Origin of the sequence: Veillonella sp. T34266-5, assembly GCF_002959815.1 — a bacterium.
GTDB lineage: Bacteria > Bacillota > Negativicutes > Veillonellales > Veillonellaceae > Veillonella > Veillonella atypica.
Map to the genome: position 1 here is coordinate 1 of NZ_PPCZ01000003.1, position 115343 is coordinate 115343.

The 115343-nt window shown below is 40.2% G+C and carries 122 protein-coding genes, 8 tRNA genes and 1 riboswitch (1 of these 131 running past the window's edge); of the genes, 15 read left to right on the top strand and 115 right to left on the bottom strand.

Annotation, left to right across the window (positions count from 1 at the left end; genetic code table 11):
• The 51 genes from VIHSUH07_RS00830 to VIHSUH07_RS01080 form a co-directional block, all read right to left on the bottom strand.
• Positions 1-537 (bottom strand): transposase-like zinc-binding domain-containing protein (locus tag VIHSUH07_RS00830; RefSeq protein ID WP_199176818.1); only part of this gene is annotated, 537 nt, incomplete at its 3' end.
• A 261-nt stretch (positions 538-798) separates the two neighbouring features.
• Positions 799-1902, bottom strand: a complete 1104-nt coding sequence (locus tag VIHSUH07_RS00835; protein ID WP_105083554.1) for a nicotinate-nucleotide--dimethylbenzimidazole phosphoribosyltransferase — start codon at positions 1900-1902, stop codon at positions 799-801.
• Positions 1899-2936: a nicotinate-nucleotide--dimethylbenzimidazole phosphoribosyltransferase gene (locus VIHSUH07_RS00840; RefSeq protein ID WP_105083555.1), complete on the bottom strand. Its 1038-nt coding sequence runs from the start codon at positions 2934-2936 to the stop codon at positions 1899-1901. The genes VIHSUH07_RS00835 and VIHSUH07_RS00840 overlap by 4 nt, the downstream gene beginning before the upstream one ends.
• An 11-nt stretch (positions 2937-2947) precedes the next feature.
• Positions 2948-3835, bottom strand: a complete 888-nt coding sequence (locus VIHSUH07_RS00845; protein ID WP_016476509.1) for a prephenate dehydrogenase — start codon at positions 3833-3835, stop codon at positions 2948-2950.
• A gap of 62 nt (positions 3836-3897) precedes the next feature.
• A complete protein-coding gene (locus VIHSUH07_RS00850; RefSeq protein ID WP_105083556.1) occupies positions 3898-5244 on the bottom strand; it encodes an MATE family efflux transporter in 1347 nt (448 codons plus the stop codon).
• Positions 5245-5279: 35 nt separating this feature from the next.
• A complete protein-coding gene (locus VIHSUH07_RS00855) occupies positions 5280-5999 on the bottom strand; it encodes a LemA family protein (protein WP_105083557.1) in 720 nt (239 codons plus the stop codon).
• A 1-nt stretch (position 6000) separates the two neighbouring features.
• Complete coding sequence (locus VIHSUH07_RS00860; protein ID WP_105083558.1) at positions 6001-7833, bottom strand: MAG1210 family protein; 1833 nt, start codon at positions 7831-7833, stop codon at positions 6001-6003.
• 239 nt (positions 7834-8072) lie between these two features.
• Positions 8073-8945 carry a 2-oxoacid:ferredoxin oxidoreductase subunit beta gene (locus VIHSUH07_RS00865; protein ID WP_105083559.1) on the bottom strand — a complete coding sequence of 291 codons (873 nt, stop codon included), beginning with the start codon at positions 8943-8945 and terminating at the stop codon, positions 8073-8075.
• Position 8946: 1 nt separating this feature from the next.
• On the bottom strand, positions 8947-10698 hold the full coding sequence (locus VIHSUH07_RS00870) for a 2-oxoacid:acceptor oxidoreductase subunit alpha (protein WP_105083560.1): 1752 nt from the start codon (positions 10696-10698) through the stop codon (positions 8947-8949).
• A gap of 141 nt (positions 10699-10839) precedes the next feature.
• Positions 10840-11625, bottom strand: coding sequence for a tRNA pseudouridine(38-40) synthase TruA (gene truA / locus VIHSUH07_RS00875; protein WP_105083561.1), 786 nt, complete (start codon positions 11623-11625; stop codon positions 10840-10842).
• Positions 11625-12425, bottom strand: a complete 801-nt coding sequence (locus tag VIHSUH07_RS00880) for an energy-coupling factor transporter transmembrane component T family protein (protein WP_005376984.1) — start codon at positions 12423-12425, stop codon at positions 11625-11627. The genes truA and VIHSUH07_RS00880 overlap by 1 nt, the downstream gene beginning before the upstream one ends.
• Positions 12415-13275 (bottom strand): energy-coupling factor transporter ATPase, encoded by an 861-nt coding sequence (locus VIHSUH07_RS00885; protein ID WP_105083562.1) that lies wholly within the window; start codon positions 13273-13275, stop codon positions 12415-12417. The genes VIHSUH07_RS00880 and VIHSUH07_RS00885 overlap by 11 nt, the downstream gene beginning before the upstream one ends.
• Positions 13275-14138, bottom strand: coding sequence for an energy-coupling factor transporter ATPase (locus VIHSUH07_RS00890; RefSeq protein WP_105083563.1), 864 nt, complete (start codon positions 14136-14138; stop codon positions 13275-13277). The genes VIHSUH07_RS00885 and VIHSUH07_RS00890 overlap by 1 nt, the downstream gene beginning before the upstream one ends.
• Positions 14139-14312: 174 nt before the next feature.
• The gene (gene rplQ, locus VIHSUH07_RS00895; protein ID WP_005377090.1) at positions 14313-14648 is read right to left on the bottom strand and encodes a 50S ribosomal protein L17; all 336 of its coding nucleotides are present in this window, start codon (positions 14646-14648) and stop codon (positions 14313-14315) included.
• 12 nt (positions 14649-14660) lie between these two features.
• Positions 14661-15659, bottom strand: a complete 999-nt coding sequence (locus tag VIHSUH07_RS00900) for a DNA-directed RNA polymerase subunit alpha (protein WP_005381705.1) — start codon at positions 15657-15659, stop codon at positions 14661-14663.
• Positions 15660-15731: 72 nt separating this feature from the next.
• The gene (rpsK, locus tag VIHSUH07_RS00905) at positions 15732-16121 is read right to left on the bottom strand and encodes a 30S ribosomal protein S11 (RefSeq protein ID WP_004695151.1); all 390 of its coding nucleotides are present in this window, start codon (positions 16119-16121) and stop codon (positions 15732-15734) included.
• A gap of 19 nt (positions 16122-16140) precedes the next feature.
• Entirely contained in the window at positions 16141-16509 is a 369-nt protein-coding gene (gene rpsM, locus VIHSUH07_RS00910) for a 30S ribosomal protein S13 (RefSeq protein WP_005377185.1), read from the bottom strand.
• 23 nt (positions 16510-16532) lie between these two features.
• Complete coding sequence (rpmJ, locus tag VIHSUH07_RS00915; RefSeq protein WP_004695148.1) at positions 16533-16646, bottom strand: 50S ribosomal protein L36; 114 nt, start codon at positions 16644-16646, stop codon at positions 16533-16535.
• Between the two features lie 26 nt (positions 16647-16672).
• On the bottom strand, positions 16673-16891 hold the full coding sequence (gene infA, locus VIHSUH07_RS00920) for a translation initiation factor IF-1 (protein ID WP_005377071.1): 219 nt from the start codon (positions 16889-16891) through the stop codon (positions 16673-16675).
• Between the two features lie 22 nt (positions 16892-16913).
• Entirely contained in the window at positions 16914-17684 is a 771-nt protein-coding gene (gene map / locus VIHSUH07_RS00925; protein ID WP_005377194.1) for a type I methionyl aminopeptidase, read from the bottom strand.
• Between the two features lie 3 nt (positions 17685-17687).
• Positions 17688-18251 (bottom strand): adenylate kinase, encoded by a 564-nt coding sequence (locus VIHSUH07_RS00930; RefSeq protein ID WP_004695145.1) that lies wholly within the window; start codon positions 18249-18251, stop codon positions 17688-17690.
• Between the two features lie 12 nt (positions 18252-18263).
• Positions 18264-19526, bottom strand: a complete 1263-nt coding sequence (gene secY, locus VIHSUH07_RS00935) for a preprotein translocase subunit SecY (protein ID WP_005377189.1) — start codon at positions 19524-19526, stop codon at positions 18264-18266.
• Position 19527: 1 nt separating this feature from the next.
• The gene (rplO, locus tag VIHSUH07_RS00940; RefSeq protein ID WP_005381674.1) at positions 19528-19971 is read right to left on the bottom strand and encodes a 50S ribosomal protein L15; all 444 of its coding nucleotides are present in this window, start codon (positions 19969-19971) and stop codon (positions 19528-19530) included.
• Between the two features lie 22 nt (positions 19972-19993).
• Positions 19994-20173 (bottom strand): 50S ribosomal protein L30, encoded by a 180-nt coding sequence (gene rpmD, locus VIHSUH07_RS00945; protein WP_005377126.1) that lies wholly within the window; start codon positions 20171-20173, stop codon positions 19994-19996.
• A gap of 14 nt (positions 20174-20187) precedes the next feature.
• Positions 20188-20691: a 30S ribosomal protein S5 gene (gene rpsE / locus VIHSUH07_RS00950; RefSeq protein ID WP_105083564.1), complete on the bottom strand. Its 504-nt coding sequence runs from the start codon at positions 20689-20691 to the stop codon at positions 20188-20190.
• An 18-nt stretch (positions 20692-20709) separates the two neighbouring features.
• Positions 20710-21090 (bottom strand): 50S ribosomal protein L18, encoded by a 381-nt coding sequence (gene rplR, locus VIHSUH07_RS00955; protein ID WP_005382771.1) that lies wholly within the window; start codon positions 21088-21090, stop codon positions 20710-20712.
• A 17-nt stretch (positions 21091-21107) separates the two neighbouring features.
• Positions 21108-21653, bottom strand: coding sequence for a 50S ribosomal protein L6 (gene rplF, locus VIHSUH07_RS00960; protein WP_005377036.1), 546 nt, complete (start codon positions 21651-21653; stop codon positions 21108-21110).
• Positions 21654-21677: 24 nt separating this feature from the next.
• Positions 21678-22064, bottom strand: coding sequence for a 30S ribosomal protein S8 (gene rpsH / locus VIHSUH07_RS00965; protein ID WP_005377044.1), 387 nt, complete (start codon positions 22062-22064; stop codon positions 21678-21680).
• 27 nt (positions 22065-22091) lie between these two features.
• The gene (rpsN, locus tag VIHSUH07_RS00970) at positions 22092-22361 is read right to left on the bottom strand and encodes a 30S ribosomal protein S14 (protein WP_005377140.1); all 270 of its coding nucleotides are present in this window, start codon (positions 22359-22361) and stop codon (positions 22092-22094) included.
• A 16-nt stretch (positions 22362-22377) separates the two neighbouring features.
• Entirely contained in the window at positions 22378-22917 is a 540-nt protein-coding gene (gene rplE / locus VIHSUH07_RS00975) for a 50S ribosomal protein L5 (RefSeq protein WP_005377127.1), read from the bottom strand.
• Between the two features lie 23 nt (positions 22918-22940).
• Complete coding sequence (gene rplX / locus VIHSUH07_RS00980) at positions 22941-23261, bottom strand: 50S ribosomal protein L24 (RefSeq protein WP_005385506.1); 321 nt, start codon at positions 23259-23261, stop codon at positions 22941-22943.
• A gap of 18 nt (positions 23262-23279) precedes the next feature.
• Entirely contained in the window at positions 23280-23648 is a 369-nt protein-coding gene (gene rplN / locus VIHSUH07_RS00985) for a 50S ribosomal protein L14 (RefSeq protein WP_004695117.1), read from the bottom strand.
• A gap of 24 nt (positions 23649-23672) precedes the next feature.
• The gene (gene rpsQ / locus VIHSUH07_RS00990) at positions 23673-23933 is read right to left on the bottom strand and encodes a 30S ribosomal protein S17 (RefSeq protein ID WP_105083565.1); all 261 of its coding nucleotides are present in this window, start codon (positions 23931-23933) and stop codon (positions 23673-23675) included.
• A gap of 39 nt (positions 23934-23972) precedes the next feature.
• Entirely contained in the window at positions 23973-24176 is a 204-nt protein-coding gene (rpmC, locus tag VIHSUH07_RS00995; protein WP_004695115.1) for a 50S ribosomal protein L29, read from the bottom strand.
• Entirely contained in the window at positions 24166-24603 is a 438-nt protein-coding gene (gene rplP, locus VIHSUH07_RS01000; protein ID WP_105083566.1) for a 50S ribosomal protein L16, read from the bottom strand. The genes rpmC and rplP overlap by 11 nt, the downstream gene beginning before the upstream one ends.
• Positions 24603-25268, bottom strand: coding sequence for a 30S ribosomal protein S3 (gene rpsC / locus VIHSUH07_RS01005; RefSeq protein WP_005377155.1), 666 nt, complete (start codon positions 25266-25268; stop codon positions 24603-24605). Before rpsC ends, rplP begins: the two co-directional genes overlap by 1 nt.
• A gap of 16 nt (positions 25269-25284) precedes the next feature.
• Positions 25285-25620 (bottom strand): 50S ribosomal protein L22, encoded by a 336-nt coding sequence (gene rplV, locus VIHSUH07_RS01010; RefSeq protein ID WP_004695112.1) that lies wholly within the window; start codon positions 25618-25620, stop codon positions 25285-25287.
• A gap of 12 nt (positions 25621-25632) precedes the next feature.
• A complete protein-coding gene (gene rpsS / locus VIHSUH07_RS01015; protein WP_005377144.1) occupies positions 25633-25914 on the bottom strand; it encodes a 30S ribosomal protein S19 in 282 nt (93 codons plus the stop codon).
• A gap of 23 nt (positions 25915-25937) precedes the next feature.
• Positions 25938-26768 carry a 50S ribosomal protein L2 gene (rplB, locus tag VIHSUH07_RS01020; RefSeq protein WP_105083567.1) on the bottom strand — a complete coding sequence of 277 codons (831 nt, stop codon included), beginning with the start codon at positions 26766-26768 and terminating at the stop codon, positions 25938-25940.
• Positions 26769-26794: 26 nt separating this feature from the next.
• Positions 26795-27079: a 50S ribosomal protein L23 gene (gene rplW / locus VIHSUH07_RS01025; protein ID WP_005376990.1), complete on the bottom strand. Its 285-nt coding sequence runs from the start codon at positions 27077-27079 to the stop codon at positions 26795-26797.
• Positions 27079-27702 (bottom strand): 50S ribosomal protein L4, encoded by a 624-nt coding sequence (rplD, locus tag VIHSUH07_RS01030; RefSeq protein WP_005377066.1) that lies wholly within the window; start codon positions 27700-27702, stop codon positions 27079-27081. Before rplD ends, rplW begins: the two co-directional genes overlap by 1 nt.
• A 26-nt stretch (positions 27703-27728) precedes the next feature.
• Complete coding sequence (rplC, locus tag VIHSUH07_RS01035; RefSeq protein WP_059364064.1) at positions 27729-28370, bottom strand: 50S ribosomal protein L3; 642 nt, start codon at positions 28368-28370, stop codon at positions 27729-27731.
• 12 nt (positions 28371-28382) lie between these two features.
• A complete protein-coding gene (gene rpsJ / locus VIHSUH07_RS01040) occupies positions 28383-28694 on the bottom strand; it encodes a 30S ribosomal protein S10 (RefSeq protein ID WP_004695100.1) in 312 nt (103 codons plus the stop codon).
• A 182-nt stretch (positions 28695-28876) separates the two neighbouring features.
• A complete protein-coding gene (tuf, locus tag VIHSUH07_RS01045; protein WP_105083568.1) occupies positions 28877-30064 on the bottom strand; it encodes an elongation factor Tu in 1188 nt (395 codons plus the stop codon).
• A gap of 50 nt (positions 30065-30114) precedes the next feature.
• Positions 30115-32190, bottom strand: coding sequence for an elongation factor G (fusA, locus tag VIHSUH07_RS01050; protein WP_105083569.1), 2076 nt, complete (start codon positions 32188-32190; stop codon positions 30115-30117).
• Positions 32191-32205: 15 nt separating this feature from the next.
• Complete coding sequence (gene rpsG / locus VIHSUH07_RS01055; protein WP_004693556.1) at positions 32206-32676, bottom strand: 30S ribosomal protein S7; 471 nt, start codon at positions 32674-32676, stop codon at positions 32206-32208.
• 52 nt (positions 32677-32728) lie between these two features.
• Positions 32729-33103, bottom strand: a complete 375-nt coding sequence (gene rpsL / locus VIHSUH07_RS01060; protein ID WP_004693554.1) for a 30S ribosomal protein S12 — start codon at positions 33101-33103, stop codon at positions 32729-32731.
• A gap of 76 nt (positions 33104-33179) precedes the next feature.
• Entirely contained in the window at positions 33180-33425 is a 246-nt protein-coding gene (locus tag VIHSUH07_RS01065; RefSeq protein WP_005377124.1) for a ribosomal L7Ae/L30e/S12e/Gadd45 family protein, read from the bottom strand.
• 363 nt (positions 33426-33788) lie between these two features.
• Positions 33789-37994, bottom strand: coding sequence for a DNA-directed RNA polymerase subunit beta' (gene rpoC / locus VIHSUH07_RS01070; protein ID WP_105083570.1), 4206 nt, complete (start codon positions 37992-37994; stop codon positions 33789-33791).
• 29 nt (positions 37995-38023) lie between these two features.
• Positions 38024-42172, bottom strand: coding sequence for a DNA-directed RNA polymerase subunit beta (gene rpoB, locus VIHSUH07_RS01075; protein ID WP_105083571.1), 4149 nt, complete (start codon positions 42170-42172; stop codon positions 38024-38026).
• A gap of 336 nt (positions 42173-42508) precedes the next feature.
• The gene (locus VIHSUH07_RS01080) at positions 42509-43924 is read right to left on the bottom strand and encodes an aspartate ammonia-lyase (protein WP_105083572.1); all 1416 of its coding nucleotides are present in this window, start codon (positions 43922-43924) and stop codon (positions 42509-42511) included.
• 211 nt (positions 43925-44135) lie between these two features.
• Between VIHSUH07_RS01080 and VIHSUH07_RS01085 the strand changes: the two genes are divergently transcribed.
• On the top strand, positions 44136-45782 hold the full coding sequence (locus tag VIHSUH07_RS01085; protein ID WP_105083573.1) for an ArnT family glycosyltransferase: 1647 nt from the start codon (positions 44136-44138) through the stop codon (positions 45780-45782).
• A 114-nt stretch (positions 45783-45896) separates the two neighbouring features.
• On the opposite strand, the gene rplL is transcribed toward VIHSUH07_RS01085, so the two are convergent.
• The 25 genes from rplL to hcp all read right to left on the bottom strand — a co-directional run bounded on the left by rplL (position 45897) and on the right by hcp (position 63632).
• Entirely contained in the window at positions 45897-46265 is a 369-nt protein-coding gene (rplL, locus tag VIHSUH07_RS01090; protein ID WP_005385476.1) for a 50S ribosomal protein L7/L12, read from the bottom strand.
• 70 nt (positions 46266-46335) lie between these two features.
• Entirely contained in the window at positions 46336-46842 is a 507-nt protein-coding gene (rplJ, locus tag VIHSUH07_RS01095; protein WP_005382951.1) for a 50S ribosomal protein L10, read from the bottom strand.
• A gap of 174 nt (positions 46843-47016) precedes the next feature.
• The gene (rplA, locus tag VIHSUH07_RS01100; RefSeq protein WP_005377180.1) at positions 47017-47727 is read right to left on the bottom strand and encodes a 50S ribosomal protein L1; all 711 of its coding nucleotides are present in this window, start codon (positions 47725-47727) and stop codon (positions 47017-47019) included.
• 75 nt (positions 47728-47802) lie between these two features.
• Positions 47803-48228, bottom strand: a complete 426-nt coding sequence (gene rplK / locus VIHSUH07_RS01105) for a 50S ribosomal protein L11 (protein ID WP_004693535.1) — start codon at positions 48226-48228, stop codon at positions 47803-47805.
• Positions 48229-48327: 99 nt separating this feature from the next.
• Entirely contained in the window at positions 48328-48864 is a 537-nt protein-coding gene (gene nusG, locus VIHSUH07_RS01110; protein ID WP_005377143.1) for a transcription termination/antitermination protein NusG, read from the bottom strand.
• Between the two features lie 11 nt (positions 48865-48875).
• On the bottom strand, positions 48876-49097 hold the full coding sequence (gene secE, locus VIHSUH07_RS01115; protein ID WP_005377007.1) for a preprotein translocase subunit SecE: 222 nt from the start codon (positions 49095-49097) through the stop codon (positions 48876-48878).
• Between the two features lie 41 nt (positions 49098-49138).
• Positions 49139-49288, bottom strand: a complete 150-nt coding sequence (gene rpmG, locus VIHSUH07_RS01120) for a 50S ribosomal protein L33 (protein ID WP_004693530.1) — start codon at positions 49286-49288, stop codon at positions 49139-49141.
• A 235-nt stretch (positions 49289-49523) separates the two neighbouring features.
• Positions 49524-50711 carry an elongation factor Tu gene (tuf, locus tag VIHSUH07_RS01125; protein WP_005379842.1) on the bottom strand — a complete coding sequence of 396 codons (1188 nt, stop codon included), beginning with the start codon at positions 50709-50711 and terminating at the stop codon, positions 49524-49526.
• A 220-nt stretch (positions 50712-50931) separates the two neighbouring features.
• Positions 50932-51008 (bottom strand) — tRNA-Met (locus tag VIHSUH07_RS01130).
• 5 nt (positions 51009-51013) lie between these two features.
• Positions 51014-51089: transfer RNA gene (locus VIHSUH07_RS01135), tRNA-Thr, on the bottom strand.
• A gap of 30 nt (positions 51090-51119) precedes the next feature.
• Positions 51120-51195, bottom strand: a tRNA-Met gene (locus tag VIHSUH07_RS01140).
• Positions 51196-51200: 5 nt separating this feature from the next.
• Positions 51201-51285, bottom strand: a tRNA-Tyr gene (locus VIHSUH07_RS01145).
• A gap of 10 nt (positions 51286-51295) precedes the next feature.
• Positions 51296-51371, bottom strand: a tRNA-Thr gene (locus VIHSUH07_RS01150).
• A gap of 197 nt (positions 51372-51568) precedes the next feature.
• Positions 51569-52366, bottom strand: a complete 798-nt coding sequence (locus VIHSUH07_RS01155; RefSeq protein ID WP_105083574.1) for an undecaprenyl-diphosphate phosphatase — start codon at positions 52364-52366, stop codon at positions 51569-51571.
• Between the two features lie 74 nt (positions 52367-52440).
• The gene (gene brxF / locus VIHSUH07_RS01160) at positions 52441-52905 is read right to left on the bottom strand and encodes a BREX-3 system P-loop-containing protein BrxF (RefSeq protein ID WP_005379848.1); all 465 of its coding nucleotides are present in this window, start codon (positions 52903-52905) and stop codon (positions 52441-52443) included.
• A 28-nt stretch (positions 52906-52933) separates the two neighbouring features.
• Positions 52934-54271, bottom strand: coding sequence for a hypothetical protein (locus VIHSUH07_RS01165; protein ID WP_105083575.1), 1338 nt, complete (start codon positions 54269-54271; stop codon positions 52934-52936).
• On the bottom strand, positions 54271-54921 hold the full coding sequence (gene hypB, locus VIHSUH07_RS01170) for a hydrogenase nickel incorporation protein HypB (RefSeq protein ID WP_005377062.1): 651 nt from the start codon (positions 54919-54921) through the stop codon (positions 54271-54273). Before hypB ends, VIHSUH07_RS01165 begins: the two co-directional genes overlap by 1 nt.
• Positions 54922-54928: 7 nt before the next feature.
• Positions 54929-55270, bottom strand: a complete 342-nt coding sequence (locus tag VIHSUH07_RS01175; RefSeq protein WP_105083576.1) for a hydrogenase maturation nickel metallochaperone HypA/HybF — start codon at positions 55268-55270, stop codon at positions 54929-54931.
• Positions 55248-56090 carry a bifunctional 5,10-methylenetetrahydrofolate dehydrogenase/5,10-methenyltetrahydrofolate cyclohydrolase gene (locus VIHSUH07_RS01180; protein ID WP_016476493.1) on the bottom strand — a complete coding sequence of 281 codons (843 nt, stop codon included), beginning with the start codon at positions 56088-56090 and terminating at the stop codon, positions 55248-55250. The genes VIHSUH07_RS01175 and VIHSUH07_RS01180 overlap by 23 nt, the downstream gene beginning before the upstream one ends.
• A 135-nt stretch (positions 56091-56225) precedes the next feature.
• A complete protein-coding gene (locus VIHSUH07_RS01185; RefSeq protein ID WP_105083577.1) occupies positions 56226-58175 on the bottom strand; it encodes a penicillin-binding protein in 1950 nt (649 codons plus the stop codon).
• Between the two features lie 21 nt (positions 58176-58196).
• A complete protein-coding gene (locus VIHSUH07_RS01190; RefSeq protein WP_105083578.1) occupies positions 58197-59609 on the bottom strand; it encodes a CCA tRNA nucleotidyltransferase in 1413 nt (470 codons plus the stop codon).
• Between the two features lie 124 nt (positions 59610-59733).
• Positions 59734-60606 carry an L-serine ammonia-lyase, iron-sulfur-dependent, subunit alpha gene (gene sdaAA, locus VIHSUH07_RS01195; protein ID WP_105083579.1) on the bottom strand — a complete coding sequence of 291 codons (873 nt, stop codon included), beginning with the start codon at positions 60604-60606 and terminating at the stop codon, positions 59734-59736.
• A 9-nt stretch (positions 60607-60615) separates the two neighbouring features.
• Positions 60616-61278, bottom strand: coding sequence for an L-serine ammonia-lyase, iron-sulfur-dependent subunit beta (sdaAB, locus tag VIHSUH07_RS01200; RefSeq protein ID WP_005377063.1), 663 nt, complete (start codon positions 61276-61278; stop codon positions 60616-60618).
• A gap of 157 nt (positions 61279-61435) precedes the next feature.
• Positions 61436-61870 carry a hypothetical protein gene (locus VIHSUH07_RS01205; RefSeq protein WP_105083580.1) on the bottom strand — a complete coding sequence of 145 codons (435 nt, stop codon included), beginning with the start codon at positions 61868-61870 and terminating at the stop codon, positions 61436-61438.
• A 196-nt stretch (positions 61871-62066) separates the two neighbouring features.
• Entirely contained in the window at positions 62067-63632 is a 1566-nt protein-coding gene (gene hcp / locus VIHSUH07_RS01210) for a hydroxylamine reductase (protein WP_105083581.1), read from the bottom strand.
• 313 nt (positions 63633-63945) lie between these two features.
• Here hcp and VIHSUH07_RS01215 point away from each other — a divergent pair, with 313 nt between their 5' ends.
• A complete protein-coding gene (locus tag VIHSUH07_RS01215) occupies positions 63946-64671 on the top strand; it encodes a Crp/Fnr family transcriptional regulator (RefSeq protein ID WP_105083582.1) in 726 nt (241 codons plus the stop codon).
• A 70-nt stretch (positions 64672-64741) separates the two neighbouring features.
• On the opposite strand, the gene VIHSUH07_RS01220 is transcribed toward VIHSUH07_RS01215, so the two are convergent.
• The 4 genes from VIHSUH07_RS01220 to VIHSUH07_RS01235 all read right to left on the bottom strand — a co-directional run bounded on the left by VIHSUH07_RS01220 (position 64742) and on the right by VIHSUH07_RS01235 (position 68525).
• Positions 64742-66349 carry an LPO_1073/Vpar_1526 family protein gene (locus VIHSUH07_RS01220; protein ID WP_105083583.1) on the bottom strand — a complete coding sequence of 536 codons (1608 nt, stop codon included), beginning with the start codon at positions 66347-66349 and terminating at the stop codon, positions 64742-64744.
• A 12-nt stretch (positions 66350-66361) separates the two neighbouring features.
• Positions 66362-66913 carry a TIGR01440 family protein gene (locus VIHSUH07_RS01225; RefSeq protein WP_105083584.1) on the bottom strand — a complete coding sequence of 184 codons (552 nt, stop codon included), beginning with the start codon at positions 66911-66913 and terminating at the stop codon, positions 66362-66364.
• 189 nt (positions 66914-67102) lie between these two features.
• A complete protein-coding gene (locus tag VIHSUH07_RS01230; RefSeq protein ID WP_005385442.1) occupies positions 67103-67663 on the bottom strand; it encodes a Fe-S-containing hydro-lyase in 561 nt (186 codons plus the stop codon).
• Between the two features lie 19 nt (positions 67664-67682).
• On the bottom strand, positions 67683-68525 hold the full coding sequence (locus tag VIHSUH07_RS01235) for a fumarate hydratase (RefSeq protein ID WP_105083585.1): 843 nt from the start codon (positions 68523-68525) through the stop codon (positions 67683-67685).
• 660 nt (positions 68526-69185) lie between these two features.
• On the opposite strand from VIHSUH07_RS01235, the gene VIHSUH07_RS01240 reads away from it, so the two are divergent.
• The 4 genes from VIHSUH07_RS01240 to VIHSUH07_RS01255 all read left to right on the top strand — a co-directional run bounded on the left by VIHSUH07_RS01240 (position 69186) and on the right by VIHSUH07_RS01255 (position 70369).
• A tRNA-Asn gene (locus VIHSUH07_RS01240) sits at positions 69186-69261 on the top strand.
• A gap of 5 nt (positions 69262-69266) precedes the next feature.
• Positions 69267-69341 (top strand) — tRNA-Glu (locus VIHSUH07_RS01245).
• A gap of 3 nt (positions 69342-69344) precedes the next feature.
• Positions 69345-69420: transfer RNA gene (locus VIHSUH07_RS01250), tRNA-Val, on the top strand.
• Between the two features lie 97 nt (positions 69421-69517).
• Positions 69518-70369: a hypothetical protein gene (locus tag VIHSUH07_RS01255; RefSeq protein WP_105083586.1), complete on the top strand. Its 852-nt coding sequence runs from the start codon at positions 69518-69520 to the stop codon at positions 70367-70369.
• A gap of 125 nt (positions 70370-70494) precedes the next feature.
• Here the strand turns inward: VIHSUH07_RS01255 and atpC are convergent, their stop codons facing one another.
• The 16 genes from atpC to VIHSUH07_RS01335 all read right to left on the bottom strand — a co-directional run bounded on the left by atpC (position 70495) and on the right by VIHSUH07_RS01335 (position 84301).
• Positions 70495-70902 carry an ATP synthase F1 subunit epsilon gene (atpC, locus tag VIHSUH07_RS01260; protein ID WP_105083587.1) on the bottom strand — a complete coding sequence of 136 codons (408 nt, stop codon included), beginning with the start codon at positions 70900-70902 and terminating at the stop codon, positions 70495-70497.
• A gap of 3 nt (positions 70903-70905) precedes the next feature.
• Positions 70906-72330: a F0F1 ATP synthase subunit beta gene (atpD, locus tag VIHSUH07_RS01265; protein ID WP_009661688.1), complete on the bottom strand. Its 1425-nt coding sequence runs from the start codon at positions 72328-72330 to the stop codon at positions 70906-70908.
• 18 nt (positions 72331-72348) lie between these two features.
• On the bottom strand, positions 72349-73203 hold the full coding sequence (atpG, locus tag VIHSUH07_RS01270) for an ATP synthase F1 subunit gamma (protein ID WP_016476484.1): 855 nt from the start codon (positions 73201-73203) through the stop codon (positions 72349-72351).
• Positions 73204-73206: 3 nt separating this feature from the next.
• Positions 73207-74745, bottom strand: a complete 1539-nt coding sequence (gene atpA, locus VIHSUH07_RS01275) for a F0F1 ATP synthase subunit alpha (protein ID WP_105083588.1) — start codon at positions 74743-74745, stop codon at positions 73207-73209.
• A 10-nt stretch (positions 74746-74755) separates the two neighbouring features.
• The gene (atpH, locus tag VIHSUH07_RS01280) at positions 74756-75313 is read right to left on the bottom strand and encodes an ATP synthase F1 subunit delta (protein WP_105083589.1); all 558 of its coding nucleotides are present in this window, start codon (positions 75311-75313) and stop codon (positions 74756-74758) included.
• A gap of 4 nt (positions 75314-75317) precedes the next feature.
• A complete protein-coding gene (gene atpF, locus VIHSUH07_RS01285) occupies positions 75318-75815 on the bottom strand; it encodes a F0F1 ATP synthase subunit B (RefSeq protein ID WP_105083590.1) in 498 nt (165 codons plus the stop codon).
• An 18-nt stretch (positions 75816-75833) separates the two neighbouring features.
• A complete protein-coding gene (gene atpE / locus VIHSUH07_RS01290) occupies positions 75834-76061 on the bottom strand; it encodes a F0F1 ATP synthase subunit C (protein ID WP_005377043.1) in 228 nt (75 codons plus the stop codon).
• A 19-nt stretch (positions 76062-76080) separates the two neighbouring features.
• Positions 76081-76755, bottom strand: coding sequence for a F0F1 ATP synthase subunit A (atpB, locus tag VIHSUH07_RS01295; protein ID WP_105083591.1), 675 nt, complete (start codon positions 76753-76755; stop codon positions 76081-76083).
• A gap of 228 nt (positions 76756-76983) precedes the next feature.
• Entirely contained in the window at positions 76984-77346 is a 363-nt protein-coding gene (locus tag VIHSUH07_RS01300; protein WP_105083592.1) for a Tat pathway signal protein, read from the bottom strand.
• Positions 77347-77356: 10 nt separating this feature from the next.
• The gene (locus VIHSUH07_RS01305) at positions 77357-77551 is read right to left on the bottom strand and encodes an AtpZ/AtpI family protein (protein WP_105083664.1); all 195 of its coding nucleotides are present in this window, start codon (positions 77549-77551) and stop codon (positions 77357-77359) included.
• A 1-nt stretch (position 77552) separates the two neighbouring features.
• A complete protein-coding gene (gene wecB / locus VIHSUH07_RS01310) occupies positions 77553-78695 on the bottom strand; it encodes a non-hydrolyzing UDP-N-acetylglucosamine 2-epimerase (RefSeq protein ID WP_105083593.1) in 1143 nt (380 codons plus the stop codon).
• A 56-nt stretch (positions 78696-78751) separates the two neighbouring features.
• Complete coding sequence (locus tag VIHSUH07_RS01315) at positions 78752-79906, bottom strand: glycosyltransferase family 4 protein (protein WP_105083594.1); 1155 nt, start codon at positions 79904-79906, stop codon at positions 78752-78754.
• A gap of 46 nt (positions 79907-79952) precedes the next feature.
• Complete coding sequence (locus VIHSUH07_RS01320) at positions 79953-81311, bottom strand: PFL family protein (protein ID WP_009661679.1); 1359 nt, start codon at positions 81309-81311, stop codon at positions 79953-79955.
• Between the two features lie 10 nt (positions 81312-81321).
• Positions 81322-81597 carry an ACT domain-containing protein gene (locus tag VIHSUH07_RS01325; protein ID WP_016476477.1) on the bottom strand — a complete coding sequence of 92 codons (276 nt, stop codon included), beginning with the start codon at positions 81595-81597 and terminating at the stop codon, positions 81322-81324.
• 121 nt (positions 81598-81718) lie between these two features.
• Positions 81719-83365, bottom strand: coding sequence for a phosphoglucomutase (locus VIHSUH07_RS01330; protein ID WP_105083595.1), 1647 nt, complete (start codon positions 83363-83365; stop codon positions 81719-81721).
• Positions 83366-83380: 15 nt separating this feature from the next.
• Positions 83381-84301 (bottom strand): YitT family protein, encoded by a 921-nt coding sequence (locus tag VIHSUH07_RS01335; RefSeq protein ID WP_105083596.1) that lies wholly within the window; start codon positions 84299-84301, stop codon positions 83381-83383.
• A gap of 195 nt (positions 84302-84496) precedes the next feature.
• Between VIHSUH07_RS01335 and ispE the strand changes: the two genes are divergently transcribed.
• The 4 genes from ispE (at position 84497) to VIHSUH07_RS01355 (ending at position 89158) form a co-directional block, all read left to right on the top strand.
• Positions 84497-85393, top strand: coding sequence for a 4-(cytidine 5'-diphospho)-2-C-methyl-D-erythritol kinase (ispE, locus tag VIHSUH07_RS01340; RefSeq protein ID WP_105083597.1), 897 nt, complete (start codon positions 84497-84499; stop codon positions 85391-85393).
• Complete coding sequence (locus VIHSUH07_RS01345) at positions 85390-86088, top strand: GntR family transcriptional regulator (RefSeq protein ID WP_105083598.1); 699 nt, start codon at positions 85390-85392, stop codon at positions 86086-86088. The genes ispE and VIHSUH07_RS01345 overlap by 4 nt, the downstream gene beginning before the upstream one ends.
• A gap of 153 nt (positions 86089-86241) precedes the next feature.
• Positions 86242-87702, top strand: coding sequence for an alanine/glycine:cation symporter family protein (locus VIHSUH07_RS01350; RefSeq protein WP_105083599.1), 1461 nt, complete (start codon positions 86242-86244; stop codon positions 87700-87702).
• 199 nt (positions 87703-87901) lie between these two features.
• Positions 87902-89158, top strand: coding sequence for a Glu/Leu/Phe/Val family dehydrogenase (locus tag VIHSUH07_RS01355; RefSeq protein ID WP_105083600.1), 1257 nt, complete (start codon positions 87902-87904; stop codon positions 89156-89158).
• 83 nt (positions 89159-89241) lie between these two features.
• On the opposite strand, the gene VIHSUH07_RS01360 is transcribed toward VIHSUH07_RS01355, so the two are convergent.
• The 7 genes from VIHSUH07_RS01360 to VIHSUH07_RS01390 form a co-directional block, all read right to left on the bottom strand.
• Complete coding sequence (locus VIHSUH07_RS01360; protein ID WP_009661691.1) at positions 89242-89733, bottom strand: QueT transporter family protein; 492 nt, start codon at positions 89731-89733, stop codon at positions 89242-89244.
• A gap of 628 nt (positions 89734-90361) precedes the next feature.
• Positions 90362-91051, bottom strand: a complete 690-nt coding sequence (queC, locus tag VIHSUH07_RS01365) for a 7-cyano-7-deazaguanine synthase QueC (protein WP_105083601.1) — start codon at positions 91049-91051, stop codon at positions 90362-90364.
• An 87-nt stretch (positions 91052-91138) separates the two neighbouring features.
• Entirely contained in the window at positions 91139-91894 is a 756-nt protein-coding gene (locus VIHSUH07_RS01370) for an exodeoxyribonuclease III (RefSeq protein ID WP_105083602.1), read from the bottom strand.
• 45 nt (positions 91895-91939) lie between these two features.
• Positions 91940-92176: a hypothetical protein gene (locus tag VIHSUH07_RS01375; RefSeq protein WP_005383988.1), complete on the bottom strand. Its 237-nt coding sequence runs from the start codon at positions 92174-92176 to the stop codon at positions 91940-91942.
• A complete protein-coding gene (locus VIHSUH07_RS01380) occupies positions 92173-92988 on the bottom strand; it encodes a sulfurtransferase (protein WP_005377087.1) in 816 nt (271 codons plus the stop codon). Before VIHSUH07_RS01380 ends, VIHSUH07_RS01375 begins: the two co-directional genes overlap by 4 nt.
• 90 nt (positions 92989-93078) lie before the next feature.
• The gene (locus VIHSUH07_RS01385; RefSeq protein ID WP_105083603.1) at positions 93079-93477 is read right to left on the bottom strand and encodes a (deoxy)nucleoside triphosphate pyrophosphohydrolase; all 399 of its coding nucleotides are present in this window, start codon (positions 93475-93477) and stop codon (positions 93079-93081) included.
• A gap of 14 nt (positions 93478-93491) precedes the next feature.
• Positions 93492-96392 carry a DEAD/DEAH box helicase gene (locus tag VIHSUH07_RS01390; protein WP_105083604.1) on the bottom strand — a complete coding sequence of 967 codons (2901 nt, stop codon included), beginning with the start codon at positions 96390-96392 and terminating at the stop codon, positions 93492-93494.
• Between the two features lie 258 nt (positions 96393-96650).
• Between VIHSUH07_RS01390 and VIHSUH07_RS01395 the strand changes: the two genes are divergently transcribed.
• Positions 96651-97583, top strand: coding sequence for a DUF3829 domain-containing protein (locus VIHSUH07_RS01395; protein ID WP_105083605.1), 933 nt, complete (start codon positions 96651-96653; stop codon positions 97581-97583).
• Between the two features lie 65 nt (positions 97584-97648).
• Here the strand turns inward: VIHSUH07_RS01395 and VIHSUH07_RS01400 are convergent, their stop codons facing one another.
• From VIHSUH07_RS01400 to VIHSUH07_RS01445, 10 genes are all read right to left on the bottom strand, one after another.
• Positions 97649-98401: an ABC transporter substrate-binding protein gene (locus VIHSUH07_RS01400; RefSeq protein WP_233187786.1), complete on the bottom strand. Its 753-nt coding sequence runs from the start codon at positions 98399-98401 to the stop codon at positions 97649-97651.
• A gap of 117 nt (positions 98402-98518) precedes the next feature.
• The gene (locus tag VIHSUH07_RS01405) at positions 98519-99340 is read right to left on the bottom strand and encodes an ABC transporter ATP-binding protein (protein ID WP_105083606.1); all 822 of its coding nucleotides are present in this window, start codon (positions 99338-99340) and stop codon (positions 98519-98521) included.
• On the bottom strand, positions 99333-100130 hold the full coding sequence (locus tag VIHSUH07_RS01410) for an ABC transporter ATP-binding protein (protein ID WP_005384001.1): 798 nt from the start codon (positions 100128-100130) through the stop codon (positions 99333-99335). Before VIHSUH07_RS01410 ends, VIHSUH07_RS01405 begins: the two co-directional genes overlap by 8 nt.
• A gap of 12 nt (positions 100131-100142) precedes the next feature.
• Complete coding sequence (locus VIHSUH07_RS01415; RefSeq protein WP_105083607.1) at positions 100143-101708, bottom strand: ABC transporter substrate-binding protein; 1566 nt, start codon at positions 101706-101708, stop codon at positions 100143-100145.
• A gap of 84 nt (positions 101709-101792) precedes the next feature.
• Positions 101793-102614, bottom strand: coding sequence for a nickel transporter permease (gene nikC / locus VIHSUH07_RS01420; protein WP_105083608.1), 822 nt, complete (start codon positions 102612-102614; stop codon positions 101793-101795).
• Positions 102614-103552, bottom strand: a complete 939-nt coding sequence (gene nikB, locus VIHSUH07_RS01425; RefSeq protein WP_105083609.1) for a nickel ABC transporter permease — start codon at positions 103550-103552, stop codon at positions 102614-102616. Before nikB ends, nikC begins: the two co-directional genes overlap by 1 nt.
• A 168-nt stretch (positions 103553-103720) precedes the next feature.
• Positions 103721-103907: riboswitch (cobalamin riboswitch) on the bottom strand.
• A 301-nt stretch (positions 103908-104208) separates the two neighbouring features.
• The gene (gene potE / locus VIHSUH07_RS01430) at positions 104209-105540 is read right to left on the bottom strand and encodes a putrescine-ornithine antiporter (RefSeq protein ID WP_105083610.1); all 1332 of its coding nucleotides are present in this window, start codon (positions 105538-105540) and stop codon (positions 104209-104211) included.
• Positions 105541-105988: 448 nt separating this feature from the next.
• Entirely contained in the window at positions 105989-107416 is a 1428-nt protein-coding gene (gene argH / locus VIHSUH07_RS01435) for an argininosuccinate lyase (RefSeq protein WP_105083611.1), read from the bottom strand.
• Positions 107416-108627 carry an argininosuccinate synthase gene (locus VIHSUH07_RS01440; RefSeq protein ID WP_105083612.1) on the bottom strand — a complete coding sequence of 404 codons (1212 nt, stop codon included), beginning with the start codon at positions 108625-108627 and terminating at the stop codon, positions 107416-107418. The genes argH and VIHSUH07_RS01440 overlap by 1 nt, the downstream gene beginning before the upstream one ends.
• Before the next feature lie 184 nt (positions 108628-108811).
• The gene (locus VIHSUH07_RS01445; RefSeq protein WP_105083613.1) at positions 108812-109612 is read right to left on the bottom strand and encodes a transglycosylase domain-containing protein; all 801 of its coding nucleotides are present in this window, start codon (positions 109610-109612) and stop codon (positions 108812-108814) included.
• A gap of 202 nt (positions 109613-109814) precedes the next feature.
• Between VIHSUH07_RS01445 and VIHSUH07_RS01450 the strand changes: the two genes are divergently transcribed.
• Positions 109815-110093, top strand: a complete 279-nt coding sequence (locus VIHSUH07_RS01450; protein ID WP_005377006.1) for a metal-sensing transcriptional repressor — start codon at positions 109815-109817, stop codon at positions 110091-110093.
• Between the two features lie 45 nt (positions 110094-110138).
• Here the strand turns inward: VIHSUH07_RS01450 and VIHSUH07_RS01455 are convergent, their stop codons facing one another.
• Both VIHSUH07_RS01455 and ptsP read right to left on the bottom strand, forming a co-directional pair.
• On the bottom strand, positions 110139-110399 hold the full coding sequence (locus VIHSUH07_RS01455; protein ID WP_105083614.1) for an HPr family phosphocarrier protein: 261 nt from the start codon (positions 110397-110399) through the stop codon (positions 110139-110141).
• A gap of 115 nt (positions 110400-110514) precedes the next feature.
• The gene (ptsP, locus tag VIHSUH07_RS01460) at positions 110515-112242 is read right to left on the bottom strand and encodes a phosphoenolpyruvate--protein phosphotransferase (RefSeq protein ID WP_105083615.1); all 1728 of its coding nucleotides are present in this window, start codon (positions 112240-112242) and stop codon (positions 110515-110517) included.
• A 203-nt stretch (positions 112243-112445) separates the two neighbouring features.
• On the opposite strand from ptsP, the gene dapF reads away from it, so the two are divergent.
• The 3 genes in view from dapF to pfkB are tightly spaced (at most 35 nt apart) and all read left to right on the top strand, a layout consistent with a single transcriptional unit that may run on beyond the window.
• The gene (gene dapF, locus VIHSUH07_RS01465) at positions 112446-113279 is read left to right on the top strand and encodes a diaminopimelate epimerase (protein WP_105083616.1); all 834 of its coding nucleotides are present in this window, start codon (positions 112446-112448) and stop codon (positions 113277-113279) included.
• Between the two features lies 1 nt (position 113280).
• Positions 113281-114675: a Na+/H+ antiporter NhaC family protein gene (locus VIHSUH07_RS01470; protein ID WP_199176819.1), complete on the top strand. Its 1395-nt coding sequence runs from the start codon at positions 113281-113283 to the stop codon at positions 114673-114675.
• Positions 114676-114710: 35 nt separating this feature from the next.
• Positions 114711-115343 carry the 5' portion of a 1-phosphofructokinase gene (gene pfkB / locus VIHSUH07_RS01475; RefSeq protein ID WP_105083617.1) on the top strand. It continues 276 nt past the right edge of the window, so only the first 633 of its 909 coding nucleotides appear in the window; the start codon lies at positions 114711-114713; its stop codon lies beyond the right edge, outside the window.

Here is a 115343-nt window from a genome sequence, read left to right on the forward strand (position 1 = left end):
TGTCGTATATCGTCTAACCTGACAAAAAATGTGAAACAGGCATCTTTGGTGACTGCTATGAGGCCAAACTTTACGTAATGCTTTAGGCAAACCATTAGCACCATCAGACACAACGACTTTAGGTTCAGCAATCCGTTCCATTAAACACTGCCAAGCTCTAGCATGCTCATAACGGCAGACATACCATCCTAGAACATGAGTATCATTGCAACAAATCAACACACATAAATTCCTAGCTAAGTAAATTCCATCAAGATATACCACATCATGTACTTCTTCCACTTTTGGAGGCAATGGCCATATAGACCAAAACTTAGCGGTTTTACGCCTGAATGTACGACCTTTACCAGGCATATCAGCTTGAATATCGGTGCTGAATAACCAACTCAAGAATAGGTTTAACTCTTTACTTAAATTATTAATTTTAACGGTAAATGCCACCTTACAATGTTTACAAAACCAACGTTGAGAACCAGATTTTAAAACACCATGTTTAATACATTTTTCATTACAATCAGGACATTTTATTTGTCGCATAAACTCTTCCTCCATATTTGTTTATATATAGGAAGATATAACCTCATTTTAATCAGTAATTACAAGGGTTAATTGATGTTTTCACCCACACTTTTTGTCCACCCTCAAACTTCTCCAGAAAAAGATTAAACCCTTATAACACTAGTAAATATCTAGTGTTATAAGGGTTTTCACACACACTTTTTGTCCTATAAGCCAATATATACCTCCTTTACTATTTCTTAAATAAAGGAACTATATATCATGAAGTCCTCTCTATCATTATTTAATATCTTCTTGTCTACCTTTACCGGCACCATCCTCAGCGGCACGAACCTCTGCTTCTACGAATGTTTTCATGTCATTTAACATATGCATAGATGCATCTACGATAGATAGCCCCATTGTAGAGCCTAAGCCTTCATCGATTTGTAAATCATAATGTAATGGAGGTTTTACATCTAAAAAACGACATTGTTCCTTATGAATAGGATCATCGTAAACAGCGGATGAGAAAACATAGTCTTTCACCAATGGTTCCATCGTCACTGCTGCGAGTACAGCAGCACCAGTTAGTGCATTATCGTATACCACAGCCATCCGATGGCTAGCAGCACCTAAGATAAAGCCTGTTAAGAAAGCAATATCGAGGCCACCTGCTACATGAAGCAAACGCAATACAGCAGTGCGGCGGTCGCTTTCAGATAAAACAGACCAATCATCTACAGTAATATCAAATGGATCTACAAACGAATGGATGTGTACAGCACGCTGTACAATGGTAGGTCCATTATCAAATTCTGTCAATAAAGTCTCGTACGATGCGCCTGTAATGGTAGCGGTCGTAACCAACGCATCAAGGAATGTGCGTTCACCTATATTACCTAAGGCCACCACTTGTAGGCCTGCTTCATGTAATGTATCCGCATAACCAAAGCCCATTTCAAGCGCCTGTTCCAATTCATCATGACTAATAGAAGGTTCTACGCCAAAGAAGTGGGACCCATTACGAATAACTCGAGAATCAATATTTGCCAAATGATTTGTATCTTGTTCTAAGCCAATATTAACAACGTAAACCGGTGCTTGTAATTTAAATGCCGCCCCTTGCGTAGCACTCATGCCTTCATTAAATCGTTTTATTGCATTTAAACTAGTATGTCCATGTTCAACATTTTGAGGACCGTCCACAAGATGGTCTGCGCCTACAATAAGAACACCATATTTTAAATGATTTGGTTTAGGATTCGCCAATACGCCTGCAAATCGTTCAGCTATCGTTTCGAGCATAGCCAGGCTATAAATAGGTTTGGTTAAATTATCAATGCGATACCGGCATGTTTCCATCGCTTTCGTATCTAATGGTTGAATGTTAAAAGCTCTCATGCCTTACCTCCTGTGACAGACTTATACATATGCACTGCAAGGTCAAGCATCCCCATTTGAACGGAACCACCAGAGGCTTCCCCTAAGCAAAGACCTAAGTCCACATAGGCTTCTAATCCAAGATTTTGCAATGAAGATTTAGCCGCTTTTTCTGCAGATAAATGAGAGGCCATAACGTAGTCCATGGAGGCAGGAACCAATGTTTTAGCCACCAGTGCACAAGCAGATGTATTAAAGCCATCGATGATGACCATACCATGATGAGCAGCTGCCCCCAAAATGACACCTACAATACATGTAAATTCAAAGCCCCCTACGGCAGCCAAAATACCAATGGCGTCGTCCTTTGAGATATCCTTATATTTAACTAATACATCATGAACGATGCGTTGTTTTAATTTAAGGCGCTCATCGGAAATATTCGTGCCTCGCCCAGTGGCCTCTTCTGCAGTAAGACCGGCAAACTTAGCCGTCATAAGCGCACTAGCTGTCGTGTTGGAAATCCCCATTTCACCTACAAGAAACACATTGTACCCGTCAGCCATCTTTTCTTGAACCAATTTGATGCCCGTTTCAATACCTTCGATTGCTTGTTCCCGCGTCATAGCCGGTTCTTCTACAAAATTCTTTGTGCCCATCCCCAACTTATGAGAACGCAGTCCAGGGACCCAGCTCATATCCGCATCAATGCCCATGTCGATCACTTCCATATGCGCACCACAATAATTGGCCAATGAATTGGCGCCAGCCCCTTTTGGAATTAAATAGTTTTGCGTCATGCCAACAGTCGTTTCCTTTGGATAGGCACTAACCCCCATATCGGCAACGCCATGATCGGCAGAGGCAATGATCATACAAGGTTTTGGAATTGTTACATCCTTTTGATTTGTAGCTGCCCCATATTGAGCCACCATATTGACGAGACGTCCATATTGCTTACTATCTGACGCATCATTCCAATTCTTAATAATATGTTGTTCAATCTCTTTACTACGACTGTGAATCGCGTCGCAGGTTTCTTGTAGTAACCCCATAACAACTCCTCTTAATTATTCTTAATTTGTCCCGTCAAGTACGGTAATTTATTTCTAACATCTCGGCTTCTATGTAAATAGTCTTCTAAGGCTTGGCCTTCGTCTTCTTGTGAAAGTATTTCTTTTACCCGACGAATTTCGTCTTCCATTTTAGACAAACCTTCTAATACATTATGACGATTCCCATAAATGATTTCACGCCACATGGATGGCAAACCGCCGGCTACACGCGTACAGTCACGGAATCCACCTGCGGATAAGCGCATACGTAATTCGCCGAGCTCATCGCCACCAGATACCTGTGTTAAAATGGCGGCTATCAGATGCGGCATATGGCTAACCATCGCTAAATACGCATCATGAGCATATACATCGACAAATTCGATACGGGAACCAACGGCACGCCCCATATCAGCCAATTCTTTAGCCACCTCTTCATTATACACATCAGAAGCCTTATCCTCTAATACAATCCACCCCATGCCTTTAAATAGGTTTTTATGAGACACTTCATAGCCGCCCTTTTCAGATCCCGCCATAGGATGAACAGATACGAAAAAGGTTCCCTTTGGAATAGATTCATACACGGCGCGTACAAAATTTTCCTTTGCACTGGATACATCTGTTACCACCTGACCTGGTTTAAACAGATGAGCCACCTCTGTAAAAAGTCGAGCATTAGTATCTGGCGGCAAGGAAAACACTACGATATCCGAATGTTCAATGAGTGGTTCTACCTCGGTCCAAGCTTGGGATACTACCCCATCTTGTAATGCTGCATCACATACCTCTTGTCGGCGTGCATACCCTACGACATCATAATCTGTATAGGCTTTCAAAGCCTTTGCCAACGAACCACCCAACAAACCTAATCCAATGATACCTACGGTTTTACTCATATAAACCTACTTTCACAAGCGTCCCTATATCTCCAATATAGAAACGCAAACAAACTATATCACTACACCTCAATAAGGCGTTTTTCTTTCCATTTTCCGCTATACCAGCGATAGATAAACAATACACCTCGTAAAATCTCATCAGCAGCCATAGCAATCCATATGCCTACAAGGCCCCAGCCCCAATAAATACCAAATAGGTACGATAATGGCACAGCACATAACCACATGCCAAAGATGCCAACTAGCATTGGGGTACGAATATCACCTGCAGCCTGTAAACAACCGACCATAACGATATTGACCGCCCGCCCTAGTTCAAGGAAAATCTCAACCAAGAGCACATTATGGGCTAAGGATAAAATTTCAGGATCCGTTGTAAATACAGATAGAACCGTATCACTCGTTATATAAAAGAACGTTGCCAATCCTACATTGATAGCGATGGCTAAAAACATAGAATGCCACACGCGATTCGTTACTTCATCTTGCCGTTTAGCGCCCATCAAGAATCCTACGATAACTTGCGATGCATTCGATAAGGCTATGGTATACACATAACACAACATGGCGATGACATATACATAAACCTTCGTATTAATCACAGTTAACCCTAGAATATTGACCATCTTCATAATCGTCGTTTGCGATAATTGATAGCTCAATGTTTCACCGCCGGATGGCACACTAATATGGAGCAAGGATTTAACCGTATGCCAAGGAAAGGGTCTTAAATAAGACGTGCTAACCTTCAACTGCAACAGTGTCTTGAACAGATATACGATGATAAGAAGGCCAATTACCTTTGAAAGCCACGTAGAAATAGATACACCGAGTACACCAAGACTCGGTATTGGGCCATGACCGAAAATTAGAATATAATTCGTTCCTACATGGATAATATTCATAACGAGTGCCACATACATGGTAATACGCGTCAACGAATGACCTCTAAATACGGCAACCAATGCATAGTACATGGCCTGTATTGGTAGTCCTGCCGCTACAATAGTCGTATACAACGATGTATCCCCCATCGTTTCTGGTGGTATCCCAAGCCATGTAAAAATCCATTCATGACAAGTGATAAAAAACACCGCCGCCACAGAGGAGAATACAAAGTTTATCACTAAACTAACGGTACAAACTTCTGATAACTTCGACTGATTTCGAGCGCCCAAGTATTGGGCAATTAATATCGTTGTAGCCGTGCTCATAACAACGATGAGCATGATAAAAATATTTAAAATTTGATTCGCATTAGCTACAGCGGCTACCGCCTGTGGCGAGTAATGACTCATCATCAGTTGATCGATATTACCGACGAGCATTTGCAGGAATACTTCGATAAATATAGGCCAGCTTAAGGTCCAAATAGACAAGCTAATGCCTTTTTTATATGTTTTCATAGTATCCCCTTTTTATGACTACCAAATGTTATGAACTAAAAGAAAACACCTTTTGCCTTTTCTTTAGTTTCTTGATCTGCTATGAATGGAATTCTTGTGGTTCTACCTTCCTTAGCAGCTACAATTTTTTTGAATGGAAAATCGAATATTTCTCGATTCCAAGTATTTACCGCATCATTATATAACGTTCTAGCAGCTGTAATTTCTTTTTGCAAATATGAATTTTGTTGCATTGCATCGCGAATTGTATCTTGGCTTTGCAATTCTGGATAATTTTCTATAGCTACATTTAATGCTCTCGTCGCTTTATTAAGCTGAGCATTTACATCGCTTCTAGATTCTTCACTAAAATTACCACTTCTATACTTTGCAATATCCACAAGAATATCTTTATCTACTTCAATAGATTTTTCTACGAGTTTAGCCGCATTAGAAAGAATGACAACCCGTTGTTCCATATAGTTATCAATTTCAGATGCTGCATTTTGAATTCGTTGTTCCATCATATTAAATTCGGAACTAATTTGTTTTAATCGCCACCAAGGATAAACAAGTACAACCACACCTATAGCAGATATGAGGTACTTGTCTATAACTATCCCTAAAACGATGCCAATTACACCGATAGCCATTAGAATCGTAGGTATCAATTTTTCAAAGCCACTTGTTTCTACGGGAATCACCTTAGCAATAACATGTACATCTCGACCTTCTGTCATAATCTCTGGGTTCATTTCATCAAGTTGATTAGCCATTTTACTTACCTCCATTTTGTTCAAAAATCGTATTTAATAAGTCTACGAGAGACTGATTATCCTTATAGAGTTTCCCTGCCATAAAATGTCCATAGGCAAAGGAACCATTTTTATTATTTTCGGATCGTTGGTAATGATTCAATTCTTTAACACGCTTGAAGTCATCGTCAACTGTATCTACTTCTGCTACTTCAATAAGTTCATGCTTTGTAACCGGCACATACTCATTCCACTTAACTGGTACATAATAGGTTCTACCATTACCTGCTGTAACAGGAACCTCATCCACATGCTCAATAGTCCTATACGAATAAGCATCTACCTTAATAATTTCCGAATCTGCCTCTTTTTTATAGTGACTCGTTTTTAGCAATGTTTTAACATTACTCCTCTGCGTTGCATCAGGAGGAATAAATAACCCAAGGTTCATCTTATTCGCGAGCATTTCTGTAATGTAATCATTATATTTAAAATCATAAGATTTCTTATAAATATAATCAGTAGAAGCCATTTGTTGATATACAGGAATTGCTAAGACTGGCAAAAATGAAAAATACATATGCTCAAAATAGCTACAGTTAAAATTAATGAATTTCTCTTTAATCTTTTCAAAGGAGAAATCATAGTATTGTGATGGTACGGTATCGAAATTCCAATCCATAGAGTTATCAGTTAAAATTTCATTGATTTTGCATTGTTTATTGAAAACAAAGTCATCACCATAGGGAGAATTCTCAAAAATATCTTTGTAATTACTTTGTGCTAATGGGGTGAATAACACGCGGAACTCGACCTCATTATTTCGGTCTAATGCATTAAATTGTGCATCGAATTCTTCATTCGCCAAGGCTTGAAAGTTTCCACCATCTTCTAAAGCATCTTGGCTTTTCTTTCTAAGACTTGCAATCCGTTTTGCTAGCTGAATCTTTGCGCCGCCCAAATTAAATAGGCCCTTTTCTGGTGGTCTTCTATGGAATATTAAATTCGGTGCTGCATGATTACCATATACCAAGGATATTCTATTCGCATAATATGGACCAGGTCGTTTTAAAGTGGCGCGAAGTGTTTCACTTACATCTCTAGTTTTTGTATTGCCATCAGAATCTATATATTCTTCTGTATAGACAACCTCACGAGTACCTTCATATGTATAATCATCAATCCAATGGATAATACGCTTAATAAACACAAAAGGATTTCCTAAAATATCTCCGGAAGTAATATCCAATGTAGAGCGATTTACATCATCTTTTTCTAAAAAGCCATAATCTTTAACGAGCTGTTCATAACGCTCCATATTAAAATTGGAATCTAAATGAATAAAGGGAATTGCCTTTTTGATGAGCTCCGCCGTCATTTCACTATGAAACAAATCATTCAACGGTTGCATCATTTCATAGCCTTCTTCACGCATTTGACTCAGCGTTGCATCTAAATCATTCAGTTTTGCTTCTAGGCTCTTACGATTAGGTCTAATCCAATACAAATACAAACCTATGCATAGGGCCATAATAGCAATGCAGACAACGATGGATAGGATATCTATCTGTGGTTGTGAAAACTGATACACACAATAAATAAGTGCACCTATGCCTACAATGAAATCAATAGTTCGTATGATACCAAACCGTTTATAAATACTATTTGACTGATCTCTATTTTCTGAAACATTTGTATACTTATCGATTAAGTCTTTATTTTTATTTATATCAACCTTTGATTGATTTACCAAATCTTTAAAGTAATCCTCTGTGATACTTTGAAATGTATCCTTAAGATTTTCTCTGTAATACTTTAGTGGTTCTAGTAATGCTTCATTATATTCATTCGACACGTTACTCTACCCCTCTATCTTATGGCTGTAATAGTACAATAATAAATCGATACGCCTAGCAGGTACTGCACCTATGTTTAATTATAAATATCTTAAATTAAAATTAGTATATCAGTTAAGAAAAACTCCGTAAAGTAATATATCACTAACAAAAATGTAATAAAATGAAAATCCTCTCTTTACATAGTAGTCAGTAAAGAGAGGATTTATATCAGAGCACGATATATGCTAAGTTAAACCTATTTAAATTGATTGCAAAGGCTATCAAATAATGCTTGATCAGGTTTAACAACATCTTCAGTCAATGGACGTGGATGTGTACCACCATTAACAGCGGCCATAGCTTTTTCAAAGGAAGGTTTAGTCGTATCTTGATAGATAAGACCAGTAACCAAACCTTGTGTTTCACCTAATGTTTTAAGTGCAGTCGCACGGTCTGTTGGATCATATCCTTCTGGCAAGCTAGTCAAATGTTCTTTGAACCAGTCATAGCTATTGTGTTTGTTGTATGTAACACATGGGCTAAAAACGTTGATGAAGGAGAAGCCTTCATGGTCCATAGCTTGTTGAATCAAATCAACGAGTTCAGCACGGTTAATCATATAACCTTGTGCAACAAATGTAGCACCTGCAGCGATAGCAGTTTCACAAACGGACAATGGTGTTTCAAAGGCCCCACGAGGTGTTGTTTTTGTAACAAAACCGATATCGGAACGAGGGGATGCTTGACCTTTAGTCAAACCGTAAACATGGTTATCCATAACGATATATGTCATGTTTACATTACGTTTGAAAGCATGAATAGTATGACCCATACCGATAGCGAACGCATCACCATCACCGGAACAAGCGATAACTTCTAAGTCTTGGTTAGCAAGTTTAACGCCTTGAGCGTATGGAAGCGCACGACCATGAGTTGTATGTGCACCATATGCATAGAAATAACCACCGATACGGCTAGAACAACCGATACCAGAGATAACTGCCAATTTTTCAGGTGGAATATTTTTTGCTACTACTGCATCAGTAATGGCAGCTTGTACCCCATAATGACCACAACCAGGGCACCAGTTAGGGCGAATATCATTTCTGTAATCTTTAGCTGTTGTCATATTATAGGACCTCCTTAATTGCATTTTTCACATATGATTTTGTGAATGGATTACCATCATATTTCAAGCAGCTAGAAATTTTGGATTTCTTATGCATGTTGATTTTGAATAGGTTAGTCAATTGACCTGTTGCATTATGTTCTACAATAACAACTTTTTTAGCTGCATCCATGAATGGTTGCAATTGTTTTGCAGGGAATGGTTTAATCAAACGAAGTTGTAAATGGTTAACTTTAACGCCTTCTTGATCGAATTCAGCAACTGCTTCTTCGATAGCACCACGGCTAGAAGCCATACCTACAACGAGTACATCAGCTTCATCGTATTTTGCATTGTTCAAGAATGGTTCATAGTTATCAGCTACAGTTTCCAATTTGCGGAAACGTTTATCAGTTTGCGCTACGTGCATTGTAGGCGCTTCTGCTGGTTTACCTTCTTCATTATGTTCTAGACCTGTAGAAAGGAATAGACCATTTTTCATGCCAGGAATCGTACGAGGAGAAATGCCATCTTCTGTCAATTCAAAGCGTTTGAAGTATTTAGGTTGTTCCAATTCAGGAAGGTCTGCTTCCTTCATCATTTTACCGCGGTTAATAGGTACGCGATTCAAATCGAATGTAGGAACGGATTGTTTATTCAAGCCTTGTTGTAAATCCGGCATAAAGATAACTGGGCATTGATACATTTCTGCCAAGTTGAAAGCTTTTTGAATTTCGTAGAAACATTCTTCGATGGATGTTGGAGAAATAACGATACCTGCATAATCGCCATGAGCGTTGTAGCAAGCCGCATCAATATCGGATTGTTCTACCTTTGTAGCCATACCTGTGGATGGGCCGGAACGTTGTACGTCGATAACAACCATAGGAAGTTCTGCCATGGATGCCATAGACAAGGATTCTGCCATCAAGGATAGACCAGGACCAGAAGTACAAGTGAAACCACGAACACCTGCGTATACACCGCCCATAGCTGTCATACAAGCCGCGATTTCATCTTCTGTTTGAACGATAGTAGCACCTAATTTATCCATGTTTTTAATCATGTATTCCATTACTTCAGATGCTGGAGTAATAGGATAGGATGCCATGAAACGGGAACCTGCTGCAATAGCACCAAGAGCACATGCTTCATTACCTAATAAGAACATTTGATCTTTCTTACCAGGAGCTGGTAATGTATCGATTTCTACATCACCTAATTTTTCCATTACAAGGCTATGACCATCATCAAAAGCTGCCAAGTTTTTATCCACGATTTCTTGGGATTTTTTCGCAAATTTTGCAGCGATTGCATCTTTAAACATCTTAGTATCGAAACCAAGAAGCGCTACGGACATACCAAGTGCCACGATATTACGCATCAACAAGGAACCTTGTTTCATTGCCGTTTCAGAGATTGGCAAGGATAAGCAGTTAACTTTGGAACCTTCAAATATAGAAAAATCTGGTTTTACTTTACTATCGCAGATGATATAACCACCATCACGCACTTCACCGCCGTGCATATCAACAGTTTCTTGGTCAAGAGCCAACAAGAAGTCTACGCCTTCACCAATGGACATAACTTGTTCCAATGCAACGCGCAATGCGAAGGTAGTATGACCACCTTTGATACGGGATGCAAACAAACGTTGACTGTATAGAGAATATCCTTCTTTTGCAAGGATTGTAGCCATGATTTCGCCACAGCTCTCGATACCTTCACCTTGTTGCCCACCCATTTTCCAGATAAAATCTTTACGTTTTTGCAAGAGATTCACCCTCCTTAGGATATAATTACAATGCTGACAAGAGTCTACCCTATGTATATTAATTACAGCTAAGTAATAAACCTGTCTTATAGTGCAATTGTAACATGTATAGTAGACGTTTTACAATGTAACATTTCATAATTATTCTTCTTTAATACGTTCTATTACCGCATGTAGTCTATCAGTAGTAAAGAAAATTTCTTCTAATACTAGGCCTTGAGCCGGTGCTGTTTTTCCAATTCGCTTACGGTCCTTTGCGGCCAATAGTTCAGGAATTTGAGCCACTGACTTTCTACCAAGTCCCACATCCACTAATAAGCCAGCTATATTTCGAACCATATGATATAAAAATCCATCACCCACAACAGAAATATCGATACGACCCGCTTTCTCTTTAATACCGATGGCATAAATAGTTTTTACCGGATCTACGGGTGTTGTATTAGCCCCTTTCAATGTAGAAAAATCATGCGTTCCTTCAAGAGCTTTGCCTGCTTGACGCATGGCTTCAACATCTAGAGGTTTCTTTACATGCCAATGATACCGCTGCCCCATAGGGTCTGCAATTTCACGATTATAAATGGAGTAAATATATTCCTTACCAAAAATGTTATGACGAGGTTTCCAATCTAATGGTATCTCAACAGCCTCTGTTACAACGATATCCTTTGGCAAATGGGCAATTGTCGCCCGTGGAATATTCTCTACCGGTATGGATCCCGATGTTTGAAATGCACAGACTTGAAAGCGCGCATGTACACCCGCATCGGTACGCGACGCACCATAGATTTGGATTCGTTCAGCACAAATAATAGATAATGCCTTTTCCAAAGCCCCTTGAACTGTAATCCCCTTATCAGCAGGTTGTTTCTGATAACCCGCTAAATCAGTACCATCATAGGCCACAATTAACCGTATATTCCGCATTATCCTAACCACCATAGGATTAATAAGATAGCCGTTACAATAAACACGGCTCCCAAGCCTACATAATCAACCCATGTAATGCTGAGTTCTTTCATGCGCGTACGATTAACACCGCCGCGATAGCAACGTGCTTCCATAGCGATAGCCAATTCATCGGCACGGCGGAATGCACTAATAAATAATGGCACTAAGAGAGGTACCATATTTTTAGCTCGCTGAATAATCGAACCTGTTACAAAATCAGCACCACGAGCCGATTGGGCCTTCATAATACGATCCGTTTCATCAAGCAAGGTAGGAATAAAACGCAATGCAATGGTCATCATCATAGCTAGTTCATGAGCCGGCACACCGATGCGGCGGAATGGGTTTAGTAAATGTTCAATGCCATCTGTCAGCCGTATAGGTGATGTCGTATAGGTTAGCAATGACGAGAATAAGATTAAGAATACCAATCGTGCCGCCATTTGCAAGCCCATAGCAAGTCCATTATCCGTAATATTAATGATGCCATAGGAGATGATGCTATTACCAGGAGTTGTAAAAATATGAATCCCCATTGTGAATACAATGATAATCCATAATGGTTTTATCGCATTCCACATCAAACGTAATGGCAGACGAGATAATAACATAGCTCCAATGGTGAAAGCCGCCACGATGCCATATGCCAATGGTGTGTTCGCCAAGAATATGGCAACAACGAAAATAGTAGTGCCTATAATTTTTGCCCGTGGATCCATGCGATGTAATAACGAGTTACCAGGGAAGAATTGGCCAATTGTAATATTATTTAACATGTTGACCTCCTTCTAGAATAGCTTGTACAGCATCATCTACGGTTAATACTTCGTTTGATACATCAAGGCCTCGGTTCCGCAATGATTCGATCAATACGGACACAGGTGGCACATCTACGCCAACCTGTTGTAATACATGGCGATGATGATTAAAGATATCTAACGGTTTACCATCCAGTACAATCTGACCCTTATCTAATACAATGAGACGATTCGCCATGCGTGAAATATCTTCCATATTATGAGATACGAGGATGACTGTTACATCCTTTTCCTTATGTAGTTTAATAATTTCATCAAAGATTTCTTCACGCCCAAATGGATCAAGGCCTGCAGAAGGTTCATCGAGTACAAGAAAATCCGGTTCCATCGCCACTACACCAGCTATGGCAACACGGCGCATTTGACCGCCAGATAAATGAAACGGAGAACGTTCAGCATAGGTATCATAATCCAGACCTACAAAGGCCATAGCTTCACGCACTCGACGATCTACCTCTTCTGCATCAAGGCCTAAGTTTTTTGGCCCAAATGCAATGTCTTCGGCAATCGTTTCCTCGAAAAGTTGATGTTCAGGATATTGGAATACCATGCCTACCTTATGACGCATATGTTTTGCTTCATCAGTTTTTTCACTTACGTCCACACCATTGACCATCACTTTACCAGTCGTAGGATGCAATAAACCGTTGAGATGTTGCACAAATGTAGATTTACCCGATCCAGTATGTCCAATAATGCCAAGAAATTCACCATTTTCAATGGTTACGGAGATGCCCTTCAACGCAGTTTTCTCAAAAGGAGTACCCACACCATAGGTATAGGTAATATTATCTAATACAATAGCCATCAGTGTGCCTCCTTCGCATAGTACGTCGTTAATGCATCACCAAGTTCATCATTAGTAATGATATCATTAGGGATATCTATGCCCTTTTGAATGAGTTTCGATGCAACCTCAGCTGCAACAGGTACGTCTAAGCCCAAATCTTTTAGCGTATCCACTTGAGTAAAGATTTCACGCGGTGTTCCCTCTTGTAATTTAACGCCATTTTTCATAACCACAACACGGTCTGCGGTTACCGCTTCCTCCATAAAATGGGTAATGATTACAATGGTAATACCTTCTTCTTTATTAAGTCTATGAATTGTTTCAAGAACCTCTAAACGCCCTTTTGGATCCAACATAGCAGTAGGTTCATCTAGTACGATACAATCTGGTTTCATAGCAAGTACGCCGGCAATGGCAATCCGTTGCTTTTGACCTCCAGATAGTAAATGTGGACCATGTTCCGCATATTCGGTCATGTTTACTGCAGCCAAAGCATCATCAACACGTTTACGAATTTCAGCACTAGGTACGCCCAAATTCTCTGGACCAAATGCTACATCCTCTTCTACCACAGCTGCTACGATTTGATTGTCTGGATTTTGGAATACCATGCCCACATGTTGGCGAATATTCCAAATATGTTCATCATCTAATGTATCAAAACCACATACGACAACATGTCCCTCTGTAGGTTGCAATAACACATTAAAATGCTTAGCCAATGTACTTTTACCACTACCATTAGTACCTATAATGGCCACAAATTCGCCGCGTCGTATGGTAAGACTCACATCATCCAGGGCACGCACGTCATTACCATTTTCATCAACATATAAATGGCTTAAATGATTGACCTCAATCATTGCTTCGTTTGATTTCATGAATAGCCTCGTATCTTTCTAGTCAATTTCGTTTTATGTGAAAGTTAACAATTAATCTTCCATTACTACGATAACTGCTACTATATAACGATATTTGTACTAGTCGATTGTACCATAAAATTGACAATAAAAAAACGGTGTTGCAACCGAAGTTACAACACCGTATGAGTTTGATTAAACTAACTCGATAATAGCGCAAGGTGCAGCGTCACCTTTGCGAAGACCAGTTTTGATTACACGAGTGTAACCACCTTGACGGTCTGCATATTTTGGAGCAATTGTATCAAACAATTTTTTTACTACGCTTTCATCCATGAGGTATGCAAGAACTTGGCGACGTGCATGAAGATCACCACGTTTAGCCAAAGTTACCATTTGATCAGCCAAAGAGCGAAGTTCTTTCGCTTTAGCTTCAGTAGTTTCAATACGCTCATATTGGAAGAAAGATGTTAACATGCTACGGAACAACGCTTTACGAGCGGAGCTATCGCGGCCTAATTTTCTGTACATTCGTCTTCCTCCTTATTCGCCTTTTTGCTTAAGATTAAATCCACCTGGGTGGTTGCTGAGTTTTTCAGCGATTTCGTCGATAGATTTTTTACCTAAGTTGCGAACTTTTCCTAAGTCATCAATGGTTTTGTCTAGCAAATCTGCAATTGTGTTGATACCAGCACGTTTCAAGCAGTTATACGCACGCACAGAAAGTTCCAATTCATCGATGGAAATCTTAGCTGGGCCGTCATCTTCTTGAACATCTTGAGGAGTAGGATCAACTACATCGCCTTCAAGATTTTGATCGTCTAATTCAACAACACTTGTAGAGTGCGCTAATTTAGTGAAGTTCCCTAAATAACCAATCATAATGGCAGCAGATTTTGCCACTGCATCAGCAGCGGTAATGGAACCATCAGTCCAAACTTCTAATGTAAGTTTGTCGAAGTCCATTTCATTACCTACGCGAACATCACTCACTTCGTATTTAGCACGAAGAATTGGGGAGAAGATGGAATCGATTGGAATGCAACCGATAACATCTGTATCCTTTTTATTCTTAGTGGAAGGAACATAGCCCTTACCACGTTCGATTACTACGTCCATTACTAAATGAGCTGTTTCATCCATTGTCGCAATCACGAGCTCTGGATTCAATACTTCTACTTCTGGTGGAAATTGTTCAGCCAAATCAGCAGCTGTTAATACACCATCCTTTTGGAAATCAAAGTGAACTTCCAATGGCCATTCTGCATCTTCTTCAAGCTTAATGCACAATTGCTTTAAGTTAAGGATGATATCCGTAACATCTTCGCGGATACCAGGAATAGTAGAGAATTCATGAAGAACCCCATCAATTTTGATAGAGGTGATAGCTGCCCCATCCAAGGATGAAAGCAAAATTCTGCGCAAGCTATTACCGAGAGTGATACCATAGCCACGATCCAATGGTTCGCATACGAATTTACCATAGCGACCGCCTTCGGCGATGTCCACTTTCTCGATTTTAAGTTTCTTTTCTTCGCTCATCAGGAACATCCTCCTATATAACACACGTTCTTAGTTTAATTATAGCACGGCCGTCAAAACAGCCGTCTATTATTATACACGACGGCGTTTTGGAGGGCGACAACCATTGTGAGGAATTGGAGTTACGTCTTTAATGGAAGTAACTTCAAGACCTGCAGCTTGTAAAGCACGGATTGCAGCTTCACGGCCGGATCCAGGACCTTTTACAAATACTTCAACAGTGCGAAGACCATGTTCCATTGCAGCTTTAGCAGCTTGTTCAGCAGCCATTTGAGCAGCGAATGGAGTGGATTTACGAGAACCACGGAAGCCCAAGCCACCAGCGGAAGCCCAAGACAACGCATTACCGTTTGTATCTGTCAAAGTTACGATAGTGTTATTGAATGTAGAACGAATATGAGCCGCACCGGATTCAATATGTTTCTTTTCTTTTCTTTTAGTTCTAACAACTTTTTTAGCCACGCTTTATCCCTCCTTTATCTTATTTCTTTTTACCAGCAATTGCTTTTCTAGGACCTTTGCGAGTACGTGCATTCGTTTTAGTACGTTGACCACGAAGTGGTAAACCCATACGATGACGTTTGCCTCGATAGGAGTTGATTTCAATCAAGCGTTTAATGTTAAGTGCTTCTTCACGACGAAGGTCACCTTCTACTTTATAATCAGCATCTAACACTTCACGAATTTTCGCTACTTCATCTTCAGAAAGATCGCGAACACGTGTGTCAGGATTGATACCAGTTTTAGCTAGAATTTCATCTGCTAAAGTAGGACCAATACCATAAATATAAGTTAAACCAATTTCCACTCGTTTATCACGAGGTAAATCTACACCGGCGATACGTGCCATTTAAATCTCCACCTCCTATCAGATTATCCTTGTTTTTGTTTATGTTTTGGATTTTCGCAAATAACCATTACGCGGCCTTTGCGTTTAATGATTTTACATTTTTCGCATATCTTTTTAACTGATGGTTGAACCTTCATTAGTACCTCCTTTGTGGACCCTATGCTTATTTAAAGCGATAGGTGATGCGACCACGATTTAAGTCATATGGTGTCAGTTCCATAGTAACTTTATCACCAGGAAGAATACGGATAAAATTCATACGCATTTTACCTGACACGTGAGCTAATACCACATGACCATTTTCCAATTCTACTTGGAACATAGCATTAGGTAATGCTTCTACTACCGTACCTTCCACCTCAATAACGTCTTCTTTTGACATATTTTTTCCTCCGGTTACCTGTTTATTTAATTAACCGCGGTTCATCACGCATGGTTAATATTTCAGGGCCGTTTTCTGTAACAACCACTGTATGTTCGAAATGAGCAGCTGGTTTACCATCAATGGTAACTGCCGTCCAGTCATCACCCAACACACGAACTTTATAGGAACCTAATGTAATCATTGGTTCAATACACAATACCATACCTGGTTTCATCACAGGACCGTGGTCCGGATTACCATAGTTTGGAATTTGTGGATCTTCATGCATTTCACGGCCTAAACCATGACCAACGAAGTCGCGAACGACACCGTAACCATGTTTCTCACAATACGTTTGAACAGCGTGACCGATAGCACCGATATGGTTGCCAACTTTCACTTGTTCGATTCCCTTGAACAGACTTTCCTCTGTTACTTTTAACAATTTCATCACATCTGGTTTGACATGACCAATTGGAATTGTCACAGCCGAATCGCCGTGATATCCATCAATAGATGCTACAAGATCAATACTGAGGACATCACCATTTTTAAGCTTACGCTTAGCGCTCGGAATACCATGAACAACTTCTTCATTGATAGAAGCACAGATTGTAGCAGGGAACCCATAGTACCCTTTACAACTTGGTATACCACCGTGGCTGCGAATATATTCTTCGGCAATTGTATCTAACTCAAGCGTCGTGATGCCAGGTTTAGCCTTTTCTACTAACAAGGACAACGTGTCTGCTGTAAGCTTGCTTGCCTTGCGGATACATTCAATTTCATGGGCAGATTTCAAAATAATCATGGATTATTTCTCCAAAGCCTTAATGATGTCAGCAAATACTGCGTCTACATCTTGTAAACCATTAATTTCTTGATACAAACCGCTATTACGATAGTAATCAATTAATGGTTTAGTAGATTCTTCGTACACAGCTAGACGTTTCTGTACTGTTTCAGGGTTATCATCAGCACGATTTTCAAGAACTGCTCGTTCACTAATGCGTTTAACAAGTTCTTCAGAAGGAACATTTAAGTTAAGCACAGCGTCCAAAGAAATTCCTAATTCTTTTAAGATTGCATCCAAGGATACAGCTTGCGCTGTAGTTCTTGGGAATCCATCAAGAATAAATCCAGATTTGCAGTCATCTTTAACCAAGCGATCACGTACGATACCAACAGTTACACTGTCTGGTACCAATTGACCAGCATCGATATATTTCTTAGCCTCAACTCCAAGAGGTGTTTCGTTCTTAATCGCAGCGCGGAACATATCACCTGTTGAAATTTGGGGAATACCGTATTTTTCAATAAGTCGAGCTGCCTGTGTGCCTTTACCAGCACCAGGAGGTCCCATTAATAAAATATACATTCTGTTTCCCTCCTATTTTACAAAGCCCTTATAGTGGCGTGTTACCATAAGTGACTCAATTTGTTGCATTGTATCAAGTGCTACACCTACAACGATCAAGAGAGCTGTACCACCAAAGTATACGCCTTGCACGCCTGTAATCGTACCGAGGAAATTCGGTATGATAGCTACGATAGCTAAGAATACAGCACCAGCCAATGTAATCTTGGTCATCACGTTATCCACATAATCAGCAGTAGGTTTACCCGCACGAATACCAGGGATAAAACCACCGTATTTTTTCATATTATCTGCCATATCTGTAATGTTGATAGAGATTGCAGTATAGAAGTATGTAAAGATAAAAATCAATATTGCATACAATGCCGTTTGTAACGGCGTTCCCCAGGTGAATAAATCCGCAATTTTATGAACAAAATCGTTTTCAATAAATTGCGCAATCGTTACAGGGAACATCAACACAGATGACGCAAAGATAATTGGAATTACACCTGCCTGATTGACTTTCAACGGCAAGAATGTAGAGTGACCACCGTACATTTTACGACCAACTACGCGTTTAGCATATTGAATCGGAATACGACGTTGGCCTTGCGTAACTGCTACTACAACAGCAATCATTGCAATTGCAATTACAGCAAATAAGAATGCTTGGAACATGTTAATTGTTCCAGTTTGTATATATTGGTAAATGGTTTGAAGACCATCTGGTAAACGTGCTACGATACCAGCAAAGATAATCAAGGAAATACCATTACCAATGCCATATGCTGTGATTTGTTCGCCAATCCACATCAATAAGCATGTGCCTGCTGTTAGGATGATAGCTACAACAAATACACTAAGGATATCATTATTTACGAGAGCGGAATTTGCACGTAGTGCAAACGCCATGCCAAAGGCTTGGACAAAACCTAAAACAACCGTACCATAACGAGTTACCTTCGCAATTTTTTTACGGCCCTCTTCACCATCTTTACTCCACGCTTCAAACTGTGGAACTACAGCTTGAAGTAGTTGCATGATGATGGAAGCATTAATGTAAGGTGTAATACTCATTGCAAAGATAGAGAACTTACTTAGCGCACCACCAGCAAACAAGTCTAATAGACCGAATAGGTTACCGGATGTAAACAAAGATTCAATTACAGATGCATCTACACCAGGTACAGGGATGTGAATGCCGGCTCTAAACACGGCAAACATCATCAATGTGTACAAAATCTTATTACGCAACTCGGTAATCTTAAAGATGTTCGAGAGGCTATCTAGCAAACTAGATCACCTCTACTTTTCCGCCTGCTGCTGTGATTTTTTCTTCAGCAGATTTAGTGAAGCCGTTAGCAATAACAGTTAGGTTTTTAGTTTCCAAAGAACCATTACCTAAGATGCGGATGCCATCGCGTACGTTTTTCAAAATACCAGCTTCAATAAGAGCTACTGGATCAACTGTTGCACCGTCTTCAAAACGGTTCAATTGTTCTACGTTAACTTCAGCATATTGTTTAGCAAAAACGTTGTTGAAACCACGTTTTGGTAAACGACGATAAAGAGGCATTTGGCCGCCTTCAAAACCGGAACGAACGCCACCGCCAGAACGGGAGTTTTGACCTTTTTGACCACGACCAGATGTTTTACCCAAGCCAGAACCTAAACCACGGCCTACACGAGTACGAGTTTTTTTGGAACCAGCTGCTGGTTGTAATTCATGAAGTTTCATTCAGTGCACCTCCTTATCAGTATTAAACTTCTTCAACTTTTACTAAATGTCTAACTTTGTGAAGCATACCTTGAATTTGAGGTGTTACTTCTTTTACGACTTGAGAATTAGTTTTTTTCAAGCCCAAAGCTTTAACTGTCGCGCGTTGATCTTCAGGACGACCGATTAAGCTTCTTGTTAATGTTACTTTAACTTGTGCCATTTCTTGTCTCCTTATTACGCGTTATAGATTTCTTCAACGGATTTACCGCGAAGTTCAGCAACTTCGCTAGCACGTTTTAAATCTTTCAAACCTTCAATAGTAGCACGAACCATATTGTTAGGGTTAGAAGAGCCCAAAGATTTAGTTAAGATGTTACGAACACCAACTAATTCCAATACGGCACGAACAGGGCCACCAGCGATAACGCCAGTACCTTCAGCAGCTGGTTTCAAGAATACGCGGCCTGCGCCGAATACACCTGTTACAGTGTGAGGGATTGTACCATTTTTAATTGCTACGTTTACGATATTTTTCTTAGCATCATCGATACCTTTGCGGATAGCTTCAGGTACTTCCGCAGCTTTACCTAAGCCAACGCCTACATAACCGTTGCCATCACCAACAACTACAAGTGCGCTGAAGGAAAAACGACGACCGCCTTTAACTACTTTGGCTACGCGGTTGATGAATACTACTCTTTCTTTAAGATCAAGACTGGTGTAGTCAATTCTCGCCATGTCTATAGTTCCTCCTTCTTAGAATTTTAAGCCTGCTTCACGAGCACCTTCTGCAAGTGCTGCTACACGACCATGATAAATGTAACCACCACGGTCAAACACTACAGTGTCAATACCTTTAGCGATAGCTTTTTTAGCAACTGCTTCACCAACAGCTTTAGCAGCAGCAATGTTACCACCATAGGATAAGTTTAAATCTTTATCTAAAGAGCTAGCAGCTACTAATGTTGTACCTGCTACGTCATCGATAACTTGAGCGTAAATGTTGCTCAAGCTGCGATATACGTTCAAACGTGGACAAGTTGCCGTACCAGAAATATGGCGGCGAATACGAAGATGACGTTTTGCTCGAGCGATGTTTCTACTAGATTTACGAGGCAAGATATTCACTCCTTTCATTCATATAGATGATATTACTATTTACCTTTTGCACCAGCTTTACCAGCTTTACGACGAACAACTTCGCCTTCATAGCGGATACCTTTACCTTTGTAAGGTTCAGGTTTTCTCCATTTACGGATATCAGCTGCTACTGCACCTACAACTTCTTTGTCTGCACCAGACACAACGATTTTGTTAGGAGCTGGAACTTCAATTGTAATACCAGCTGGAGCTTCCATCTCTACCGGATGAGAGAAGCCAAGTGTAAGAGCCAATTTATTGCCTTGTTTAGCCGCTCTGTAACCAACACCGTTGATTTCAAGAGTTTTTGTAAATCCTTCTGCTACGCCTGTTACCATATTAGCAACAAGAGCGCGAGTCAAACCGTGAAGGGCACGATGAGCTTTATCTTCGGAAGGACGAGCTACTGTGATTGTGTTACCTTCTACAGTGATGATCATATCTGGATGCAAATCGCGAGATAATTCACCTTTAGGACCTTTTACGTTCATATGATGGTTATCATATGTAACAGTAACGCCTGCAGGAATCTCGATAGGCATTCTACCGATACGTGACATTATTTCTACCTCCTATTGCTACTATTACCAAACGTATGCGATTACTTCGCCACCAAGACCTTCTTTACGAGCTTGCTTGTCGCTCATAACGCCTTTGGATGTAGAAATAACTGCGATACCCAAACCACCAAGTACACGAGGAAGTTCTTCCTTTTTCGCGTAAACACGTAAACCTGGTTTGGAAATACGTTTAATTCCTGTAATAACTTTTTCGTTATTGGAACCATATTTCAAAGTTACTTTTAAAGTGTTTTCTTCTTTTTCAACGTTCTTTACGAAACCTTCTTGTAAAAGGATTTCAAGAACTGCTGCTTTCATTCTAGATGCAGGAATGTTTACCGTTTCGTGAAGTGCAGCATTTGCATTACGGATGCGCGTAAGCATATCCGCGATAGGATCGGTCATTACCATAATCTAAAAACCTCCTCTCGTCTAATATTACCAGCTGGCTTTTTTAACACCAGGAATTTGTCCTTTGTACGCCAATTCACGGAACGCAATACGGCTGATACCGAATTTACGCATATAGCCGTGAGGACGACCAGTTAAGTTGCAACGATTGTGCAAACGTGTTGGGGATGCATTAGCTGGTAATTTGGACAAGCCTTCATAATCACCTGCTGCTTTAAGCGCCGCACGTTTAGCTGCATATTTTTCAACGATTTTAGCGCGTTTCTTTTCGCGTTCAATCATAGATTTTTTAGCCATCTATATGTTCCTCCTATTATTTTTCAAAAGGCATACCGAATTGAGTCAACAATTCACGAGCTTCTTCATCTGTTTTAGCACTTGTTACTACGATGATATCCATACCAGTAACGCGTTCTACCTGATCATATTCGATTTCAGGGAAGATGAGCTGTTCTTTAAGACCCAAAGCGTAGTTACCACGGCCATCAAATGCAGTTGCGCTGATACCGCGGAAGTCACGTACACGAGGTAATGCCGCATTGATCAATTTATCAAGGAATTCATACATGCGTTCGCCACGAAGAGTAACTTTTGTACCCAACGCCATGCCTTCACGAACTTTAAAGTTCGCAATAGATTTTTTAGCTTTTGTGATTACAGGTTTTTGACCAGCAATAATTGTTAAGTCATTAACTGCAGCTTCTAAAGCTTTTGCATTGCCTACAGCATCGCCAACGCCGATGTTGATAACGATTTTTTCCAATTTAGGAATTTCCATTACGTTGCCGTATTGGAATTTTTCTTGCATACTCTTTTTAATTTCAGAGTTGTATTGTTCAAATAAACGAGACATTTATGTAGCTCCTCCTTTCCTGATTATTTAAGTACTGTACCGGATTTAACAGTTGCACGAACGAATTTACCGTCTTTACCTTCAACTTTTTTGATACGAGTAGCTGTTTTAGTTTCTGGGTCAACAATCATTACGTTAGAAACATGGATACCAGCTTCTTTAGTAACGATGCCGCCTTGTGGGTTAGCTTGAGAAGGTTTTGTGTGACGTTTTACAGTGTTTACGCCTTCAACAAATACGCGTTCTTTTTTAGGTTCAGTAGCAATTACTGTACCTTGCTTACCTTTATCTTTACCGGAGATAACAACAACTGTATCGCCTTTTTTGATTTGTAATTTAGCCATATGCTGCGTTCCTCCTTCTTATAATACTTCTGGAGCTAAGGAAACGATTTTCATGAAGTCTTTTTCACGAAGTTCTCTAGCTACAGGTCCGAAAATACGAGTACCACGAGGGGTTTTATCGTCTTTAATTACTACTGCTGCGTTTTCATCGAAACGGATATAGGAACCGTCTTGACGGCGGATACCTTTTTTAGAACGAACAATAACAGCTTTGACTACGTCGCCTTTCTTGACAACGCCACCGGGTGATGCATCTTTTACAGAAGCAACGATTACGTCACCGATATTGCCGAATTTGCGATAAGAACCGCCCATGACTTGGATGCACATAATACGTTTTGCACCAGTGTTGTCGGCAACATTCAAAATTGTTTGTTGCTGGATCATCGTCTATTCCTCCTTACATCACTCTTATTTTTGTCTTTCAAGAATTTCAACAACTCTCCAACATTTATCTTTAGAAAGTGGACGAGTTTCTACAATTTTAACTGTATCGCCAATGCGGCACTCATTATTTTCATCATGAGCTTTGAAGCGTTTATTGCTAACCATTGGCTTATTATATAATGCGTGAGGTACTTTACGTTCTACAGCAACAACAACAGTTTTTTCCATTTTGTCGCTAACAACTTTACCTACGCGGACTTTACGTACGTTTCTTTCTTCTGCCACGATTTTAAGCCTCCTTTTCAAACTTTAACAAATCTGTCATTATGCGTTTTCAGATTTAAGTTCAACTTCACGTTGTACAGTTTTAATACGAGCGATTGTCTTCTTAACTTCACGAATGCGCATAGGATTCTCTAATTGACCTGTTGCAAGCTGAAAACGGAGGTTAAATAACTCTTCCTTAAGACCGGAAACTTTTTGTTCCATTTCGGCAGCGCTCATATTGCGAATGTCATTAACCTTCATTTACGTCACCACCCAATTCTTTACCCTTAACAACAAATTTGCATTTGATTGGAAGTTTATGGCTTGCAAGACGCATAGCTTCACGAGCTACAGATTCTGGCACGCCGTCCATTTCAAACATTACACGACCTGGTTTAACTACTGCTACCCAGTATTCAGGAGAACCTTTACCGGAACCCATACGAGTACCAGCTGGTTTAGCTGTAATTGGTTTGTCAGGGAAAATTTTAATCCATACTTGACCGCCACGTTTGATATAACGAGTCATAGCAATACGAGCAGCTTCGATTTGACGGTTTGTGATCCAAGATGGTTCGCATGCTACCAAGCCGAACTCACCATGAGACACTGTATTACCGCGCATAGCACGACCTTTCATACGGCCGCGGAATTGCTTACGATGTTTTACACGCTTTGGAATAAGCATTACTTGCCACCTTCTTCCTTCTTAGCAGGTTGTTTCGCTTCTGGCAAAACTTCACCTTTGTAAATCCATACTTTAATGCCGATACAACCATAAGTTGTATGAGCTTCAGCAGTACCGTAGTCGATGTTTGCACGAAGTGTGTGCAATGGAATAGAACCTTCACGGTAGGATTCGCTACGAGCGATTTCAGCGCCGCCAAGACGACCACTTACCATGATTTTGATACCTTTTGCACCTAAGCGCATTGTACGACCAACAGCTTGTTTCATTGCACGACGGAAACCGATACGGCGTTCCAATTGACCAGCAATGTTTTCTGCAACAAGAACTGCGTCCATGTCTGCTTGTTTAATTTCTGCAATGTTTACGTCAACTTGTTTATCAGTGAAACGAGTCATTGCTTTTTTGATATCTTCGATACCAGCACCACCACGACCGATAACCATACCTGGTTTTGCAGTGTGGATAGTCAATTTAATACGTTTATTTGTACGCTCGATTTCAATGCGGGAAATACCAGCAATGAAAAGGGTTTCTTTCAAGAAGTTTCGAATTTTTACGTCTTCATGAAGATTAGCAGCGAAATCTTTTTCTGCATACCACTTTGCGTCCCAATCTTTTACGATACCGACACGCAAACCGTGTGGATTAACTTTTTGACCCACTCTGTTTCCCTCCTTCTTAAGCTCTTTCTTTAACTACTACTGTTACGTGGCTAGTGCGTTTCAAAATTTTGAAAGCTTGTCCACGGGAACGAGGATGAATACGTTTCAATGTAGGACCTTGATCTACGAAGATCTCGGATACATATAAGTTATCCACATTCATATCAAAATTGTGTTCTGCATTTGCGATTGCGGAACGCATAACTTTTTCGACTACATCAGCGCCAACTTTCGGAGTGAACTTCAAGATGGCAAATGCCTCGCCGATGTTTTTACCGCGCACTAAATCAGCAACGATACGGATTTTACGAGGCGCGATTCGGATATGTCTAGCGATTGCTTTTGCTTCCATTAATTATTCCTCCTATTTTTTGCCTGTAGATTTTTCGTCCTTACCGTGACCTTTGAAAGTACGTGTAGGAGCGAATTCACCTAATTTATGACCTACCATATCTTCTGTAATAAATACAGGTACATGTTTGCGACCATCATGCACAGCAATTGTGTGGCCTACAAAACTAGGGATAATAGTAGAGGCACGGGACCAGGTTTTTACAACTTTCTTTTCGTTAGTTTCGTTTAAAGCATCAACTTTCTTAAGCAAATGATCTGCTACGAAAGGGCCTTTTTTAATAGATCTGGACACTATTTTATCTCCTTTCCTTTATCCTATTTTGTACGACGTTTAATGATTAAGCTGTTAGAAGCTTTTTTCTTGTCGCGAGTTTTAACACCATGTGCTGGTTTGCCCCAAGGTGTAACAGGATGTTTACGACCAACAGGAGATTTACCTTCACCACCACCATGTGGATGGTCACAAGGGTTCATTACAACACCACGGTTACCAGGACGAACGCCCATCCAACGATGACGACCAGCTTTACCAATTACTAGGTTGCTGTGTTCAGCGTTGCCTACAACACCAATAGTTGCACGGCATTCTTGACGTACGCGGCGCATTTCGCCAGATGGTAAACGAAGAATAGCATAGCCATTATCTTTACCCATCAATTGAGCGGATGTACCAGCGGAACGAACAATTTGACCGCCTTTACCGATTTTTAATTCGATGTTGTGGATTTGAGTACCGTCTGGGATATTAGCCAATGGTAAGCAGTTACCAGGTTTAATATCGGATTCAGGACCGGAGAATACAACGTCACCAACTTTTAAGCCGTTAGGAGCTAAAATATAACGTTTTTCACCATCAGCGTAGTTAAGTAAAGCGATACGAGAAGAACGGTTAGGATCATACTCGATTGTTGCTACTTTAGCTGGGATATTATCTTTAGTACGTTTGAAGTCAATGATACGGTATTGACGTTTATGACCGCCACCTTGGTGACGAACTGTCATTTTACCAGTATTATTACGACCACCTTTTTGGGAAATCTTAGCCAACAAAGATTTTTCTGGTTTGCTTGCTGTGATTTCGTCGAAGGCGGATACTGTCATAAACCGGCGACCAGCGGAGTACGGTTTAAATGATTTAATTGCCATTAGTGGGCCTCCTTACAACTAGACTCTTAGACACCTTCAAATAATGTAATGGATTCGCCAGCTTTTAAAGTTACGATAGCTTTTTTGTAATCGCTACGTTTACCTTGTGTACGACCCATGCGTTTAGTTTTGCCTAATACGCGAATAGTAGCTACTTTTTCTACTTTTACATTGAAGATTTTTTCAACAGCTTGACGGATTTGCACTTTATTTGCAGTCAAAGGCACGCGGAACGTGTATTTGTTTTCTTCCATAAGCTTTGTGGATTTTTCGGTAATAACCGGACGGATTAGTACATCATGTAATTGCATTATCCAAGTACCTCCTCAATTTTTGCGACAGCGCCTTTAGTAATGAAGAGCTTATCGTAATGAAGAAGATCGAAAATGTTCATACCTTCGCAAGCCAATGCTTTAACACCTTGGATGTTGCGAGCGGAACGTTCAACATTTACATCACCTTCAGTGATGAACAATACTTTTGCATCGCCAACATTGAAGCTATTGATAATATTCAATACTTCTTTTGTTTTAGGAGCTGCTAATGTGATTTCTTCCAAAACGTATAATTCGCTATTATTTACCTTATCGCTAAGAGCAGATTTAACTGCCAAACGTCTAGCCTTACGAGGCATAGCTTTGTAATAGCTGCGAGGTTGTGGACCAAATGTAGTACCGCCACCAATCCAGATTGGGGAACGGCTGGAACCGGAACGTGCACGACCAGTACCTTTTTGTTTCCAAGGTTTGCGGCCGCCGCCACGAACCATACCTCTAGTTTTTGTTGCATGTGTGCCGAGACGTTCGTTAGACAATTGACGAACTACGGCTTGATGCATAACGGCTTCGTTTACTTCAACGCCGAATACTGCATCGTTTAACTGTATTTCACCGACTTTAACGCCGGATTGATTATATGTTGCTACTGTAGGCATTACATAATCCTCCTTTCGACAAATGATTATTTAACAGGTTTAACCGTGTTGCGAACCATAACCAAGCTACCTTTAGCGCCTGGGATACCACCTTTAACCAATAAAAGGTTACGTTCAGCATCAACTTTCACAACGGATAAGCGTTGTACGGTAACTCTGTAACCACCCATTTGTCCAGGGAGTTTTTTACCTTTGTATACCTTACCGCCGCCACCGGAGATCATAGGACCGATGGAACCAGGTTCACGGTGAGATTTGGAGCCATGAGTTTCAGGACCACGAGAGAAATTATGGCGTTTAATTGTGCCAGCAAAACCCTTACCTTTACCTGTACCTACTACGTCCACCAATTCACCTTCTGCGAAGATATCAGCTGCCAGAGTTTGGCCTACTGTGTAGTCAGCTGCATTGTCAACGCGAACTTCGCGAAGATATTTAACTGGAGCTACGCCAGCTTTGTCGAACTGACCTTTTACAGGTTTTGTTAAATGTTTTTCTTTAATGGAACCGTAACCAATTTGTACTGCTTCATAACCGTCTGTTTCAACAGTCTTAACGCGCACTACAACGCTTGGGGTAGTTTCCACTACTGTTACAGGAACTAATTGGCCTTCAGCTGTGAAGACTTGTGTCATTCCTAATTTTTTACCCAAAATAGCTTTAGACATTATCGCACCTCCTTATAGTTTTATTTCAATAGATACACCAGCTGGTAAATCTAAACGAGTGATAGCATCTACTGTTTTCGAATTTGGTTCAAGAATATCGATCAAGCGTTTATGTGTACGCATTTCGAATTGTTCACGAGAATCTTTGTTAACGTGTACGGAACGAAGAATCGTGAAGATATTCTTTTCTGTTGGCAATGGAATCGGACCAGATACCATAGCGCCATTTCTTTTTGCAGTGTCTACGATCTTAGCAGCGCTTTGATCGAGAGCTTTGTGGTCGTATGCCTTAAGGCGAATACGGATTTTTTGCTGTTTAGCCATTATTAATAATTCCTCCTGTCGTCCATTTCGTGAATGAACTGCTCCATAGAAATTCTCCTCCGCAGAGGCAACCTTCTACTTCATAGTTTGAAAACACAACACGAGAGCGGCAGAACATGCCGCTCTTACATGTCGTGGATATTGTGCCCAACGTATCACTACGATGAGCATAAAAGGTTAAATTAACCTTCGATTTCAGTTACAACGCCAGCGCCTACTGTATGGCCACCTTCGCGGATCGCGAAGCGAAGACCTTCTTCGATAGCGATTGGAGTAATCAATTCGATGTTCATTGTTACGTTATCGCCAGGCATACACATTTCTACACCTTCAGGAAGGTTTACAACACCTGTTACGTCTGTTGTACGGAAGTAGAATTGTGGACGGTAGTTGGAGAAGAATGGAGTATGACGGCCACCTTCTTCTTTAGTCAATACGTAAACTTCTGCTTTGAATTTTGTGTGTGGTTTGATGGAACCTGGTTTAGCCAATACTTGACCACGTTCGATGTCTTTACGGTCAACACCACGAAGCAATGCACCTACGTTATCGCCTGCTACTGCAGAATCCAAAGTTTTGCGGAACATTTCAAGACCAGTTACAACGTATTGTTCAGCTTTTTCTTTCAAGCCTACAACTTCTACTGTGTCGCCTACGTTTACTTGACCACGTTCAACACGGCCAGTTGCTACTGTACCACGACCAGTGATTGTGAATACGTCTTCCACAGGCATCAAGAAAGGTTTGTCAGTATCACGAACTGGAGTTGGGATGTAGGAGTCTACAGCGTCCATCAATTCGTCGATTTTAGCTACGTATTTAGCATCGCCTTCCAAAGCTTTCAAAGCGGAACCTACAACGATAGGTACTTCGTCGCCAGGGAATTCGTAGGAAGAAAGAAGTTCACGAACTTCCATTTCAACCAATTCGATCAATTCTTCGTCGTCAACCATGTCAGCTTTGTTCAAGAATACTACGATTGCAGGAACACCAACTTGGCGAGCCAACAAGATGTGTTCGCGAGTTTGAGGCATAGGGCCGTCAGCTGCGGAACATACCAAGATAGCGCCGTCCATTTGAGCCGCACCAGTGATCATGTTTTTAACATAGTCAGCATGGCCTGGGCAGTCAACGTGTGCATAGTGACGGTTAGCAGTTTCATACTCAACGTGTGCAGTGTTGATTGTGATACCACGTTCACGTTCTTCTGGAGCTTTATCGATGTTGCTGTAATCTTGGAATTCAGCTTGGCCTTTTTCAGCCAATACTTTTGTAATTGCAGCAGTCAAAGTAGTTTTACCATGGTCAACGTGACCGATTGTACCGATATTAACATGCGGTTTCGTACGTTCAAATTTTTCTTTAGCCATTTTAAATTATCCTCCGAGGAAAATAGTAATTCTATTAATCTAATGTAAGATTAACCGTTTTTCTTTGCTTGAATTTCTTCAGCAATTTTCTTAGGAACTTCTTCGTAATGATCGAATGTCATAGAGTAGTTACCGCGACCTTGAGTTTTAGAACGAAGGTCAGTTGCGTAACCGAACATTTCGCTCAATGGAACATATGCTTTGATATGTTGGTTACCATTACGAGCTTCCATGCCGTCCATGCGACCACGACGGGAGTTCAAGTCACCGATAACGTCGCCCATGTATTCTTCAGGAACGTCTACTTCTACGGACATATATGGTTCAAGCAATGCAGGGTCTGCTTTGCGAGCACCTTCTTTAAAGCCCATGGAACCAGCGATTTTGAAGGCCATTTCGTTGGAGTCAACGTCATGGTAGGAGCCGTCAAATACGATAACTTTGATGTCAACCATTGGATAACCAGCGATAACACCGGATTCCATAGCTTCTTTAACACCATTTTCAACAGGTCCGATGTATTCACGAGGAATTGCACCACCTACGACCTTATTTTCAAATTCGAAGCCAGCACCTGGTTCTTGAGGAATTAATTCCAACCAGCAGTGACCATATTGACCACGACCACCAGATTGACGAACGAATTTACCTTCAGCTTTAACAGCTTTACGGATAGTTTCGCGATAAGCTACTTGAGGTTTACCTACGTTACATTCTACTTTGAATTCACGGTTCATACGGTCAACGATGATATCCAAGTGAAGTTCGCCCATACCGGAGATAATAGTTTGACCTGTTTCTTCATCAGTACGAACTTTGAAAGTAGGATCTTCTTCTGCCAAACGCGCAAGAGCTGTACCCATTTTTTCTTGGTCAGCTTTTGTTTTAGGTTCAACAGCAACGGAGATAACTGGTTCAGGGAACTCCATGGATTCAAGAATTACAGGATTCTTTTCATCACAAAGAGTATCACCAGTAGTAGTATCTTTCAAGCCTACAGCTGCAGCAATGTCGCCAGCGTAAACCATGTCGATTTCTTTACGAGTGTTAGCGTGCATTTGAAGGATACGACCAATACGTTCTTTCTTACCTTTTGTGGAGTTGAAAACGTAGGAACCGGATTCCAATGTACCAGAGTACACACGGAAGAACGCTAATTTACCAACATAAGGGTCAGCCATGATTTTGAATGCCAATGCGGAGAATGGCTCTTCATCGGAAGAAGGACGAGTTGTTTCTTCTTCGGTACCAGGAACTACACCTTTAATAGCTGGAATGTCGATAGGAGCTGGCATGTAATCTACAACAGCATCCAACAACATTTGTACACCTTTGTTTTTGTAGGAAGAACCACAAAGAACTGGGAACAATTGGTTAGCAATAACTGCTTTACGCAATGCTGTTTTCAATTCTTCGATGGAGATTTCTTCACCTTCCAAATATTTCATCATGATATCATCATCAGTTTCAGCGATAGCATCAATCATCATTTCGCGACGAGCTTCAGCTACTTCTTGATATTCTGCTGGGATATCAGTGATTTCATATTCTTTACCGTCATCGGATTTGTAAATTTCCGCTTTCATAGTCATCAAATCGATGATGCCTTCGAAAGTATCTTCAGCGCCGATTGGCACTTGGATAGCCACGGAATTTGCACCCAAACGGGATTTCATCATATCAACTACGTTGAAGAAGTCAGCACCCACTGTATCCATCTTATTTACATAAGCGATACGAGGTACGCCGTAGTTAGATGCTTGACGCCATACTGTTTCGGATTGAGGTTCAACGCCACCTTTAGCACTGAACACCGCTACGGAGCCATCAAGTACACGTAGAGAACGTTCTACTTCTACAGTAAAGTCAACGTGACCAGGAGTATCGATGATATTGATACGATGATCTTTCCAGTGACATGTTGTCGCCGCAGAAGTGATTGTGATACCACGTTCTTGTTCTTGCGCCATCCAGTCCATCGTAGCAGCACCTTCATGTACTTCGCCGATTTTGTGAACAATACCTGTATAGTAGAGGATACGTTCTGTAGTTGTTGTTTTACCAGCATCGATGTGAGCCATGATACCGATATTACGAGTTTTTGCTAGGGAAAACTCTCTTGCCACAGTTGTCACCTCTTATTACCAACGATAATGAGCAAATGCTTTATTAGCTTCTGCCATTTTATGAGTATCTTCTTTTTTCTTGATTGCAGCGCCTGCATTGTTGAAAGCGTCCATCAATTCGCCTGCTAAGCGTTCTTTCATAGTGCGTTCACCACGAAGACGAGCGTAGTTTACAACCCAACGAATACCGAGGGTTTGACGGCGATCAGCACGAACTTCAACTGGCACTTGGTAGTTCGCACCACCGATACGGCGAGCACGTACTTCAAGTACAGGCATAACATTTTTCAATGCTTGATCAAAAACTTCCATTGGGTCTTGACCCATTTTGGAACGAATAATTTCAAATGCATCATATACGATAGTTTCAGCAATGCCTTTTTTGCCATCGTACATAACTTTGTTAATGAAACGTGTTACTAATTTGCTGTTGTACACCGGATCTGGAAGTACATCACGTTTCGGAACAGGGCCTTTTCTTGGCATGTTCAATTCCTCCTTTATAATGATGTGTGTTAAATTCGTTTAATGGCTAAAATTATTTTTTAGCTTTTTTCGCGCCGTATTTGGAACGACTTTGCATACGATTTTGTACGCCAGCTGTATCCAATGCACCACGAACGATGTGATAACGCACACCTGGAAGGTCTTTTACACGACCGCCTCTGATAAGTACAACACTGTGTTCTTGTAAATTGTGACCAATGCCTGGAATGTAAGCAGTTACTTCAATAGCGTTTGTCAAACGTACACGGGCAACTTTACGAAGCGCGGAGTTTGGTTTCTTTGGAGTAGCTGTGTACACACGAGTACATACACCACGTTTTTGTGGAGATTCTTGAAGCGCTGGAGCTGTAGATTTTTTAGTCAAGCTCATGCGACCTTTGCGTACTAGCTGATTAATTGTTGGCATTTGGGCACCTCCTTTCCAAATTTGAGATTTATAATTGATCCGTCATAACAAATTGTTACATCGGATATTACCGAGATTAACGTAGGATGCCTACCGCTGTGGCCCGCACCTTAATGCGGCACGCACGACCAAGGTCATCCATCGTATGCTTATCGTCGAACGGTATATTATGTTCCACGCAAGCCATCCGTACAGGATCTACTACGTAGCTATCGCTATCGCAGCCGAGAAACACAAACTTAACAGAGCCTTTTGCAATTGATTTAATCGTTTGCTTAGCACCTATTGTCTTGTTCGCCGATGCCAAATGGGCAATGTCCATGGTTACATCTTCTCCTTACGAAACTATGCTCAGGGCGCACTTGCCCTCTAAGCACTATGTAAGTATATCAATTACTCAAACGCATGTCAAAGGTTTTCTAACACTCAAAACCGCTATTTCACTGTATTTAATATGTACACCTATCCGTGTGTATCATTTATAAGAATTACATGAAGTATTCTCGTTTTTTTATACAAATACAGATAATTTCACTTATTTTTATGCACTTTATACATATTCAATTCTATTAGCGCAGTCTTGTTATGCAAAATTGATATAATAAAAAAAGAGATATTCCTAAATTATATACCAATCTAGGAATATCTCTTTTATTTTCTAATCATAGCTATAAGCTATAAAACCTTATTCTTCTATGATTTCACCGTCATCAGTTAATTCCAAAATTTCAGGAGCCTTTTTAACTACTTCAATTTTACGGTAACGGCTCATACCAGTACCGGCAGGAATCAATTTACCGATGATAACATTTTCCTTAAGACCCAATAATGGATCGATTTTGCCCTTAATAGCAGCATCTGTAAGAACACGTGTAGTTTCTTGGAATGATGCAGCAGACAAGAAGGAATCTGTAGCCAATGCAGCTTTAGTAATACCCAACAATGTACGTTTACCAGTAGCATTTTCACGGCCATTCAATGTTAAACGACGATTTTCTTCATCAAATGTGTTGATATCAATCATGTCGCCAGGAAGCATATCTGCATCGCCAGCAGTTTCGATTTTAACCTTATGAAGCATTTGACGAACAATAACTTCAATGTGTTTATCGTTGATTTCTACACCTTGAGATTTATATACTTTTTGTACTTCGTATACGAGGTAACGTTGTGTTGCTTGTGTGCCCATTACACGCATGATGTCATGAGGATTAATGGAACCTTCTGTCAAACGTGCGCCCAAAGATACAACATCACCGTCTTTAACGATAATGCGTGAACCATAAGGGATGAGGTAATCGAGTTCAACACCATCTTCACCGGTAATAAAGATAGTATTAGTACCTTTTTTACCTTCGTTAGGTACAACACGTACTACACCTTCATTTTCAGCAATGATTGCATTACGTTTTGGTTTGCGAGCTTCGAACAATTCTTCAACACGAGGCAAACCTTGTGTGATATCGTCACCTGCGACACCGCCTGTATGGAATGTACGCATTGTCAATTGTGTACCAGGTTCACCGATGGATTGAGCCGCAATGATACCAACTGCTTCACCGACTTGAACTTGGTCACCTGTACCAAGGTCACGACCATAGCACTTACGACATACGCCATAAGGACTGCGACAAGTCAATACGGAACGGATTTTAACAACATCGTAATGTTTTACAACTTCATCAGCAAGTTCTTCAGTAATTTCACCATTCAATGGAACGATAACTTCACCAGTTTCCTTATTGATTAATTCTTCAGCTGCAATACGACCTACGATACGGTCTTTCAATGGTTCAATAATACCCGTACCTTCAACGATAGCTTCTACTTCAATACCGTTGATTTCATTATTGCGTACTTGTACCTCTTTTACATCAGAGTTTAGAATTGCTTCGATACCTTCTTCTGTAAGGCGTGTATCAGCAGGGTAGATTTCTACGCCATTGCTGTCCACGATAGCATTCACAGTATCCTTGTTCAACATATTTTGAACCATAGTTTCTTTTAATGTCGCACGGATACTATCGTCGCTTTCACCAAGAAGAATCTTTTGTACCAAATTAGTATGGTTAATATCACTATCAGAGCCTAAATGTGCACCGCGCAAGGAGATAGCTGTTACACCAGCATCTGCGATATCTGCTAAGCTTTGTTCATCAAGAATAGTTTCTGCAGGAACAGCCAATTCACCTGTTTCAGCATTTACTACATCTTTATCGAGAACGCGGCCAATCAATTTGTCTTTCAACATTTCAAGAGCTTGACGTGGAGATGTAGCCAAACGAGCGCGTTCACGAACGAGATCGATACCTACAACGTCACAATCGTCCTCACGAACGATAACGTCTTGAGATACGTCAACAAGACGACGAGTCAAATAACCAGAGTCAGCAGTACGAAGTGCTGTATCGGCCAAACCTTTACGAGCACCATGAGAGGACGTAAAGTAATCCAATACAGTCAAACCTTCTTTAAAGTTTGCCTTGATTGGCAAGTCGATGATACGACCAGATGGGTCAGCCATCAAACCACGCATACCAGCAAGCTGACGAATTTGTTGTTTGTTACCACGGGCACCGGAGATAGCCATCATATATACAGGGTTGAAGCCATCTTTATCGCGCGCCATATTATCCATCATGGCATCAGTAACATCTTCTGTTGCTTTTGTCCACAATTGGATTGTTTTACGATAACGTTCTTCTTCTGTAATAAGACCACGGCGATATAGACGAGATACTTTTTCTACTTCTTGTTCTGCAGTATCAAGTAAATCGAATTTTTCTTCTGGTACTTTAATATCCGCAATAGCTACTGTCATACCTGCACGACGTGCAAAGGAGTAACCAAGGGATTTAATTCTGTCTAAGAGTTCAGCAGTTTTTTCATTGCCGAATAATTGGAAACATTGATCTACAAGTTTACCAACCGTCTTCTTATCCATAACCTTACCCAATGTGTAAGTACCGTCTTCTTTTTGTTCATATTGCCATAATTCTGGGAACAAAGCGTTGTTAAAGATCAAACGACCAGCTGTAGTTTCTACGCGACCGTGTTCAGGCAAGCGAATGTATAAAATATCTTGCAACCCGATAACATGAGAATCGTAAGCAAGCATTACTTCGTCATATGTAGCAAATGTTTTTGCTTTATCACGAGTATCTTCGCGTACAACTGTTAGGTAATAAGTACCCAAAATCATATCTTGAGATGGAACGGCAACTGGCTTACCATCTTTTGTTGATAAGATATTATGAACGGATAGCATCAATGTACGAGCTTCGGATTGAGCTTCTACGGACAATGGTAAGTGACAAGCCATTTGGTCACCATCAAAGTCGGCGTTGAAGGCTGTACATACTAATGGATGCAATTTGATAGCACGGCCTTCCCAAAGGATTGGTTCGAAAGCTTGAATACCAAGTCTATGCAATGTAGGGGCACGGTTCAAGAGAACTGGGTGTTCTTTGATAACCTCTTCCAAGGATTCCCATACACCAGGACCTACGCGTTCTACTTGGCGCTTAGCAGCCTTAATATTGGATGCTTGTCCACGTTCTACCAAGCGTTTCATAACGAATGGCTTGAACAATTCCAATGCCATTTCTTTAGGCAAACCACATTGATGCATTTTAAGTTCTGGACCTACTACGATAACGGAACGACCGGAGTAGTCAACACGTTTACCGAGCAAGTTTTGACGGAAACGACCTTGTTTACCTTTAAGCATATCGGACAAGGATTTTAATGGGCGGTTGCCAGGACCTGTAACAGGACGGCCACGTCGACCATTATCGATCAATGCATCAACCGCTTCTTGCAACATGCGTTTTTCATTGCGCACGATGATATCAGGAGCACCTAAATCTAACAAACGTTTCAAACGGTTGTTACGATTGATAACACGACGATACAAATCATTAAGGTCAGATGTAGCAAAGCGACCACCATCTAATTGAACCATAGGGCGCAATTCAGGTGGGATAACAGGAACGACATCCATAATCATCCATTCTGGACGGTTGCCAGATTGACGGAATGCTTCTACTACTTCAAGACGGCGAACGGCACGGATTTTACGTTGACCACTTGCAGTGTTCAACTCTTCGCGCAATTCAGCATTTAATTGTTCTAAATCAAGTTCAGATAATAATGCTTTTACCGCTTCTGCACCCATATCGATACATACGAATAAGATTTCTTCTGTAGCACCTAATTCGTAACGTTCTTCACGAGTTAATTCTTCATATTCTTTATCAGCTTCTGGAATTGTAGCATCTTCACGAAGTGCTGCATTATAACGTTCTTTACGTTGTGCTTCACGAACGATAGCCAAACGTTCATTACGTTGTGCCACAGTTTCGATAACTACGGATTTACCACCGATAGTATATCCTTCTTCATTGAATTGAGCTTCGTATTCACGGTATTCTTGTTCAGATAACAATTGGCGTTTTGCCAATGGACTACCTGCAGGATCAACTACGATATAGGAAGCAAAATACAATACGCGTTCCAAGGAACGTGGAGATACATCAAGGATAAGGCCCATACGAGATGGGATACCCTTGAAGTACCAAATATGGGATACAGGTGTAGCCAATTGGATATGGCCCATACGTTCACGACGTACTTTAGCACGTGTTACTTCTACGCCACATTTATCGCAGACAACGCCTTTATGGCGGATGCGTTTATATTTACCGCAGTGACATTCCCAGTCCTTTGTTGGTCCAAAAATGCGTTCGCAAAATAGACCATCACGTTCTGGCTTTAACGTACGGTAGTTAATTGTTTCTGGTTTTTTAACTTCCCCATGAGACCATTCTAAAATTTGCTCTGGAGAAGCTAAACCGATTCGCATGGAATCAAATTCATTTACGTCTAGCACTACTATCGCTCCCTTCCTAATATTCAGTATCAGTCTTCATCTGCGGAGGATTCACTAATTGGATATGCTAATTGGCTAAGAATATCATCATCGCCACCATTAGATACTTCTTCCTCTGCTTCTGGGTCTACAACTGTTACTTCATCTGTTTCAACAGCATCGCCGTCCATAACATCTTCAATACCAGTTTCTACCACTTCATCTTCGTCATCAAGTTCTTTCATAACAACTTCTTCTTGATCTTCGTTCAAGATTTTTACATCAAGGCCGATACTTTGAAGTTCTTTGAGCAATACTTTGAAGGACTCAGGCACACCTGGTTCAGGAATATTTTCGCCTTTAACGATTTTTTCGTATGCTTTAACACGACCAACAACGTCGTCAGACTTAACAGTTAATAGTTCTTGAAGAGTATAGGCTGCGCCATATGCTTCAAGGGCCCAAACTTCCATTTCCCCGAAACGTTGGCCACCAAATTGAGCTTTACCACCCAATGGTTGTTGTGTAACAAGGGAGTACGGACCTGTAGAGCGCGCATGGATTTTATCATCAACCAAATGGTGAAGTTTCAACATGTATACGTAACCAACCGTTACACGGTTATCCATAGGTTCACCGGTACGGCCATCGTACAATACAGTTTTACCATCATCTGGGCGACCAGCGATATCCAATGTTTCGAATACATCTTTTTCATGGGCACCATCAAATACAGGTGTAGCGATATGAATACCAGCTACATCCGGTTTTGGCATACCATAGGTATCATAGTCATAGCCTAATTTTTCCAAATCTTTGCGAATTTCAACGCGTTTAGCACGAGCTTCTTCGATATGGTTCAATGTAGCACGTACCTTGTTGATGCGTTCTAATTCTTCAACAAGAGCTGGATCCATTTCAGGCGCTTCTTCTTCAGTGCCGAAATATTCCATGTGAAGTGCATTGTATTTAGATTCTAACGCTTTTAATTCATTGTAACGAGCTTCGCCACCAAGTGCAGTCAATTTCTTTTGAGCTGCTTCTTCTACGTGACCTAAGATTTGAGATTTCAAATCGATGATTTTTTCATCAATATCAAAATGAGCTACTGTTACATCTTCTTTCGCTTTAGCTTCTAACTCTTCAATTTCAGCATATAATTTGCGAATTGCATCGATTTGTTCCCAATAGGATTCATCAGTACGCGCTTCTTTTAATACATTTTGAATATGAAGATCTGTAGCCTTAATTTTCATGCCCAAGCCTTGAACAGCCCAACCTAAGTGAGTTTCAAGAACCTGACCAATGTTCATACGAGAAGGTACGCCCAATGGGTTCAATACAATTTGTACTGGAGTACCATCTGGAAGGAATGGCATATCTTCTTTTCTCATAACGCGAGAAACGACACCTTTGTTACCATGACGGCCGGCCATTTTATCGCCTTCGTGGATTTTACGTTTTTGAGCGATGTAAACGCGAACAAGTTTGTTTACACCTGGTTGTAACTCATCGCCATTTTCACGAGTGAACACTTTTACGTCGACAACCTTACCACATTCGCCATGAGGCACACGGAGAGATGTATCGCGAACTTCGCGTTCTTTATCACCAAAGATAGCACGTAACAAACGTTCTTCTGGTGTTAATTCAGTTTCACCTTTTGGTGTAGCTTTACCAACGAGAATATCGCCAGGGTGTACTTCTGCACCGATGCAGATGATACCATCTTCATCTAGATTTTTAAGTGTATCATCACCAGTATTAGGCAATTCACGAGTGATTTCTTCAGCACCTAGTTTAGTGTCGCGCGCATCACATTCGTATTCTTCAATATGAATGGATGTATAGATATCTTCTTTGCAAAGTTCTTCACTAAGCAAGATAGCATCTTCGTAGTTATAACCTTCCCAAGGCATGAACGCTACAAGAACATTAAAGCCAAGAGCCAATTCACCACCATCAGTAGCAGGACCATCAGCCAATACTTGGCCTTTTACAACATGGTCACCACGATTAACGATTGGTTTTTGGTTAAAGCATGTGGATTGGTTAGAACGAAGGAATTTATTCAAACGGTATGTATCAACACGACCATCGCTATCGCGAAGAACGTGGATTTCATTACCCCAGCAACGTACGACTTTACCAGCTTCGCGTGCCAATACGCAAACGCCAGAGTCAGTAGCCGCTGTATATTCCATACCTGTACCAACTAAAGGTGCTTGAGCACGGAGCAAAGGCACCGCTTGACGTTGCATGTTCGCACCCATCAAGGCACGGTTCGCATCATCGTTTTCAAGGAATGGAATCATAGCTGTACCGATGGATACAACTTCTTTTGGACTAACGTCCATGTAATCAACCTTATCAGGTGTTACTTCTAATACGTCATGACCACGACGACATGCTACATGGTCATTAGCAAAACAACCGTCTGCATCAAGAGGGGAGTTCGCTTGGGCAATTGTCATGCCTTCTTCTTCATCGGCAGTCATATAAGTAACGCTTTCAGATACGCGTACTTTTACAACCTTATCCGCGTCAGCACCTTCGCCGTAAATTTTTTCAACCTTACGGTATGGAGCCTCGATGAAACCGAATTCATTAACCTTCGCATAGTTAGATAAGGAGTTAATCAAACCGATGTTAGGACCTTCTGGTGTTTCAATAGGACACATACGGCCATAGTGAGAGTGGTGCACGTCACGAACTTCGAAACCTGCACGTTCACGAGATAAGCCGCCAGGTCCAAGGGCAGATAAACGACGTTTATGTGTCAATTCTGCTAATGGGTTTGTTTGGTCCATAAATTGAGACAACTGAGAGGAACCAAAGAATTCTTTAATCGCTGCTACAACAGGACGAATATTAATCAACGCTTGAGGCGTAATGGATTCAATTTCTTGAATTGTCATGCGTTCCCGTACAACACGTTCCATACGAGTCAAGCCAATACGGAATTGATTTTGTAACAATTCACCTACGCAACGAAGACGACGGTTACCCAAATGGTCGATATCATCTGTATGACCGGCACCATCCATCAAGTTCAAGAGGTAAGAGATATTAGCAATCATATCTTCTCTTGTAACTGTACGATGGTTAAATTCTAAATTGCAGTTGTTGCAAATGATTTTGGATACTACACCATCTGGATTAGTGATATAGAATTCAGCAAAACCTTCGCCGCTAAATACACCACTCTTAGCAACGATATCAAGTTGTTCTTCCCCAACTTGTACGCCTGCATCAAGGATGACTTCACCTGTTTCAGTATCAACAATTGGTTGTGCCAATGTTTGACCCAACATACGTTGACGCCATCCTAATTTTTTATTTAATTTATAACGACCTACGCGCGCTAAATCATAACGGCGAGCATCGAAGAATAAATTATCGAATAAATTACGAGCAGATTCTACAGTAGGAGGTTCACCTGGACGTAATTTTTTATAGATTTCTACCAATGCTTCATCAGCAGATTGAGTTGTATCTTTTTCTAATGTACGAACAATGCGTTCATCATATACTGGTAAACCATCTTCATCTGTTTGACCGTTCCAGAAAAGATCAAGAATACTTTCATTAGTATCCCAACCTAATGCACGAACAAGCACAGTAGCTGGTAATTTACGGTTACGGTCGATACGAACGGCTACAACTTCGCTAGCATCTGTTTCTAATTCAATCCAAGCACCGCGATTTGGGATAACTGTAGATTCATACAAACGGTTACCCATGGTATCGATTTCTTTACCATAGTAAACGCCAGGGGAACGTACTAGTTGAGATACGATAACACGTTCTGCACCATTGATAATGAAAGTACCTGTATCCGTCATCAATGGGAAATCACCCATAAATACTTCTTGTTCTTTAATGTCCATATTTTCAGGATCATTATTAACTAAACGGATATTTACACGAAGTGGTGCTGCGTATGTAGCATCACGATTTTTGCACTCATTAATATCATACTTAGGCTCACCTAAGCTAAAACCTTCAAAAGAAAGTACTAAATTACCTGAATTGTCTTTAATCGGAGAAATATCGTTGAAAATATTTTGTAAACCGCTCTCCAAGAACCATTCGTACGATTTACGCTGAATGTCCAACAAATGCGGCATCTTAATAACTTCGTTAATTTTTGCATATGTATAACGAGTCCGTTTGCCTACCTGTTCAGGTTTGAACATATGTGCTTTCCCTCCTTCAAATACACTGGTCCACCATATTTCTATAACGGCATAGAAAAGACATCTTACAGGTCTCAGTTTTCCTGCTTTAATAACGCCAAATAAGCAAGGCCTTTTTTTATTTAAAAAATAACCTTGCTCTGTTCATTATCCAAGCACAACCTTGGAAGAAAACCCTTAATACGTAAGTTATAGCTTCTACATGGAAAAGTAGAAAATGCTACTTTTGCAATTTATAATTCTATCATCATATAAAAAAGCTGTCAACCAAAAGGCTGACAGCTTTCACATTTTCACGTATTATTCACATTATATGACAAAGTTCATTAATAAAAATTAATTTCCTTTGTGTTTCAACAAATCAGCACCGGCAATACCAGGGCGTGTCATTTCTTTAGGAGAAAGAATATGATTGATTTCATCTTCGGTCAATAAACCTTTTTCTAGGATAATATCGCGAATAGCACGACCAGATGTGTAGGCTTCTTTTGCAAGTGCAGAAGCGGTTTCATAACCAAGGTGAGGCAACAATGCAGTTACGATACCAACAGAGCGGTTCAACCAGTATTCGCATTGTTCACGGTCTACTTCAAGATCGATAAGCAATTTATCAACGAATGTGTTAACACCATTTTTAAGGTAGCAAAGATTATTGAACAAATTGTAAGCCAATACAGGTTCCATTACGTTCAATTCAAATTGACCATTTTCTACAGCCAAAGAAATGGTAAGATCGTTACCGATAACTTGATAACATACTTGATTCAATACTTCGGCGATAACTGGATTTACCTTACCAGGCATAATGGAAGAACCAGGTTGACGAGCAGGTAATTTCAATTCCCCGATACCACAACGAGGGCCAGATGCCATCAAACGGAAATCGTTGGCCATTTTAATCAATACAAGAGCCGTAACCTTCAAACCACTAGAGATATCAGCAAAGATATCCGTGTTGTTCGTAGCATCAATCAAGTTATCTGCAGTATAGAATGGCTCGCCTACGACTTCGCTAAGTTCGTATGCTACATCATGAATGTAATTTGGTTCTGCATTAAGGCCTGTACCAACGGCAGTAGCCCCCATATTGATAACATGTGCTCCTTCAACAGCAGATTTAATACGTCTAATACCACGGCGAACACCTGATGCATAAGCACCCATTTCTTGACCTAATGTAATAGGCACCGCATCTTGTAAATGAGTGCGCCCCATTTTTAAAATTCCGCTATACTCATCAGCCTTTTTCTCAAGTTCATCCACAAGGCGTTGCAACGCTTCAAGCAAAGGTTTAGATTTCAAAATCGCACAAACCTTAATAGCCGTTGGAAATGCATCATTGGTAGATTGCGCCATATTACAATGGTTATTAGGACTTACAATATCATACGATCCTTTTGGATGACCCAAAATTTCACAAGCGCGGTTTGCTAATACTTCATTCATGTTCATATTCACAGAAGTACCTGCACCACCTTGAATTGGGTCGACTGGAAATTGATTTGCAAATTCGCCGGCGATGACTTCATCTGCGGCTTGAACAATGGCTTTACCAATAGATACATTGAGGCGACCTGTTTTCATATTGGCCAAAGCGGAGGCCTTTTTTACCATTGCTAAAGCTTTAATAAAATCTTGGTCTAAATGTTTTCCTGTAATATGAAAGTTTTCTAACGCACGAATCGTTTGTACACCATAATATAACTCATCAGCTACTTCTAATTCACCTAGGAAATCATGTTCTTTTCTCATTGCTATCCTTCTTTCCACTGAATGTGTATCTCATTCAAATTACATTGTATAAAATGGTCTTTCTTTTGAATTTATTATAACATGTATTTTGTATACACAAAAGTCATTTAAGGTATTCCATAAAAACAATATTCTATATAATTTATCTCATGATATATCTGAACATTGCAAATTATAGTAAAATATAAGCATATACTATTAACATAAAGGAGTGTTTAAAATTAACATAAGTCATCGAACACGAATTATAGCGCTGTTTTTAATTACAGTCATAAGCTATGGTTTTTATAATGCCTATATACCGATTACCGATCCAGTAGAATCTAACTATGTATTAAGTGCCATAACCATGTTAACTCACAATTCATGGATTTCACCTATGATTTACGACCATGTATGGTATGATAAACCACCATTAACATATTGGGCACTTATGATCTGCTATAAATTGTTCGGTATATCAGATTTTGTATCACGCATCCCTAATACATTAATTGCAGGGGCCAGTGTATCACTCATGTATCACATGGTATACCGTATCAAACAGTCCGTCCCAGTCGCAGTAACCAGTGCCATCCTCTTGATGAGCACCTTACAATTTTGGTATATATCACATGCGGTTATAACAGATGGCTTTTTATTTTTCTTTAGTCTTGCCATATTTGGTTATGCTTACCTAGCTTTTACAAACAATGATAAGTCGTCGATGATGAAAGCCTATATTGCAGCTGCCTTTGCAGTCTTAACAAAAGGACCCATCGGATTACTATTACCAGGACTCATATTATTAGTGTTTATGGTCCTTCAAAAATATATTAAGGCCAATAAGGATGAGGTAAGTTTACTAAGAAATTTAAAGATTGCCTTTACACCACTAGGCATTGTATTATTTTTCGCCATTGCTAGTCCATGGTACATAGCAATGTATTCTATTCACGGCCAAGATTTTATTAGTGGATTTCTTGGTCTACAAAATGTAGGTCGTGCCCTCGTATCCGAACACCCTAAATTCGACGTGTGGTACTACTATCTAATAATTACGCCCCTTGCTTTATTGCCATGGACACCAGTGGTCATATATCAATTGCGGAAACTGAACTGGAAGGAATCATTCAACCTACTTGGCGGTATATGGTTTGTTATTATATTGCTATTTTATTCTATTGTAGCAACCAAGTATTTAACCTATACACTCCCCGCAATTATTCCATGTATCATATGGGGTAGTGAGGCAATTATCAATTTACTCTTTAACCCTAATCTATCTAAATATTGTACTTATTTAGTAACACTACCATTTGGCATATATACATGCATTCTAGGTATTGGCGTAGCCGTCAGTGCTAACGACTATATCTTAGATTATATAATTATAGTTAGCATAGGCGCTCTGGTTTTTAAAATAGCTAGACATTACATACGAACATATTCACAACTCACATTGCTATTTTTACTTCCAATACTAGCCCTATATTCGGCCACCACCATTTCTGTGACGCCCATATTAACGAGTCAATCTGGTATTCAGTTTACATCTTATATAGAAAATACAAATCAACCTGTTTTCGTATACGGTGGATATTATACTTCAGTCGTGTATTATACAAAACATATACCAACACAAGTATATTTAAATAAGACTGATGACGAACGCTGGGCTAAGGCCAGAAATATTATGCCTACCATTACCAAAGATGAGTTTTTAGATCAACTTCCAAACGAATCAAATGCTATTGTTATCGTACCTAATCGGAATATAAAAGACTTTGAAAGTTCACCTGCAGCTGTCATTACAAAACCATTGGGCAAAACTAATGGAGCTACCATATATAAAGTACAAGATAATATTTCATTTTAATAGAGCGTGTCCTTCGGGGCACGCTTTTTAATATCAAGTTTATACAGAGTCGTTTCACAGTAATCAGAACGCAAAAAAGGCGTACCTTTAGGTACGCCTTTAATATGGCTAGAATTATTTCAATTCTACAGTTGCGCCAGCTTCTTCCAATTGAGCTTTCAAAGCTTCAGCTGCTTCAGTAGCTACGCCTTCTTTTACAGGTGCAGGAGCGCCGTCAACGATAGCTTTAGCTTCTTTCAAGCCAAGACCAGTTGCTTCACGAACAACTTTGATTACGTTGATTTTGGATGCGCCAGCATCTTTCAAGATTACGTCGAAGGAATCTTTAGCAGCGCCGCCTTCAGCACCACCAGCAGCTGCTACAGCTACAGGAGCTGCTGCAGTTACGCCAAATTCTTCTTCAATTGCTTTTACAAGATCATTAAGTTCAAGAATAGTTGCTTCTTTTAATTCAGCAACGATGTTTTCAATGTTCAATGCCATTTTAGTTTTCCTCCATAAAATAGTTTATTGTATCGGTCTTAAGCGACCAATGAATAATTCACAGAAATTATTATTCTGCAGCTTCTGCTGGTTGAGCGTCTGCAACAGCTTTGACAGCGTATGCAACATTGCGAACAGGCGCTTGCAATACGGAAAGCAACATGGAAAGCATACCTTCGCGGTTTGGAAGGCTTGCGATTGCTTTAACGCCTGCAGCGTCCATAACTTCGCCTTCAACGATACCAGCTTTTACAGTAACAACTTCTTGTTCTGTAGCTTTGATGAATTGTTCGATTACACGAGCAGGTGCAACAGCATCTTCTTTAGAAGTAGCCAATGCAGTTGGACCTTCTAAATGCTCAGAGAAACCTTCAAGATTCAATTCGTTTGCAGCAATGCGAGTCAAAGTATTTTTGATTACTTTGTATTCAACACCTTCAGCCAACATTTTGCGACGAAGATCAGTTGCTTGCGCAACAGTCAAACCAGAGTAACCAATCAATACAGCACCTTTTGCTTCAGAAAGAGTTTCTTTCATTTGAGCAACGATTGCTTTTTTTGATTCAGTGACAGCCATTAGATTACCTCCTTATAGATTTTGTGGTGCTCTATGTACTATCTTAGCGTAAAAACGACCTCATCGCACGCGATGAGGTCGTAACTAGTCCTAGATTGTTCTAGTGTCAGCCTCAGCGGGCGGATTTACATCCATTATACATACCAGCCGTCTACAGCTAAGAGACATATGTGATTATTGCTCTTTGGTTACGTTGCTCAATTTGAACACGTTCAAAGGCACACCAGGGCCCATTGTAGCGGATAAGGTTACAGATTTAATGTATTGACCTTTAGCTGCTACAGGTTTAGCCTTGATAATAGTATCAACGATTGTACGGTAATTGTCAAGTAATTTTTCATCATCGAAAGAAGCTTTACCGATGGAGCAAGAAATGATACCTGCTTTATCAGTACGGTATTCGATTTTACCAGCTTTAATTTCGTTTACTGCACGAGCAACGTCTGGAGTTACAGTACCAACTTTAGGGTTTGGCATCAAGCCTTTAGGACCCAAGATTTTACCAAGACGGCCAACTTGACCCATCATGTCTGGTGTAGCAACTACTACGTCGAAGTCGCTCCAACCACCTTGGATTTTAGCTACTAACTCTTCAGAACCTACGAAATCTGCGCCAGCTTCTTCAGCTGCTTTAATGTTGTCGCCTTTAGCGAACACAAGAACGCGTTTAGTTTTGCCAGTACCATGAGGCAATACTACTGCACCACGAACTTGTTGATCAGCGTATTTAGGGTCGACATTCAAGTTGAAAGCGATTTCAACTGTTTCATCGAAATTTGCAGTTGCAGTTTTCTTAACTAACTCAATTGCTTCAACTGGTTCGTAGAACTTACCAGCTTCAATAAGTTTTACTGCTTCAGCGTATTTCTTACCTACTTTTGCCATTATAATATCCTCCTTATGTGGTCAAACGGGAATTCCCTCCCACCGATTTGCGCTTATGCGCAAGTCGTACGCTTATTAGTCAACGATTTCAATGCCCATGCTGCGAGCAGTACCTTCTACCATGCGCATACCTTGTTCTACGGTATTAGCATTCAAGTCAGGCATTTTCAATTCAGCAATTTCACGAACTTTATCGCGACCTACTTTAGCTACTTTATCACGGTTAGGTACACCAGATCCTTTTGGGATACCTGCAGCTTTTTTCAACAATACTGCAGCTGGTGGAGTCTTAGTGATGAAGTCGAAGCTACGATCTTCATATACGTTAATAACTACTGGAATAATCAAGCCAGCTTGTTTAGCAGTACGTTCGTTGAATTCTTTTGTGAAAGCAACGATGTTAACGCCTGCTTGACCTAATGCAGGACCAACTGGTGGTGCTGGAGTAGCTTTAGCGGCTTCAATTTGTAGTTTTACTTGTTTAACTAATTTCTTAGCCATGGGTAATTAAACCTCCTATGATTCTACTGTGGTGGTAACGGATAAACATCCTCCCACTGCAACCAAAATCGATTGCTCTTTTAGAGTTATATTTATATATTAAAGAGCTTTTTCAACTTGAGAAAACTCTACCTCTACCTCTGTATCTCGATTGAACATTTCCACATTGAGTTTCAATGTTCCTTTTTCAGGGTTAATTTCGGTAATAACACCTAGTCTATCTTCAAAGGCACCGGATGTAATGCGTACCGTTTCACCAACCTCTACATCGACGTTGATTGTTGGTTTCTTATCCAAGCCCTGAGACTTAAGTATATGTTCTACTTCGGAATCAGAAAGTGGAACTGGTTTAGTGGCAGAGCCAACGAAACCTGTTACACCTGGTGTGTTGCGCACAACATACCAAGAACGGTCGTTAACTTCCATTTCAACCAATACGTACCCAGGAAATATTTTACGTTTTACTACTTTTTTAACCCCATCTTTTTCATCTATTTCATCTTCAAGAGGTACTAGAATTCGACTAATAACATCTTGTAAACCCATAGATTGAACCTTAAGTTCTAAAGTGGTTTTAACTTTATTTTCGTAGCCTGAATAGGTATGAATTACATACCACTTCTTATCTGCTTCCATGTAATGGCCCCCTATCCAACAATCCGCAACAACATATTAATAAGTTGAGCAAAAATCGCATCAAATACATAAATGAGTAACGCGATAAATATAGTTACCAAAAATACAACAATTGTGTAATTGATGAGCTCTTTTCTTGTTGGCCAGACTACTTTTTTCAGTTCAGCCTTTACGCCGCGGAAGAATTTACCAAATCCGCCACGTTGTTGTACTGCTGAGTTAGACTTTGCCATTTGTTCACATCCTCAAATCAACAGGTAATGAATGATAAGAATTATTTTGTTTCACGGTGTAATGTATGTTTACCGCAGAATTTGCAATATTTCATCATTTCAATACGATCAGGATTGTTTTTCTTATTCTTGTTCGTTTGGTAATTACGTTGTTTGCAATCTGTGCAAGCTAAAGTAATGGCATTACGCATCCGGACACACCTCGCTTTATATTTACTAATAAGTCTCTTGTACTCGAAAACGCTCGACTACATACTAATGAATAGTATCATATGTGTCTAGCAATGTCAAGATTTTGAGCAACTCAAAAAAGCCAGGCACATGTACCTGACAGGGATAGTATAACAAATAATGGCATTCCTTGTCTAGAACTTTACACAAAAATAGGACCCCTTACGGAGTCCTATTTATTACAAAGGCTACTAATTAACCTTCGATTTCAGTTACAACGCCAGCGCCTACTGTATGGCCACCTTCGCGGATCGCGAAACGAAGACCTTCTTCGATAGCGATTGGAGTAATCAATTCGATATTCATTGTTACGTTATCGCCAGGCATACACATTTCTACACCTTCAGGAAGATTTACAACACCTGTTACATCTGTTGTACGGAAGTAGAATTGTGGACGGTAGTTGGAGAAGAATGGAGTATGACGGCCACCTTCTTCTTTAGTCAATACGTATACTTCTGCTTTGAATTTTGTATGTGGGTTGATGGAACCTGGTTTAGCCAATACTTGACCACGTTCGATGTCTTTGCGGTCTACACCACGAAGCAACGCACCAACGTTATCACCTGCTACTGCAGAATCCAAAGTTTTACGGAACATTTCAAGACCAGTTACAACGTATTGTTCAGCTTTTTCTTTCAAGCCTACAACTTCTACTGTGTCGCCTACGTTTACTTGACCACGTTCAACACGGCCAGTTGCTACTGTACCACGACCAGTGATTGTGAATACGTCTTCCACAGGCATCAAGAAAGGTTTGTCAGTATCACGAACTGGAGTTGGGATGTAGGAGTCTACAGCTGCCATCAATTCGTCGATTTTAGCTACATATTGAGCGTCGCCTTCCAAAGCTTTCAAAGCGGAACCTACAACGATAGGTACTTCGTCGCCAGGGAATTCGTAGGAGGAAAGAAGTTCACGAACTTCCATTTCTACTAATTCGATCAATTCTTCGTCGTCAACCATGTCAGCTTTGTTCAAGAATACTACGATTGCAGGAACACCAACTTGGCGAGCCAACAAGATGTGTTCGCGAGTTTGAGGCATAGGGCCGTCAGCTGCGGAACATACCAAGATAGCGCCGTCCATTTGAGCCGCACCAGTGATCATGTTTTTAACATAGTCAGCATGGCCTGGGCAGTCAACGTGTGCATAGTGACGGTTTTCAGTTTCGTATTCAACGTGTGCAGTGTTGATTGTGATACCACGTTCACGTTCTTCTGGAGCTTTATCGATCATGCTGTAATCTTGGAAATCAGCTTGGCCTTTTTCAGCCAATACTTTAGTGATTGCAGCAGTCAAAGTAGTTTTACCATGGTCAACGTGACCGATAGTACCAATGTTAACATGCGGTTTCGTACGTTCAAATTTTTCTTTTGCCATTAGGATTATATCCTCCTTCACAAAAACAAAATACTTTTATAGTATTACTATAATATAATAACCTAATTTAATCAACGGAATATACATTCCTACAGATTATTATACCATAATATACAAATGTCAATAAACAAAAAATTACATCCTATTTTGAGGGATGTAATTAGTTATAATTATATTTTTATAGTAGATACAAAAAAATCCCCACCAATGTGAGGTTTAATGGTGGCGGCACACGGATTTGAACCGCGGACACACCGGGTATGAACCGATTGCTCTAGCCAACTGAGCTATGCCGCCATGTATGGAGCTAGTGACCGGGATTGAACCGGTGACCTTATCCTTACCAAGGATACGCTCTGCCGACTGAGCTACACCAGCACAATGAACGTTCACTTCACTGTGAAATTATGGTTGCGGGGACAGGACTTGAACCTGCGACCTTCGGGTTATGAGCCCGACGAGCTACCAACTGCTCCACCCCGCTATAAATGGTGGAGGGAGAAGGATTCGAACCTTCGAAGTCGAAGACGGCAGATTTACAGTCTGCTCCCTTTGGCCGCTCGGGAATCCCTCCATAAATAAAATGGAGCTGGCGATAGGAATTGAACCCACAACCTGCTGATTACAAGTCAGCTGCTCTACCTATTGAGCTACGCCAGCATCATTACGACAAGATGTATTGTAACATCTGCCACACTAAGTGTCAAGAATTTTTTGAAACTTTTTTGAAAGTTTTGTTCGTTCTTCGCAGTCACCCTTAGTGCTATATCAATATATCATGAAAGTTTTTCTGACGCAAGTATTTTTTTAGAATTTTTCCAACTTCATTTTTGCCTCATAGGAACTCACATCTAAACTCACATATATAAATAGATTATTGCTAGAATAGCAACTATAATTCGATAATATCCAAACGACGCCAACGAGGATCTATTTAGATACCACAAAAAACCTTTTACCGTTATATATCCCACTATATATGATACAACGGTGCCAATGATAAACATAATAATATCATTTAATTCCAATGCATGTATGACACGCACTAGATCATACACACACACGATAATCATAACAGGCACAGCCATGATAAACGAAAAATCAGCTGCGGCCCTCCGTGTACAGCCGATAAGCATCCCCCCTGCAATGGTTGCGCCAGAGCGCGAAAATCCAGGCCATAGACAAAGCATTTGATATAGACCAATTTGAAAGCATTGATATATAGTCAAATTATTTACAGAATCCACCAATCGCCCAGATACTGTTCTTTTTTCCGCATAAATCATAAATATAGCACCTATAATAAGGCCTACTATAACGGGAATTGGTCCAAATAAATACTCTTTTATAATGTATTGCAATAGATATCCAGCCATTAATACGGGTAACATGCCCGCACTAATATGTAGCAAAGATACGCCGCGTGTTTTTATCCAATTTTTCCGTTTCAAAAAGCCGTTAAATGTACGTCTATAATGTGTATAAATAGCAAGGATGGCACCTATCTGAATAAACACTTCAAATACATCAGCATGTGTGCCTTCAAAATTGAGCATATGCCCAATAATAATCATATGCCCTGTACTAGATACAGGAATACATTCTGTTATACCTTCTATAACACCTAAAATGAGGGCAATTACATATTGGTCCATGATATCACCTGCCTTTTATATGCGGTCATAACTCATGGCAATATATAATGCCCTCAGCAATCAATATAACTCTATTAATCAATAACCATAACACGATCAGGTTTAGTGATTGTCACTACCGCATGTTTTGGATCATTATTGTGTTCTAAGTACAATTGATCACCTTCGAGATGACCACGCCAACCTACAACAATCGGATATGTTTTACTAATAGTCTTTAATAGTTCAAGAGGATTTAAATTTAATATCGGTGCAAACAATACATTAATACCATCGATAAGAACAACTTCTGTATCACTGCGACTTAATGCACGACGAATTACTTCTTCTGCAAGTTGTGGTCTTTCATCACGAGGTACTAATAAAAACTCTTCTTCAATAAGTTGTTTTGCCTCTAAGTACTTCCAACCTTTTTGTTCAGATAATTCACGAATTAACAAACTTTTACCAGAACCAGGACCACCAACGATAAACAATATGCGTTCATCATCACCTTGAATTTGTTCCCAACGTTCTCTTACATCTTGAACTGTAACCATATCCCTTGCCTCCTCGCTGTAACCGTTCCTACTTAACTGGACGGTCAGATAACATAACGGATTTGATATATTGGTTTTTATCATCTAAGGCGAACTGCAAATAGGAATTATTCGACCTTGGATTTTTATATTCATATACCGTAGCCGTTCCCGTACTAGTTGTAGATTCAGCAATACGTGTCGGCATACCATATACAAAGAGCAATAAATATTTAGTATCACCCATAGCGATACCACGACGTGTTGGTGTGTAGACATTTAATAAAACGCGATTAATAAGCGAATTACCGTCAACACTAACACCATATTCATTATAGCCTATGAACGTAGACCCAAACAGCATTCCCTGTGTACGCCATTCACCATTTGCATCATTCACAAAATGCTGATTCAAATGCAATCCGCGTAGTACAAAGTCATCCTCAGTCAACTGACCGGCATGGAAGGAATACATAGGCGCCTTAGGCAATCCAAATCGAGACCATACTTGACCATCCAAAATATCAACAGCCTCTACCGTATTATTTTTAATGGTGAAAGCCACATAGGATTTTCCATTTTGAATAGTTTCTGGTAATTGGCTATTATTATTTGTATTCGCTACGGAAGAAGGAAATTCCTTTTTTTCCGGCCATGAATTTTCGGAATGACCTTCGTATAAGAAGATATATGACTCATCAGTCTGATTCCGCCACATCGCATTAGGGCTACCATAAGAGAAGATCATTTCCATACGGGAACTGCCTACGCCGATATCACGAATTGTAACTAAGCCCTTATCAGTCGTATGAAGATTAGTAATGGTGCCAACAGGGAATAAATAGGTCGCACCTTGTCCACGCAACTGATTATCTACTAAACGCGATTTATCTGGTCCGGTATACACAGTGATATCTATATCTTTTTCATGATACGTTGTGAATACACCCTTCACAGTCTTTTGAGCCGATGGACTAGGTACATACACATCACCAATACGATAGACTGGGCCAATACTTGTACCTTCTTCAGAGTCAGGCTTTTGAGCCAGACTATAATCATCCTCATCACCAAGAGCTGGTAAATTATTAGAAGTATAGGAACGCCCGATATCTGCTAAATTATTTTTTGAATCTTGTGGCATAACACCATCATTCTCACTAGCAGCTTGCCAATACTGTAAGGAGTCACCAAAAGCAGTGACAGCCAACTGTTCTGCTAGCCATCCTGTTTTCGAAGATTCATTAGCAGTAGGAGCTTTCACAACAGTTACAGCATTTTTTACTTCCGGTATTGTTGGTCCTGCATCAACGGCCCCCACTGATGCGGTTCCTAAAGCACTTAACACTGCCATCGTCAATGCAGTGCGAGATAACATATGTTTCATTACCGTTTCTCCATTTGTTCTCTAATCCATGTTAACCAAGGCGCCAATCCATCCTTAGCAGTACAGCTAATTTCAAATATATAGCCTTGAGGATTTAAATTTCGAATATCTTTAATGGCTTTATCTTTATCGAATGGCACATATGGCAATAAGTCAATCTTATTGAGCAATATAGCTTTTGATTCCTTAAAAATAAGAGGATATTTCAAAGGCTTATCTTCACCTTCTGTAACAGATAAAACGGTAACCTTCATCGCCTCACCAATATCGAACTCAGCAGGGCATACTAGATTACCTACATTCTCGATAATAATCATATCGAGTTCATCAAGATCTAAATCAGTTATAGCATCTTGAATCATATTAGCATCTAAATGGCAACCTCCAACGGTATTAATTTGTATAACAGGCACACCTAGGGCATGAATACGTTCTGCATCCTTAGATGTAAATAAATCACCTTCGATAACAGCTAATTTATAGTCTTTAACTAAATCTTGAAGTGTTGCTTCTAGCAAAGAGGTCTTTCCGGCCCCTGGAGAGCCCATTAGATTAAAGACAAATATATTTTTTTCTTTAAATACTTGTTGTAACGATGATGCAATGGCATCATTTTTCGCCAACACATTTGTTTTTACTTCTACTTGCATATATACCTCAATCTATGTCAATAGATGTCACTTGTAATTCGCGACCACCTATAGTATTTACAAAATGGCTTTCACAATGAGGACAGATGAATTTGTAATCTTGTACATCAAATATCGTATCACAATCTAAGCATTGCCCTTTAATAGGAATCGTATGAATATCGATTTTTGAATGCTCTGCCGGCGTTTTCTTTGTAACGGCATCCCAGCAGAATAAGAGTGCATCAGGTTCTACACCACTCATCAACCCCAAATCGAGTTGCACAGAATGAACGATAGACGCATCATTGTTTTTCATGGTCTCTAAGGCAATATCTAAAATACCCTCAGCGATTGACATTTCGTGCATGGTACGCCTCATAAACAGCTTCTAACATCATCGTAGTCGTAACAGAGCCCACACCACCTGGTACAGGTGTGATAGCCGAAGCTACCGTGCTCACCGCCTCATAATCAACATCCCCTACTGTTTTTCCGTCTAATTCATTAATGCCTACATCGATAACAACAGCGCCAGCTTTCACCATATTAGCTGTAATCATATGTGCTCGGCCCGCAGCAGCAATCACGATATCAGCTTGTTGTACATGGTTTGCTAAATCAGCCGTACGAGAATGGCAAATAGAAACCGTAGCATGACGTTCAAGCACCATCAACGCTACCGGTTTGCCAATCACTTGGCTACGACCAACAACGACCACATGTTTACCTTCTAAAGGAATACCATAATGATCCAAGATTGCTAGGCATGCCTTCGCAGTACAAGGTGCAAAACCACCTTTACCAGCTGTAACAAGACCGATGTTATAGGTAGTAAGACCATCGATGTCCTTCTTAGGATTCAATGCATCGATTAATTGCTCCGTATCAATTTGTTTTGGCATCGGCATGAGTGGCAATATGCCATGCACCGCATCATCATTATTCAAAGCCATCAATGCATCGTATACCTCTTGATGCGTAGCTGTACTTGGTAGTTGCTTACGCACGAAACCATAGCCAAAATTTTTGGCCGTTTTCTCCATGAAATCCGCGTACATGTTAGCGCCATGATCATCACCAACGAGCAATACAGCCATTGTAATTGTACCGGACTCTAGACCGGTCATCTTCTCTTGTAAAATCTCTTTATGTGCATCAGCCACTGCTTTACCACGTAATTCTATCATGTATATCTCCATTCATTATCTCAAGGATAAACCTTATATAAATTCATGTAAAAAGGTGCCTATAGAGGCACCTTTAGTTTTCTCTTATTCTATTATATAACGTTTTGTCTATAGTTGCAGTTACCTATCCTGCGACTAATGACTAAATTGAACCACAATAGGTGTACCAGGAGATACTACGGTTCCCGGTAATTGTTCCTGTGAAATCGCCTTACCAGTACCATCTGGTTTAAAGTATAAACCCGCAGTATGCAACCAATCACGTACCTCTCCAAATGTATAGCCTCTAAAGTCTGGCAATACTACACTGCCATCACCATTAGGTTTTACTGCTGGAAGTTTGGCCGCTGGTACAGCCGCCACAGTAGCGCCATCCTTAACGGAAGGTGACATTTGGTAATACCGCACTAATTGAGACACGATATTCTTAAATACTGGGGCTACAATTTGACTACCATAATAAGAACCCTTTTGTGGGTCATCAATAACGACAAGAACTACAAATTTTGGATCCTCTACAGGGCCAAAGCCAATAAAGGACGCAATGTATTGTCCGTCGAGATAACCGCCATGTTTGGTATCTAGTTTTTGCGCCGTACCAGTTTTACCGCCAAAGTGATAGCCTTCAACCATCGCTTTAGTACCGCCACCTTCAGATACTTCTTTTTCAAGAATATCCGCAATCGTTTTAGCCGTTTCTTCTGGTATTGGTTGCCCCACAACTTCAGGGTCAGTAGTACTAGTTACTTCACCTTTTATATTGCTATAAGATTTAACAATATGTGGTTTCATCATACTACCACCATTAGCTATAGCGCCAAAAGCACGGACCATTTGCAATGGTGTTACCGCAATACCTTGACCGATGGACATGGTTGCTACATCAAGCTTACTCATATCATCTGGATTATATAAGATACCATCGCCTTCACCAGGCAATTCAATACCTGTTTTAGAACCAAATCCATAGTTACGAACATATTTAGATAATATATCCGCGCCTGTAGTGGTACCAATTTCTGCCATACCTGTATTGATGGAGAACTTTAAAATATCGATCAATCGAACAGGACCATAGCCTTCACCATTCCAGTTTTGCATAACATGTCCATTGGCCGCAAAGGAACCTTTGTCATTATACACTTGGTCTAGTTTCCATTTACCTGATGCCAATGCAGCAGATGCAATAATCGGCTTGAATGTAGAACCTGGTTCATACAAATTTGTTACTGCAATATTCTTAAAATCTTCCTCTGAACCTTGACTATAATGATTTGGATCATAGGTTGGACGGTTCGCCATCGCCAAAATTTCACCCGTTTTAGGATCCATAACAATAACGCTGGCATGTTTAGCACCCGTATCTTCCATGGCCTTATCAAGAGCACGTTCTGCTATAAATTGAATACTTGCATCAATCGTTAATGTCACACTCTTACCTTTATCAGGTAAATATTTGGATAATACGGAACCAAAGATGGCATTCCCTTTTCTATCTGTGGCAACGAGTTCTTTTTGGATACCGCCCTTCAATTCATCATCTAGCACCATTTCAAGACCATCGAGACCTTTATCATCGGTACCGACAAAGCCGAGCACTTGTGCGGCCAAATTACCATTAGGATAATACCGTTTAGACTCTTCTACAAAGTTAAGACCTTCTAAATTCTTATCCTCAATCAATTTGGCTACAGCTTTTGACTTTTCTGGTTCCATCATACGATCAATCCATACGAATGCAGTATCCTCTTGTAATGATTTCACAATGTCTTCTTTTGACATTGTCACATACGGTGCGATGAGCTCAGCGATTTCACTAGGCGATTGTTTAATCATCTTAGGATCCGCATATAAGGATTTCGTAACCACACTCATCGCCAATGGCCGTCCATTGCGGTCATAAATCGTACCGCGTGGAGATTGTAATTTTCTATCAACTTGCACTTGACTCAAGTTCTTCGCCTGCAAGTCGGACTTATCTATAATTTGTAAAAAGAATAAGCGCCCCACTAATACAACGGCAATGCACAGTAATACGCGCACCGTATATTCAATTCGCTTATTATCATTCCCTGAAATATTCATTATGGTCTCCCACTCAATATATTACTTTGATGACCTCTGCAACTTATGGATAAGTGCTTCATATAAATCATCTGGCGTATTGTTAACAACACCATTTTGCACCTGTTGCATCAAATATTGTAACCCTTTCGCTACATTATCGCCACAGGCTTCTAGAACGCGTTTGTCATAATTCAAATCTTTTGTGTGCACCGGCATTTCTAGACTTAAATCAGCCATACATTCCCCGAATGCCAATGTACCATCAGTGACGGAATACGGCTTACCACACCCAAGGACATCAGCAGCACAAACCTTCGCCAACTGCAACCAAGCTTCACGCATACTTTGACTGTCTCTAAACTCGCCACTACGAATTTCCTTGCGCATCCATTTTTTCTCATCCGCCTCTTCATTTTGCACGAAGAAATGAAAACGCATGTGATTTTTCACAATCCACGACACGCGACTGGCGAATTTCTTATTATAGCCGAGACGAATCAATAGGTCATAGGCCATCTGAGCGCCTAGATTATCATGGCCTCGATCGGTATAGCGTCCATTGATAACTTGCCTAATGGTAGGCATGCCCTTTGCCACATCATGTAATAGAGCGCCCCAACGAATGGTTAAATCAGGTTCCGTTTCCGAAACGACAGCCAATGTATGATACCAGCCGTCAAATTCGTGAAACGCCTTCTCTTGTGGTAATCCCACTAGGTGGTACAGCTCTGGCAATATAGGAACCTCATTAACTTTCCCATTTTCAACGACGCGGCACGAACATTCTGCCAAGCGCGATTGGACAAGTACATCTAGACCCTTCGCTACCGCTGGTTCCAATAATAAACGGTCCAATTCATTTCGTACTCGTTCTAGTGAAAGCCCCGATACACGATGAAACGCTTTAGGCATAGCCTCTAATAAGGCCTTATCAGGAAGAAAATCGAGTTTGGCTATAAATCGACAAGCTCTAAATAATCGCAGTGCATCCTCTTGAAAACGTTCTTCTGGATTCCCGATAGTGCGCAACACTTTATGCTTAATATCTCGGCGCCCACCGACGAGGTCGATAACCTCCTTATAGCGATTCATCGCCATACCATTAACGGTAAAATCGCGACGTTTTACATCTTCTTCCAACGTATCTGCATAGATGACCTCTTCAGGACGATGGCTATCTGCACCATACCGTTCCTTGCGATAGGTAGCCACTTCATAATGTTTTCCATCTACAATAGCTACTACCACGCCAAAGGATTTACCTATCATGCCTGTCGTTTCAATATTCGCATCGTCTAAAACAGAGATGACCTGTTCAGGTCGAGCAGATGTAACGATATCAAAATCGTGTGGCTTTACATGCATAAGCATATCTCGTACAGCGCCGCCAATGATGAAAGCCTCAAAGCCCGCTTCTTCTAAAATTGTCAGCAAACGTATAGCTTGTTCCATACATCTACCCTCCCTTCTATTTATCTTTTTATTGTACTACAAATAGGGTTATGAAAAAAGGCTCACATACTATAAGCACATTACAGATTATGCTCATAATAGTGAACCTTTTGTATATATGTAATTATAGTGACCGAACCTTCTCCGCTATGGCAAGACCTGTTTGAGTAACCGCTAAGCCACCATCACTTGTTTCGCGAAGGGCTGCAGGCATAGCGCGGCCAATATTATTCATAGCCTCAATTACCTCATCGGTAGGAATTTGGCTTTCAATACCAGCTAAAGCAAGTTCAGCCGCTGTAATGGCATGAACGGCATACACGCCATTCCGTTTCACACAGGGCACCTCAACAAGACCTGCCACAGGATCACACGCAAGGCCTAGTAAATTTTTCATACACAATGACACGGCATGCCCGACCTGACGAGCAGTACCGCCCATCATTTCTACAATGGCAGCTGCCGCCATACATGCAGCTGTACCAATCTCAGCTTGACAGCCACCGACCGCACCGGCTACACAAGCGCGATTAGCAACCACATTCCCTACGCCTGATGCGGCAAGGAATCCTTTCACCAAGACATCTCTATCTAGTTTGTATTGCTCAGCCACGGCCTGAATGGCGCCAGGCATAACGCCACAAGAACCTGCCGTTGGGCAAGCCACAATTCTGAACATTTTCGCATTAGCTTCGTTGACCGCAATAGCATAAGACATCGCCTTATAAGCAGTTTCACTCATGAATAATGGTTTTCGTTTCATTAAACGAGCCGCATCACCACCAGACATATTGGATTGAGTCCGCTGTAAATGACGCATACCATCGTGAATGGAGGCCTCAAAAATACTTAATCGATGCTTAATTTCTTTAACGATTTCCTTTTCACTACGATCATACTGTTCTAGCTCACTGCGCATTACCACATCACCAAAAGATATGTTATTCTCTTCGCTAAGGCGGATAATATCAGCTATCGTTTCATATTCGTAACTCATCATATCCTCCTATAGGGCCTCAAAGGTCATCACATCTTGGATACCTGGGCATTCACGCATAAATTGTACTGTAATAGGGTTTACAACGGAATCTGTAGTAATTACCATAACCGCGTCCTTGTATTTACCCTTTCTAAACACGCGCATGGACGCAATGTTGATATCCGATTCACTCAAGGCCTGACTAATGAGAGAAATTGCACCAGGTCTATCCTCATGGAATACAACAAGGGTAAATTCATCGCCCGTAATGGACATATCATTGCCATCAACCTCGGTAATCATGATTTGACCACCACCAATCGAACGACCTACAACGGACATATGACGATTATGGTCGCCGTATAAATCAAACTTAACTACATTCGGATGTCCTATATCGAGTGGTGATTCGATGAAAGTATAGTCTAAACCTGCTTCATCAGCGAGTTCCTTTGCATTGCGGATGCGTTTATCATCCTCTTTAAAGCCTAATAAACCACCTAATAAGGCACGATCTGTACCATGCCCTTTATATGTTTTTGCAAACGACCCATACAAGGTCATTTCAACCTTCTTCGGCGTATTCCCAAATATACAACGAGCCATCTTGCCAAGCCGTGCTGCACCAGCGGTATGCGAACTAGATGGGCCAATCATAACCGGGCCGATAATATCAAAAATACTGTTCATAATGAACCTCTATGCATATATAAATAAAGATATAATCTAATTCTTATCTATAGTATAGCAATCAATATCGAGGCTTGTCTATATGCACATTAGCGACATTTTTATCCACTCAGGCTAGACGCTTCTTCACAAAACTACCAAGGATTATCAAACATATTTACCACTCTTTAATAACATCTTTATAGCTAAACTTAGATTGGATTAATTTTTCTTCTTGCTCCTTAGTATAAATTATAAAATCAACAGCAATTAGTTCAATCCATACAACCGTTAAATCAATTTTGGCCTTAACTCCATTTAAGATTGGAGTTACCGTTTTCTTATTATGAGTCATGGTTCCATCTATTGTAACAACACACGGCTCTACACTAATATCCTGAACATCATATTCATGATTACGGTAGTTATGAAATTTCATGGATTCATTCTTAACTAAAAGACTACTTTTAATTGAAATTTCTACGCAATTAATAAAACGAATTTCAGCAGATTCCGATACTAATATAACAGTATTACCAAAATCTTTAATCTCTAATGAGTATGGCATCTCATCCCATAAATCTAAAGCATCAATTCTTTCTTGAAGTTCCATTACTGCATCCCTCCAAATCCCACATCACTCTTAATCTAATAAAGTAAAGTATACATATTCCATTGATACAATTGTATATAATTACGACAAAAAAGGCTATACCATCCGAAGATGGCATAGCCTAATTTATATAGCAACAGCCCGAATCATATAAGAGAGAGGGGATTAGGGCCGCTGTTATCAGGTATTAATCCGATTAGCCCAAGATAGCTTTCATATCAGCTTCTGGAGTTGTAATTGGATGCAAGTTGAATTTTTCTACCAAAATGTTCAATACATTGCTGGAGAAGAATTTAGGCAAGGAAGGTCCGATGTAAATGTTGCGGATACCCAATGCCAACAATGTTAACAAGATACATACCGCTTTTTGTTCGTACCAGGACAATACCAATGTTAATGGCAAGTCGTTTACGTCACATTCAAATGCACCAGCTAAAGCTACTGCTACTTGAATAGCGGAGTAAGCATCGTTACATTGACCCATATCAAGGATACGAGGGATACCACCGATTTCACCGATGTTAAGGTCGTTGAAGCGGAATTTACCACAAGCCAATGTCAATACTACAGTATCATCTGGAGTTTGTTTTACGAATTCTGTGTAGTAGTTACGGCCTACTTTAGCACCGTCACAACCACCAACTAAGAAGAAGTGTTTGATTGCGCCAGCTTTTACAGCGTCGATTACTTTATCAGCAATACCTAATACTGTGCCATGACCGAAACCAGTAGTTACTTCGTGACCACCGTTAATGCCAGTGAATTCTTGAGCTTCTTTGTAGCCGCCCAATTCGATGGCACGTTCGATAACAGCGGAGAAGTCTTTTGTGCCGTCAGCTTTTTCTTCTACGTGTGCACAGCCGTCGAAACCTACCATATCTGTAGTGAAGATATTAGCTTTGTAGTTTTCTTTTGGTGGCATAATGCAGTTTGTAGTGAACAAGAATGCACCAGGAACGTCAACGAATTCTTTTTGTTGGTTTTGCCATGCAGTACCGAAGTTACCTTTCAATTGAGGATGTTTTTTCAATTCAGGGTAAGCGTGGCAAGGTAACATTTCACCATGAGTATAGATGTTTACGCCTTTACCATCAGTTTGTTCCAACAATTGGTTCAAATCGTGAAGGTCATGACCAGTTACAACGATGAAAGGACCTGGTTCTACAGTCAAAGGTACTGTAGTTGGTACTGGAGTACCATATGTTTCAGTGTTTGCTTTATCAAGAATAGCCATGCATTTCAAGTTGATTTGACCGAATTCCATCAACAAGTTCAACCATTCTTCAGCGCTGTGATCTTTAGCGAATTCTACCAAGCCTTTGATGAACCATGCATCAACATCAGCATCATGGAAACCAAGACGAGCAGCATGCCATGCATAAGCAGCCATACCACGCATACCTAACAATAATGTGGAACGAAGGGATACGATATCTTCTTCACCTTTCCACAATTGTTCCCAATCGAAGTTTTGTGCTGCGCTATCGATTTTTGCATGATAAGCGTTTACTTCGTCGATGAATTCTTGAACGCGGTCTTCAGAGAAGTTTACGTTTGTTACACACATGAACAAACCACGCATTAAATAGTCAACGCCTTCTTTAGTTTGGCCTTTTACGTCTAAAGCGCGTGCTAAACCAACTAAAGCAGCAGTTAATTCGTCTTGTAAGTTAGCAACTGGTGCAGTTTTACCACATACACCTTGTACAGTACAGCCGCCTGGTGCTGCAGATTGTTCGCATTGATAACAGAACATGCTCATTTAAAATCCTCCTTCGCGAGACTTTCTCGCATTCAAGCTAGATAATTTAAAACCTATACATTACACTGATAAATTATCAGGTATCTGATTGATTACATTGAAAGTATAACGTAAAGGTGATACAATTTCTGTAGCTTGAGCAACAAATAAAAACTTTTTCAAAAATTTCCTGACTCCCCTTTTGGAACAGGTGGCTCACTAGAGCACATATAATTATTATACAATACTCATTACAGATTACCTATTAAAATTATCACACCATATAATAGGTATGTTAGGCTAATAATGCCTTATACTATATTAGGAGGCACACATGGTAAAACAAATTCTCTCTGATGACATTATCAAACAATACTTACCAGTCTTAACATCTTGTCCCCTATTTAATACATTAGGAACACCGGAACTGACTAGTTACCTACATAATGCAAAGGTCATCATTCACACTTATAAAAAGAATGATTTCATCGCCATATCTGGGGATCCTATGGAAGGGATTGGTGTTATTTTAGAAGGCAGTGCCCTTCTCACGCGCGAAAATGTGCTAGGTCAACGGGTCATCATGGCTAATCTAGAAGCCTCCTCTATGTTTGGAGAAGCCTTATTGTTTAGTAAACGTCCTCTTTGGCCAGCCACTATAAAAGCATTGAAGCCATCAAAGATTATGTTTATTCCTCTAGAAACATTTATCGAAACATTACCGGATTGCCATCAATGCCAAACCAAAATCCTTTCCAATCTATTAGAAGATTTATCGGAAAAAGCATTACTTCTTACCAAAAAGGTTCACTATTTAACATTGAAAGGGATGCGTGAAAAAATTTACGCTTACCTTACAGACATCTATACGATGCAACATAGTGAAAAACTAGTATTACCTCATAATCGTGAACAAATGGCAGAAGCCCTCAACGTTTCACGTACCGCATTAAGCCGCGAGCTTGGCAGATTGCGTGATGAAGGCATCATTGAAATCAATGGCCGTCATGTTACATTATTAGCCCCTCAACAAATTGTAGAATTTGGATTTAACAATTAAATACAGCGTGTACGCAACACAAAACCGCCTAGGCATAGCCTTAGGCGGTTTATTGTATATATGTATAGAATTAGAACCAATGAGATAAATCAAATTCTTCCCCAATGGTTGCTTTCACATGAGCTCGACCTAAATAGAGACCAAGTAATGTGAGAGAAATAGAACACATAGGGCTTTCATCATAGACGCGAGCCAAATCAGAAAGAACCGGACTAATATCGTCCATGATTTGACGAGCCTCTTCCCCTCTAAATGCAGTAGGTTTACTCTTCATCAAAGCTATGAGATCACGTTGCACCATTGGATCAGAGATGCGAGCCTCTCTAAAGAAGCGTTGTGCCAATGATTCATCGACGACAGCCAATTTATAAAGATTAGAGTTTAGGCTGCGCACCACAAATCGTGGATCTACGCCGCGGCCATCAGTAGCACGGAACAACTCTTCCTTTGTAAAACCACGATAGTTAAATACAAATGGATAAGAATTACTCAATAATTGTGTCAATGTTACTGACTCACGTTCTTGCTGAGTACAACGTAAATAGTCTAGCTGACGATAAAAGGATGAGTCATGAGGCAAATCAGAAATAAATGGTTCGATGTATTTTTCAACATAATGTTGGAAATGAATGCGTCCATAGTTATTAGAATTACGAGAGTATTGTAATAATAATGTTAACGCCATCACTTGAAAATGTCCTAATGTAAGATGTGGTAAAACGCGCAACGCATCAAAAGCTACCAAGTATGGTGTACTCGACTTAGGCGATTGAACCACATCGGAAAAGGCTTCTAGCGCAGCTGTTTTCATCCACGTCGTCGGCGTGCCTGCATAGGCTTTTTGCATAGCCAATAATGCTTCTTGAATTACGATATTTTGCAATAGTAATTTAACTTCACTTAATTTCGTAATGCCCAAAACAGCTAATGCATCTCGTGTAATATCTGCTACGAACTGCATAGCATCACCATGCACGACACCAAAGGCATGTGCAAATGGCTCAATAGCAAGGGCTACGCGTTTATCCTCTTGAGCGGCCTGTGCCCATGGCCCAATTGGTTCTGGTTCATCCTCTTCTATGTTGGATAAATGTTCATTAATTTCATCAGCATTAAACATGCGCGTTTCTTCTAGTGCAGATGGGCCTTGTGGATTTACTACCTCACCATTTTCACTACCAAACATCTGTGTAGCATCAGCATCAAAGCACCGTGTTTCGTCCATCACATCAGGAGACTCGCCTAATGCAATAGTATCCTCTGTAGAAGATTCAACTGCGGGAATTTCCATTGTTTTTTCTGTATCAGACCCTTCATCAATAGGTTCCACAACAGCAGGCTCTGTAACAATAGGTTCGGCAATAATAGGTTCAGCGTCAACAGAATTCTCAAAATTATGTTGTTCTACAGAATTATCTAATTTAATAGCATCCTTACTAACAGGTATCCGTTCATCAACATGAGCCTCGTATACGTCAACACCATCATGCGTTTCCCGAGGTGTTATATGTACCTTTTCTTGTTCATACAAACGCCCTGGACGTGTTTTTTTCGAAGGCTTTGATTTTACAGAATGCGCTTCACTACTACTTTCACTTTTATTAAATACCGCATAACATACTCCAAAGAAACCAAGTACGACAACGGCCAATACGACATATGGGATAAACGTTGACATTACATTCTCCTCTTATAATAATGCGTCATTATATACCGCACGGCTACCGCCGATACTCTTAGGGCGAACACGACAAGCTGTCACATGCGCTTCCCCAATTTCCTTAAGACTTAATCGTACAGGAACAGTTACATGTTTCATATGCATACCGATGAAAGTATCCCCTATATCAATCCCTGCATCTGCTTGTATAAATTCAACAATTACAGGATCCTTAAAGCGGTTATACGCCGTCATAGCCATAGCGCCGCCAGCATGCAATTGAGGAACTACATTACATTCCTCTTCCCAAGTCATAGCCTCACGTTCCATTACAAGGGCTCTATTTATATGTTCACAACATTGTACAGCCAGATATAAACCTCGTTCGCTAACGGCTTTATAAATCTCGTCAAATACAACAGCTGCTACATCCTCATGTGAATCAGTGCCAATCTTTTTACCACAAATCTCACTTGTAGAACATCCCACTACAAATAGCTGTCCTTCGTGTACCTTTGCTACTGTTAAGAGTTCTTCCATAGCAGTATGCACTTCTTGTCTAATTGTTTCAATAGAATGCATGATATCGCCCCTTTTTAATATTCAAATCTATAAATATATTATCATAAATTATATGTCTTTTATAGACCAAACTATAGGACATATGCGTGAAATTCTTATGATAAATTAATCTATTGTATATATTACTAGTTTGAAATACAAAAAAGAGGCTTGCTAAAGCAAGCCTCTTTCAATCACTCAGTGGTGATATTAGATTTTTCTGTAAGGTTTTTGGCCTTGTTCGTAGAAGTTGTTACCTTCAGTATCGCCAACTACGATGCAAGGGAAATCTTCAACTGTTAATTCAGCCAAAGCTTCTGGACCAAGTTCACCATAAGCAAGTACTTCGTATTTTTTGATGGATTTTGCAATCAATGCTGCAGCGCCACCAACTGCTGCGAAGTATGTGCAACCATTTTTCTTCATGGATTCTACTACTGCTGGTTTACGGGAACCTTTACCAATCATGCCTTTGATACCTTGATCAAGCATTGTTGGTGTGTAAGCGTCCATACGACCAGAAGTTGTAGGACCAGCAGAACCAATTGGGTCACCAGGTTTTGCAGGTGTAGGTCCTAAGTAGTAAACGAATTTGTTTGTCCAATCGATTGGTAATTTTTCACCGCGTGCTAAAGCTTCTGTCATAACTTTATGAGCAGCGTCACGAGCGGAGTAAATTTTGCCAGTGATAAGTACGCTATCACCAACTTTTAATTTACGGGAAAATTCTTCATTATATTCTTCAGTATTAATGCGAATTGTTTCAGCCATTGTAATTTCCTCCTATCGATTAAAGTACTACGTGTTTATGACGAGCAGCATGACACATAATAGTTACTGCAACAGGAAGACCAGCGATATGAGTTGCACCCCATTCGATGTTTACACCTAGGCAAGTTGTAGTACCGCCCAATTGAGGTCCGATACCAGTTTTATTAACCATTTCCAAGATTTCTTCTTCCAATTTTGCATATTCTGGATCTTTGTGAGGTGTGCTGATGTCACGAAGCAATGCTTTTTTAGACATAACAGCAGCTTGGTCCATAGTACCACCGATACCAACGCCAAGTACGATTGGAGGGCATGGGTTAGGGCCAGCATGTTTTACGATTTCAAGAACTGCATTTTTAACGCCTTCAACGCCATCTGCAGGTACCAACATAGCTACGTCAGATTTGTTTTCGGAACCGAAACCTTTAAGTTCTACGTTGATTTCTACTTTATCGCCAGGAACGATATCGATGTAGATGATTGCAGGTGTATTGTTTTGAGTGTTTTTACGGTTGAACAATGGTTCTGCTACAACGGATTTACGAAGGTAACCTTCTACATAGCCTTGAGCAACACCTTCATTGATAGCTTCTTTAAGGTCGCCACCAACAAAATGTACATCTTGACCTACTTCTACGAATACCAATGTCATACCAGTATCTTGGCAGTATGGACGATCTTCAGCATCAGCAATTTCTGCATTTTTGATGATTTGATCGAGAACGATGCAACCAACTGGAGACTCTTCTGTTTCACGGCCTTTTTTCAAACCTTCATAGATGTCTTTTGGCAAGTGGTAAGCTGCGTCCATACACATTTGACGGACTGTTTTTGTGATTTCAGATACTTGAATCTCGCGCAAGATAATCCCTCCTCAGGAAAATAATTAGATATTTAACTCTAATACAATGAGATACATTTATTCTCAAAGTGTTAAGCTAAGATTAACTCTATGACTCCATACTAGCACACTACAGAAGGCCTTTCAACGCTTTACCTATACAGTTTTCTCAATGAAATTTATCGATTTGATAATGTTTTTCAATGATTAATTATACCTTTTTTATGCACTTTCATAATTTCAAAAATACCAGCTTAACTCTTGTGAAAGGCTATATAACTGTAATAAATATCACATTTTGTTATTGTATATGCTTCGTTTCCAATCAATATGTGTTCCAACCATAAAATATATTTCTTTCTTTAATGAGATTATCTATCATTTTTATGTAGAAAGATTTTAATTATGAGTATGTATAACGATTATCTTCAATACAATTAATTTACTAACTCCCCTGTTTATCAATGTCAATAAATGTTCAGAAATACGCTTGATTGCTGGATTTTCCATCAATATATACAATTATCGATTTTTATGACTATCTCATCAAATTATTTTATCATTCCTTAAACTATCTCTGTTATGTGTTTTAGTTATAGCATATGCTAAAAATTTTTAACTTTTTATAACATTTCCTCTTGCTATTATCGATATGTTCCTTTATAATAATCACTATATTATTCCTCGATAGCTCAGTTGGTAGAGCAATCGGCTGTTAACCGATCGGTCGTAGGTTCGAGTCCTACTCGGGGAGCCAATATTGGCCCGTTGGTCAAGCGGTTAAGACACCGCCCTTTCACGGCGGTATCCCGGGTTCGATTCCCGGACGGGTCACCACATGGACGATTAGCTCAGCTGGGAGAGCGCCTGCCTTACAAGCAGGATGTCGGCAGTTCGATCCTGTCATCGTCCACCACAGTAAGAAGCAAGCTGAGGCTTGCTTCTTTTTTATTACAACTATGGTATACTGTAACATATAGTTTTGATTATATTTATATCAAGGAGAGCTGAATATGAACTTAAGAGAAGCAACCATGCGTATCAGTTTTTGTCTCGCCTTAGCATTTGTTTCAACTTTCACAATAGCTAATGCGGCAAATATTGATACACAAACAACCAAGGCCCGTTCTATTCCAATAGCACCAGTAAAAATCATTCCAGATCCTGGTACCATAAAAACGTCGCCTATTCAAATTACATCAACCACATCTAACACGCCTACTACCGTTGGCAAAGCTAATTACGATGGTCATTTAGATAATTTCCCATCTCGTAAGGTAACACTTGTAGTACCAACAACATTACGTAACGAAAATACAGCTGCCTTTGGTAAATATCTATCTGATTCAGTGGCAAATGTCTTGCGCTATCCTTACTACGACACAGCTGTGGTAAGTACAAATACACCATTGACGCAAATTACAGCAGTCGATTTAGCCGAAGTGGCCGCATCACAACATTCTGAAATTGTTATCATGCCGGTCCCAATGCAAGACATATATGTACAATTACCAACATCCTATCTCAGTCAATACTATCATGATGATAGCGATGACATTCATATCCAAGCAAAGGTATCTGCTATGATTTATTTCTACGATACCAAGGAAGGTGTGGTTCACACCATCCGTAGTGGTTTCAATCAAATCGATGATACCTTGACTATGCCAACACATAAATCCGTATGGAATAAAGTTATAAAAGATTTACTTGAACAATTACCATATAAACGTGTTCCAACAGATCGAGATCGTTATCAAGCTCCTGGTATCAATGCAGAGATGCCAGTTGTTCCTGACTACGAATTCCAAGTGGAACAACCTAAAAATACAGCTTACTCTTTAAAAGGTGTTAGTGTATTATAATTCAAAATAATGCAACAGCAAAAGGGTGTCGCCCACATGGGTGACACCCTTTTTGCGTATACAAGTAAATAAGGAGTACTACGAGAGTACTCCTTATTTACCAAGGCTATATCAATGTATAACTACTATATGCGTTGTGTTACCTTTAAACGAAGTAATGCCCGAGCTAAGGCGAGTTCAGCACGCTCTACATCTATATCAGGTGTAGGGTTAGACAAACGGCCTTCAGCGCGTTCTTTTGCTCGTTTTGCACGATCGATGTCGATGGCTTCTGGACTTTCACAATTAGGTGTTACAATGCTTACCTTATTATGTTCAATTTCAACAAAACCTCCGAAAACAGCAAATGTATGCTGTTGTCCATCAGGATTATCGACACGTAGAGGTGCCATATCAAGGGCGATAATCATAGGTGCATGATTAGGCAATACACCAAATTCGCCATCGATAGCATGTCCTACGAAAAAGTCAGCCTTACCATCATATACAATCGCATCAGGTGTTATTATCGTTAGGGTCATAGGTTCCGCCATGGATTATTCCCCCTTCTCTTGCATTTCCTTTGCTTTTGCAACGGCTTCATCAATGGTACCAACCATGTAGAATGCGCCTTCTGGTAAATCATCATGTTTACCATCAAGGATTTCTTTAAAGCCACGCAATGTTTCTTGTAACGGTACATATTTACCAGGAGAACCAGTAAATACTTCCGCTACGAAGAATGGTTGACTCAAGAAACGTTGAATTTTACGAGCCCGAGATACAGTTAACTTATCTTCATCAGATAATTCTTCCATACCAAGGATTGCGATGATATCTTGTAAGTCGCGATATTTTTGCAATACTTCTTGAACGCCACGAGCCACATTATAATGTTCATCCCCAAGTACATGAGGGTCCAAAATACGGCTTGTAGAATCAAGTGGATCTACGGCAGGATAAATACCAAGTTCCGCAATGGAACGGGACAATACTGTTGTTGCATCCAAGTGAGCAAATGTAGCTGCTGGTGCAGGGTCAGTCAAGTCATCGGCAGGTACGTATACGGCTTGTACAGACGTAATGGAACCTTCTTTTGTAGATGTAATACGTTCTTGCAATGCCCCAACGTCATTTGCCAATGTAGGTTGATAACCTACGGCAGATGGCATACGACCTAAAAGGGCAGATACTTCAGAGCCGGCTTGAATGAAACGGAAGATGTTATCGATAAATAAGAGCACGTCTTGTTTCTTCACATCACGGAAATATTCAGCCATTGTAAGGCCTGTCAAACCAACGCGCATACGAGCCCCAGGTGGCTCATTCATTTGGCCATATACCAAGGCTGTTTTATTAATAACGCCGGATTCCTTCATTTCGTTCCAAAGGTCATTACCTTCACGGGTACGTTCACCTACGCCGGAGAATACGGAATAGCCACCATGTTCTGTTGCAACATTGTGAATCAATTCCATAATCAATACGGTTTTACCTACGCCGGCACCGCCGAACAAACCGATTTTACCACCTTTTACATATGGTGCAATCAAGTCTACGACTTTGATACCCGTTTCAAGGATTTGCGTATCTGGTGAAAGGTCATCAAATTTAGGTGCTGGACGATGGATAGGCCACATTTCATCAGCTACTACAGGAGCTGGATCATGGTCTACGGTTTCCCCTAGCACATTAAAGATACGACCCAATACACCTTCACCAACTGGTACGGAGATTGCAGCACCAGTATCTTCTGCTTCCATACCACGGGTCATACCATCAGTAGAACTCATAGCAACGCAGCGAACCATATCGTCCCCTAAGTGTTGCATAACTTCTACTACAATTTTTTGTCTATCGTGCGCTTTATGGTCATGGTAGATGTGGATGGCGTTATAGATAGCTGGTAAATGACCAGCTTCAAAACGCACGTCTACAACTGGGCCGATGACCTGCACCACTTTCCCAATATTATTACTCATTAAGAGGTCTCTCCTTATCTATTGCAAGGCATTAGCACCGCCAACAATTTCAGAAATTTCATTCGTAATACTGGATTGACGTAATTTGTTATATTCAAGCCCTAAGGAACTGATGAGATCCCCAGCATTATCAGTAGCAGACGTCATAGCTGTCATACGAGCACCTAATTCGCTAGCTGCCGCTTGTAGCAATCCATTATATACGGTAATTTCTAAATATTTTGGTAATAATGCATCCAGAACTGCTGCAGGGTCCGGCATAAATTCATACTCTTCGCCCTTAACTTCATCATCTGGTTGCTCTAACGGTAGAATGCGCTCTGCCTGTGCAATTTGCGTCATAGAATTTACAAAGCGCGTATAAATCATGATAACTTCGTCAACTTCATGACGTTCATATAATGAAAGTGCATGATCCATAATATGTCGCGCGTGTTCGTAACTCGGTTTGTCGGAAAAACCACTGTACGATTGATCAATGTGATAGTGACGAGATTTCAAACTATCCTTTGGTTTTCGCCCAGCTGTAATGAGGCAATATTCATCAGTAGTTTTTTGACCGATTTGTTCCATTGCCAATTTTAATACATTAGACGAGTAGGCGCCTGCAAGGCCCTTGTCAGCACCGATAACGATATAACAAGTTCGTTTCACAGGTCTACTTTCAAGTAGAGGACTTACATAATCTCGTAAATCACTAGTGGAGATATGACGCAAGATTTGCCCTATTTTTTCTGCGTATGGCCGCGTTGCATCAGCTTTCGCTTGAGCCCTACGAAGACGAGCAGAAGCTACCATCTTCATCGCTTTTGTTATTTGTTGCGTATTAGTAACACTCTTTATACGCTTTCGCAAATCTTGTGCACTAGCCATACATTACGCCTCCTTACGGGAAACTAATGTATGTGTAGCACCAAAGGCTTCTACACATTCTGGAATAGCTTGTTTCAACAAGTTTTCTGTTGTTTCATCAAGTTTATTTGTGCTTTCAATATTGCTGATAATTTCAGGATAATTTGCACGAATAAAACGCAATAATTCAGCTTCGAATGCCAACACATCAGCTACTTGAATGCTAGCTAAGTATCCCTTAGTACCAGCGTATAGATTAATAACCATTTCGGCTACACTCATTGGCTCATATTGACCTTGTTTTAACATTTCAGTCAAACGTTCACCACGGTCTAGTTGTGCTTTTGTAGCTGCATCAAGATCGGAACCGAACTGAGCGAATGCTGCCAATTCACGATATTGAGCAAGGTCCAAACGCAATTGACCAGCTACTTGTTTCATCGCTTTAGTTTGCGCACTACCACCTACACGAGATACGGACAAACCTACGTCAACAGCAGGACGAATACCGGAGTAGAACATATCTGTGCCCAAGAAAATTTGACCATCAGTAATGGAAATTACGTTTGTTGGGATATAAGCAGATACGTCACCTGCTTGCGTTTCAATGATTGGTAATGCTGTAATAGAACCGCCACCAAGTTCTGGTGAAAGTTTCGCAGCACGTTCCAATAGACGGCTGTGTAAGTAGAATACGTCCCCTGGATACGCTTCACGCCCTGGTGGACGGCGTAATAATAGAGACATAGCACGGTATGCAGCCGCTTGTTTTGTTAAGTCATCATATACGCAGAGTACATGTTTTCCTTTGTACATGAAATATTCGCCCATTGCAACACCTGCATACGGAGCAATGTATTGTAATGGAGCCCCTGTAGAAGCACTAGCAGAAACAACGATTGTATAATCCAATGCGCCAGTTTCTTCTAACTTTTGTACTACACGAGCTACGGTAGATTCTTTTTGACCAATCGCTACATAGATACAGATAACATCTTTACCTTTTTGGTTGATGATTGTATCAAGAGCAATTGCTGTTTTACCTGTACCACGGTCACCAATGATAAGCTCCCGTTGACCACGGCCAATTGGTACCATCGCATCGATAGCTTTCAAGCCTGTTTGCAAAGGTTCGTTTACAGATTGACGATCCGCAATACCAGGTGCTGGATGTTCTACAGGACGACGTTCTGTCGCTTGAATAGCACCCTTACCATCGATAGGTTGTCCCAACGGATTAACTACACGACCAATAAGGGCATCCCCTACTGGTACGTCCATAATTTTGCCGGTACGGCGTACTTCATCGCCTTCTTTAATTAAGAAGTCGTCACCAAGTAGTACGGCACCAACATTGTCTAATTCTAAGTTCAAAACCAAGCCATATACGCCGTGTGGTAATTCTAACAATTCACCGGCCATGGCTCTTTCAAGACCATAAATATGGGCGATGCCATCCCCTACGTCGAGAACAGTACCCACGTCATCGACATTAAGGTCAACATCATAGTCCTGAATCTGCTGTTTGATTATAGCAGTGATTTCTTCAGGCTTCATTTTCATATATACCCATTCACCCCAATCTAATAGAGTCAGTTCGTACTAACGTTTTTTTCAATTCGTCTAAGCGACGTGCAATCGATCCATCAATGCGTTTATCACCGATTTGAATGATAAGACCACCCATAATCGTAGGGTCTTGACGTACCGATAAAATAACCTCTTTGCCGGTCATCGCTTGTAATTTAGCTTGTACATCATCACGCAATGTATCAGTTAACGGTTCTGCTACAGTAACAACAGCTTCCAAAATGCCACGTGCTTCGCGAGATTTTTTTATGAAAGCTCTAATTGTATCTTGCAAATAACGATATCTGCCACGTTTAACCATGACATACATGAAATGAAGTACTGTCTTTTCTACAGCAGTACCAAAGACCTTTCCAAGTAAAGAAATCTTTGCATCTGCTTCCACAATAGGATTATTAATAAATCCTACCAATTCTGGTTGTTCATTAAGAACAGAGGCCACATATAAAAGATTGTCTTCTGTAGTTACTAAATTACCTTGTTCTTGAGCTAGCTCTAACATAGCTGAACTGTATTTATCTGCTACAATTTCTGTGCTCATAATATCACAACCCTATCGTTTTACTATCAAGTTTCGCAATAGCGTCTTCAATTAATTTTGTATTAGTTTCGCTGTCCATATCTTTTGCCACAACCTTAGTCGCCATTGCAACGGATAAGGAAATAACTTCATTGCGCAAATTATTCATAGCACGATCACGTTCGTTTACGATATCTTGACGAGCTCGTTCTTTTTCACGTTCAATTTGTTCACGAGCTGCTGCCAATTGTTCACGCGTAGTCGCTTCTGCTTGTTGCACTGCTTTTTCAACAATTTGTTGAGCCTCTTGGCGAGCATTTGCAATTTGCGCAGCGTAGTCAGCTTTGAATTGTTCCGCTTCATTACGAGCATTTTGAGCATCTGCTAAATCCTTAGCAATGCGGTCTTTACGCTCTTGCATCATAGAAACCAAAGGTTTATATGCAAAACGGGCTAAAATCCAAACTAATATAAAAAAGTTTAGCATTTGAGCAAGAATTGTCCCTAGTGTTAAATCTACCAAGGTCGTTCCTCCTCGCTATTATCTGAACAATAAAATGAAAGCAACTACTACGCCGATGATAGGCATAGCTTCGATTAAGCCGATAGCTACGAACATTGTGGACATTAATTGACCGCGTAATTCTGGTTGACGTGTAATACCTTCAATAACTTTACTAGCTACCATACCGTCACCAATACCTGCAGCGATAGCACCACAACCTACTGCGATTGCCGCAGCTAATGCGAATAAACCTTGAACTTCCATAATTAATCCTCCATTAAAATTAATGTTCTTCACTTAATGCCATGCCTAAATAGTTGGCTGTTAGAACTGTAAAAATAAAAGCTTGAATGATACCAATAAATAAACTAAAAGCAATCCAAACCCATGGTACAGGTACGAACCAAGGCAAATTATAAAGGATTTCCAATAAAATTTCGCCAGCTACAATATTACCAAATAGACGGAAAGCTAATGTGATAGGTTTTGCTATTTCTTCAAATATGTTTAGAACTAGCATAGCCTTATAAGGCTGTAAGAAATGATTAAAATAAGATAAGCCCTTAATTTTAATCCCCATTCCCCAAACTATAAAGCTACTGCACAATGCGAGTGCTGCTGTTGTATTAATATCCGCCGTAGGCGATGTAACAGCATGTAGCGTTGGCAACAACCCAAGTTCATTACCAACAAAGATAAATAAGAAGAATGTGAATAACAATGAACTCACCATCGGCCAGTGTTTGCCAAGCGTTGGCGATAGTTGACCTTCCAATGCTTCTAATATAGTTTCCACTACATTTTGTACACCTGAAGGCACTAAAGCTCGATTTCGCGTAGCAAGTAAGGAAATGATGATGACGATCGCCATCGTAATCCAGGTGGCAATTAATGTATCGATATTAAACGATAATCCTAGCCACTGTACTACTTGATGGTGACCTGCATGTAGTTCCACAGACTCAACCCCTTTCTCAGGTAGCAATATAAATTTTATATATATCCATATAATATATATCTATGTATTATCATACCTCTTTATAGGTATATAATCAACACTTCCGGAGTAAACAATTCGTGTTTTACATATCAAAAATGCATTTTATGCATTTAAAAATTATACTAGAAGTATGTTAAGCCCTTATTTCATGCGATTTAACCTTATCTACCAATGTAATAAATTTTATTACTTACTTAATCGCCAAAATACGATATACAGAACAGGCTGTATAAGTACAATTGCAATGAATAAACTCTCAACTTTTACACCTGGTATTTGTAAGCCTATAACTACAAATGCACCAATCAATGCCAAGCGCCACATCATTTGACGCCGAGCCTTGGCTACTGCCTGATGTGAGTTCCCATAAGCCAAGCCTTTACTGTGTAAACCTAATAGTACTAAATAGACCATCATGGTCAACATGCCCCATAACCAGCCGAGCATATACTGGTTCCAGCCCACAATGTATTGGATGAGTAGGCCTAAAAAGGTAACAAAAAAACAGGCCCATAGCACATGACGTATGAATTTAATATATTGATTCATAAACACCTCACTATTTAACCTGTTTATATAACATATAAAAGCCTGTTACGGCACCGATTAAGCCGAGAATAACCATGCATAGTGGCATGCTATCCATCCATGTATCCAGTTTATATCCAATCCAGATAAATCCACCGATACAAAATAGCAGGGTCAGCCCTGCCGATGTTGCCATCGCCAGAGCTTTCACCATATCCTTGTCCATATTATTTACCAAATCGATCTGGTCGATTAGCATCGCCTAAGAACTCATGACGCAACGCTTGTAAAATACGTTCAGATGCCTTGCCATCACCATAAGGGTTAACAGAATTTGACATTGTCTTATAGGCTGCTTCATCGTGTAATAGCTCATAAGCAGCTTTATATACCGCCTCTTTATCAGTACCTACAAGGCGAACTGTACCAGCATCAACAGCCTCTGGACGTTCTGTAGTATCGCGCAATACGAGAACCGGTTTACCAAGAGCCGGAGCCTCTTCTTGAATCCCGCCAGAATCTGTAAGAATTAAGTAGGACTTAGCCATCAAGTTTGCAAACGGTTCATAATCTAGAGGATCGATGAGCGTTACGCGATCCACATCGCCTAATTCCTCTTGAACCACTTGACGAACCTTAGGATTTTTATGTACTGGGAACACCACTTGAATATCGTCAAAATCGTTTAATAAGTCACGAATCGCTTGGTATACATGACGCATAGGTTCACCGAGGTTTTCACGACGATGTGTGGTAACAAGAACTGTGCGCTTATTAGGATCAAGTGCATTAATAGCAGCATCATCGAATACATAGTTGTCTTTTACCGTTGTATCTAGTGCATCAATTACGGTATTACCTGTTACATACAGGTGTTCTGTATTAATATTTTCTCGTTTTAAATTCGCTTCAGAACTAGCGGTAGGTGCAAAATGATATGTTGCCAAGGAACCTGTTAATTTGCGGTTCATCTCTTCTGGGAATGGAGAGTAAATATCACCTGTACGAAGGCCTGCCTCTACATGACCTACTGGGATTTCTTGGTAAAAGGATGCCAACGCACCTGCAAAGGTTGTTGTCGTATCACCATGAACGAGTACGACATCAGGTTTTGCTTCTTCTAAAACGGATTTTAATCCCATCAATGCACGATTTGTTACATCATACAACGTTTGACCTTGGCTCATGATATTCAAATCATAATCAGGCGTAATGTCAAACAGGCGCAACACTTGGTCGAGCATATCTCTATGTTGTGCTGTTACAGTTACAATTGGCTCCATATCTGGTGCCGCTTCTAAGGCTTTTACTAGCGGAGCCATTTTGATTGCCTCTGGTCTTGTACCAAAGATAGTCATTACTTTCAACATTTACTCATCCTCCACAGAGTCTAATAAAAAAGGGGCGCAATGCGCCCCTACATTGGTTACTCTTTTTTAGAGTCATCATCTGAATGCTCTAATGCTTTTGCCAATTCTTTGCGATCAAACGAAATAGTTTCATCTAAATCGCTACGTTCAATTGTAGGGCGTGGTAAGGGATGTCCCGCCGCATCACTATGTGTAATAACACCCAAGCGACGAGCCACATAGATACTACATAGGAAAATGGCCAAGACTAGTACACAACCAATCCAAGCATTAACCTCTGCAACGATAACCGAAACACCACCAAAGATAGCTGTAACGGCATACATCATCAATACTGCTTGTTTTTGAGATAATCCTTGTGCCAACAAACGATGGTGTACATGACCTTTATCGGGTTTAAAGATAGGTCTTCCACTAATCTTACGGCGTACGATAGCAAACAATGTATCTAATATAGGTAAACCAAGAACGATAGCTGGTACAACTAAAGCAATAGTAGCTGCCGTTTTAACGGTACCCATAACAGATATAGCTGCTAAAGTATAGCCAAGGAGCATCGATCCAGTATCCCCCATGAATATCTTAGCGGGATTAAAATTATACCGCAAGAAACCTACCGTAGCACCTGCAAGAGCCAATGCGATACAAGCTAAATCAATTTGACCTAATTGTAATGTCATCGCACATACGGCAATACAAGCGATAAAGGAAATCCCTGCTGCCAAGCCATCAAGCCCATCGATAAGATTGACAATATTTGTAAATCCTACAATCCAGAATATGGTCAACGGAATGGCCCAATACTTCAAATAAACGACACCACCCCAAGGGAGGTTGATAAAGTCTACGCGAATATCATAGGCCACAAGAATGGCGGCAGCAATAATTTGCCCCATCAATTTCGTCTTCGGTTCAATTTGTCGGATATCGTCCCAAATACCAACAAGTACTAAAATTACAGTACCCAATACGAACCCGAATAATTTATGGTCATGAGGAATACTGTTATTAAATAGCACAGATCCCATATAACCAAGAAAAATAGCCAATCCACCAAGACGGGGAATAGCACCATGATGCACTTTACGAGCATCAGGTTTATCAATGGCCCCTACGGCAACAGCAAATCGCTTAACCAAGGGGGTTAGTGCAAAGGTTATGACGAGAGCCAACACAAAGGCCCACACATAATCAGGCACATACTCACTCATAAGTACACCTCCAACAACTCGAATTCAATAAATTCGAGGCTTCAACTTAGTTTGTTAAGCTGCGAATAGGTGCTGGAATACGACCGCCACGAGCAATAAACTCAGCCGCACTGTATGGGCTTACTTCAATAATTGGAGCATAGCCAAGAAGGCCGCCAAATTCAACAACTTCGCCAACGGTTTTACCAGGAACAGGAATAACGCGTACAGCTGTTGTTTTATTATTAATCATGCCAATAGCGGATTCATCGGCAATAATAGCAGAGATTGTATCTGCTGATGTATCGCCAGGAATAGCAATCATATCAAGACCTACGGAGCATACACAAGTCATAGCTTCTAATTTATCAAGGGATAGACTACCGCAAGATACAGCATCAATCATGCCTGCATCTTCAGAAACCGGAATGAAAGCACCACTTAAACCGCCTACGTGAGAGGATGCCATAAGGCCACCTTTTTTCACCGCATCGTTTAACAATGCTAATGCTGCTGTAGTGCCATGACAACCACAAGAAGATAAGCCCATTTCTTCAAGTACATGAGCTACGGAGTCACCTACTGCAGGCGTTGGTGCCAAGGACAAGTCGATGATGCCAAATGGTTTACCAAGGCGACGAGATGCCTCTTGCGCTACCAATTGACCAACACGTGTAATTTTGAACGCCGTACGTTTAATAGTTTCGGCCACAACGTCAAATGGTTCACCACGCACTGCTTCAAGAGCATGTTTTACAACACCTGGGCCAGATACACCTACGGAAATAGCGCTATCACCTTCGGTTACACCGAAGAAAGCACCTGCCATAAATGGATTATCTTCTACAGGATTACAGAAAATAACGAGCTTAGCACAACCAAGTGCATCATTATCTTTAGTAAGGTCAGCCGTCTTTTTAACGATAATGCCCATATCACGAACTGCATCCATGTTGATACCTGTTTTAGTGGAACCAACACCAACAGAACTACAAACGATGTCTGTTGTGGCTAACGCTTCAGGAATAGAATCGATAAGAATACGGTCAGCTTTAGTCTCACCTTTCGTAACGAGTGCAGAAAAACCACCGATAAAATTAACACCCACAGTTTTGGCTGCGCGGTCAAGCGCTTCTGCAATTGGTACATAAGATGTTAAATCACTGCCACCAGCCACTAAGGAAATCGGTGTTACAGAAATACGTTTATTGATGATAGGCACACCAAATTCACGCTCAATGTCCTCACCGGTTTTAACCAAATGTTCAGCTTCTTTAGTAATACGGTCATAAATGCGATTGCAGAGTTCTTTACCAGAGCTAGATGCACATTCTAACAAGCTAATGCCCATTGTAATGGTACGCACATCGAGCTTGTTATCATGAATCATCTGATTCGTTTCAAGAATATTGTCAATAGATAACATGTGCGCCTCCCTATCCTACGCGGTGCATACTAAGGAAAATATCAGCATGTTGCGCACGAATTTCTACGCCTAATGTTTTACCTAGTTCGGATAAAGCATCTTGAATAGATGTTAAATCTTTTACGTCGTTAGTTTCGGTTTCACACATCATAATCATATTAAACAAACCATCTAGAATTGTTTGGTTAATAGATAAGATATTTACCTTATGGTCTGCCAAAATACTGCTGACACCAGCAATGATACCTACACGGTCGACACCAACTACGGTAACTACTAATTTCATACAATCACCTTTTCTGACTCACTACAAACTATGTAAATGAAAATTCATTCATTCTATAAACTATATTAATATATTATATCACATATATCATATTAAGAGCGTGAAAACTTTATGAGAATACTCATTCAGTCTCTATGGTGCCATTTAATGCAGCATTGACAATTTCCTCACCTGCAGTGAGTAGTGCCACAAGACCTAAATCGCCTTTGTAACTTTCACCATAAATTTTGTATAAATCTTCTGTACCAGATGGTCTAGCTACGAACCAGCCTTTATCAGTTTCTACGCGTACACCATCGATTGGCATATCATTGTACAATGATGTGGTACGAATATTCGTGATGGGATCACCATCAACAGTAGTGGCAGTAATTAATTCAGCACTCATTTGTTTTAGGATTTGTTTTTGCTCTTTTTTGCATGGTGCATCAATACGGCCAAAACTTGGATTTCCAAACTCCTCAACAAATTCGTCAGCCATTTTTAGTGCAGATTTTCCCATAACGGCCATGATTTCCATACTTAACAAAGCCATAATCATACCATCTTTATCGGTAGTCCAAACAGTGCCATCCTTTTTCAAGAAGGAAGCGCCCGCACTTTCTTCACCACCTATGCCAATGGCTCCATCAAATAAAAGCTGTGAAAAATATTTAAAGCCTACAGGTACTTCAAACACAGGAGTTTCAGCATCAGCAGCCCATTTATCAATCATAGTAGTGCATACGACAGTCTTACCAACACCTTTATTTTTCCATCCGCGCGTGGTAAATAAATAGCGAGCTGCTAATGTTAAAAAGGTATTAGCTGATATAAGTCCACTGGATACTACAATGCCATAACGATCATAATCAGGGTCATTGCCAACTGCTAAATCAAAATCCCCGATTCGATTAATAACCGAAGCCATCACATAAGTGGAAGAACAGTCCATACGAACTTTGCCATCATGGTCGTAAGTCATAAAACTAAAGGTCGGATCATAATCATCATGAATGATGGTTAGATCGAGACCATATCGTTCCTTGATAGCATTCCAATAGCTGGCACCGCTACCACCTAATGTGTCCACCAATACCTTTGGACCGGCCGCTTTAATGGCCTCCATATTAATAACATCGCCTAATTCTTCCACATATAAGCCTTTATAGTCATATGGCACTTGTGCAGTAGGTTCAATATTATCTATGCTAATGCGCTTAAAGTCCTCGCTTTCACAATAGGCAGTCAAATACTCGTTGGCACGCATCTCAATCCATTTTGTCACTACCGTATCAGCAGGACCACCGATAATCGTATTATATTTAATGCCGCCATTATCAGGTGGGTTGTGAGATGGTGTAATAATGATACCGTCCGCCTTATCGTCATGTTCTTCATTGTATCGAATAATAGCGCGTGATACAGAAGGAGTTGGAACGAAATCCATATCACAATCTACCATAGCTGTAACGCCATTACCAGCTAATACCTCAAGCACGGTCACAAGCGCTGGCTGAGATAATGCATGCGTATCTTGGCCTACGAATATAGGCCCAGTAGCACCAAATTGTTTACGACCATCACAAATGGCTTGTGTAATAGCCGCCACATGAAGGTCTGTAAATGTACCATCCACGGAGGTACCACGATGGCCAGATGTACCGAATGAAACCAATTGTGTAGGATTTGTCATATCTGGAACATTATCAAAGTACGCATCTACAATGGTCTGTACATCTATAATATCTTGTTCTTGAACAGGTTTTCCTGCTAATGCATGAGCCATGCTAGCCTCCTTATTCTAATCTTTGTGTTCTATATAATGAGCATTGTCCTTACATTCTTTGACGAGATTTTCTATCGGCGTCGGCACGACAGGCGTAGTGAATCCTTTGCCGATAACCTCTTGTGCATCTGTGATAAGAATGAAAGCCTCATTATCCACTTCTTCTATAACTTCTTTTAATTTATTGACTTGTAGTAAATTAACAGCTACCATTACAATCTGTTTCGGCGTTCTAGTATAAGCACCGATACCATTGATAATCGTCGCACCACGGCCAACCCTACTAATAACCGCATCACAAACCTCATAGGTTCGATAGGTAATGATGAAAGCCACCTTTCGTTGATTAAATCCAATGACGACCTTATTTGTAATAATCGTATATACATACAACGATACGAGTGTAACCGCTACGGCCTCTAAGCCAACCACAAACACTGCTGCTGCTAAGATAGCAGTATTGATGACGCTATTAATGGAGCCCATTTGAAGTCCATAGTATTTTCGAACAATCAATGCTATCGGATCAAGACCACCCGTATTACCGCCAACGCGATACACCATACCAAGGCCTATCCCCGTTGTAATACCAGCCATCATGGAACTCAACAATGGATCAGAAATGACCATATTGTATTGCAAGAAGTCAAAGGCATCTACCATCCAGGACAACATAACGGTACCGTACAAGGTATTGACCACAACGCGCTTACCCAGCCAATGCCAAGCCGCCCAAAATATAGGAATGTTTAAAATCACATTCCATGTACCGACGGAAAGTCCTGTGAGGTAATAGAGTGTAAGACCAATACCACTAATTCCGGTACTCACCAATTTGTGCGGTAACACAAACGCGTCGATGCCAGCGCCAAAAATAGCACAGCCAATGGCAACGATTATGCATTGATATATATCATCCTTATATTTAGACCACATATAGGCCTCCCTAAATTGCCATTTCACTATAAATATTCTATAATTAATTAATTGAATATATAGCATTATCACTATATATTTACATACATATACAGTTTCATCATAAACTACTTAATGTTTATTTTCAATCATTTTTAATCTCATATACGAATGGCATAGAAATTTGTACAAATCATATGTCGCATCGAGGATTTTATGTCAAAAAGTATCGAACAATTAGGTCATAGTAAAATTAATATCGGCCTTGCTATTACTGGTAAACGCGATGACGGATATCACAATATCGACAGTATATTCCAGTCTATTCGTTTAGCGGACTCTATCTACTTTGCCAAACATCACTCTGTTGTATTCTCCGGTGTAGCACCAGAGTTACCACAATATATTCAAGATCTCATCCCCTATGATGAACGCAATTTAGCATTAAAAGCATTGCGCGAAGTACAAAAATATACAGGCTGTAAGGCAGGCGCTGCTATTCACCTCATGAAACGCGTACCCGCAGCGGCAGGTCTTGGCGGTGGCAGCGCAGATGCAGCAGCGATGCTATTAGGTCTCAATAAGTTTTGGGATTTGCGCCTCACCATGGATGAGTTGTTGACATTAGGTGCTAAACTCGGCTCCGATGTACCATTCTTATTAAAAGGTGGCACTGCTCGTGGTACAGGTCGCGGCGAAGAACTCGTCTATCATCCATCACCTGAACCTCATTGGCTATTATTGGTAAAACCTGAAATTTCTGTATCCACTGCAGTAGCCTACGGTCGTTATAACGGCCAGTCCAACGCCACATCAGATACAATTACTAATGTATTACACCATTTGGAACAAAATGATATGTATGGGGCTTTCACAAATAGCGCTAATACATTTGAAGAATTATTATTTCCTGATCACGACGAACTGATTACGTGTAAAGAGTTCTTTACGAGCCGTGACTATCCAACCATCATGACCGGTAGTGGCCCTACCATGGTTGTCTTATTAGAAAAACCGGCTCAAGCATTGTCCTTACAAGAAGAGATCAAAAAAGCTGGTCATAACTGGCTTTCACTAATTACAAAAACCTGCACACAGGAGGAGGTACAATGACAAAACGATTGCAACCTATACGTCTAGATGCCTATAAACCATTAAGCGAAGTAGTGAGTGAAACATTACGCTCGGCCATTCAGGACGGTACCCTTAAACCGGGCGAGCGCCTCATGGAAATTCCTCTCGCCGAAGAACTCGGTGTGAGCAGAACCCCTATCCGCGAAGCTATTCGCAAACTCGAACTTGAGGGATTCGTCGTAATGGTTCCACGTCGCGGTACCTATGTGGCAAATATTTCGTTAAAGGATATTACCCAAGTATTCGAAATCCGTTCCGCTCTTGAAGAATTAGCCGCTGGTCTTGCAGCAGAGCGCATTACAAGCGATGAAATAGAAACGTTAGAGCGCATGCTCGTGGAAATCGGCGATCACATGGAAAACAAAGATATGGATAGTGTAGTAGCCGCAGACGTAGCATTTCATGAGGTCCTCTACAAGGCTTCCCGTAATGAACGCTTAGCAGACATCGTCCACAACTTGCGCGAACAAACATACCGATTCCGCAGTTTTTCCATGAACCAACCAGGCCGGTTACGCAAAACGTGGGAAGAGCATCGCCTCTTGGTCGAAGCCATCGCATCCCATAACGCGGTACAAGCTCGTAAACTAGCGCGTATCCACATGGAACATTCTGAACAAACCTTATTACAAGGCATGGAGGATGCCAAGTCCTTTAGTACAGAGGATATATAATACTAGAAACTCCTAGATGACTACATACTACACGCATACATAGATATAAATTGTATTTATGTATGCGTGTTTGTTATATTCTATAGAAGAATGTTTCATTTTTTGGTACAATAGATACAAATTTTATAGTGTTATTAAAGAAAGGTGAGTTTTATGGAAGCTCTACTCAATGATGCAGTCTCCACGGTCAATACCTACCTGTGGAACTACTTGATCATCTTTATTCTCATCGGTGCTGGTCTCTTCTTTACAATGACCACTGGTGCCGTCCAAATCCGCATGTTTAAGGAAATGGTTCGCCTTGTCGCGTCTGGCGCTGGTTCTAAAACAGAAAAGAACCATGTATCCTCATTCCAAGCATTCTGCGTTAGTACCGCATCTCGCGTAGGTGTTGGTAACATCGCTGGTATCGCTATCGCCGTTGTACTCGGCGGTCCTGGCGCCGTGTTCTGGATGTGGGTTATCGCCCTTATCGGTGCTGCTACTGGCTTTATTGAAAGTACACTCGCTCAAATTTACAAGGAACCTGTTGCCAAAGGCGGTTTCTACGGCGGTCCTGCCTACTATATCCGCTATGGTCTTAACAACAAATTTCTAGCAGTTTTATTCGCTATTTTAATCAGCATTACCTATGGTTGGATTTACAACTCTGTACAAGCCAACACATTGGCTGCATCCCTTCAAATTTTCAATTTTGATGTAGCCTATACGGGTATTGTTGTAGCCGTACTTGTTGGTCTTATCATCTTTGGTGGTATTAGCCGCGTTGCCAAAGCATCTGAAATTATCGTTCCAATCATGGCTGTTCTTTACATTGCGACTGCCTTATTCGTAGTCATCTCCAATATCAGCCAATTCCCTCATGTAATCTATACAATCGTTACATCTGCATTTGAACCATCTGCAGCCGGTGGCGGTCTATTAGGCGCTACTGTAATGAACGGTATTAAACGTGGTCTATTCTCCAACGAAGCCGGTGAAGGTTCTGTACCAAATGCAGCTGCAACAGCCGCTGTTAATCACCCTGTAGAACAAGGCCTTGTTCAAGCATTCGGTGTATTCCTAGATACATTCATTATCTGTACAGCATCTGCGTTTATCGTTCTCATGGTTGGCGACTATAGCACAACCGGTCTTACAGGTGTAGCACTTGTGCAACACAACCTAGCTCAAGAGCTTGGTTCCTGGGCACCTACTGCTGTTGCTGTATTCATCGTAATGTTCTCCTTTAGTTCCCTTATCGGTAACTACTATTATGGTGAAATCAACATTAGCCACTTAACAGACAAAAAATATTGTCTCCATTTATTCCGTATCGGCGTAGTCCTAATGACATTCATCGGCTCTATCGCATCCCTTGATCTTGTATGGAACTTAGCCGACTTATTCATGGCGTTCTTAGTGTTAACAAACATTAGCTCCATCGTTCGTATGGGACGTACCGCAGGTCTTGCGCTTGATGATTACATCAAACAACGTAAAGCCGGTATCGATACCCCTGTATTTAACCGTTCCGTTCTTAATCATACATTCGGTATTGTATGGTGGGGCGAAGGTCAAACTACAGATTCCTCTGTACCTGCTACACCTGTAGAAGATACAATCGAAAAATAATATATACCGATTCTTAGGGTCTTTATTCTTTGGAATAAGGGCCCTATTTTTTGTGAAAGCTCTAACTATTTACAATCATATCCAACTATAGAATATAGTTAACATTGTATGTAGGGTATTCATTCGTACATGTCGAATACAATAAATAGCAAGACATTTAAACGATCCATTGATTCTGAATTATCAGGAGGACTTTTATATGCAAAACTATAATCCCTATGAAAACATGTTAAACACACTTGATGTAGCGGCCGAAAAGCTTGGCTACACAAGAAATGATTATGAAGTACTACGCCATCCAGAACGAGAACTAAAGGTATCCGTTCCACTCCAACTAGACAATGGCGAAGTCCGCGTATATGAAGGCTATCGTTGCCAACACTCCACATTGCGTGGCAGTGCCAAGGGCGGTCTTCGTTTTCACCCAGATTCTGATGAAAACGAAGTTCGTGCATTAGCGGCTTGGATGACTATAAAAAATGCTATCGCTAATATCCCTTATGGTGGTGGTAAAGGGGGCATCAAGGTTGATCCTAAAACATTGAACCCTCGCGAATTAGAACGGTTAACGCGTAACTTTGTACGTCGCATTGCACCTATCATCGGTGTTAATACCGACGTTCCTGCTCCAGATGTAAATACAAATGCACAAATCATGAGCTGGATTGTTGACGAATACAGCACATTAAAAGGCGAATGGAGCCCAGGTATCGTTACAGGTAAACCTATCGAAGTAGGCGGCTCCCTAGGCCGTAATGAAGCTACCGGACGCGGTTGCCTTATCGCATTGCAATGCTATTTAGCTAAAAAAGGCTTAGATATTAAAAACATGACTGTCGCCGTTCAAGGCTTTGGTAATGTAGGGTCCGTTGGTGCTCGCCTCATTGCAGAAGCGGGTGCTAAGGTTGTAGCTATCGGCGACGTAGCTGTTAATCTATACAATCCAAATGGCCTCGATGTTGAAAAAGCTTATGAATATGCTAATTCTCATGGCCGTTCCTTGGTTGGTTACACCGAGCCAGGCATGACTACCATTACCGGTGAAGAATTGTTAGCCCAAGATGTGGATATCCTCTATCTAGCAGCCCTTGAAAATCAACTTAACAAGGACAACATGGAAAATGTACGTGCTAAGATTATCTTAGAAGGTGCTAATGGTCCAACTACAAATGATGCGGATAAATACTTCTTTGAAAAAGGCATCGATATTATTCCTGACGTACTCGCTAATGGTGGCGGTGTAGTTGTATCCTACTATGAATGGGTACAAAACAAAGCTGGCTTCTACTGGTCCCTCGAAGAGGTAAATGAGCGCCTCACTAGAAATATGCAAAACAGCTTTGAAGCAGTATGGCAAATGCAACAAAAATACAATGTAGCACCTCGCCTAGCTGCATACATGGTAGCCCTCGAACGACTCGTCATCGAAGCAACACTTCGTGGCTACAATTGCTAAGGTTATTCTCCAACAATTCCATATAGTAAAATGACTGGCTTTCCATTGTGAAAGTCAGTCATTTTATATTTCATACTATGTAGTTATTTAATGGCATTCATCAAAGCGGCTACTGTACGGCGAGATGCGAGAGCTTTCACCAATGTAGCACCTACGATGCCTGGGATTGTTTGACCAATCAATAAATTGATCACCAATGCCCAGTACGGAACACCTACGAGTGGACTAAGCCACAATGGCACGCATAATGCAGGTACTAAGATGATTGGCAGCATCGCCCACCATGCGCTAAGTCCAGCACGGCGCATCAATACGATGATACCAGTCGTCAAAATACCAACACCAAAGCCCCCTACCATATCAAGGATGCCAAGGCCACCGAACAAGAAATTAGAAATGAGGTTACCTATGCCCATAGGAACGATTAAGAACGGAAAGGCATAAGCAAGTGCATATAAAGATGTAGCTATACGAATTTGGTACGCACCGAAGGAAATTCCTTGGGTTAGATAAATAAGAACAATATACAATGCTACTACCATAGCAGAAATCGTTAATTTTCGTGTAGAAATCATGCACTCACCTCCTTTTCAATAAAAAAGAGCATGGCAAAACTACCATGCTCGAATGTGCTTATGTTTTCCGTAGTTTTGTTTAGAGACAGGATGGTTTCAAACTGTCTTATGTAGTTGTTCGCCGTTTGGCGGTATGATTATCATATCATAATTCTTTAATTTCGGCTAGGTACTGTAGTGCAGACAGAATTGACTACTTCTACAACCGCTCCAGCTAGCTTAACGGTCTTCGGCCGAGGGCCTCGACCTACTAAAGTCGCTCTGTAGAAGTAGTCAATTCTTTAGCATAACGGTTTATGCTCAATTGCATTCTTTACGCCAACCTAACATCCGCCCGCCAAACGGCGCTCAACTAATAAACGGATTTTCCGCATAGGGCCTTAACCTACTAAAGTCGCTCTGCGAAAGCAATCAATTCTATTGCATAACGGTATATGCTCAATTGCATGCTTTACGTTATGCTAACATTGGTCCGCCAAACGGCGAACATCTATTTTGACGAGTCTTCGGGAGAAGGCCTCGACCTACTAAAGCGCTCTGTGAAAGCAATCAATTCTACGGCATAACGGTTTATGCTCAATTGCATTCTTTACGCTAACCTAACATCCGCCCGCCAAACGGCGCTCAATTAATATGACGGGTCTTCTATGCCGTTGGCGTGGAAGGCTTCTTGGCGGTCGATGCAGGTGCCGCAATGGCCGCACGGGCGTTCACCGCCTTCGTAGCAGGACCAGGTAAGTTGGTACGGCACGCCTAGACGAAGGCCTTCGCGGACTACGTCGGCTTTGTTGCAATTAATGAATGGTGCTTCAAGGGAGCATTCTTGGCCGGAGCCTTCAAAGATGGCATTACCCATAGATGTGTAGAATGTTTCTGTGCAGTCTGGATATGCATTGCCAGCTGCATCATCGGCATGGGCGCCATAATAGATATAACCACAATCAAGGGATAATGCTAAGGATGCCGCAGCGGATAGGAACAGGCCATTTCTAAATGGTACATAGGTGCTAACGGGTCCTTCCCCATGTTCATCTTGTTGTTCCTTGTAGGAACCAGTAGGGACGTCCTCTGTGGACTGCTTCAATAGGGATGAATTACTGAATGCAAACAGTTTTGTTACATCCATCGTTTTGCCTTCTATGCCGTAGTATGATAATACGTTGGCTGCAGCCTCTAATTCCTTGCTATGTTTTTGGCCGTATTGTATGGATAAGGGCACCACATTCTCTTTGCCAAATCGCTCAATGGCGAGCGCCAAACATGTTGTGCTATCTACGCCGCCGCTAAATAATACAACGGCTTTTTGCTTTTGTGCCATCGTTCCTCCTTATGAAAGCCTCATCCGTAGATGAGGCTTTATACGTTAGTATCGATATATGAAGCCAAGCTTTCACCATATCACATATTATAATTCAATATCGAGTTCCACTGGACAATGATCACTACCAAAGATTTGTTGATGGATTTTGGCCTCTTTAATTTTGTCGTCCAACCGTTTAGATGTAATAAAGTAGTCAATTCTCCATCCCACGTTTCTATCGCGAGCCTTGCCCATGTAGGACCACCAGCTATATTCATCAACCGCATCAGGATACAAATAACGGAATGTATCGGTAAAACCAGACTCTAACAATTCTGTCATCTTAGCTCGTTCTTCATCGGAGAAGCCAGCGTTCTTACGATTTGTTTTAGGATTTTTCAAATCGATTTCATTGTGAGCCACATTGAGGTCGCCACAGAGAATAACCGGTTTCTTCTTATCCAATTCTAATAGGTATGCACGGAACGCATCTTCCCAAGTCATACGATAGCCTAAACGCGCCAATTCACGTTGACTATTCGGCGTGTAGCAGCAAACAAGATAAAAATTATCGTATTCAGCAGTAATAACGCGTCCCTCTTGATCATGCTCTTCAATGCCAATACCATTCGTTACAGAAATTGGTTTAACACGCGTGAACACAGCGGTTCCACTATAGCCTTTTTTCACTGCGCTATTCCAAAACTGTTCATAACCTGGTAATTCTAATTCAATTTGATGGGGTTGTAATTTTGTTTCTTGCAAGCAAAAAATATCTGCATCTAATTCGTTAAAGGAATCGATAAAGCCTTTTGTTACAGCTGCACGCAATCCATTTACATTCCAAGATATTAATTTCATTGATACTCCTTATAAGGCATTTATATACAATATTATTTGTGAAAGTTAGCTTTCACGAGCATGTTTATGTTTTCGATCATGCTTAGCTTGAGCGCGTGCTTGTCGCGATGCTTCATTGGCTTTCATTTCATTTTCCTTACGATATCTAAAGTAATTCGCCACAACGGATAACAAAAAGATAATCATAACCGTTACATTGAATAGACCAGCGCCGTAGGTATACAAATGATAGCATAAATAAGCAAATGCAACGACCGATAAAATATGATTTAACATTCTCATAATGTTTCAACCCCCGTTTGAATTGGGAATTCATCATAGGTTACCCAATCACTAGAACTGCCTACATACAAAGCAGAGTTAAGTCCCGCTTCACTCATAACAAGTAGAGCATTACATGCGGTAACACCAGATCCACAATAGGTAACAACAGGTTTTTGTTGATAGATTTCATTGTAGAACTCATTTTCTAAGTCCTTAATAGACCGAGGACCTTCCGAAGTATATCCACTTTCATAAAAATGGTTAACAGCCCCCGGAATATGTCCTGTCATGCCATCCATAACATCGACCACCGAACCATCATAACGTTCTGGTGCGCGAGCATCGACGATAACATGAGAACCGGACTTACTCGCCTCCAATACCTCATTACGACTCATGGTCATATCCGTTTGTAATGTATAGTTAAATGTCGTTGGTTCTGTAGGCAAAGGGGTAGGATCCTTAGTCAACAAATGACCTTCTTTCACCCATCTTTCAATACCGCCAGATAAAACGCGGACATCTTTAAGGCCCATGTAGCGCAAGGTCCACCAGAGACGACCAGCCAAGAAAATCCAAGAATCATAGACAACGACCTTAGAGTTTTCATTAATACCAAATGTCTCGAAGGTTTTCGCCAATTGCTCCATATCCGGCAACGGATGACGTCCCCCATGTTCACCGATAGGGCCGGTCAAATCCTTATCTATATCGACGGGAAAAGCGCCTTTAATATGACCTCGTTTATAATCTTGAAACCCTCTTGCATCGAGGATGATAACCTCATCCATGATAGGTAATAATTCGTTAGGAGTAATGAAATTAGACATAATGACTCCTTTCATGTGATTATATCGAAAAATACAAATCTGTTAATACCATTATATACGAGGGGGCTAGGATATACAAATGAATCTCAATTATAAACGTTTATATAAAGCATCAACTGCCTCTATATCTGCCGGCAACCAATCTACAAAGTACAAAGTCTCCTTAGTCAACCATTTAGCTGCTTCGTGTTCTAACAATGTTACATGTGAGTCTTCTGTTAACGTGCACAAATAGCAATGCATAGTAAGATCAAATTTTTCATAACCATTATAGTTAATAGTAATTAGTCTTTCACCTACATTAATATTGGCTTGTAATTCTTCTTTAATTTCACGAATCAAAGCTTCATCATGCGCTTCTCCAGGTTCAATCTTACCGCCAGGAAATTCCCAACCATCTTTTAAATCACCATATCCTCGTTGAGTCGCTAATATAGCGTTGCCCTTTTGAATTATGGCAGCAACAACTTCTATATGTTTTCTAGTCATAAAATGATTCACACCTATCCATTTAATAAATAATCATATATATCGTCACGTACAGGAACATCTAATCTATACTCAAGCTCTACAGCCTTTGTATCACTTGCCATTGTAATTTCCTCTGCGTTATCTCTCCCCGTCGAGTGAATAGGGCCTAAATAATAAAACTCTTTTGACTCTTCGTCATCTTTATTTTTACGCATAAATAGATGCATTGCTACGCCCAGTTTATCTGCATCAAACGCGGTGGTTACATCATCAGAGGTAAAGGACCGGTTATTTTTAGAAATTGCTTTTAGCAAAGTAGGCGACTCAAATCTATCCTCATATTTTATGCTATCCTGTATTCCTTCATCTTTATGATAGTTTATAAAGAGGGGATACGTCTTAGTATCACGATGATATTTATATCCGCCAATATTTAATGGCACTTCATTTTGTGCCCATTCTAACAATTGACATACTTGCTCATAATTATATTTTTCATAAAGAGCAAATGGCGTTGGTTTCAAGATAGATGGTCTATATTTACTATGATATCTGTCCAAGCCAAACTCTATAAGCTCATTAATATGGTCTCTAAAATAATCATCTTCTAATGCAGTCTTAAAGCAATCAGAAATGGAATAGTCATCGCCATCAGGCGCAATAAAAATACAATCTTTAAACGTCTTTTTAGTTAACGACACAGAGAACTGATTACTTAAAAGATTAATGAGATTAGTTTTTCCGATATCAGACAATTCAACATCATACTCACCTCTTAAAACCTCCGTTACAGATTTAATGATGTTATTCTGTCCCTCTAACAAAAGTCGTAGTGCCAATAAATCTCTAACGCGCATCCCTGTCGCCAATTTTTGAGAGATAAAGTGTAACATCTGTTCCTGAACTGGCGTAAAAACTATCTTATAATCTTTATCCTTTATTTGAGTTAAGAAATGATGATAGGACTTATATTTAGTAAAAATTTTTGTAATATCAATAGATCCGTAATCCTTAAAATCTTTAATTCTAGGAATATGACCCAGCTTATATTTCAAATCTAAATAGGCTTCTTTAATAAGTTTAGCACTACTCAAATTAGCCGTATCTATAGCAGCAAAAATACGTTTTTTAGCTATCGCATCAAAATGAACTGTTGACGTCCCAGGAATAATACGATTACCGGATTGTACATATTTACGTAGTGTATCCTTGTTATAGCTCCTATCACCGGATAAAGCCAACGGTATCATATAGCCATTAGAATAATTACCTATAAAATCTAAGATAACCACATATTCCTTATCTTCAAATTTACGCAATCCACGACCTAACTGCTGAATAAATACAATAGGGCTTTCTGTTTGACGTAACATAATGACTTGGTTTACTTCAGGAATATCTACGCCTTCATTGAAAATATCTACTGTAAATATATAGTCTAGTTGATCATCTACGAAGCCTTGATAAGCTCCAGTACCAGTCAAACGAGCTATAGCATCTTCACGTTTTGCTTGCGAATTATCACCAGTCAACGAAATTGTCCTAAACTTTCTAAGATTAAATGCATCGGATAATTCCTTAGCCTCTTTTTTATTGCTGCAGAACACCAATCCCTTAACGCGACTTCCACTATGGCCAAAATAACGAATTTTCTCTATGATTTTATCAACACGTTCCCCTTCCGATAAGTTGGAGAAACTAATAGTATCCTCTTCAAGATTAATCTCTTTACCATCTATCCAGAGGTCACTTATCCCAAAGTAATGGAATGGACATAATAAGTCCTCCGCTAAAGCCTGTTCTAAACGAATCTCATATACAATATTATGATGAAATAAGTTATATAAATCATATCCATCCGTACGTTCTGGACTAGCAGTCATACCTAATAAGAATTTTGGCTTAAAATAATCAATAATTCTTTGATAACTTTCAGCCCCAGCCCTGTGCACTTCATCGATAATAATACAGTCAAAGTCATCTGGATTATATTTTTGCAAAATCTCATTTCTACCCATCATTTGCATAGTAGAGAATACATAATCCGCATCAAAACGTTTTACATTACCAGAAACAATACCAAAAGAAATGGATTGATCATCAAACACCCGTTGAAAACTACTGAGTGCTTGATTGGCAATTTGCTCGCGATGTACTAGAAATAACAATCGTTTAGGTCGCATTTCTCGCATTGCAAATGCTGCCGCATACGTTTTACCAGTACCAGTGGCAGAAATTAATAAGCCTCTACTTTCATTCTGATGACGTAATTCATTAAAGTTATCTATAAACTGCTGTTGCATTAGATTAGGCTCTAATTTCAACGAGCCTTTTAACTTCACCTGTTCAGCAATATTTTTTAGGGAGAGACGATTAGAGCGTTCCCATCTAGGTCGATACCAAGGCAAGAACTCCGAATATTCCATAGTAAACTCGGAATTCCAATACAATTCAAACTCCTCTAATACTTCTTTAGTATAAGTATCATTTACATTAGATTTGGCCCTAGTATTCCACTCTCTATTTTTCTTAAGTGCATTAATTGTTAAATTAGAACTACCTACAATAATTTGATATGACTGTTCTTGTTTAAAAATATACCCCTTTGTATGAAAACCATGCTTACTACCATTAGTAGTGCAATATACTCGAAGCTCTATATTCTTTAACTGTCCTAAATCATCTAATACTTTAGGGTTATTAAATCCAAGATAATCCGTCGTTAAAATACGCCCCTTTACACCTCGTCCTTCTAATTCTTTCAAAATTGGTTTTAGAACTAATAATCCATCGTCTGTTATAAAAGCAACACTAATAAGAAACTCATCACAGCTTCGTAAGCCATCTTCAATAGCAGATAAAACATTACGACCTTCCCCATTAGCAATGAGCTCTGTTGTAAAAAAGTTATTCATAATCTTAGAATCTTGCATTGTATACTCCCTTATACGATCATATATATACCATTATAGCAGCCTACAAGTTTTACTCCCAGAGTTATGCATTAAAACAAAATTTGATAATAATTTATATATGATTTGTATATATTATTCATATTTATTTAATAATTATCAGTTATATGTATCTTTTTTGCCCCTTTAATCTATGCTATAATAATACTGATATCAACTGTATAGAATATAAAGTATAGATATTTTTTCACAAACACGTTTTATAAGGAGTATTGGCAATTGAAAAAGGGTTATATTAAATTAATCTTAGCCGTAATTCTAGGAATTGCTGTTATTGGTGGTGGGATTTATTTCGCTTATCATTTCCTATCCAATAAAGCAACTACAATATTATATCGCTCTACAATTGAGGACAAGATCAATGCCTTACGACCTTATATTGAGGCTGCTGATACATTTAATTTGAATAGTGTTGCCTATACCTATCAAATACAACCAACCCTTGAAGAATTGCGCAATCATACACATAATACGTCTGTAACATTACCTGACTATAAGAAATTAAAAGCTCAGCTTGAAGCAGCTAAAGAAGAAAGCTCTACACCATATGAGGATGTAAATAAAGCGACAGATGAGTTACTTACCATCTTATCGCAATTAATTCCTGTAGCTGACCAACTTCAAAACTACTATACAGATCGAACTTTTGAAAAAGATAATTTTGTAGGCAGTGATAACTTAGCTAGCCAATATGTACCATTAGCAGATCAATTCAATGCAGCCTATAATGCATACGATTTAGCACTTGAAAATCGTAATAACGAATTATATACAGAACGCATGAAAGAATTTGCTGATGAAAACAGAGTCAATGCAGTTAATTTTATTGAATTAAATATACTATTATCTCAAACCATAGATATTATCGATCCTGATGGTAATACAGATACACAAAAGGTCGAAACCAATCTACAAGAAATTACAAAACGCTTGAATGACTTGCAACCGGGTACAAAACCAGAAACGCAAGCTGCGGTTAAACAATATCAAGATGCTGTAAAAGAATTTATTGCAGAAGCAAGAAATTACATCATTATCAACTCCTCCTATGGCGAAGCATATACGCAATTATATGTAAAATATAATCGCATGATTGGCCGTGCTAACGAGGTGGATATGAATGACCTCGATGCAGTAGACAGCAAAAAATAATAATTGAACAACACAAAGGACCAGCCTTATAGCTGGTCCTTTTATTGTGTCTAAATCAATACTACTTATTCTTTTTTCAAATCTTTCGTGATTACATAGTATTCACTAGGTGATGTGTGAATACCCTTTAGATAGCTTTTACCAATCATATTAATCTTAGGATATCCAAGGAATATGGTAGCATTTTCATCGAGCAAAATTTGTTGGGCATTGATGATAGCATTGCGTGCGATTGTAGCATCTAGCGTAGAGCCTGCAAGTGCCGTAAGTTCATCAAAACGGGAGTTATTAAATCCAGAACCATTATTCGGATTATCTCCATCGATATTACTACCCCAATATTGTTTTAAAAACCACACAGGGTCACCCGTATTAGCAGTAACGACACTAGAAACCAATAAATCATAATCACCGGTTTTAGCTAGTTCATCAAGCATCGTATAATCGACAATTTTAATCTGTACGTCAATACCAATTTTCTTATAATCCGCCTGCATTGCTTCCGCATAAAGCGTCAATTCAGGTCTTGATGTATAAGTATATAAAACTAGCGAGAGATTTTGACCATTTTTATCTACAAGGCCATCCCCATTGGTATCTGTCCAACCAGACTTAGCTAATAAAGTTTTAGCCTTATTAGGATCATATGGATTGGTATCCTTTAATTGTTTAAATCCATAATCAAGGCTAGGCGGCAATGGTGCCTTACCAGCTATGAATGTATTTTTCAAAAGGTTTTTAGCATAGCTATCACGATCTATGCCAGCAATAAGAGCAGACCTCAAATTAGAATCCTTCAATTCACCTTTTTGACTCATACGCGTAAAATATCTTTATCATATCCTATTTATCGAAAGTTCTCAATCATCTAATATATATTTAGCAAATAGAAAAGATAAAAGCCTTCGCATACGCGAAGGCTTTCACCAATAAGATTATATATTTGTATCATTAGTAATGGTATCCATCGATAATGGATTGTGTGGTTTACCAATTTCAAAAATAGAACTCAATAACACCTTTGTATATGGATGTTTAGCATCTGCTAGATGGAACGCATCTAGTTCTTCAACGATAGCCCCTTTATACATGACTACAACCTTATGGCACATAGTACGAATGAAAGCAATATCATGAGCGATGAACAAATATGTTAAATTCCGTTTCTTTTGCAATCTAGCGAGTAGATAGGCAATAGAGTCTTGCACAGATACATCAAGGGCACTCGTTGCCTCATCGAATACGAGGATTTCAGGTTCCAAAACGATAGCTCGTGCAATAGCTACACGTTGACGTTGACCACCAGACATCTCATGAGGAAATCGATGCATGAACTCGCGCGGTAAATCTACCATTTCAAGATAATCACCAGCGATTTGTTCTTCTTTTCCCTTTTCAAGAAGCCCAAAATTATATAGTGGTTCAAGGATAATATCCTTAACCTTCATGCGTGGGTTAAATGCAGCAGATGGATCTTGGAATACCATTTGAATTTTTTTACGGTATTCCTTTGTTTGTTCTGCATTCATATGTTGAATTTCAACACCATCGACATAGATTTCACCTTCTGTAATAGGCAACATTTTCATAATCATACGAACCAATGTTGTTTTACCAGAGCCGGATTCACCTACAATACCAAGAGATTCCCCTTTTTCAAGGGTGATATTGATATTTTTACATGCCTCAAGTTCGCCACCAGTAGGAAGTGGGAATCGTTTATATACATTTTTAATTTCTACTGCGTAGTTAGTCAATGTAACGACCTCCTTCCAATGTTGGTACCGCATCTTTTAGTTGTTTTGTGTATTCATTAGATGGGTTTTCTAAGATTTCTTGTGGCGTACCTGCATCTACAACACGGCCCTTTTTCATAACGATGATGTAATCGGACATATACGCCGCCACACCAAGGTTATGGGTTACCATAACGATAGCGGAATTATGCACTTTAGATAATTCCATCATTTGCATAACAACTTGAGATTGTGTTGTCACGTCTAGAGCAGATGTTGGTTCATCACCGATGAGTAATGCTGGGTCTAATGCTAATGCCATGGCAATACCAACACGTTGGCGTTGACCGCCAGACAGCTCATGTGGATAGCGGCGAAGGATATCTGCGCAATTAGGTAACGCAACAGACTCTAATAATTCAATAGCACGACGATCACATTCGTCATTGGAGATTTCAATGTGAGCTTTGAATAGTTCTCTAAATTGTTTACCAATGCGTACAATCGGATCGAGTGCACTACCGCTATCTTGGAAAATCATGGCCATGTCTTTGCCACGTATGGATCTCCATTCTGACTTAGATAGGGTGCGAAGGTCTTGACCATTAAAGATCATTGTACCATCTGTGACCTCACCACCTGCAGGCAACAAACCCATAAGGGCCCGGATCACAGTAGTCTTACCGGATCCAGATTCCCCTACAATGGTCAATACCTTACCGCGTTCCAAGGTAAAGTTTACATCCATAACAGCAGGCACACCTTGGTACGCGATGTTAAGGTTCTCTACAGTTAGTATGTTTTCTGCCATTATAGCTCCTTATTATTTTGTAATTTTATTAGTAATCCAGTAGTAGTCACTTGGGTACATGACAGCACCTTTCAAGTAAGAACCAGTAACGATATTAGTTTTAGGGTAACCTAAGAACAATGCAGCGCCATCATTCATCAATAATTGTTGAATTTGAATTGCATAGTCACGACGTTTTGCAGGATCAAATTCAGTTTCAGCAGCATCTAACAATTGGTCAACTTGAGGATTAGAGTAACCAGAACCATTTTGTGGGTTGGAACCATCGATATTAGTATGCCAATAGTTAGACAAGAACCAGATTGGGTCACCTGTATTAGCAGTTACGATATTGGAGATAAGCATATCATAGTCGCCATCTTGACCCATTTTATCAATCAAGTTATAGTCAACTGTTTTGATTTTCATGTCGATACCCACTTTTTTAAGGTCTGCTTGAACAGCTTCGGCATAAAGTGGTAATTCTGCACGAGAGTTATATACAACGAAGTTGAATGTTAACGGTTTACCATCTTTATCAAGGATGCCGTCCCCATCAGTATCTTTCCAGCCATCTTCTGCTAACAATTGTTTAGCACGATCTACATTATATGCATTAGGATCTTTCAAATCTTTGAAGCCATAGTCCATGGATGGTGGAATTGGAGCGGAACCAGGAATGAATGTGCCTTTTAGCAATACATCGGCATAGTTTTTACGATCTGTTGCGGAAATAACAGCTGCACGTACTTTGTCATCACCAAGAACACCTTTTTGGTTAATACGAGCCAATACTACGCGAAGAGATGCGATTTCATCAACCTTGAACTTATCGTTATTTTGGAATAAGCCGATTTCACCAGCACCGATGTTAACAGCCATATCTACGTCGCCAGATTGTAAGCTCATAGCACGCGTATTAGGATCATCGATGGAAGGAATTTCTACAGTTTTGAATGGTACTGCACCATCCCAATAGTTTTCGTTAGCAGCCATTTCAGCGCGTTCTTTAGTGAAAGATTTAACTACGTATGGGCCTGTACCGATAGGACCTTCCTTCGCAAAGTTGCGTCCGTCTTTTTCAGATTGTACATCGACGATAAGGAACAATGGATCCGCTAAAAGCCCAGGCATATTAGGATATTCTTTTGTTGTATGAATAACTAATTGTTGACCATTAGCTTCCATAGAGTCATATTCGAAGAATGTTTTCGCACGATTGGATTTTTCAAAAGCCCGTTCGATAGATGCTTTAACTGCTGCAGCATCAACTTTCTTACCATTGGAGAACTTTACCTTATCGTTGATGGTAAACGTCCATGTTTTATGGTCTGGAGATACTTCCCATTTAGAAGCAATCCAAGGTTGTGGCTTCATTTGTTCGTCAAATTTAGCCAATGTTTCACCTACACCATAACGCATTACAACCCATGCGAAGAAGTTTTCTGTAGGTTCTAATGTAGATGCAAAGTTAGTTACGCCAACCTTTAATACGTCCTTGTTATCAGCACCATTATTGGAGCCACAACCTGCGATAAAGGAGCCCATCATTACGATACTAAGGCCTGCTAACAGCGCTTTTTTCCAAGATTTTTTCATTTACAATCTCCTTGTAAACACACTATACAAAACTATATCTCCCTATTACACATCAGGTAGCATAATAAAGATTCAAATACATTATTATCCTTGGTTCTTAGGATCTACTACGTCCCGTAAGGAATCTGACCAAAGGTTAAAGATAGCAACTACGATAAGGATGGATATACCTGGGAAGGCCATCAGCCATGGACTGGTTTGTAAATATTGACGACCTTCATTAAGCATAAGACCCCATTCAGGTGTTGGTGGTTGCGCACCAAAACCAAGGAATGATAAACCGGCAACTTCAATCATAATAGCCCCAATATCAAGAGCCCCTGTGGTTACAACGAGTGGCAAAATATTAGGAATAATATGACGACGTAAAATCGTCCATGTAGAGGCCCCCATCATAACGGCAGCCGTTACATATTCTTCACCGCGTACTTTCAACGTCATAGAACGAACAAGTCGCGCATATTTAGCCCACCCTACAACCGATAATGCTAAGATGGTATTTACAATGCTGCCCCCTAGGATACCGGCGATGGCAATGGCGAGTACTACACCTGGGAAGGATAACATGATATCCGCCAAGCGCATAAGAACCATTTCAACCTTGCCACCAAAGTAACCTGCTACGGCACCGATGACTGTACCAATGCTCACCATAATCACTACGATGGATACACCCATGAACAAAGATAATTGAGTACCATAAATGATACGAGACAATACGTCACGGCCCAATTTGTCGGTACCAAACCAATGTTGAGCGCTAGGTGCTTGTAATGCCTTGGACATATCCGATGTGAAAGCATCGCCCGGAGCAAGCCATGGTGCAAAGATAGCAATGAATACGATAACAAGCATCAATGCAGTGTAGAAAGAGAACAATTTATGTTTCTGAATAAATTCTTTCATTATGCTCTCTCCCTTTTCAATCTAGGGTCCAATAGAACATAGGATGCATCAACTAAAGCATTGATACACATGTATGCAATAGCAACCCATAACACAAAACCTTCAATCAATGGATAGTCACGCATAGTGATGGCGTAAATGGCCATATTCCCGAGGCCAGGCCAGGAGAATACCATTTCAACTACGGCTACACCACCTAATAACCAACCAATAACAACACCTAAAATAGTGATCAATGGCAATACAGCATTAGGCAAAATGTGACCGAATAAAATCTTCATTTCGCTCACACCACGGGCACGGGCACCGATAACGTAATCCTTTTGCATCTCTTCAAGAATAACGAGTCGAACTTGGCGCATGTATTTAGAGCCTACAACAACTGCTAATGTAACGGCTGGCAAAATAACACCTGTCGCTGTTACACGAGATGAAGCGATTGGAACTAAACCGAGCTTTAAGCCAAAAATGTAAATTAATACAAGGCCTAACCAGAATGACGGCATAGATACGCCTATAAAGGAAAGGCTTCTCAGTACATAGTCTATCCATTTATTCCGATTATACGCACTCAGTATACCTGCCGGTAATGCATAGATAATCGTAAATACCAATGCGGTTCCTGACAATGCAAGCGTACCAGGTAATGCTTCTAACATGCGATCTACTACCGGTTTTTTAGCAGAGTAACTCATTCCTAAGTCACCTTGTGCTGCATTGACTACCCAGTTTGCATACTGTACGATAAACGGCTTATCCAAGCCTAATTGTGCTCGAGTTTCATCAATCATTTCTTGAGACACGATGGTATCCGCCGTTTCCAGTAGCATCGTAACTGGGTCCCCTGGAGCTAAATAGGTAAGACAAAATGTCAAAAATGTGATGCCAAACAAGGTAACAATAAATTGTCCTAATTGCTTGGCAAAGCGTTTGCCCATAGGCACCTCCTATACCCTTTTAAATAAAACTACATAATAGTGAATAAACATAGATACACATAATGAGTAAACATATAATATGATTCCGTGTAATAAAATTTATGAAATAACCATAAAAAAAGATTAGCCCACCTGACTAACCTAAATTAAAACACCGTGTTCTAGCACAATGTTCCTCAAGATTGAGCAGGCTTTCTGACTTTTGACTCATCACAATATTTCTGCCTTCCCAGTTTCCCAGTGACCCTAATACGAAATATCGCTCCTCATTACAGCTATTTTCATAGTATAGGATTTACACCCATTTTCCTCTTTTACGCTCGGTAAAACCGACACTCAGTTTATTCACTTTTATTAATTATAAATATACTATATTTATAATTCTCCAACAATACATATACCCCTTAGTGTATATTCGTCAATCAATCATAATTATTCATAAAAACAATATTCATTATTATTTACATGCATTACTTCGTATATTGTGCCCCATTTCTTGAAATAATTGCTTTATATTTACTTTTCTTTTCTGTATATAACGTATATATTTACATTTGTATTTTAATTTAATTTACATATAAAACATTTTGCTATGCATATAACCAAAAGAGGCTATCACCGAAGTGACAGCCTCTATAAGACGAGAGAGTATTCAATTAATCGATACTTTGTTGGAATCGTTGTGCACGATACGCTACCCAACCTTTGCGTATCATATAAATGCAAATGCCAATAGTTACTGCAACAGCACTACCGAGCATGGCATCAACACCGCACGCATATACTGCGTATAAACAGTATAAAACACCTGCAACAGCAACGAAATAGAAACGATCAATACGACGTTTTTCCAATCCAGACATGTGCATCATAGTTGGTACTGCAATAATGCAGAGAATATAAGGCACTACATTAGTTACAACCGCAAGGTTTACCAATGTCTGGAATTGATCGCGTAAAGAATCATTAGCTGTGAACAATGTAAGAATTGTTTCAATCGCTAATAAGATAAATACGCCACGCACAGGTGCATCCTTGCTGTTTACACGAGCAAACACCTTAGGGAAATAACCTGCCTCTGCTGCATTCTTGAATACGCGAGACAATGTAAATTGCCAGCAAAGTAAAGCACCACAGCAAGAGATAATCATGAGCGCCATGATAACATTTGCAATTGTGTCATTAAACATGTATGCAAATGTGAGTCCAAATGGTGCATTGGAATTAAGTAATTCTGTGTTAGGCACGATACCGGCCATAACATTCGTGGACAAGATGTAAATCACCGCCACTGCTAATGTACCTGCAAATGTTGCAATTGGCACGTTTTTCTTTGGATTTTCTACAGCATCTGCATTTGCTGCTGCAGATTCAAACCCTAGGAATCCCCACAATGTTAAAGCAATGGATTGTTTAATTGCTTCAAAGAACGGCAAGTCGTTTGGATTCCATGCCGCCAAATACGTATCTGGGCTAAACCAGAACCAACCAATTGTACCAATTAGTAATACTGGCACAATACAGCCCCAAATAGTAATATTGCTGAGCTGACCTGTAAAGCGGTTTCCTCTAAAGTTCAAAATCGCTGCAAACCATAACAAGACAATCGTTACTTGACTTGTTTGCGTTGCATTTAGATCAACACCAAAGAATTCTGAGCCATAGCCAACTGCGGAAACTGCAATCGCTATATTAGCAATGATGAGAGATATGCTGTAAGCATAGCTCGCCATAAAATGTCCAGTCTTACCGAAGCGGTGTTCTGCATAACCGCCCATGCCTCCTTTAATTTGAGAGAACATACCCGCTTGAGCAAAAATATACGCTAGCAAAAGCGCACCCACAGCCGTCACGAGCCAAGATAACACTGAAATAGTACCAACTTGAGCCAAATTGGTTGGTAACATAATGATCCCAGCTCCTAGCATATTGGCTGCTACCATTGTGGTTAGCTGGAATACAGACATTTTTTTAGCGGTGGTTTTCATGTATCAATCCCCTTTCATAAGGTGAATTTTTTCTCGTCCATAATTCACGTAACTATATTAAAACCGCTAAGTACATTCAGTTCCTGCTGTAATGGGCGGGAATGTGAAGGTACCGTTTTTATTTGTTTTTCGAATTAATAATAACACCATAGGTGGTAAATTAAAAGTATTTTATTAGTGGACAAAGCATATTACACGAATTGAATAAAAATATAGTAATTATATATTATTTTTGATTAGAAACGGTATGATGAATGTAAAAGTATCATTTTCTTTTAGTTTAATCAATTAAATGTGCGGAAAATCACTATCTATTCAGATTATAGTGTTGTGCCACAAGACCATTATCCGCTACGAGTCCACCCAATATAGACAAAAATTGACCCCACCTAAAGGTGGAGCCAATTTTATAAACTAAGAAAGCATCTATGATTCTAATAAAAAGGAATTACTCTTGTACAGAGTTTACGATAGATTTCCAGCTATCGATTTGTGCTTCTTCGTTAGCAATGATTTGCTTCCCATTATTACGTTGTCTTTCCACACATTCTGGAGCCGTACCAGAATAGTTGTTACGACCTGCTACACAAGCTTCAATGGAAATAGCATCTAGAATGTCCGCATCAAAATATGGAGAAATTGCTTTGAAATCCTCAACGGATAAGTCAAGCAATACACAACCTTTTTCGATACAATGATGTACAGCATTGCCTACAATTTCGTGCGCTTCACGGAATGGAACGCCTTTTTTCGCAAGGTAATCGGCCATATCTGTAGCATTAGAGAAGTCATCATCGAGGACAGCTTTCATATGCGCCCCATTGACCTTCATACCACGGACCATAGCCGCATTAATGGACAATGCAAAGTGTACTGTATCGATAGCATCAAAAATGCCCTCTTTATCCTCTTGCATATCCTTATTATAGGTAAGAGGCAATCCTTTCAAGGTTGTCAAAAGACCTAACAAGTGGCCATAGGTACGACCTGTTTTACCACGAACGAGTTCACATACGTCAGGATTTTTCTTTTGTGGCATAATGCTAGAGCCTGTGCAATGAGCATCATCAAGTTCAATGAAGTTAAACTCATTGGTAGACCACAAAATCAATTCTTCGCTAAGACGGCTCAAGTGCATCATCACAAGAGATGCAAAGGACAAGAATTCAACTACATAGTCACGGTCGGATACAGCATCCATACTGTTTTCGTAAATACGGGAGAAACCGAGTAGTTTTTGTGTATAGGTTTGATCAATACCGTACGTAGAACCAGCTAAGGCCCCTGCACCAAGTGGCATGATGTCTGCGTGTTTGAAGACCATCAACAAACGGTCAAAGTCGCGTTCTAGCATAGAGAAGTATGCCATCATATGATGACCGAACAATACAGGTTGTGCCCGTTGTAAATGCGTATAGCCAGGCATGATAACATCGCTGTATTTTTCAGCCGTTTCGATGAGGGCTTTTTGCATATCTACGATGAGCTCGCCCATTTCTACTACGGCTTTACGCACGTACATGTGTAAATCAACTGCGCATTGGTCATTACGGCTACGGCCTGTATGTAAACGACCACCTGCTTCGCCGATATCATCTGTTAGGCGCTTTTCAATATTCATATGAATATCTTCAAGAGCCACGGAGAATGGGAACTCACCTTTATCGATTTGGTCTTTAATCTTTGTTAAGCCCGCTACAATAGCGTCCCGATCTGCGTCGGAGATAATATTTTGTTTTGCAAGCATTGTCGCATGTGCTTTACTACCCGCAATATCTTCGGCGTACATTCTAGCATCAAAAGCGATAGAGGATGTAAAATCCTCTACCGCTTTATCTGTGCCTTTTGTGAAACGCCCGCCCCACAATTTAGCCATTATTTACCTGCCTTTTCTTTCATTAATGCATTAATTTTAAGAGGTAAACCAAACAAGTTGATGAAACCAGCCGCATCAGCTTGGTTGTATACATCATCTTCTTCGAATGTTACGAAATCTTCGCTGTACAAGGAGTATGGAGAAGTTGCACCAGCAGAGATAATGTTGCCTTTGTACAATTTAAGTTTTACTTCACCAGTTACAGTTTTTTGAGTTTCATCAACGAATGCTTGCAAAGCGTTCATCAATGGTGCGAACCACATGCCATCGTATACAAGTTCAGCGTATTTGTTAGCAATGAGTTCTTTGTAGTGGTATGTAGCTCTGTCGAGGCAAAGGTATTCAAGTTCTCTGTGAGCATACATGATGATGGATCCACCTGGGTTTTCATAAACGCCACGGGATTTCATGCCTACTAATCTATTTTCAACGATATCTACAACGCCTACGCCATAGTGTGCACCGATTTCGTTGAGTTTTTCTAACAATTGTAATGGAGTACCTTCTTGGCCATCTACTGCTACAGGCACGCCATCTTTGAAAGATACAGTTACATAACCAGCTTCATCTGGAGCTTGTTCAGGAGTATGTGTTACCAAGTACACATCATCTTTAGGAGCATTTGCTGGATTTTCAAGGTCGCCGCCTTCATGGGACAAATGCCATACGTTTTGGTCCATGGAATATGGATGGGATTTCGTAGCTACAACTGGAATATCATGTTTAGCTGCATATTCCATGCAGTCTGTTCTGGATTTCAAATCCCATTCTCTCCAAGGAGCGATGATTTTCATATTAGGAGCCAATGCTTTGATAGCAAGTTCGAAACGAACTTGGTCATTACCTTTACCAGTCGCACCGTGAGCGATGGCATCAGCGCCTTCTTTTTTAGCAATATCTACAAGGATTTTACCGATTAAAGGTCTAGCGAAGGATGTACCTAATAAATACTTGCCTTCATAAACTGCACCAGCTTTTACTGTTGGCCATACATAATCTTTTACGAAGTCTTCTTTAGCATCAACGATGTACGCTTTAGTTGCGCCAGATTTGATTGCTTTTTTCTCAACCGCATCATAATCCTCAGGTTGGCCTAAGTCTACGCACACAGCGATAACTTCAGCGCCATAGTTTTCTTTTAACCAAGGAATGATAACGGATGTGTCTAAACCACCAGAATATGCGAGTACTACTTTATTTGCTTTACCCATGATAACACCTCATAAACTAAATTATACTAGGTATGATTCATACCATTTATTATTATACTACGAATTCATTATGAATTCTTCATGTCTTATCGACTACAGGTGTTAGTATATCACTGCATATTTATAAATGCAAGCAGAAATTTTATTCAATTATATAATATATTTCGTTTACGAATATTATATCTTATTCTATACCAAGTTCTTGCTTATATGCATAGTCCGCCTCCGCTTGAGATATCATACCTTGATCTACCATTTGAGCGAGAACTAATTTTTGCCGAGCTTTAGCACCTTTATAATTTTCATAAGGATCCAAATAGGTTGGTGCATTGGGCAATGCCGCTAACATTGCACATTGACCTAAGGTCAATCGACTAGGGCTGGTACCAAAGTACCCTTCGGCAGCCTCTTTTATACCATAATAATTATGTCCATAATAGACCGTATTCAAATACATGGTTAAAATTTCATCTTTACTATAGTAATGCTCCATCTCTACCGCTAGAATGGCTTCTTCCGCTTTACGCGACATCGTCCGTTTCGACGACAGAAATAGATTTTTTACTAATTGTTGAGTAATTGTGCTACCACCCTCAACAGTTTCACCAGCAACGCTGTTAACATAAAAAGCACGCGTCACACCGAGCACATCGATAGCACCATGCTTGTAATAGCGTTTATCTTCAATGGCCACAAGAGCTCGTTTCGCATTGTCTGGAATGTTTTCAGATTTCACCCATTTATCCTTTGGCACACGTTGATGAAGCGCGGCTTCAACCTTTTCTCGGAAGGTAAAAACACGATGCATGCGTTCCCACCGACTTAATGTATCTTCATTTTCTTCAATTGTCTGTTCTACAGTTGTATGAGCCTTACTAACGCGATTTGTTCCTTGATAGCTTTGATATGTATCATACACATATATAGCCCCTAGCAATATACAAATGATAAGAACTAATCGGCGCACTATTCGAAATATAAACATAGATTCACCTATATCTACCTTACAGCAGACTTCTAAGTATATAAACTTTCACTAATAACATCCCTATAATACAACTATCATATATTGATTGTATTGTATCATAAGTTATCTATTTTTAGCATACTTGTATGTATTGTATTTGTTAACCATATTGTCGTATAATAGATAAGATGATGAAGCATGCCCAAATTGGAGGAGTATTATGAAACAGTGTATGGATTCAGACAATCTACATCGTCGATTGCGTAAAATTTTAGGTCAAGTGCAAGCTATTGATCGAATGATTGAAGAAGACATTCCTTGTGAAGATGTACTAGCCCAAATCAATGCAGCCAAATCCGCGTTGCATAAGGTTGGCCAAGTGGTCCTCGAAGGACATATCAACCATTGTGTACGCGATGGTATACAACATGGTGATGTAGATAAAACAATTAATGACTTTACAGTTGCTGTAGAGCGCTTTGCCAATATGGGAAAATAAAAAGAGGCAATATCCTAATGATTAGGGTATTGCCTCTTTTGCGTATTAGTCGTGATTCGTTGTTAAGAACTCGCTAAGTGCTACTAATGCATCATCTTCATCAGCACCATCAGCAGTTAATACTACGGATGTGCCTTTTGTTGCACCCAATGTTAATACAGTCAAAATGGATTTAGCATCTGCTGTTTTACCATTTGCTGCGATTGTCAATTTGGACGCAAATTTTGCAGCCAATTGTGTAAATGCAGTCGCTGGACGAGCATGTAAACCAGATTCGTTTGTGATTTCTACTGTTACTTCTTTCATGAGTTACCTCTTTCTACTCAGCGTGCTAGCACGCCTTATACCTTTGCTTATTAATATAGGTATTGTATCAATTTATACATATTAAATTCAAGTTTGTTTTTATGAAAGCTATGGTCTATGCCAAACCTTTTTCAGCGAGTAATGATTTAGCATAGGCTGTGATTTCTTCAGCTGTATCCATAGTCAATGCTTTTTGAGCAAATGCTTCACATTCTGCCATTGTAACAGAGCGCAAAATATTTTTAATCAATGGAATGGATGATGCAGTCATAGAGAATTCATCAAGTCCTAAGCCCAATAAAATCATAGTTGCAACTGGATCACCAGCTAACTCACCACACATACCGGTAAATTTACCTTGTTCGTGACTCGCATCAATTACGTGTTTGATGAGACGCAATACAGCGGGATGCAATGGTTGATATAAATTGCCGATGGCCTCATTCATACGATCAACCGCCAATGTGTATTGACAAAGGTCATTGGTACCGATACTAAAGAAATCTACATAGTTAGCCAAAATTGGAGAAATAACGGCTGCCGCTGGCACCTCAATCATAATACCTACTTTGATATCTGTATTGAAAGCTATGCCTTCAGTAATCAATTCTTTCTTGCATTCATCGAGCATAGCATTTGCCGCTTTAACCTCTTCTACAGATGCAATCATAGGATACATGATGTGAATGTCGCCAAACGCACTAGCCCGAAGGAGTGCACGTAATTGGACCTTAAAAATATCAGGTCGATTCAAGGAGATACGAATGGCACGATACCCGAGGAATGGATTCATTTCTTCAGGTAAGTCTAGGCATTTTAATTCCTTATCACCGCCGATATCCATGGTGCGGATGATGACAGGTTGGCCCTTCATACTCTCGGCTACTTGTTTATATTGTTCAAACTGTACATCTTCTGTAGGCAGTTCATCGTTTTCCATATAAAGGAATTCAGTGCGATATAGGCCAATACCTTGAGCCCCCATGGTCAACGCATGGTCCGCATCTTTGGATTTACCAATATTACCAAATAAGTCAACATGATGTCCGTCCTTTGTAACGGCTTCTAAATTAGCAGAGTCCTTTAAACGTTTCAACTCGTCTTGAAAATCTGCAGCTTCTTTTGTATAACGTTCCCACTCTTCATCGGATGGTTCCGTAATGACTTCACCATCAGTGCCAAGTACAACAGCACGCACATCGTCAGTAAAGCTTTCAATATCACCAACGCCCATAACAGCAGGAATTTCTAAGGTACGCGCCATGATAGCCGCATGAGATGTCGGACCACCAGCAGCTGTTACGATACCTTTTACAACATTTTTATCTAGTGAAGCCGTATCAGATGGAGCCAAATCGTGAGCTACAATGATAACCTCACCGGAAATATGAGATAAACCGCGTGGGTTCATACCAAGCATGTTCCGCATCAAACGATCGCCAATATCTTTAATATCTGCACCACGTTCACGCATATATGGGTCGTCCATACCGATGAAAATAGCCGCAAATGTTTCTATCGTTTGCGCCGTAGCCGCTACGACGTTCATCTTTGAATTTTCTACAAGGGACTTAATACCATCAGACAAGGATGGATCTTGTGCGATTTGCATATGAGCTTCAAAAATAGCAGCCTCATCAGCCCCCATATCAACCAATGCTTTTTGACGAATCGTATCTAATTGTTTAAGGGTAGCGGCCATAGCGCTAGCAAACTTACCAATTTCAGCCTCTACTTGGTCATCGGCTACCTCATAATCAGGTATCACGATTTCTTCTTGTATATATTTGTACACATTGCCAACAGCAACGCCTCGAGATCCAGAAATCCCTTGAATTCGCATATGTGCTCCTCTTTCTATACTTATAAACTACATTACATTATATTTTAACATTTTTACATTGAACAATAAAGAGAGACCCTATTCTGTGATATAATGTTATATTATATATAGTTAATCGTAGACTTTCACGCGTATCATGGTGAAAGTCTACTCTATTGTAAGGAATAGTCGCATGTATAGTGCGACCTCGAATAGGAGTATGTATGAAATTAACAAAAATGCATGGTCTCGGCAACGATTTTATCCTCTTTTCTGACCCACAAGGGGCCAATAAAGATTATACGGATCTCGCCATCCGCCTCTGCAACCGTCGTACAGGTATCGGCGCTGATGGTCTTGTAATCGTTGTACCATCTAATACATGCGATGTACGAATGCGCATCATCAACTCAGACGGCAGCGAAGCAGAAATGTGTGGTAATGGCATTCGTTGCTTTGCTAAATACGCGTATGAACATGGAGAAATCAAAGATACTACTTTCACAATTGAAACATTAGCGGGCGTTATGAAACCAACGCTAACCATTGAAAATGGCATTGTTACACAAGTGACAGTAGATATGGGCAAACCGTTCTTTAACAGTAAAGACATTCCTATGAATGTAACCATGGATAAGGTCATCGATGTGGACCTCGATGTAAATGGCGAAACAGTAACGGTAAGTTCCGTTCTTCTCGGTGTACCACACACAGAAGTTTTTGTGGACGATATCACGAAAGCACCGGTTACAACACAAGGACCGATTCTTGAAAAACACGATGCATTCCCATCCAATACAAACGTAAACTATATCGAGGTCATAAACGACCATCACATTAAAGTCCGCACTTGGGAACGCGGTGCTGGCGCTACGCTTGCATGCGGTACAGGTTCTTGCGCATCTGCGATCATGTCCCACGAAAAAGGCCTTACAGGTCGCGAGGTCGATGTAGAATTATATCTTGGCACATTACACATCAGTTATTTGGAGGATGGCACGGTTCTTATGACGGGCCCTGCTGAGGAAGTATTCGAAACAGAACTTCCTATCGAATAATATGAAGTGGTTACAATTACTATTACAGGCATACCTAAAATATAAACAAGGGCGCACCTTGATGCCAAATAATATGGGACTATTAATATCATTAATCGTTTCTATCATCATTATTCTAGCATCTGTCATGTTTAGTGTCCCCATCGGCTACGCATTAATCCTCATATGGTTGTGCTTCGCTTACGCTCTATATCGACAAGGATATAACCCAAAAGACTTACTCCGCATGTCCTGGACGAGTGCCAAAACCTCAATCGTGGTTATGCAAATCTTTTTTCTCATTGGCTGGCTCATAGCCATGTGGCAAGCATCGGGGATTATTCCCATGATTATTGCGTCTGGTATTGAATTGATTAATCCAAATCTTTTCATAATCTGCGCATTTTTAATTACATCCTGCGTGAGTATGTTACTTGGTACATCGTTCGGAACAGTGGGCACCATCGGTATTGTACTAATTACAATTGCCAAAGCTGGTAATCTGCCTATTGATATTGTAGCAGGTGCCATTATGGCAGGCGCCTATTTAGGAGACAGAAACTCACCTCTATCCTCTAGCGCCTCTCTCGTAGCTGCTCTAACGCACACCAAAGTAAATAGCAATATACCAATCATGTTGAAAGATAGCTTACCTGCTCTCATCATCAGCTGTATATTATATCTACTCTTATCCTTATGGTTTCCACTAGACTACACTAACAGTTATCTACCAGATACGATTCATTTCATGTTCAATATCCATTGGACATTATGGATACCAGTTCTTATCGTCATTGGTTTATTACCAACAAAGCTTTCTATACGTTGGCCAATTGGTATTAGTGCACTGGCAGCAGCCATCCTCGCAATCATCCATCAAAATTATACCGTAATGGATATATTGCAATTTACCTTAGTTGGTTTTCATCTACCTGATTATAACCCACTAGCGGATATTATCCACGGTGGAGGCCTACAAACGATGTGGATACCAACCCTATCTATATTCATGGCTTGTTCCATTTCTGGTATGCTCGAAGGCGTTGGTTTTTGGAATGATATTCGCAGCCTTTTACAACACGTATCAGGTCGCGCCAAACTCTTTGCGTCGAATGTACTAATTGCATTCATTACAGGCGCCCTTGGTTGTAGTCAAGCAATTGCAGTAATCATGACGCATTCGATTATGCGTACCACCTATGCAAAGGAACGCATTCATGACGAAGATGTTATGCTAGACTTTGAAAATAGCGGCATCCTTATTGCAGCCTTACAGCCATGGAATATTGCGGCACTCGTACCTGTCATTATGATGGATGTTTCGCCTGCTGGTTACGTACCCTTTGCGTTCTTCTTATACTTAGTACCACTTATCTACTGGTATCGCTTACGACGCAAGGAACAACAAATCCATTAATACATTCTATTTATACGAAATATAGAGGAAAACTTATGATTTATACGATTACTTTCAATCCTGCATTGGATTATATCGTTCGCTTAGACCACTTAACACCTGGTACTATCAATCGTACGGAACAAGAATATGTGCTGGGCGGTGGCAAGGGCATCAATGTGTCAATCGTACTCAATAACCTAGGCATGGATACAACGGCACTCGGTTTTATCGCTGGTTTTACAGGTGACGAAATTGTACGTCAGCTCAATGAATTTGGCGTTCGTGAAAGCTTTATCCGTCTTAGAGAGGGTTTAACCCGCATCAATGTTAAAGTAAAAGCATCCGATGAAGAAACGGAAATCAATGGTCGTGGTCCTATCATAGCCGATGATGAACTACAGGCCTTATACGCCCAACTTGATGCATTAACAGAGCAAGATACATTAATCTTAGCAGGCAGCATTCCGTCTAGCCTCCCAAGTGATATGTACGAAATCATTATGAAGCGCTTAGCTAATAAACATATTCGTATCGTCGTAGACGCAACTAAGGATCTATTAACTCGTGTATTGCCATACAAACCATTTTTAATCAAACCAAACAATCACGAATTAAGCGAAATTTTCGGACGTACACTATCTACAAAGGATGATTTAGTCACTGCAGCTAAAAAATTACAGTCCCAA

Coding starts and splice junctions, on each gene's coding strand:
- rplN (WP_004695117.1), bottom strand. CDS start 23,648: ATGATCCAGCAACAAACAATTTTGAATGTTGCCGACAACACTGGTGCA.
- VIHSUH07_RS01255 (WP_105083586.1), top strand. CDS start 69,518: ATGAACTTAAGAGAAGCAACCATGCGTATCAGTTTTTGTCTCGCCTTA.
- rpmG (WP_004693530.1), bottom strand. CDS start 49,288: ATGCGTAATGCCATTACTTTAGCTTGCACAGATTGCAAACAACGTAAT.
- hcp (WP_105083581.1), bottom strand. CDS start 63,632: ATGAGCATGTTCTGTTATCAATGCGAACAATCTGCAGCACCAGGCGGC.
- VIHSUH07_RS01345 (WP_105083598.1), top strand. CDS start 85,390: ATGACAAAACGATTGCAACCTATACGTCTAGATGCCTATAAACCATTA.
- queC (WP_105083601.1), bottom strand. CDS start 91,051: ATGGCACAAAAGCAAAAAGCCGTTGTATTATTTAGCGGCGGCGTAGAT.
- VIHSUH07_RS01185 (WP_105083577.1), bottom strand. CDS start 58,175: ATGAATATTTCAGGGAATGATAATAAGCGAATTGAATATACGGTGCGC.
- VIHSUH07_RS01360 (WP_009661691.1), bottom strand. CDS start 89,733: ATGATTTCTACACGAAAATTAACGATTTCTGCTATGGTAGTAGCATTG.
- ptsP (WP_105083615.1), bottom strand. CDS start 112,242: ATGCGAATTCAAGGGATTTCTGGATCTCGAGGCGTTGCTGTTGGCAAT.
- VIHSUH07_RS01205 (WP_105083580.1), bottom strand. CDS start 61,870: ATGGAACTTCAAGAAAGAATTGATGCTTTAGATTTATGGGATGAGATG.
- VIHSUH07_RS01385 (WP_105083603.1), bottom strand. CDS start 93,477: ATGACTAGAAAACATATAGAAGTTGTTGCTGCCATAATTCAAAAGGGC.
- rpmD (WP_005377126.1), bottom strand. CDS start 20,173: ATGGCACAAGTTAAAGTAACATTAACAAGAAGCTTAATCGGTCGTCCT.
- rplQ (WP_005377090.1), bottom strand. CDS start 14,648: ATGTACAGAAAATTAGGCCGCGATAGCTCCGCTCGTAAAGCGTTGTTC.
- rplW (WP_005376990.1), bottom strand. CDS start 27,079: ATGCAATTACATGATGTACTAATCCGTCCGGTTATTACCGAAAAATCC.
- atpA (WP_105083588.1), bottom strand. CDS start 74,745: ATGAAAATGAAGCCTGAAGAAATCACTGCTATAATCAAACAGCAGATT.
- VIHSUH07_RS01180 (WP_016476493.1), bottom strand. CDS start 56,090: ATGATAGAATTACGTGGTAAAGCAGTGGCTGATGCACATAAAGAGATT.
- rpsH (WP_005377044.1), bottom strand. CDS start 22,064: ATGGTAATGACCGATCCTATCGCGGATATGCTTACGCGCATCCGTAAT.
- VIHSUH07_RS01400 (WP_233187786.1), bottom strand. CDS start 98,401: ATGAGTCAAAAAGGTGAATTGAAGGATTCTAATTTGAGGTCTGCTCTT.
- VIHSUH07_RS01215 (WP_105083582.1), top strand. CDS start 63,946: ATGGTAAAACAAATTCTCTCTGATGACATTATCAAACAATACTTACCA.
- VIHSUH07_RS01315 (WP_105083594.1), bottom strand. CDS start 79,906: ATGAGTGAGTATGTGCCTGATTATGTGTGGGCCTTTGTGTTGGCTCTC.
- rplC (WP_059364064.1), bottom strand. CDS start 28,370: ATGTCTAAAGCTATTTTGGGTAAAAAATTAGGAATGACACAAGTCTTC.
- VIHSUH07_RS00930 (WP_004695145.1), bottom strand. CDS start 18,251: ATGTATATTTTATTAATGGGACCTCCTGGTGCTGGTAAAGGCACACAG.
- dapF (WP_105083616.1), top strand. CDS start 112,446: ATGAAATTAACAAAAATGCATGGTCTCGGCAACGATTTTATCCTCTTT.
- VIHSUH07_RS00840 (WP_105083555.1), bottom strand. CDS start 2,936: ATGGGGTTACTACAAGAAACCTGCGACGCGATTCACAGTCGTAGTAAA.
- VIHSUH07_RS01330 (WP_105083595.1), bottom strand. CDS start 83,365: ATGGCTCATGCATTAGCAGGAAAACCTGTTCAAGAACAAGATATTATA.
- VIHSUH07_RS01230 (WP_005385442.1), bottom strand. CDS start 67,663: ATGGCTGAAACAATTCGCATTAATACTGAAGAATATAATGAAGAATTT.
- VIHSUH07_RS00890 (WP_105083563.1), bottom strand. CDS start 14,138: ATGAAATCAAACGAAGCAATGATTGAGGTCAATCATTTAAGCCATTTA.
- rpsN (WP_005377140.1), bottom strand. CDS start 22,361: ATGGCTAAAAAATCTATGATTGAACGCGAAAAGAAACGCGCTAAAATC.
- nusG (WP_005377143.1), bottom strand. CDS start 48,864: ATGGAAGCAGATAAGAAGTGGTATGTAATTCATACCTATTCAGGCTAC.
- rplL (WP_005385476.1), bottom strand. CDS start 46,265: ATGGCATTGAACATTGAAAACATCGTTGCTGAATTAAAAGAAGCAACT.
- atpH (WP_105083589.1), bottom strand. CDS start 75,313: ATGAGCACAGAAATTGTAGCAGATAAATACAGTTCAGCTATGTTAGAG.
- VIHSUH07_RS00835 (WP_105083554.1), bottom strand. CDS start 1,902: ATGAGAGCTTTTAACATTCAACCATTAGATACGAAAGCGATGGAAACA.
- VIHSUH07_RS01370 (WP_105083602.1), bottom strand. CDS start 91,894: ATGAAATTAATATCTTGGAATGTAAATGGATTGCGTGCAGCTGTAACA.
- VIHSUH07_RS01450 (WP_005377006.1), top strand. CDS start 109,815: ATGAAACAGTGTATGGATTCAGACAATCTACATCGTCGATTGCGTAAA.
- VIHSUH07_RS01300 (WP_105083592.1), bottom strand. CDS start 77,346: ATGAATCAATATATTAAATTCATACGTCATGTGCTATGGGCCTGTTTT.
- potE (WP_105083610.1), bottom strand. CDS start 105,540: ATGAAAACCACCGCTAAAAAAATGTCTGTATTCCAGCTAACCACAATG.
- rplR (WP_005382771.1), bottom strand. CDS start 21,090: ATGAAAGGAGTGAATATCTTGCCTCGTAAATCTAGTAGAAACATCGCT.
- VIHSUH07_RS01325 (WP_016476477.1), bottom strand. CDS start 81,597: ATGAAATTAGTAGTTACCGTAGTTGGTGTCGACCGTGTAGGTATCATT.
- VIHSUH07_RS01190 (WP_105083578.1), bottom strand. CDS start 59,609: ATGGAACAAGCTATACGTTTGCTGACAATTTTAGAAGAAGCGGGCTTT.
- rpoB (WP_105083571.1), bottom strand. CDS start 42,172: ATGTTCAAACCTGAACAGGTAGGCAAACGGACTCGTTATACATATGCA.
- VIHSUH07_RS00865 (WP_105083559.1), bottom strand. CDS start 8,945: ATGACAACAGCTAAAGATTACAGAAATGATATTCGCCCTAACTGGTGC.
- sdaAB (WP_005377063.1), bottom strand. CDS start 61,278: ATGAACAGTATTTTTGATATTATCGGCCCGGTTATGATTGGCCCATCT.
- VIHSUH07_RS01415 (WP_105083607.1), bottom strand. CDS start 101,708: ATGAAAAAATCTTGGAAAAAAGCGCTGTTAGCAGGCCTTAGTATCGTA.
- tuf (WP_005379842.1), bottom strand. CDS start 50,711: ATGGCAAAAGAAAAATTTGAACGTACGAAACCGCATGTTAACATTGGT.
- nikB (WP_105083609.1), bottom strand. CDS start 103,552: ATGGGCAAACGCTTTGCCAAGCAATTAGGACAATTTATTGTTACCTTG.
- VIHSUH07_RS00855 (WP_105083557.1), bottom strand. CDS start 5,999: ATGGCTAATCAACTTGATGAAATGAACCCAGAGATTATGACAGAAGGT.
- VIHSUH07_RS01350 (WP_105083599.1), top strand. CDS start 86,242: ATGGAAGCTCTACTCAATGATGCAGTCTCCACGGTCAATACCTACCTG.
- infA (WP_005377071.1), bottom strand. CDS start 16,891: ATGTCAAAAGAAGACGTTATTGAGGTGGAAGGTACGGTAGTAGAAGCA.
- VIHSUH07_RS01335 (WP_105083596.1), bottom strand. CDS start 84,301: ATGTGGTCTAAATATAAGGATGATATATATCAATGCATAATCGTTGCC.
- rpmJ (WP_004695148.1), bottom strand. CDS start 16,646: ATGAAGGTTCAACCATCAGTTAAAAAGATATGCGAAAAATGTAAAATC.
- VIHSUH07_RS01155 (WP_105083574.1), bottom strand. CDS start 52,366: ATGGACCAATATGTAATTGCCCTCATTTTAGGTGTTATAGAAGGTATA.
- VIHSUH07_RS01390 (WP_105083604.1), bottom strand. CDS start 96,392: ATGCAAGATTCTAAGATTATGAATAACTTTTTTACAACAGAGCTCATT.
- wecB (WP_105083593.1), bottom strand. CDS start 78,695: ATGTTGAAAGTAATGACTATCTTTGGTACAAGACCAGAGGCAATCAAA.
- VIHSUH07_RS01470 (WP_199176819.1), top strand. CDS start 113,281: ATGAAGTGGTTACAATTACTATTACAGGCATACCTAAAATATAAACAA.
- VIHSUH07_RS01380 (WP_005377087.1), bottom strand. CDS start 92,988: ATGTCTAATTTCATTACTCCTAACGAATTATTACCTATCATGGATGAG.
- VIHSUH07_RS01455 (WP_105083614.1), bottom strand. CDS start 110,399: ATGAAAGAAGTAACAGTAGAAATCACAAACGAATCTGGTTTACATGCT.
- VIHSUH07_RS01375 (WP_005383988.1), bottom strand. CDS start 92,176: ATGAGAATGTTAAATCATATTTTATCGGTCGTTGCATTTGCTTATTTA.
- tuf (WP_105083568.1), bottom strand. CDS start 30,064: ATGGCTAAAGAAAAATTTGAACGTACGAAACCGCATGTTAATATCGGT.
- rplB (WP_105083567.1), bottom strand. CDS start 26,768: ATGGCAATTAAATCATTTAAACCGTACTCCGCTGGTCGCCGGTTTATG.
- truA (WP_105083561.1), bottom strand. CDS start 11,625: ATGCGGAATATACGGTTAATTGTGGCCTATGATGGTACTGATTTAGCG.
- rplD (WP_005377066.1), bottom strand. CDS start 27,702: ATGCCTACAGTAGCAACATATAATCAATCCGGCGTTAAAGTCGGTGAA.
- VIHSUH07_RS01065 (WP_005377124.1), bottom strand. CDS start 33,425: ATGGACATTGCCCATTTGGCATCGGCGAACAAGACAATAGGTGCTAAG.
- nikC (WP_105083608.1), bottom strand. CDS start 102,614: ATGAAAGAATTTATTCAGAAACATAAATTGTTCTCTTTCTACACTGCA.
- VIHSUH07_RS01440 (WP_105083612.1), bottom strand. CDS start 108,627: ATGGGTAAAGCAAATAAAGTAGTACTCGCATATTCTGGTGGTTTAGAC.
- rplV (WP_004695112.1), bottom strand. CDS start 25,620: ATGGAAGCAAAAGCAATCGCTAGACATATCCGAATCGCGCCTCGTAAA.
- rpsG (WP_004693556.1), bottom strand. CDS start 32,676: ATGCCAAGAAAAGGCCCTGTTCCGAAACGTGATGTACTTCCAGATCCG.
- atpD (WP_009661688.1), bottom strand. CDS start 72,330: ATGAGTAATAATATTGGGAAAGTGGTGCAGGTCATCGGCCCAGTTGTA.
- rplE (WP_005377127.1), bottom strand. CDS start 22,917: ATGTCTCGTTTATTTGAACAATACAACTCTGAAATTAAAAAGAGTATG.
- map (WP_005377194.1), bottom strand. CDS start 17,684: ATGATTATTTTGAAATCTGCCCATGAAATTGAATGTATCCGCAAGGCA.
- VIHSUH07_RS01175 (WP_105083576.1), bottom strand. CDS start 55,270: ATGCACGAAATGTCAATCGCTGAGGGTATTTTAGATATTGCCTTAGAG.
- rplO (WP_005381674.1), bottom strand. CDS start 19,971: ATGAAACTTCATGAATTACAACCAGCAGCTGGTTCCAAAAAAACTCGT.
- VIHSUH07_RS01225 (WP_105083584.1), bottom strand. CDS start 66,913: ATGCATTCTATTGAAACAATTAGACAAGAAGTGCATACTGCTATGGAA.
- rpsM (WP_005377185.1), bottom strand. CDS start 16,509: ATGGCACGTATCGCCGGTGTAGATTTACCTCGTGATAAACGAGTGGAA.
- VIHSUH07_RS01320 (WP_009661679.1), bottom strand. CDS start 81,311: ATGTTATCTATTGACAATATTCTTGAAACGAATCAGATGATTCATGAT.
- VIHSUH07_RS01410 (WP_005384001.1), bottom strand. CDS start 100,130: ATGGCAGAAAACATACTAACTGTAGAGAACCTTAACATCGCGTACCAA.
- rplK (WP_004693535.1), bottom strand. CDS start 48,228: ATGGCTAAGAAATTAGTTAAACAAGTAAAACTACAAATTGAAGCCGCT.
- VIHSUH07_RS01305 (WP_105083664.1), bottom strand. CDS start 77,551: ATGGACAAGGATATGGTGAAAGCTCTGGCGATGGCAACATCGGCAGGG.
- VIHSUH07_RS00850 (WP_105083556.1), bottom strand. CDS start 5,244: ATGAAAACATATAAAAAAGGCATTAGCTTGTCTATTTGGACCTTAAGC.
- atpC (WP_105083587.1), bottom strand. CDS start 70,902: ATGGCGGAACCTATGACCCTAACGATAATAACACCTGATGCGATTGTA.
- rplP (WP_105083566.1), bottom strand. CDS start 24,603: ATGCTTATTCCAAAGCGTGTAAAACATCGTAAGCAATTCCGCGGCCGT.
- atpG (WP_016476484.1), bottom strand. CDS start 73,203: ATGGCTAGTGCACAAGATTTGCGAAAGCGTATAAAGAGTGTTACTAAT.
- ispE (WP_105083597.1), top strand. CDS start 84,497: ATGTCAAAAAGTATCGAACAATTAGGTCATAGTAAAATTAATATCGGC.
- VIHSUH07_RS00880 (WP_005376984.1), bottom strand. CDS start 12,425: ATGTTAAATAATATTACAATTGGCCAATTCTTCCCTGGTAACTCGTTA.
- secE (WP_005377007.1), bottom strand. CDS start 49,097: ATGGCAAAGTCTAACTCAGCAGTACAACAACGTGGCGGATTTGGTAAA.
- rplJ (WP_005382951.1), bottom strand. CDS start 46,842: ATGGCTGTCACTGAATCAAAAAAAGCAATCGTTGCTCAAATGAAAGAA.
- hypB (WP_005377062.1), bottom strand. CDS start 54,921: ATGCAAGTAGAAGTAAAAACAAATGTGTTGGCGAAAAATGATGCCATT.
- VIHSUH07_RS00845 (WP_016476509.1), bottom strand. CDS start 3,835: ATGAGTAAAACCGTAGGTATCATTGGATTAGGTTTGTTGGGTGGTTCG.
- rplF (WP_005377036.1), bottom strand. CDS start 21,653: ATGTCACGTATCGGTAGAATGCCTATCGAGATTCCTGCAGGCGTTACT.
- atpE (WP_005377043.1), bottom strand. CDS start 76,061: ATGGAAGTTCAAGGTTTATTCGCATTAGCTGCGGCAATCGCAGTAGGT.
- VIHSUH07_RS01355 (WP_105083600.1), top strand. CDS start 87,902: ATGCAAAACTATAATCCCTATGAAAACATGTTAAACACACTTGATGTA.
- rpmC (WP_004695115.1), bottom strand. CDS start 24,176: ATGAAGGTTAATGACATTCGCAATATGAGCGCTGCCGAAATGGAACAA.
- sdaAA (WP_105083579.1), bottom strand. CDS start 60,606: ATGAGTTACGAATATGAAACGATAGCTGATATTATCCGCCTTAGCGAA.
- rplX (WP_005385506.1), bottom strand. CDS start 23,261: ATGGCTAAATTACAAATCAAAAAAGGCGATACAGTTGTTGTTATCTCC.
- VIHSUH07_RS01165 (WP_105083575.1), bottom strand. CDS start 54,271: ATGAAACATATGTTATCTCGCACTGCATTGACGATGGCAGTGTTAAGT.
- VIHSUH07_RS00900 (WP_005381705.1), bottom strand. CDS start 15,659: ATGAGCGAAGAAAAGAAACTTAAAATCGAGAAAGTGGACATCGCCGAA.
- rpsJ (WP_004695100.1), bottom strand. CDS start 28,694: ATGGCTAAACAGCAAAAAATCCGTATTCGCCTTAAGGCATACGACCAC.
- rplA (WP_005377180.1), bottom strand. CDS start 47,727: ATGGCAAAAGTAGGTAAGAAATACGCTGAAGCAGTAAAACTTATTGAA.
- VIHSUH07_RS01445 (WP_105083613.1), bottom strand. CDS start 109,612: ATGTTTATATTTCGAATAGTGCGCCGATTAGTTCTTATCATTTGTATA.
- rpsL (WP_004693554.1), bottom strand. CDS start 33,103: ATGCCAACAATTAATCAGCTAGTACGCAAAGGTCGCATGAGCTTGACT.
- VIHSUH07_RS01220 (WP_105083583.1), bottom strand. CDS start 66,349: ATGTCAACGTTTATCCCATATGTCGTATTGGCCGTTGTCGTACTTGGT.
- argH (WP_105083611.1), bottom strand. CDS start 107,416: ATGGCTAAATTGTGGGGCGGGCGTTTCACAAAAGGCACAGATAAAGCG.
- rpsE (WP_105083564.1), bottom strand. CDS start 20,691: ATGGCGAGAATTGACTACACCAGTCTTGATCTTAAAGAAAGAGTAGTA.
- VIHSUH07_RS00885 (WP_105083562.1), bottom strand. CDS start 13,275: ATGGCTATTGTATTAGATAATATTACCTATACCTATGGTGTGGGTACT.
- brxF (WP_005379848.1), bottom strand. CDS start 52,905: ATGGTTACAGTTCAAGATGTAAGAGAACGTTGGGAACAAATTCAAGGT.
- VIHSUH07_RS01080 (WP_105083572.1), bottom strand. CDS start 43,924: ATGAGAAAAGAACATGATTTCCTAGGTGAATTAGAAGTAGCTGATGAG.